Here is a 110,389-nt window from a genome sequence, read left to right on the forward strand (position 1 = left end):
CAGCCTTGGCCCGCACGATGGCGGCGGAGTCATTGGCGGTCACGGCGCGGGCTTCGATGGCAGCGGCGGCGCCGGCACCGTCGAGGCGGTCCATGTTGGCTTCGGTGGCGTGGCCGGCGTTGGCGCCTTTGGCGGCTACTTCGCCTTCTTCTTCTTTGTCGAATTCGTCCCAGCTCAGCATGACGTGTCGTCTCCTGCGTGAGGGCCAATGGTGCCCGTGTGAAACCGGATGGTTGGGTGTTCACACGGCCCAAGGGCCGCGGTGGATCTTTAAGGAATCGTTTGTTGCAACAGCTCGCGCAGGCATTAAACGGAATAGGGCTACGGGTACTCTGCATGAGGCCTGAGGGGCGGAGCGACGGTGTCGTACTCCTGCGGGGCCTCAGGTCTGGCTCGTTACCCCCGTGTAAAGGGATATTGCAGGCCCGATTTACCCGCGCATTATAGGGAAAAATTTGGCTTTGTGTTGCGGCGGATAGCCTCAGCCAAGGGCCAAAATGAGGGTATTTCCGGCCGGGGTGCGGGTTTACAAGGGTTTGCCGGGGTAGGATTTTTTTGACGGGCGGTGAGGTATTTTTGGAGCAGGGGGCAAGGCGAGGGTTTTGCGGGTGTTTCTTTGCCGCAAGGACAATTCCTTGCGGCGAACATTGCCAGGATAGGTTTCAACTAACTAATTAATTATCCGTTAGAGCAACCGTTACCCATGACTTTGTAATTAAGGATATGACGCTGGCCTTGGTGATCTTCATATTCCATACGCGCTGGAACAACTTCGCAGACATTCGGAATGGAACTCATGGATACCACCTTGGCAATATCCAGATCAGTGGAGTAGGTGTATTCCTCAACAACGGCGGTGCTCTGGCTGGCTACGTCAGTCGGGATCTCGTCGGCCAGGGCTGCGGTAGCGCACAGGCTGGCAAGGGCCATAACTAATAAAGCTTTCATTTCCAATTTACCTTTTTACAGTCGAAGGGGGTCACGGGGCCCTTGTGAGGCCACGTGTGTAACTTGAGTAGTGAGTTCGGATTAACGTGCCTTCGTGGGGGGCTGCAACTTGGTTAATCACGGTGCCTTGTTGGCGAGGCCGATTTTAGGCGCCTGGGTTGCATTCATATACCCGTGCTTTTGATAAACACTATTGGTGGTTTTCGTAACAATCCACGACAGAGGTTTTTTGCAGTGTTGCAAAATGCGCTACAGGCGCCGAGCCAGAGCGCTGCAAGGGGATATCAGGGTAATTTGTAGGGGCTTGTTACTACCATCGTCGAATGGTTCTATAGGCCTACCCCGGCTAAAACAGGGGCATACAACAACAACTATTGTCACCGAGGTAAGAAAGATGAGTGCGGCTTCCCTGTACCCCGTTCGCCCCGAAGTAGCAGCCAACACGCTGACCGACGAGGCGACCTACAAGGCCATGTACCAGCAGTCGGTGGTCAACCCCGACGGCTTCTGGCGCGAGCAAGCCAAGCGTCTTGACTGGATCAAGCCTTTCACCACGGTCAAGCAGACCTCGTTCGACGACCACCATGTGGATATCAAGTGGTTCGCTGACGGCACCCTCAACGTTTCCTACAACTGCCTGGACCGTCACCTCGCCGAGCGTGGCGACCAGGCAGCGATTATCTGGGAGGGCGACGACCCTTCCGAGAGCCGCACCATCACCTACCGCGAACTGCATGAACAAGTCTGCAAGTTCGCCAACGCCCTGCGTGGCCAGGATGTGCACCGCGGCGACGTGGTGACCATCTATATGCCGATGATCCCCGAAGCCGTGGTCGCCATGCTGGCCTGTACCCGCATCGGCGCGATCCACTCGGTGGTGTTTGGCGGCTTCTCCCCTGAAGCCCTGGCCGGTCGCATCATCGACTGCAAATCCAAAGTGGTGATTACTGCCGACGAAGGTATTCGTGCCGGCAAGAAGGTGCCGCTCAAGGCCAATGTCGACGATGCGCTGACCAACCCGGAAACCAGCAGCATCCAGAAAGTCATCGTGTGCAAGCGCACCAATGGCCAGATCAAGTGGAACCAGCATCGCGACATCTGGTACGAAGACCTGATGAAAGTGGCGGGCACCGTCTGCGCGCCAAAAGAGATGGGCGCCGAAGAAGCGCTGTTCATCCTTTATACCTCCGGTTCCACCGGCAAGCCCAAGGGCGTGCAGCACACCACCGGCGGCTACCTGTTGTATGCGGCCCTGACCCACGAGCGCGTGTTCGACTACCGTCCGGGCGAGGTCTACTGGTGCACCGCCGACGTCGGCTGGGTCACTGGCCACACCTACATTGTCTACGGCCCGCTGGCCAATGGCGCGACCACGCTGCTGTTTGAAGGCGTGCCGAACTACCCGGATATCACGCGGGTCGGGAAAATCGTCGACAAGCACAAGGTCAATATCCTCTACACCGCGCCGACCGCGATCCGCGCGATGATGGCCTCCGGCACCGCCGCCTGCGAAGGCACTGATGGCAGCAGCCTGCGCCTGTTGGGTTCGGTGGGTGAGCCGATCAACCCGGAAGCGTGGGACTGGTACTACAAGAACGTCGGCCAATCCCGTTGCCCGATTGTCGATACCTGGTGGCAGACCGAAACCGGCGCAACCCTGATGAGCCCATTGCCGGGCGCCCACGCGCTCAAGCCGGGTTCGGCGGCACGTCCGTTCTTTGGCGTGGTGCCAGCGTTGGTGGACAACCTGGGCAACATCATCGAGGGGGCTGCCGAAGGCAACCTGGTAATCCTCGATTCGTGGCCGGGCCAGGCGCGTACGCTGTATGGCGACCATGACCGTTTCGTCGACACTTACTTCAAGACCTTCCGTGGCATGTACTTCACCGGCGACGGTGCGCGTCGCGATGAAGATGGCTACTGGTGGATCACCGGCCGCGTGGATGACGTGCTCAACGTTTCCGGGCACCGCATGGGTACCGCCGAAATCGAAAGCGCCATGGTTGCCCACCCGAAAGTCACCGAGGCCGCCGTGGTCGGCGTACCGCACGACATCAAGGGCCAGGGCATCTATGTGTATGTCACCCTGAAAAACGGTGAGGAGCCGACCGAAGCGCTGCGCCTGGAGCTGAAGAACTGGGTGCGCAAGGAGATCGGCCCGATTGCATCGCCGGACGTGATCCAATGGGCACCTGGTTTGCCAAAGACCCGTTCGGGGAAAATCATGCGCCGTATCCTGCGCAAGATTGCCACGGCCGAGTATGACGGGTTGGGGGATATCTCCACCCTGGCCGATCCAAGCGTGGTGCAGCATTTGATTGATACCCACAAGACCATGAACGTCGCGTAAGCGGGTTTATGGGACCAAGCCCCATTCGGCGTAGGCCGGGTGGGGCTTTTTTGTGGGATCTCACTATGAAATACCCTCAATGTAGGAGCTGGCTTGCCTGTGATAGCGGTGGGTCAGTTTCAAATGGGGTGGGGGAGCTGACAGACCGCCCTCAGCACCAAGCCAATAAATATCGGTTTATCTAGTAGGACGTTTCTGAATGTTACCCCGCGGTGCAAATGTGTAACCTTGCGCCCAAACATGAGGCAAAGTGCTACATCCATGCCCCGAAAACGCCCGTTTTAGACGCCCGGTAAAATTAGATCAAACGCTACACTTGCCGGAATAGAAGGGTTTGCGAATAATAGGCCCGCAATTTGCAGCGTTAATAGGTTTAATATCTTTTGCCTCTGCATAAAAATCAGAGGCTGTCAATGTGTTGGGGTCGCTTTCTCGGTGCTTCTGTAAATTGTTGTCGCATTGAGGAAATATCGGCTTCCGGCCTGTCGTTAGAATGCCGATCACTCGCTCGTCGTCGCCATGTTCAACTGGTGTAGGACGCAGCACCGCTATTCGGTTTCACTCAGTCGCATCGTGGGCCATGGCTCATACTGCTGTTTTTGTCCTATACCGATGGAGTCCCAAGATGAAGAAACTCGTGCTGTTGGGCGCCCTGGCGCTGTCCGTGCTGTCCATGCAGGCCTTCGCTGAAGAGAAGCCGCTGAAAATTGGTATCGAAGCAGCCTACCCTCCGTTTGCCTCGAAGGCGCCGGATGGCAGCATCGTCGGTTTTGACTACGACATCGGCAACGCCCTGTGCGAAGAGATGAAGGTCAAGTGCACCTGGGTCGAGCAAGAATTCGACGGTCTGATCCCGGCCCTCAAAGTACGCAAGATCGACGCGATCCTGTCGTCCATGTCCATCACTGACGACCGCAAGAAGTCCGTGGACTTCACCAACCGCTACTACCTGACCCCAGCCCGCCTGGTGATGAAGGACAGCGTAACCGTCAGCGACAGCCTGGTTGAGCTCAAGGACAAGAAGATCGGCGTACAGCGCGGTTCGATCCACGACCGTTTCGCCAAGGAAGTCCTGGCGCCTAAAGGTGCGACCATCGTTCCTTACAGCACCCAGAACGAAATCTACCTGGACGTGGCTGCCGGTCGCCTTGATGGCACCGTGGCCGATGCGACCCTGCTCGAAGACGGTTTCCTGAAGACCGACTCTGGCAAAGGCTACGCGTTCGTAGGTCCTGCGTTCACCGACGCCAAATACTTCGGTGATGGCATCGGTATCGCAGTACGTAAAGGCGACAAGGCCAACCTGGACCGCATCAATGCTGCCATCGCCGCGATCCGCGCCAATGGCAAGTACAAAGAAATCGAGAAAAAGTATTTCAACTTCGATATTTACGGCGCCGACGCCAAGTAAACCTTCGCAGTTGTCTGTCCAGAATGGCGCAAGCACCAGGGTCTCTGAAGTTTGCGCCATTTTTTCATCCGCCTTTTCGAGGACCTGAATCATGTTGAAAGGCTACGGGGCCGTTATCCTCGATGGCGCATGGTTGACGCTTCAGCTCGCCTTGTCGTCCATGGCCTTGGCCATTGTTCTGGGTCTGATCGGGGTTGCATTGCGCCTGTCGCCGGTACGCTGGCTGGCTTGGCTGGGTGACCTGTACTCCACGGTGATCCGCGGGATCCCCGACCTGGTGCTGATCCTGCTGATTTTCTACGGCGGCCAGGACCTGCTCAACCGCGTCGCGCCGCTACTGGGCTACGACGACTATATTGACCTGAACCCCTTGGCCGCCGGCATCGGCACCCTGGGTTTCATCTTTGGCGCCTACCTGTCGGAAACGTTCCGCGGTGCGTTCATGGCCATCCCCAAGGGGCAGGCCGAAGCGGGCATGGCCTATGGCATGAGCCCGTTCCAGGTGTTTTTCCGGGTGATGGTGCCGCAGATGATCCGGCTGGCAATCCCCGGCTTTACCAACAACTGGCTGGTATTGACCAAGGCCACTGCGTTGATTTCGGTGGTGGGCCTGCAAGACATGATGTTCAAGGCCAAGCAGGCGGCAGATGCCACCCGCGAACCTTTTACCTTCTTCCTCGCAGTGGCGGCGATGTACCTGGTGATCACCAGCGTCTCGTTGCTGGCCCTGCGTTATCTCGAGAAGCGCTACTCGGTAGGCGTAAAGGCGGCTGATCTATGATCTTCGACTACAACGTCATCTGGGAGGCCATGCCGCTGTACCTTGGCGGCCTGCTGACCACCCTCAAGCTGCTGTTGATTTCGCTGTTCTTCGGCTTGCTCGCTGCCGTCCCCCTGGGGCTGATGCGGGTGTCCAAGCAGCCGCTGGTCAACGGCGCGGCCTGGCTCTACACCTACGTGATCCGCGGTACACCGATGCTGGTGCAACTGTTTTTGATCTACTACGGCCTGGCCCAGTTCGAAGCCGTGCGCGAGAGTTTCCTCTGGTCGTGGCTGTCCAGCGCAACGTTCTGTGCGTGCCTGGCCTTTGCCATCAACACCAGCGCCTACACCGCCGAAATCATTGCCGGCAGCCTCAAGGCTACGCCCCACGGCGAGATCGAAGCGGCCAAGGCCATGGGCATGTCGCGCTACAAGCTGTACCGCCGCATCCTGCTGCCTTCGGCCCTGCGCCGGGCGCTGCCGCAGTACAGCAACGAAGTGATCATGATGCTGCAGACCACCAGCCTGGCCTCCATCGTCACCCTGATCGATATCACCGGTGCCGCACGTACGGTCAACGCCCAGTACTATCTGCCGTTCGAAGCCTATATCACCGCTGGCCTGTTCTACCTGTGCCTGACGTTCATCCTGGTGCGCCTGTTCAAATTGGCCGAGCGTCGCTGGTTGAGCTACCTGGCTCCACGGAAGCACTGATATGGAACGCATCGATCACGTACTGCCCTGGGGCCACTTGGGCTGCGAGCGCCAACTGACGGTGTTCCGTTTCGGCCACGGCGAGCGCAAGGCGTATATCCAGGCCAGCCTGCACGCCGATGAATTGCCGGGGATGCGCGCGGCCTGGGAGCTGAAAAAGCGCCTGGTCGAACTGGAGCAGCAGGGCGCCCTCAACGGGGTGATCGAGTTGGTGCCGGTGGCCAACCCGATGGGCCTCGGCCAACTGCTGCAAGGCAGCCACCAGGGGCGTTTCGAGATTGGCAGCGGCAAGAACTTCAACCGTGATTTCGTGGAGTTGAGCGAGCCGGTTGCGGCCTTGCTGGAGGGCAAGCTGGGGGATGATCCCCACGCCAACGTGCGCATGATCCGCCAGGCGATGAGCGACACGCTCAACGCGCTGCCTGAGCCGAGCAGCCAGCTGCAAGGCATGCAACGGGTATTGCTGAGCCACGCCTGCACCGCCGATGTGGTCCTCGACCTGCACTGCGACGCCGAAGCCGCGCTGCACATGTACGCGCTGCCCCAGCACTGGCCGCAATGGCGTTCGTTGTCGGCGCACTTGAATGTAAAAGTCGGCCTGTTGGCGGAAGACTCCGGTGGCAGTTCGTTTGATGAAGCCTGCTCGCTGCCCTGGCTGCGTTTGTCGCGGGCGTTTCCCGAGGCGCAGATTCCCCTGGCGTGCCTGGCGACAACCCTGGAGCTGGGTGGCCAGGCCGATACCGGACGCGACGAGGCCATCTTCCATGCCGAAGGCATCCTCGCGTTCCTCGCCGAGCAGGGCCTGATCAACGGTGAATTTGCGGCGCCGCAATACGAACCGTGTGATGGGGTGCCCTTCGAGGGCACCGAATTGCTGTTTGCACCCCATGCCGGAGTGATCAGTTACCTGCGTAAGGCCGGTGACTGGGTGGAAACCGGCGAACCGATTTTTGAAGTGATTGACCCTGTGGCCGACCGCGTCAGCATTGTCTGTGCCGGCACCTCGGGGGTGTTGTTTGCCGTTGAACGGCTACGTTATGCCCAAGCGGGTTTCTGGCTGGCCAAGGTGGCGGGGCGCGAAGCGCTGCGTCACGGGCGCTTGCTCAACGACTGACCAACTGTTTTTGTGAGAACCGACCGCATGTACAAACTTGAAGTCCAAGACCTGCATAAACGCTATGGCAGTCATGAAGTGCTCAAAGGGGTGTCCCTGGCCGCCGCGGCCGGCGATGTGATCAGCATCATCGGTTCCAGCGGTTCTGGCAAAAGTACCTTTTTGCGCTGCATCAACCTGCTGGAGCAGCCTCACGCCGGCAAGATCCTGCTCAATAACGAAGAGCTGAAGCTGGTGGCCAACAAGGACGGCGCGATGAAAGCCGCCGACCCCAAGCAGTTGCAGCGCATGCGTTCGCGCCTGTCGATGGTGTTCCAGCATTTCAACCTGTGGTCGCACATGACCGCGCTGGAAAACGTCATGGAAGCACCGGTGCACGTATTGGGCATGTCGAAAAAAGACGCCCGTGAAAAGGCCGAGCACTACCTGGCCAAAGTGGGCGTGGCCCACCGCAAGGACGCTTTCCCCGGCCATATGTCCGGTGGTGAGCAGCAGCGCGTGGCGATTGCCCGGGCGCTGGCGATGGAGCCTGAGGTGATGCTGTTTGACGAGCCGACCTCGGCCCTCGACCCGGAGCTGGTCGGCGAAGTCTTGAAAGTCATGCAGGACCTGGCCCTGGAAGGCCGCACCATGGTGGTGGTGACCCACGAAATGGGCTTTGCCCGCGAGGTGTCGAACCAGTTGGTGTTCCTGCATAAAGGCATTGTCGAAGAGCGCGGCAACCCGCGTGAAGTGCTGGTCAACCCGCAGTCCGAGCGGTTGCAGCAGTTCCTGTCCGGTAGCTTGAAATAATCAAGGCCGTTGCTCCCCCTGTAGCAGCGAGCCTGCTCGCGAAGATCGTCAACGAAAACGCGGGAAGCCTGATACCCCGTGGTGTTCTCAGGTTTTTCGCGAGCAAGCTCGCTCCTACAGGAAAGCAGGTCTTTATCGTTTTTAAGCTTTGTGTTGGTTTACGGGCTAGCATTGGCCTTTGTCTTCATTACCGTTACTCGCTTCGGATAGCACTCCATGACCGCCCATAAAATTGGTTTCCTGATTTGGCCCAGCACAAAAGCACTCACGCTTGCGCTGGCTGAGGAGGCCTTGCGCGTTGCTCAGCGTGTGCATCCGGATGTGGTGTATGAACTGTCGTTCCTGCAGGCCGAGCCGCAAACCGAAGGCGCCTGGCAACTGCCGGGCGAGCCTTGGGCCGGCAAGCTCGAAGGCTTCCAGAAACTGTTCCTGCTGGCCGACGAACCGCCGACCGTGATCGCCTCGCAACTAAGCTCGGCGCTCAAGCAGCTCGTTCGTTCCGGTTGCGTGATCGGCGGCCTGTCGGCAGGCGTGTATCCGCTGGCGCAACTGGGGTTGCTCGACGGCTACCGCGCCGCCGTGCACTGGCGCTGGCAGGACGATTTCGCCGAGCGCTTTCCCAAGGTCATCGCCACCAGCCATTTGTTCGACTGGGACCGTGATCGCCTGACGGCCTGCGGTGGCATGTCGGTGCTCGACCTGCTGCTGGCGGTGCTGGCCCGTGACCACGGCGCCGAACTGGCTGGTGCGGTCTCCGAAGAACTGGTGGTGGAGCGCATCCGCGAAGGCGGCGAGCGCCAACGAATCCCCCTGCAAAACCGCCTGGGCTCCAGCCACCCGAAGCTGACCCAGGCCGTGTTGTTGATGGAAGCCAATATCGAAGAGCCGCTGACCACCGACGAAATTGCCCAGCACGTATGCGTGTCCCGACGACAACTGGAACGGATCTTCAAGCAGTACCTCAATCGCGTTCCCAGCCAGTACTACCTGGAGCTGCGCCTGAACAAGGCGCGGCAGATGTTGATGCAGACCAGCAAGTCGATCATCCAGATCGGCCTGTCTTGCGGCTTCTCCTCGGGGCCGCACTTCTCCAGCGCCTACCGCAACTTCTTTGGCGCCACCCCCCGTGAAGATCGCAACCAGCGCCGTAGCAGCAGCCCGTTCGAATTGTCGTCGGTACCCTCCGAGCGCGGCTGACAAGGCGCCGCTTGTTGTGGAGAGGGGACAAGCCCCCTTACCGCAGCAGGCTCACTCTTCCATAGGCTCTGGCGTGCTGGGCGGTGTCAGTGCGGCACGGTTTTCGTCGAACATCGCTTCTTCCACGCCCAACTCATAACCGGTCTGCCGATAGTAAGTGCGCAGTAGCGTCATGCTTGCGGCGGACAAGGGGTTGCCGCTCAGGTCTGAGTCGTCGTTGAGGGGCAAGGGCATTTCCAGCAGGTCTGTCGGCAGGTGCTGGATCAGGTTGTCGCTCAAATCCAGGGCCTGCAAGCGTGGCAGGCTGAACACTGCCAGCGGCAGCTCGCTCAACCCGCAATTGTGTAGGTAGACGATGACCAGGCGTGTGAGATTGCGCAGGTCCGGACTCAGCGTGAGCGGGTTGTCGCTCAAGTCCAAGTGGGTGAGGTTGGTCAGGCGCGACAGCTGCTCGATGCTGTCTGGTGTCAGGTGGATTGAGTTTTCGTTGAGTTTCAGGTGCTGCAGGTGATTGAGATCAAACACGCGCTCGGGAATGCGCTGCAGGGCATGGCGCTCCACCGTCAGGCTTGTCAGGTTGGGGAAAGCGCGCAGGAACTCGCCTACACGTTTATGGTTACCGTCGCCCATCAGTTCCAATAGCGTGACATGCTCCAGGCGCACATTCAGCGGCGGCAGATCGCCGAGCAGTGAGTTGTTGAAGATCAGCTTGTAGCTGCGCCGAGTCGGCCATTGAGTTTCGTCCGGTTCCGTCTCTCGACGCCAGCAGCCCAGGAGTAACTCCTTGAGCGCCAAGCGGCGAACCTGTTCCTCGGCACGCGCGTTTTCGTTCAGTAACGGGACTTGCAATTGATCCATGAGCGGCACGTTCAAGGCCCACTCCTGCAGCTGGGTGCCCAACTCTGCGTAGTCGGCGCTCAGGCGGTTGATATGGGTGTCGGCGTCCTCCAGTTCGCCCGGCAGTTCGAAGAAGATGCGCTTGCTGTCACGCTCCGAAAGCGTGGGGTAAAGGGTCTTGAGGCGCTGCAGATCGCTGGCGGGAATGTCAGCGTTCCAGTGTTCTCCCTTGGTTTGGCAATAGCCTTTCACACGTCGCAGGGTGGAGGGCGACAAGGGGTTGCTCGACAGGTCAAGCGCGGCGCTGACGGCGGGGGGCAAGAGGAAGGCCTGGTCTGGCAGCTCGCGCAGCAGGTTTTGGCTCAAGTCCACGCGAGCGCGCACCGTGGCGGGTTGAATCAGTGAGTCGGGCAGTTGCGTCAAGCTGGTGTTGCGCAGTGAGAGGCTGATCAGCTGTGGCATTCGGCTGAAGTCCGGCAGTGTCGTCAAAGGGTTGCTGTTCAGGTTCAGGTGCTTGAGTTCGACCATGCGCTGCAAGGCTTGCGCGCTGGTGGGCGATAAGCTCAGGGCGCAGCGTTCCAGCACCAGGTAGGAGAGTTGCGGCAAGTGGCTGATCTGCGGCAGTTCACCCAGTGCGTAGTCCTCGATATGCAGCCCGGTCAGCGCGGGAAAGCTCTGCAGGAACGCATCCAGATTCAAGGGTGTCCCGCGACCTTTGAGCGCGAGCATCGACACGTGATTGAAGGATGCACGCAGGGCGGGCAGTGTGCCGCTCACGGTGATGAATAGGCTGAATTCGTAGCTGGACGTGGGTTGCCCCTCGGGTGGCTCGCCCGACGTCACATCCCGGCGCCAGCCTGTCTCCAGGGCATCAATGAAGCTGTGGCGCAAGGCTTGTTCTGCCGCGTCGACGCGGCTGTCGTTGGCCCAGTCGAGGGTGTCCAGGCGGATGAGGGGAAACTCGCTTTCCAACCGGTTCATCTCGGTGCGGCCGGCAGCCAGGTCGCCCGGCAGGGCAAAAATGAAGCGGTTGATTTGATCGCCGTTGAATGAGGGGAACAACCGTTTGGCCTGCTCCACGTCGGGCTGGGGCGGGGTGGCTTCCAGATAGTGATGGGTACGCTGGAAGTAGATTTTGATGCGCTCCAGCGCCTCGTTTGAAAGCGGGTTGCCGGACAGGTCGAAGTGCCGCGTGATGTCGGTGGGCAGCTCGAACAACTGCGCAGGCAGGTCGCTGATCTGGTTGTTGGACAGCATCACGAATATCAGATGAGCGCGGCTCAACAGACCAGGAGGCAGCTGGCTGATGCCGGTGCTGGCCAAGTCCACGTATTGCAACTGCGGCATCTGTTCCAGGTTGGGCAGCAGGGTCAGGGGGTTGTTGTACAGGTCAAGGGTCAATAGGCGCGTCATGCTGTTGACGACAGCCAGGCTTTGCTCGGTCAGGCTGATGTTGCAACCGCTCAGGATCAGTTCGTTGAGCCCAGTGAACGAGGCCAGGCAAGTCGGCAGTTCGTTCAAGGCTACATTGCGGATGCTCAGGTAGCGCAGCCTTGGAAAAAGCTGCAGGAAACCGTCGACGTCGATGCGCTGGTGCGCACCTTGCAGTTCCAGGTGCGAGATATGGTCGAAGTTTGCAGTCAGTGCGGGCAGTTCGCCGAGCAGTGGGCCGGACAGTCGCAGCATGCGGCCGTTCGTCGCCGGTGCCTCGTAGAAATTGTCGATTGCGGTTTCCTGGCGCCACGCCCGGCGCAACTGGTGGGCGAACAGGCTGCGATCACGGCGCAGGTACTCCTTGTCAGTCGCACTGAGCGGCGCCCGAGTGAGAGGGTGCAGGTCGGGCGTTTGAGATTCCCAGACCGTCAGGGCGAGGTCCAGCCGGATGTATTCGTTTCTCAGGCGCGTCAGCACTGGCTGGGCACCGCCAAAGGTGTTTTGCAGGGTGGCGATCATTTCGCGGACTTTTGCCGGCGACAGTTGCGGGCGCAGCGTCTGCAGTTGTTGCTCCAGTGAAGGGCCGCGGCTTGGGCCTGGCTGTTCGGGAAGGGCCGGCGGGTAGCCGTCCATGCCGCCGCGCAGGCGCATGACAGTGGGATCGTAGGCGGGTTTGCGCGGCGGGTCGGTATCAAGCAGCGTACGCAGGCTCGGGCGGTCCAGTGGGTGTTCGCCGATTGCCTGCTTGAGGCGCGGGCCCTGGCCGATATGGATCTGCAGGGCATCCCGGGCACTGTCAGGCAGGGCTTGCAGGATGGCGGTGTAAAAATCCGTGCTGCCGAACAGCGCGCCTTGGCCGTTTTCCGGGATGTATTGGCCGTCGGGTGTCGCCACCAGGGTTCTTTTGGTCAACGCATAGGTGGGGCCGATTGCATCGAGCAGCGTACCTTCGGCGCGGTACTCCCTGAGTTCCAGGCGTATCCACGTCGGCCAGCCGCTGAGGTTTTCCAGGGAGTGCAGGGCCAACCGGCAAGTGTCCGGGTTCTCCACGGTGTCCAGGTACAGCCCTTCATAGGCGCGGGTGGTGCGCACTTCATGCAGCGACCACTCGGCCAGTTCCGCCAGGCGCGTGGGTACATTACCGGCGTCGATGGCCTTGAGCTCCTCGCCACTGGCGCTGGACAACAGTTCCTCGGCCACCGGCGCGGGCAGGCCGGGGCGCGAGGCACTGTCGATGATTTTCTGGACCCGGGCATTGGGCGCGCGGTCCAGGCCGCGGTAGCGTGACTCGAATAACGAGAAGCGCTTGTCCTGGGCGATCCGCGCCAATTGCTTGCGCAAGGCGGTGGCGCGGGTGCGGCTGGAAGAGGGCGGCAGGCCGAACTCTTCTTCCAGCAGGTGTTTGCGCTCCGGCTCACTCAAGCCCTCGATCAGGGTCGGCAATAGATCGCCGTTGTGCAGTTGTGCTTCCAGCACCTGTACGGTGCTGGCCCCCTCGTCACCGGGGAATTGCCAGAGGGTTCTGCCGCTGGCATCGAGTACCCGCAGGGTCTTGCTGGAGGGCCACAGTCCATAGCTGATGAGTAACTGCAACAGGGCCTGCGGATCGGCCTTGGCGTAGACCGCCGGATCGTCACTGTTCAGTTGCGCCAGGAAGTCCTGCAACTGCTGGTCGATGCCAAAGCGCTTGAGGCTGTCAGCCAGCAGTGGCGGGGGTGTCTGCTGGGTGGCATGCACTTTTCGCAGGGTGTTGTCGTGGGTGGCGCTGCAGTCGCGGATCTGGGCCAGTTGCTCATCGCTGAAGCTATCGGTCTGGTAACCGAGGCGGCGCATCAGGGTGGCGCGGTCCCAGCCCAACGGGTTCTCCAGCTCTGTGACCCAGGCGCCCTGGCCATTGGTCATGACCTGCGGGCGGTAGGCTCCAGGGCGCGTGGGGTGCTGGATGAAATAGCGCCCGGCGTCTTGTTCTACGTGGTAATGCTCGCCGTTGAGGGCAAGGATGGGTTTGCCGTTGTGCCGGTGCAGGCCTTGCGCGTCAGGGCGGGTATCGGCCGGCAGCGTCACCTCCTGGCGATAGGGGCTGAGGTCCGGTTGCCACAGGCGGTGTTGACCATCGGGGCGCTTGACGGGCAGCAGACTTTCGAAAAAATCCAGCATCTGTTGGGGTAAAGCCTTGCGCAGCAACTCGGTGGCGATGGGGATGCCGGTGGCAAACAGGCCCAGTTGCGCCAGTTGTTCCATCAAGCCCAAGGCATGGCCCAGGGCTTCGCGTTGCAGGCCTTGGGCCCAGTCGACAACCCCTTCGAAGGCTTCGTCGAGGACTTGATAAGCGGTGTAGGCGAGCATCAGCGCGCCCAGGGGCGGGATGAATGGCAGGGCCACAAAGGCGATAACTTGCAAAACACTTTCGGCGATCTTCTGAATGAACGCCCAGCGTCGCCAACGGGCGTTCTGGTCGACGCGCGCGGTGGCGACAGCGCGGCTCTGGCTGTCGGCTTGCAGCTTGCTCAGTTGCATCTGGAACAGATGAACGAACAGATCACCGCTGATTTTAAGCCCGCGAAACTGCAGGTTGGGGCGCTGTGTGGGGCTCTCGCGCCAACTGGGCAGCGGATCGCCTGCGGTGTGCGGGTGCCACGAGACCTGGCCGAGGCGTTGGTTGAGGTTGGCAAAAAATACCGCGGCGTCTTCGTGGCGTACAAAGCGGCTGAAAAACTGTTGATAGTCCGTGGCGCGCAGCCTGGCGACCAGGCTTTGCATGAACGCCGCGCTGCTGGGGTAGTGTTTGACCGGGGTTTGCGGGTCGTCGGGAATGTAGGCGATCAAGGGCACCACCTCGCGGCTGGCCTCCAGGTCCGGAGCAAACAGCACAATGCCAGTCAGGCGGCAGTCCATTATCAGCAGTTCATGGGCCACCAGCGGCGGGCAGCCGTTGTGTGCTGCATGGCCATTGTGGAGCAGGTTGAGGACGGCATCATGGCTGGCGGCCGGCAGGTCGCCCTTCAGCAAGGCCATGTACAACGCCAGCTGCAGCGCCCCCAGGTGGCTTTGTTTGAGCCAGTATTCCAGGCTGGTGCGGGCCACGGGATTGTCCAGGTCCAGGTATTCATCCAGATAGCGCCGATAGGCCGCGCCGATATCCAGGCGGCGGCACAGTTGGGTGAATTGGGCGATGCTGATCTTCGCGTCCAGGGCCGGCAGTTGGCTGAACTGGCCCGCTGGCGTTGGCTGGGTGCTGAATCCGGAGTGCTGCTCGTAGGGCTCGTCGGTCTCGAAGTTATGCAGGGCCGCGTCCAGCAACGAGACCGACCATGTGCGCGCCGCCCCCGGCTTGACGGTGAACCCGGCGAGGGTCAGTGGCACATACAGTTGCAGGTAGGTCGTGCGCACGTCGGCGTCGACGCCGAACTCATCCTTGAGCGCCGCTTGCAGGCGTGCGGCGCCAAAGGTCTCGGGGCTCTGCAGGGCGGCGAGGGCTTTGTCCACGCGGTTTTGTGCGGTCCAGGCGGCGGCATTCAGCTGCTTGAGATGCGCGTGCTGCTGCTCGGTGGCGCGCAGGTACCAGTCGGCAATGGCCGGCGTACCCTCGGCCAGCGCCGCACGCTTGGCGGCTGATGCAGTGCCCAGCCAGGAGGGGATGGCGTTGCTGGGGATGTCGAGGTGCGGGGATTGGGTTGCAAGCGGTTGCGCCATGGTGCCTGTCCTTGATGGCTCTTGAAGTTCCTTCAGCAAACCAGTGCGCAAGGCGCTCCAGGCGGTAGACAGTTAGTGCGAGCGTGTCTTGCGGATTTGCGAAGATCCCGTCATCCCCTGCCCACAAAGCCTGCGCACGGTTTAAACTGCGCCTTTGCGACGCTATTTGTCGCATTGGCGTAAACCCGCGCAAAACACGGGTTGGCGCTATAAGAAGTTGTCGCTTGGCGGCAAGGCCGCTCTGAAAACTGTCCTTACAATCCCTGCATCGCCCGCCAGTTCCAGGCAGGCGTTCCTCTTCAGGAGACTCCGATGTCCGTTGAGCAAGCCCCGGTGCAACGTGCCGATTTCGACCAGGTCATGGTGCCTAACTACGCACCTGCCGCTTTCATCCCTGTGCGTGGCGAAGGTTCGCGCGTGTGGGACCAGGCGGGTCGCGAGCTGATCGACTTTGCCGGCGGCATCGCAGTGAACGTGCTGGGCCACGCCCACCCGGCGCTGGTCGGTGCACTGACCGAACAGGCCAACAAACTGTGGCACGTCTCCAACGTCTTCACCAATGAGCCGGCCTTGCGCCTGGCCCACAAGCTGATCGATGCGACCTTTGCCGAGCGCGTGTTCTTCTGCAACTCCGGCGCCGAAGCCAACGAGGCCGCCTTCAAGCTGGCCCGTCGCGTGGCGTTCGACCGTTTCGGCAGCGAGAAATACGAGATCATCGCCGCCCTGAACAGCTTCCACGGCCGCACCCTGTTTACCGTCAACGTCGGTGGCCAGTCGAAATACTCCGACGGTTTCGGTCCTAAAATCACCGGTATCACCCACGTTCCGTTCAACGACCTGGAAGCGCTCAAAGCCGCCGTGTCGGACAAGACCTGCGCGGTGGTCCTGGAGCCGATCCAGGGCGAAGGCGGTGTATTGCCGGCCGAACTTGCTTACCTGCAAGGCGCCCGTGACCTGTGCGATGCCAACAATGCGCTGCTGGTGTTCGACGAAGTGCAGACCGGCATGGGCCGCAGCGGCCACCTGTTTGCCTACCAGCACTACGGCGTGGTGCCCGACATCCTGACCAGCGCCAAGAGCCTGGGCGGTGGTTTCCCGATTGCCGCGATGCTGACCCGTGAAGACCTGGCCAAGCACCTGGTGGTCGGTACCCACGGCACCACCTACGGCGGCAACCCGCTGGCGTGTGCGGTAGCCGAAGCGGTGATCGACGTGATCAACACTCCTGAAGTGCTGGCAGGCGTCAACGCCAAGCATGACCTGTTCAAGGCCCGCCTGGAGCAGATCGGCAAGCAGTACGGGATCTTCACCCAAGTCCGTGGCATGGGCCTGCTGCTCGGTTGCGTATTGAGCGACGCGTTCAAAGGCAAGGCCAAGGATGTGTTCAACGCTGCCGAGAAAGAAAACCTGATGATCCTGCAAGCCGGCCCGGACGTGGTGCGTTTTGCCCCGAGCCTGGTGGTGGAAGACGCGGATATCACCGAAGGCCTGGATCGTTTTGAACGTGCTGTAAAAACGCTGACGCAAGCCTGATAGAGACACATTTGTCTAACGAACCGGATCAAATGTGGGAGCGGGCTTGCCCGCGATAGCGATCTGTCAGTCGACGTTGTTGTGACTGGCCCACCGCAATCGCGGGCAAGCCCGCTCCCACATTGGGACCTGGGTGATTCCAGGTTCAGTGTCCGGCATTTTTTTATGAAGTTTTCGAGTTAAGGAGTGACACCATGCTGGTGATGCGCCCCGCGCAAATGGCTGATCTGGGCGAGGTACAGCGTCTGGCTGCGGACAGCCCGATTGGTGTCACTTCCCTGCCGGATGACGTTGAACGCCTGAGCGACAAGATCGCCGCCAGCGAAGCGTCCTTCGCCGCCGAAGTGAGTTTCAATGGTGAAGAAAGCTATTTCTTTGTCCTTGAAGACACCGTCGCCGGCAAGCTGGTGGGCTGTTCGGCCATCGTCGCTTCGGCCGGGTATTCCGAGCCGTTCTACAGCTTTCGCAACGAGACCTTCGTCCACGCGTCCCGCGAACTGAAGATCCACAACAAGATCCACGTCCTGTCCCAATGCCACGACCTGACCGGCAACAGCTTGCTGACCAGTTTCTACGTGGTGCCGGAACTGGTGGGGTCGGCCTGGTCGGAACTCAATTCCCGTGGCCGCCTGCTGTTTGTCGCCAGCCACCCCGAGCGCTTTGCGGACTCGGTGGTGACCGAGATTGTCGGCTATAGCGACGAGAACGGTGATTCGCCGTTCTGGGATGCCATCGGCCGCAACTTCTTCGACCTCAACTACGCCGCCGCCGAGCGCCTGTGTGGGTTGAAGAGCCGCACGTTCCTCGCCGAACTGATGCCCCATTACCCGATCTACGTGCCGCTGTTGCCCGACGAAGCCCAGGAAGCCATGGGCCAGGTGCACCCGCGTGCGCAGATCACCTTCGACATCCTGATGCGCGAGGGTTTTGAAACCGACCATTACATCGACATCTTCGACGGTGGCCCGACCCTGCATGCACGGGTTTCTGGCATCCGTTCGATTGCCCAGAGCCGCGTGGTGCCGGTGAAGGTCGGCGAAATGGTCAAGGGCGTCGGCCGCCAGTACCTGGTGAGCAACGCGCAGTTGCAGGATTACCGTGCGGTGATGCTGGAACTGGACTACGCGCCAGGCAAGCCAGTGACCCTGGACCTGGAAGCAGCCGAAGCCCTGGGCGTCGGTGAAGGCGCCAGTGTGCGTCTGGTAGCGGTTTAAAGCAGAGTTTAACGGGTGGCCTGTAACAGGCGGCCCGTCCGAGGAGATAGCATGATCGTTCGTCCCGTACGCAGCAGCGATTTACCGGCCCTGATTGATCTGGCGCGCAGCACCGGCACCGGCCTTACCACCTTGCCGGCCAACGAAGAGCGCCTGACCCACCGGGTTGGCTGGGCTGAAAAGACCTTTCGCGGCGAAGCCGGGCGTGGTGATGCCGACTACCTGTTTGTACTGGAAAACGACGAAGGCCGCGTGGTGGGGATTTCGGCGATCGCCGGTGCGGTCGGCCTGCGTGAGCCTTGGTACAACTTCCGGGTCGGCCTGACGGTCAGCGCCTCCCAGGAGCTGAATATCTACCGCGAGATCCCCACGCTGTTCCTGGCCAACGATCTGACGGGCAACTCCGAGCTGTGCTCGCTGTTCCTGCATGCCGATTACCGCAACGGCCTCAACGGCCGCATGCTGGCCAAGGCGCGGATGCTGTTCATTGCCGAGTTCCCGCAACTGTTCGGCAACAAGATCATTGCCGAGATGCGCGGTGTGTCCAACGAGGCCGGGCGTTCGCCGTTCTGGGAAAGCCTGGGCCGGCACTTCTTCAAGATGGAGTTCAGCCAGGCCGACTACCTCACCGGCGTGGGCAACAAGGCGTTTATCGCCGAACTGATGCCCAAGTTCCCGCTGTACACCTGCTTTTTGTCCGAGGACGCGCGCAACGTGATCGGCAAGGTCCATCCCGACACCGAGCCGGCCTTGAGCATGCTCAAGAGCGAAGGCTTCAGCTACCAGGGCTACGTCGATATTTTCGACGCAGGTCCTGCGGTGGAGTGTGAGACCGGCAAGATCCGTGCGGTGCGTGACAGCCAGGCGCTGGTGCTGGCCATCGGCACGCCGGGGGACGACGCCACGCCGTTCCTGATGCATAACCGTAAACGTGAAGATTGCCGCATCACCGCCGCACCGGCGCGCCTGGCGGCTGGCACCCTGGTGGTCGATCCGCTGACCGCCAAGCGCCTGCAACTGGTGGCCGGTGATCAAGTGCGTGCCGTATCGTTGTCTGCTGCCCGGGAGTCGAAATAATGAATTCGCTGTATATCGCAGGGAGCTGGCTGGCTGGCCAGGGTGAACGCTTTGAGTCGCTGAACCCGGTGACCCAGCAAGTGGTGTGGGCCGGCAATGGCGCCACCGTCGAGCAGGTTGAGTCCGCCGTGCAGGCCGCCCGCCAGGCCTTCCCGGCCTGGGCCATGCGCCCGCTGGAAGAGCGTATCGGCGTGCTGGAAACCTTCGCCGCGACCTTGAAAAGCCGCGCCGATGAAATCGCCCGTTGCATCGGCGAAGAAACCGGCAAGCCGCTGTGGGAGTCGGCTACCGAAGTCACCAGCATGGCTAACAAAATCGCGATCTCGGTGCAGAGCTACCGCGAACGTACCGGCGAGAAGAGCGGCCCCCTGGGCGACGCCACCGCCGTGTTGCGCCACAAGCCGCACGGCGTGGTCGCGGTGTTCGGCCCCTACAACTTCCCCGGCCACTTGCCCAACGGGCATATCGTGCCGGCCTTGCTTGCGGGCAACACCGTGTTGTTCAAGCCGAGCGAGCTGACCCCTAGAGTGGCCGAGCTGACCGTGCAGTGCTGGGTCGAAGCCGGCCTGCCGGCGGGCGTCTTGAACCTGCTGCAAGGCGCGCGGGAGACCGGGATTGCCCTGGCCGCCAACCCGGGGATCGACGGTTTGTTCTTCACCGGCTCCAGCCGCACCGGCAACCATCTGCACCAGCAATTCGCCGGGCGCCCGGACAAGATCCTGGCGCTGGAAATGGGCGGTAACAACCCGCTGGTGGTCGATCAGGTGGCCGATGTCGATGCGGCGGTCTACACCATCATCCAGTCCGCTTTCATTTCGGCCGGCCAGCGCTGCACCTGCGCCCGGCGCCTGCTGGTGCCGGAAGGCGCCTGGGGTGATGCACTGCTGGCGCGCCTGGTTGCCGTCAGCGCGACGATTGCCGTGGGCGCCTTCGACCAGCAACCGCCACCCTTCATGGGTTCGGTGATTTCCCTGGGCGCGGCCAAGGCCTTGATGGATGCCCAGGAGCTGATGCTGGCCAACGGCGCCGTGGCGCTGCTGGAAATGACCCAGCCCCAGGCGCAGGCAGCCTTGTTGACGCCTGGCATCATCGACGTGACTGCCGTGACCGAGCGTGAGGACGAAGAGCTGTTCGGCCCGTTGCTGCAAGTGATTCGCTACGCGGATTTCGAAGCGGCGATCCGTGAAGCCAACAACACTCAATACGGTTTGGCCGCAGGGTTGCTGTCGGACTCCGAGGCGCGCTACCAGCAGTTCTGGCTGCAGAGCCGTGCGGGTATCGTCAACTGGAACAAACAGCTGACCGGCGCGGCGAGCACCGCGCCATTTGGTGGGGTAGGGGCGTCGGGCAATCATCGCGCCAGTGCCTATTACGCGGCGGATTACTGCGCGTACCCGGTGGCGTCGTTGGAGACCCCGAGTTTGGTGCTGCCAGCAACCCTCACCCCTGGCATTACGCTGATCTAAAAATGTGGGAGCGGGCTTGCTCGCGAATGCGGTCTGTCAGTTGATAGATTAGGTAACTGGTCCGCCGCCTTCGCGAGCAAGCCCGCTCCCACATTCGATCTGTGGTGTGATGAAGATTGTTTATAAAAACAGATGTTCGTGGAGCCTCGCCGATGAAATCCTGTGAAGTCAATTTTGACGGTCTCGTGGGGCCGACCCATAACTACGGCGGTTTGTCCTACGGCAACGTCGCGTCCCAGAGCAACAGCCAGCAATCCTCCAACCCCAAGGAAGCGGCGCTGCAGGGCCTGGCGAAAATGAAAGCCCTGATGGACATGGGTTTTGTGCAAGGTGTACTGGCGCCCCAGGAACGTCCGGATGTGGCCGCGCTGCGCCGCCTTGGCTTTGCCGGCAGCGATGCCCAGGTGATCCAGCAGGCGGCCAAGCAAGCCATGCCGTTGCTGGTTGCCAGCTGTTCCGCATCGAGCATGTGGGTGGCCAACGCCGCCACTGTGAGCCCGAGCGCCGACACCGTTGACGGGCGTGTGCATTTCACTGCCGCGAACCTCAACTGCAAATACCACCGCAGCATCGAACACCCGACCACCAGCCGCGTGCTGGGGGCGATGTTTGCCGATCAGCAGCACTTCGCCCACCACGCCGCGTTGCCGGCGGTGGCGCAGTTCGGTGACGAAGGCGCGGCCAACCACACGCGTTTCTGCCGCGAATATGGCGAGGCGGGCGTGGAGTTTTTCGTGTTTGGCCGCAGTGCGTTCGACACCCGCTACCCGGCGCCGCAAAAGTACCCGGCGCGTCAGACCCTCGAAGCGTCCCAGGCAGTTGCGCGCCTGCACGGCCTGCAGGATGACGGGGTGGTCTACGGCCAGCAGAACCCGGCGGTGATTGATGCCGGGGTGTTCCACAACGACGTGATCGCTGTGGGCAACGGTGAAGTGCTGTTCTATCACGAGGATGCGTTCCTCAATACCGACCAGATGCTCGCTGAACTGCAGGCCAAGCTGGGCAAGGTCGGCGGCAACTTCCAGGCGATCTGCGTACCCCGCGCCCTGGTCAGTGTCGAAGACGCCGTGCGCTCCTACCTGTTCAACAGCCAGTTGTTGAGCCGCGCTGACGGGTCGATGCTGCTGATCGTGCCCGAAGAGTGCCGCAACAACGAACGCGTCTGGCACTACCTGCAAAGCCTGACCAGCTCCGGCGGGCCGATCGGCGAAGTCAAAGTCTTCGACCTCAAGCAAAGCATGCAGAACGGCGGTGGCCCGGCCTGCCTGCGTTTGCGCGTAGCGTTGAAGGAGAGTGAACTGGCGGCGGTCAATCCAGGGGTTATCATGACTGCACCGCTGTATGAAACGTTGACCCAATGGGTCGACAAACACTACCGCGACAGCCTGCGCGAAACCGACCTGGCTGACCCGCAGTTGCTGCTCGAATGTCGCACGGCATTGGATGAACTGACGCAAATCCTTAAACTGGGCGCGGTTTATCCTTTCCAGATCAATTAATACCCCACGGCTGAGACCTATTTATGACCACCGATACCCTGAAGCTGATCCTTGAAGACACCGACGGCACCCAGCTGGAAACCTCCTGCACTCGCCTGGCCGTGGTATGGCAGGGCAAGGAAATCTGGATCCAGCACGACGGCCGTGGCCAACTGCTGATCGGCGTGGATGTGGAGGAAGGTGATGCCGAATACGCCAACCTGCTGATGCGTCCCCTGGCCACCAACCTGATGAGCCTGCAGCTGGAAATGGAACCGGCCGATGTTGAAGGTGATGACGACGATCACGTCCACGGCCCAGGCTGCAACCACTAAGGAAGCTGCTCTATGCTCGCCCTCGGCAAACTGCTTGAACTGACCCTCGCCGGTCGTGAACCGGCGCAAAAAATTCAACTGACTGTCGACGGCGTGCAGATGCGCTGGCTCAGTGAGGGCGCACTCGAAGTGCGGCCTCCACAAGCCCGGGACAACGGCGCCGACGTGCTGCTGTCGTCCGGCATCCATGGCAACGAAACCGCGCCGATCGAATTGGCCGACCGCTTGCTGCATGGCATCGCCCGTGGGGAGATCAAGCCCCGCACCCGTATTCTGTTCCTGTTCGGTAACCCCGAGGCCATGCGTCGTGGCGAGCGTTACCTCGAACAGGACGTCAACCGGCTGTTCAATGGCCGTCACGAACAAAGCATCGGCCCGGAAGCGATGCGCGCGGCCGAGCTTGAACAGTTGGCCCGTACCTTCTTCAGCGTGCCTGACCGTAGTCGTTTGCACTACGACCTGCATACGGCGATTCGCGGTTCGAAGATCGAGCAGTTCGCGCTTTATCCGTTCAAAGAAGGGCGCCAGCACTCCCGCGCCGAACTGGCCCGCCTGCGGGCGGCGGGGATGGAAGCGGTGCTGTTGCAGAACAAGACCTCCATTACCTTCACCGCGTTTACCTACGAGCAACTGGGCGCTGAGTCGTTCACCCTGGAGTTGGGCAAGGCCCGGCCATTCGGGCAGAACCAGGGGGTGGATGTATCGCGCCTGGAAACCCGCCTCATACAGATCATCGAAGGCAACGAGCCGGCCACCGACGGCCTGGACGGCCTGAAGTTGTTCAGCGTGGCCCGGGAAGTGATCAAGCACAGCGACGCCTTCACCCTGCATTTGCCGGCGGACGTGGAGAATTTTTCGCCGCTGGAGAAGGGCTATCTGCTGGCCGAGGACATTGCCAAGACCCGCTGGGTGATCGAGGAGGAGGGCGCGCGCATCATCTTCCCCAACCCCAAGGTCAAGAATGGCTTGCGGGCAGGCATCCTGATTGTGCCGACCACGGACGCCGGCCTGGTCTAGATCCAAATGTGGGAGCGGGCAAGCCCGCTCCCACAATTGGTTTTGCGGTGCGGCTTAGACTGCTAAGGCGCGTGGCTCATTGCGGCGGATCGCACGGATCTTGTGCAGAGTATCGGCACAGGTCTGCGCGGCTTCCTTGCCCTTGTGCACAAAGTGCTCAAAGAAGAAGTTGTGATGCTCGCTGCCCGCGTGGAAATGATGCGGGGTGAGGGACACCGAGAACACTGGCACTTCAGTTTCCAACTGCACCTGCATCAGGCCGCTGACCACTGATTGCGCGACGAATTCATGGCGGTAGATCCCACCGTCCACCACCAGCGCGGCGGCGACGATGCCGGCGTAGCGGCCGGACTTGGCCAGCAGCTTGGCGTGCAGGGGCATTTCAAAGGCGCCGCCGACTTCAAAGAAATCGATATCCGATTCCTGGTAGCCCTGGGCGATCATTTCGGCGAGGAAGCCTTTACGGCTCTGATCAACAATATCTTTGTGCCAGCAAGCCTGGATAAACGCGACGCGCTCACCGTGATGGTTTTTGCTCTTGCTGTCGATTGCGGTGGGTTGCATGTTCTGACTCCTGTTTATGAAAAAAACAGGGCGTTATGAATCGAATGGGATTTAAGGGTACGGCCGAATCGATCATGCCAGGCATGATTTCTCGCACACGGCCCTTAGGCGCCAATCCCGTTCTCTCTTCATCCGGACTATGACCGTCGGCCCCGGGATCACACCGGGTCTGCTGACCTTGCCGCCGTCCTGCATAAGCAGTTCGAGGCGCCAAGCGCTCGCGGGCTATGCGTATTGCACGCAATTACCGCCGGTGGGGAATTACACCCCGCCCTGAGAACGTTGCCACCAGAACCCTGGCAGCGGAGAGTTTTTACCATACATTTCGAAAAACTGCATAGGGTGCTTGTTGATATCGACTATCGACAGGTTTGCGGGCAGCCCCTGTAGGAGCCGGCAAGCCGAATCCTACAAGGGCAGGGGTTGATATTTGCCCGTGATACCCGCAGTAATCGGTTACAACAGGGAACTCCCCACACGCAGAGGCCAGCTTGATGTCCGTGATTGATCTTCGTAGCGACACCGTGACCCAACCCACCCCAGGCATGCGCGATGCCATGGCCAGCGCGCCGAGCGGCGATGATGTCTACGGTGAAGACCCCAGCGTCAACCACCTTGAGGCCGAACTGGCCAAGCGCCTGGGCTTTGCCGCCGCGCTGTTCGTGCCTACCGGTACCATGAGCAACCTGCTGGCGCTGATGGCTCACTGCGAGCGGGGCGAGGAATACATCGTCGGCCAGCAAGCCCACACCTACAAATACGAGGGCGGCGGCGCGGCGGTGCTGGGCTCGATCCAGCCGCAGCCCCTGGAAGTCCAGGCCGACGGTTCGCTGGACCTGGCCCAGGTCGCAGAAGCGATCAAGCCGGATGACTTCCACTTCGCCCGCACCCGGCTGTTGGCCCTGGAAAACACCATGCAGGGCAAAGTGCTGCCCATCAGCTACCTGGCTGCCGCACGCGCGTTTACCCGTGAGCATGGCCTGGCCCTGCACCTGGACGGCGCGCGCCTGTACAACGCGGCGGTCAAGCTGGATGTGGATGCGCGGGAGATTACCCAGCATTTCGATTCGGTCTCGGTATGCCTGTCCAAGGGCCTTGGCGCGCCGGTGGGCTCGGTGCTGTGCGGCTCCAGTGCGTTGATCGCCAAGGCTCGCCGTTTGCGCAAGATGGTCGGCGGTGGCATGCGCCAGGCCGGTTCGCTGGCGGCGGCGGGGCTGTATGCCCTGGACCATCAGGTGGCACGCCTGGCCGAAGACCACGCCAATGCCTTGTGGTTGGGCGACGAGCTGCGCAAGGCCGGTTATAGCGTGGAGCCGGTACAGACCAACATGGTCTACGTGCAGATCGGCGAGCAGGCCCAGGCGCTGAAAGCCTTTGCCGAGGAGCGCGGGATCAAGTTGAGTGCGGCGCCGCGCCTGCGCATGGTCACGCACCTGGACGTCAGCCGGGCACAGATCGAACAAGTGTTGGCGACATTTGTCGAGTTTTCCCGGAAATGACAGTGCAGACCGTCTAATTGACTGTTTCTATCGTATAAACACGCTGTACCACGGGCAAAGGGCCGATATAATGCGGCCCTTTGCCGTCGCTCCGTCTGATGATGTTGCGCACTGGCCTTTGGCCGCAGCCTCCGTGGAAGAACCTAATGAAAAGCGCAGAAATCCGTGAAGCCTTCCTTCGCTTCTTCGAAGAGCAAGGTCACACCCGTGTCTCCTCCAGCTCTTTGATCCCAGGCAATGACCCAACCCTGCTGTTCACCAACGCGGGGATGAACCAGTTCAAGGACTGCTTCCTGGGCCAGGAAAAACGCGCCTACACCCGTGCTGTCAGCAGCCAGAAGTGCGTGCGCGCCGGTGGTAAACACAACGACCTGGAAAACGTCGGCTATACCGCCCGTCACCACACCTTTTTCGAAATGCTCGGCAACTTCAGCTTTGGCGACTATTTCAAGCAAGACGCGATCAACTTCGCCTGGACCTTCCTCACTGGCGTGCTGAAACTGCCGAAGGAAAAACTCTGGGTCACGGTCTACGCCAGCGATGACGAGGCCTACGACATCTGGACCAAGGAAGTCGGCGTGCCGGCCGAGCGCATGGTGCGTATCGGCGACAACAAAGGCGCCCCGTACGCCTCCGACAACTTCTGGACCATGGGCGATACCGGCCCGTGCGGCCCGTGCACCGAGATCTTCTACGATCACGGCGCCGACATCTGGGGCGGCCCACCGGGCTCGCCAGAGGAAGACGGCGACCGCTACATCGAGATCTGGAACAACGTGTTCATGCAGTTCAACCGCACCGCTGATGGCGTGTTGCATCCGTTGCCAGCGCCGTCGGTCGACACCGGCATGGGCCTTGAGCGGATCAGTGCGGTGATGCAGCACGTGCACTCCAACTACGAAATCGACCTGTTCCAAAGCCTGCTGGCGGCGGCGGCCAAGGCCATCGGCTGCGCCAACGACGACCAGGCATCGCTCAAAGTGGTGGCTGACCACATCCGTTCCTGCGGCTTCCTGATTGCCGATGGCGTGTTGCCATCCAACGAAGGCCGTGGCTACGTGCTGCGTCGCATCATTCGTCGCGCCTGCCGTCACGGCAACAAGCTGGGCGCCAGCGGCAGCTTCTTCTACCAGATCGTCGCGGCCCTGGTGGCCGAGATGGGCCAGGCGTTCCCCGAGCTCACCCAGAACCAGGCGCACATTGAGCGCGTGCTCAAGGCTGAAGAAGAGCAGTTCGCCAAGACCCTGGAGCAGGGCCTGAAAATCCTCGAGCAAGACCTCGCCGAGTTGAAAGGCGACGTGGTGCCGGGTGATGTGGTGTTCAAGCTCTACGACACCTACGGCTTCCCGATGGACCTGACCGGCGATATCGCCCGCGAGCGCAACCTGACCCTCGACGAGGCCGGTTTCGAGCGCGAGATGGAAGCCCAGCGCGTGCGCGCACGTTCGGCCAGCTCCTTTGGCATGGACTACAACAGCCTGGTGAAGGTTGACGTGGCCACCGAATTTACCGGTTACACCGCCACCAACGGTTCGGCCAAGGTGGTTGCCCTCTATAAAGAAGGCCAATCGGTTGATGTGTTGAATGAAGGCGATGAGGGCGTGGTGGTCCTTGATCAGACGCCGTTCTACGCCGAATCCGGTGGCCAGATTGGCGACTGTGGTGTGCTCAAGGCAGCCTCCGGTCGTTTTGATGTGCGTGACACCACCAAGACCGGCGGCGCGTTCCTGCACCACGGTGTGCTGGCGTCGGGCAGCCTGCTGGTGGGCGCGCCAGTGGAAACCCAGGTGGACGCCGACGTGCGCCACGCCACTGCGCTGAACCACTCGGCCACCCACTTGCTGCACGCCGCGCTGCGCCAGGTGCTGGGCGAGCACGTCCAGCAGAAGGGTTCGTTGGTCGACAGCCAGCGCCTGCGCTTCGACTTCAGCCACTTCGAAGCGATCAAGCCTGAGCAGATCAAGGCCCTGGAAGATATCGTCAACGCCGAGGTGCGCAAGAACACCCCGGTGCAAACCGAAGAAACCGACATCGAGACCGCCAAGGCCAAAGGCGCCATGGCGCTGTTCGGCGAGAAATACGGCGACAACGTGCGCGTACTGAGCATGGGCGGCAGCTTCTCCGTGGAGCTGTGCGGTGGTATCCATGCCAAGCGCACCGGCGACATCGGCCTGCTGAAAATCATCAGCGAAGGCGGTGTGGCTTCCGGTGTACGGCGTATCGAGGCAGTGACCGGTGCTGCGGCCCTGGCCTATCTCAATGCGGCCGAAGAACAACTCAAGGAAGCGGCGACCCTGGTCAAGGGCAGCCGTGACAATCTGATCGACAAGCTCTCTGCCGTACTGGAGCGCAACCGCCTGCTGGAAAAACAGCTGGAGCAGTTGCAAGCCAAGGCGGCCAGCGCAGCGGGCGACGACTTGTCGGCCTCGGCACTGGACATCAAGGGCGTGAAGGTTCTGGCCGCACGCCTGGACGGTCAGGACGGCAAGGCGTTGTTGGCCTTGGTTGATCAGTTGAAGAACAAGCTCGGTCGCGCAGTGATCCTGCTCGGCAGTGTCCATGAGGAAAAGGTCGTACTGGTTGCCGGTGTAACCAAGGACCTGACTGGCCAACTCAAGGCCGGTGATTTGATGAAGCAAGCTGCTGCGGCAGTGGGCGGCAAGGGCGGCGGTCGTCCGGACATGGCGCAAGGCGGTGGTGTAGACGCTGGAGCCCTGGACGCGGCGCTGGCCCTGACCGTGCCATTTGTCGAAGCCGGTATTTAAGGCGCTGTCGGCGGGCCCATGCTTAAGGCATGGGCTTGCCTAGGTACTGGAAGATTTGTTTATTGGGCGCCCCTTTACGGGCTGAGGCGGCTTAGAAATGGCTTTGATCGTACAGAAATTTGGAGGCACCTCGGTCGGCTCTGTCGAAAGAATCGAGCAGGTCGCCGACAAGGTTAAGAAATTCCGCGATGCGGGCGACGACCTGGTTGTGGTGCTGTCGGCCATGAGCGGCGAGACCAATCGCCTGATCGAGCTGGCCAAGCAAATCAGTGGTGATCAAGCTCCGCTGGCACGTGAGCTGGATGTGATCGTGTCCACGGGCGAGCAGGTGACCATTGCCCTGTTGGCCATGGCGCTGAACAAGCGTGGCGTTCCGGCGGTGTCCTACACTGGCACTCAGGTACGGATCCTGACAGACAGCGCGCATACCAAGGCGCGCATCCTGCAGATTGACGACCAGAAGATTCGTGGTGACCTGAAGGCCGGTCGCGTAGTGGTTGTCGCCGGTTTCCAGGGCGTTGACGAGCACGGCAATATCACGACCTTGGGCCGTGGTGGCTCCGACACCACTGGTGTGGCGCTGGCGGCGGCCTTGAAGGCTGACGAATGCCAGATCTACACGGATGTGGATGGCGTCTACACTACCGATCCGCGCGTGGTGTCCGTGGCCCAGCGCCTGGACAAGATCACCTTCGAAGAGATGCTGGAAATGGCCAGCCTCGGCTCCAAGGTGCTGCAGATCCGTGCGGTGGAGTTCGCCGGCAAGTACAACGTACCGCTGCGCGTATTGCACAGCTTTAAAGAGGGTCCGGGCACCCTCATTACTATTGATGAAGAGGAATCCATGGAACAGCCGATCATTTCCGGCATCGCCTTTAATCGCGATGAAGCCAAGCTGACCATCCGTGGCGTGCCAGACACCCCGGGCGTGGCATTCAAGATTCTTGGGCCGATCAGTGGCGCGAACATTGAAGTCGACATGATCGTGCAGAACGTTGCGCACGATAACACCACCGACTTCACCTTCACCGTGCACCGCAACGAGTACGACGCGGCCGAACGTATCCTGCAGAACACTGCCAAGGAGATCGGCGCCCGTGAGGTGGTGGGCGACACCAAGATCGCCAAGGTGTCGATCGTAGGTGTGGGCATGCGCTCCCATGCGGGTGTTGCCAGCCGCATGTTCGAGTCCCTGGCCAAGGAAACCATCAATATCCAGATGATCTCCACCTCGGAGATCAAGGTGTCGGTGGTGATCGAAGAGAAGTACCTGGAGCTGGCTGTGCGTGCACTGCATACCGCTTTCGAACTGGACGCGCCGGCTCGACAGGGCGAGTAACGCGTTGCCAGGAAGGCGCGGTTGATCCGCGCCTTTCTTTTTTGTCGGGTGAGGGTGCAGGCCTGTTCTTTTGTCCGCGCTCGACAATACTTAGGCATGTAGGGTCATGGCCGCTGGGTCATGGGGCCAAGGCCTTTTTTTGCAGACTGTTGTTCCCGAAATGAAATGCGTGAGGAGAAAGGTATGCTGATTCTGACTCGTCGATGCGCAGAAAGCCTGATTATTGGTGATGGCGAAATCACCGTGACCGTGCTTGGCGTCAAAGGCAATCAAGTGCGGATTGGGGTCAATGCCCCCAAAGAGGTGGCCGTCCACCGTGAGGAAATCTACCTGCGGATCAAGAAAGAGAAGGACGACGAACCAAGCCATTAATTTTTATCGTTTTTTATGTTTGCAAACGGGGATGAAGCTGGTTAATATACGCCCCGTGTTGCGGAGAGCTGGCCGAGTGGCCGAAGGCGCTCCCCTGCTAAGGGAGTACACCTCAAAAGGGTGTCGGGGGTTCGAATCCCCCGTTCTCCGCCATTATTTGCTTAGTACGTTGCAATCTGGTTTTTTCGCTAAGTTGTTGAAATTAAACGAAAAAATAGCTTTACATAGAGATTGAACGGCCTATAATGCGCGGCAACAAATGCACTCGTAGCTCAGCTGGATAGAGTACTCGGCTACGAACCGAGCGGTCACAGGTTCGAATCCTGTCGAGTGCACCATTTAAGAGTTAGTTGCAGCAATGCAGGTAACTTGGCTCCAACCAGTTGTGATCTGGTATAAAACCACAATCTGCACTCGTAGCTCAGCTGGATAGAGTACTCGGCTACGAACCGAGCGGTCACAGGTTCGAATCCTGTCGAGTGCACCATACAAACAAAAAGCCCGCCTAGTGCGGGCTTTTTGCCGTCTGGGGTTTTTATTTTCCTGTTGCGGGTCGAGTGTTTTTTGTTGGGCCTATCTCGGTCGCGCATGTTTTTCTCTCGCCTATGTGTTTTCTTTTCTGTCGGTGTCGTCGCAGTTTCATACGTGCGGCCAATACTCAGCTTTGCTGCGCAAGCGCTTGTTCTTTCCAGTTTTTTAACGTTTAAAGCGGGCGCAACGTGTATCATTGCGCCCGTCAGCCCCGCCGGGGCTTGTGGAATACCTCCATGGACTTACCCAGTAGTTACTCAGTACCCCGTTTTACCAATCATGAATTGACTGATTGATCCTTCCGGCGTGCCCCGCTGCTGGGAGTGGAGTTCGCCTATGACCGAAGTAGAAGTAAAGAAAACACAAGAAAGCCTGCAGGATCGCCTGGCGCAAGTCGTCGAGCTGCTGCATCGCCAGCGTGTGGTCGAAGATCTGACCCATCGCCAGGAAGGTCCTCATCATGACCGGGTCGAGAACCTGGTCCACCGGCAGAATCTCGTCGAATTGCAGCGCAAGCTCGATGACCTGCACTCTGCCGACGTTGCCTACATCCTTGAAGCCCTGCCGCTGGACGACCGTCTGACGCTTTGGCAGTTGGTCAAGGCTGATCGCGATGGCGACATCCTCCTTGAAGTATCCGACTCGGTGCGTGAGACCCTGATCGCCGACATGGACGATCACGAGCTCCTGGCTGCGGCCAAGGAGATGGACGCCGACGAGCTGGCCGACCTGGCCCCTGAACTGCCCCGTGATGTTGTCCATGAGCTGATGGAGACCCTCGACGGCCAGCAGCGTGAGCGAGTGCGCTCCGCGTTGTCCTATGACGAGGAGCAGGTCGGTGCGCTGATGGACTTCGAAATGGTGACCATCCGTGAGGATGTCAGCCTGGAAGTTGTCCTGCGTTACCTGCGGCGCCTCAAGGAACTGCCGGGGCACACAGACAAGCTGTTTGTGGTCGACTATGAAGGCATCCTCAAGGGCGTGCTGCCGATCAAGCGCTTGCTGGTCAATGATCCAGACAAGCAGGTGGCCGAGGTCATGGCCAGCGACCCGGTCAGTTTTCATCCTGATGAAGATGCCTATGATGCCGCCCAGGCATTTGAGCGTTATGACTTGATCTCGGCCCCGGTGGTCGACAAGAACGGCAAGCTTATCGGCCGTTTGACCATTGACGAGATGGTCGACCTGATCCGTGAAGAAAGCGAAAACGAAGTCCTCAACATGGCGGGTCTGCGTGAAGAGGAAGATATTTTTGCGTCAGTCTGGCGATCCCTGAGTAACCGTTGGGCGTGGCTGGCGGTCAACCTGGTCACTGCGTTCATTGCATCGCGGGTGATTGGCCTGTTTGAGGGCTCTATCGAGAAGCTGGTGGCGTTGGCAGCGCTGATGCCCATCGTGGCGGGTATTGGCGGCAACTCGGGTAACCAGACCATCACCATGATCGTACGGGCGATGGCCCTGGATCAGGTGAGTACGGGCAATACTTCGCGCTTGATGCGCAAGGAATTGGCGGTGGGTCTGATCAATGGCCTGGTGTGGGGTGGTGTCATTGGTGTGGTGGCCTATCTGCTGTATGGCAGTTGGTCCCTGGGGGTGGTCATGACAGCGGCCATGACGCTCAACCTGTTGCTGGCAGCGTTGATGGGGGTATTGATCCCCATGACCCTGGCACGCCTTGGGCGCGACCCTGCGATGGGCGCCAGTGTGATGATCACCGCCATGACCGACAGTGGTGGCTTCTTCATCTTCCTGGGCTTGGCGACGATCTTCCTGCTCTGACCCGCAGCTCGCTCCCACTTCTGTAGGAGCGAGCTTGCTCGCGAAAATCGTTAACGATAACGTCGGGCACCAATAGAAAATCGGTCCCCTTGGTTTTCGCGCGTCGTCCCTAAATTCCAGGCAAAAAAAAGCCAGCGCAAGGCTGGCTTCAGCTTTCAGTTGCCGATTATTCGGCTTCTGCGGCTGCCTCGACGTCATGGGCAATCAGCGACACAAGCGCATTTTGCTGACGGTGGGACAGTTGGCGAAACCGCTGCAGCAGCTCGCGTTCGTGCAGTGACAGCTCCGGGCTGTCCATGCGCATGCTCAGTTCGTCACCCAACGCGCCTTCCTGAATAAGGCTTTGCTCCATGCGCGCGATGATTTCAGAGTTCATGCTGCGGTGATGATTGCGAGCCACCTCGGCAATGCGTTCCCGCATTCCGTCTGGCAGACGTACGACGAACTTGTCAGCCGTACGGCTGGAATAAATTGCCTGTTTCAATGGGCGCATATATTTAACCGGTTAGTTCAGGGGAGCGGTTTTTGGAATTGGCCGCAAGATGTGTGTTAGGACAAGGCTTGCGAACAAATGTTCAACCTGAATTGCAAAGAGGCCGCATCATGCCTCAAATTTGCCGGTTCCTTGGCGTCAATTCTGTGACAAATATTGAACTTACTAAAGGCGTTATGCCAGTACTCATTTTCAAATTTGCGGACTGGTTGGAAAACTTTTCCACGCCGTAAACGCGGCGCGGGCTCTCGACGCGAGAGGGTTTTCGGGCGCACATCCTATAGCAATGTGGCCTTTTGCCCTTAATTTTAAGACTAGTGGCAAATGGCCGATTTGCGAGCCGAGGCGACATAAGGTCGGGCGATAGGCGGGGGCTGGAGCGAGGAGGGTGAATCGGCTATTCAGCGTAGGACCGGGTCGAATTTGAAGCGGCGCCCGACAATCGCGGCAATCACCCATGCGCTGGCGAAGACGGCGCAGGCGCCCAGAGAAAGGATCTGCCAATAATTCGACGTTGCGTTGAACCCCAGGATACCGGTGGCGATTGTCAGGGAAAGAAGCAACCAGGTGGTCTTGGTCATGATCGGCTCGCTTAGAAAATCCAGTGTTCAGAAGTGCTGGTGGCCTGCGCACCCTGTGCCAGTTGGACAGAGGGTTGGCCATTGGCTGTCATCACCGCCAATTGTGCTCGCTGCTGGGTCTGGTGGCTGCCTGTGTGGCTGAGCTGTGCCGCATCGCTGTCGCTACTGTTCTGGAACTGGAACATCACCAGGACGGCCAGGGCCAGTGCGTTCAGAAGCAGGAGGGTGCTGTTCATGGGTGTTTCCCCGTGTTCATGTGCAGGACAGATTGATAAGGTAAAGAGTGCAGTCATCGTGCCAGCTTCTAATTCGATAAAAATTCTTTAAAAACAATAGCTTATAAACGTTTCGCAAGTGCTGCTCGTTGCAAGATGCAATGATGGCCTTTTGTGTTAGTGCATTTTGCACGATGAGACTTGGCAGCCCTGTGGACCTGGGCCGGCCGTGGGTATGGAGTGGTGGAGTCTTACGCCTAAAAAGCTGACGGACGACATGACAAAACTCACCTTGGCCGTTAACATGCACGCCGTCTGTCGCAGTGCAATTTGGCTCTGCGCCTGTCATTAGTCCCAGTAGCTCAATTGGATAGAGCATCCCCCTCCTAAGGGGAAGGTTGGCCGTTCGAACCGGCCCTGGGACACCATCTGCAGTTGCGCCGCCTAACCGGCCGTGACGTGAAAGAACCCCGACCAGATCGCTCTGGCGGGGTTTTTTTGTGGGGGCCAGTTTTCTTAGCCGTCTGGCCAGTGCCTTCGGGCGGGTTGGCGAGATATATTGTCAAAACCTTGTACCTCGCCTCCTGTCTAGGTGCGTCTGACACGTATCTGAACAGCGAAGGAACTGTTGGGTCTCGAGTTCATCGAAGGCTGCATGCTTCGACGATCGCGAGGTTTGCCGGATCAAAATACCCCTGGGTGCCGATGTAGTTGGGTACCTGGGTTTAACGACGCTTCGCCCTCAGGCTAGTCTGAATAGCCTGACACCCACTGCAAGGAGCCGCTCGGACCGCCGATGCGCCAGATCTGGAAATCTTTTCGAGCCCTTTATTTCGCTTCCTTGATGATGCTGATCGGCTCCGGCCTGCTCAGTACTTACCTGGCCCTGCGCCTGGCGGCGGATAACGTCGACAGCCTGTGGGTCGGTGCGCTGATGGCCGCCAACTATTTTGGCCTGGTGCTGGGTGGCAAGATCGGGCATCGCCTGATCGCCCGGGTCGGGCATATCCGTGCCTATGCCACTTGCGCCGGGATCGTCGGCGCGGCGGTGCTGGGTCATGGCCTGGTGGATTGGCTGCCGGCCTGGATCGTCCTGCGGATCATTGTCGGCCTGGGCATGATGTGCCAGTACATGGTCATCGAGAGCTGGCTCAACGAACAGGCGGATGCCAAGCAGCGCGGCGTGGTGTTCAGCGGTTATATGATCGCGTCGTACCTGGGCCTGGTGCTGGGCCAGTTGATTCTGGTCATGCACCCTCAGTTGGGGCTTGAGCTGCTGATGCTGGTGGCATTGTGTTTTGCCTTGTGCCTGGTGCCGGTTGCCATGACCCGGCGTATTCACCCTGCGCCTTTGCATCCGGCGCCGATGGAGCCGCGCTTCTTTATCAAGCGCGTGCCGCAGTCCCTGAGTACGGTGTTGGGGGCAGGTCTGATCGTCGGTTCCTTCTACGGCCTGGCGCCACTGTATGCGGCTCAGCAGGGGCTGAGTACCGAGCAGGTCGGTCTGTTCATGGGTAGCTGCATTTTTGCCGGACTGTTGGTGCAATGGCCGTTGGGCTGGCTGTCGGATCGGTATGACCGTGCGTTGCTGATTCGCTGTTTCGCCCTGGCCCTGGCGGTGGCTGCGTTGCCGCTGGCGATCATGACCCAGGTGCCGCTGGAAGTACTGTTTATCGCCGGCTTCCTGTGTTCATTGGTGCAGTTCTGCCTCTATCCACTGGCCGTGGCGTTTTCCAACGACCATGTCGAAGGTGATCGCCGGGTGTCCCTCACGGCAATGTTGCTGGTGACCTACGGTGTGGGGGCGAGTATCGGGCCGTTGCTGGCGGGTGTGGTCATGAAGCTGTTTGGCAACCAGATGCTCTATGCGTTCTTCAGCTTGTGCGCATTGATCTTGGTCTGGCGCATTCGACCCAAGGCTGTGACCAACCTGCATCAGGTGGACGACGCGCCGCTGCATCACGTGGCGATGCCCGACAGCATGTCCAGCTCGCCATTGGTCGCCGCCCTCGACCCGCGTGTCGATGAACAGGTGGTCCAGGACCAGATGCAAACCGCCGTGCCTGAGCCCGAGGCCGAGCCTGAAGTTGCGCCGCAACCCGAGCCCGAGCCGCCGGAGCATCCCGACCCGGATGATCATCCGCATGACCTGAGCCGCGCCCGCCCTTGAAGCATAAAAAACGGGCAGTTCCCAAAGGAGCTGCCCGTTTTTTATGCCGATGGTTCGACGTTTACATGTCGTCGTCTTTATCGAACCGTCGCGCCTCGCGCTGCAGTTGGTAGACAAAACGCTCGACCTGGCGCTGCACCAGGCCGCTCATGTTGTGGAAGCGCACGCCGGCAAAGGTGGTGTTGATCCTTTCTTCAAAGTGCAGGTAACGCAACTCCACCGCGGTGGTCATGCTGCCAAAGGGCAGGGCGGCGATGAAACGGTCGTAGACCTGGCCCAGTTGCAGGCGCTCGGAGATGTCGCCTTCAAAGCGCAGTTTGCAGCCGGTGGCGGAGATATCCAGCAACTTGCCGCTGATGGGCGCCTTGAGTTTCTCGCCGCCCAATTCGATATTCACCAGTTGTGCCAGCTTCAATGCCGCACGAAAGGCATTGCGCCGCTGATGGTAGACCACTTCTTCCGGCAGGCTGCCCTTGTAGATGCGGTGGCCGTCCTTTGCGCCAATGGTCAGGGTGCCATTGCTGTCCCAGGCCACGCGTACACCTTCATGAAAGCCTTCGATACGAAACGCTTCGCCATTCTCCAGGTAGCGTTCACCTTCGGGCGGGATCATTTCGTCCAGGCTCAGGGTCTTGCTGTCCTTGTCGACATCCACCAGGTAGCTCTGGAAGCGCTGGTTGCGTTCGTGGAAGGTAATGATCAGCGGGTCGTGGCTCTCTTGCAGCAGCCGCAGGGTGCTGGCAATTTCCAGAGGGGTGGTGAGGACCTTGGGTGGCTGCGGAGCATCTTCCGCGCTAAGGGTGTTGAACACGGTTCTTCCATCTCCAGACAAAATACGACTACACGCAAGAACCGGCATTTTGCCAGCATGTGGCGTGCCTTGATAGGGCGCGCGATAAACCGGCGTCAGGCTTGGCTGAGGGTGCTGGGCTTGACCAGCCGTGAGGTGGAGCCTTGGGCGTTATACAGTGCTGGAGGTTCGCCACCATGCAGGATGCGCAACTGGTTGGCGGTGGTAGCTTGCTGCAGTTGGATCGACTGGCCATTGAGCACATTGGCCTCTTGGCAACTGATCAACAACTGATTGAGCGCTGCGCTCTGGGCCAGCAACTGGTCGCCGACCGACGAATGGCTGGCCAACTGTTCCAGGCCGCTGTGGTCAGCGGGCAGGCCCAGGCTGAGCAGGATCTGGCTGCGCTTCTGGCCGTGCTGTTCGAGCAGGATGATCAGCGATTGCTTGCGTGCCAGGATATCTTCCAGCAGGCGCATATCGCGGCCATAGAGGGCCACGAATTCTTCTTGAAGCAGCTCCAGCAGGTGTTGCGCCGGAGCCAGGTCTTCGTTGATCAGTTGCAGCAGATTTTCGTCGTGCATGGCTGGCCTTGGGGTTTAAGCGTCCAAAAGCCTGGCGCAGGCCTTGGCCTAGCGCTCGGCTTTGATGATTTTGCCGGCTAAACGGTCGTTGTCGATCTGATAGCTGCCATCGGCAATCGCCTGTTTCAATTCGGCCACGCGGGCTTTATTGACAACTGGCTGATCGCGCAGCGAGTCCGTGATCTTCTGCAACTGTTGAGCCTCGTTGCTCAAATGCACCGATTCGCCACTTTGGGTCGAAGCGGTTTGTTCTGCCTTGGCAGGCAGTGCCGGGGCCTTGGCTTCAACGCTGTCCTTGGCCGCGTTGGTACGCGTGCCGCCGGGCGTTGCCTGGGCGCCGTTCAATCGGCTGAAATCAATGACCATGTTAAAAAACCTCTGGGTATTTGGACGCTTGCCATGTTTTCGGCCATACCCGGACAAACTTTAGGCTCGATCGACAATAAACCTGTGCATAGCGAGATCATGCGCACAGTGTAGGAAAAGCCAGCGTCCCACGCCAGTGATCTATAAAGCCACCTCCACCTGGCCAGGGGCTGTCACCCGGGCCTTGATCACGCGCTTGGAGTTGAGGTTCTTCACGCGAATCTGTTCGCTCATCCCGCCGTTGGCCAGGGCTTCCCCCGGCATTTTCACGTTCAGGCCGCCGCTGCTGGCGGATATCACCACATGGTCACCCTTGCGCACCACTTCGGCCTGTTCCAGGTGAACCAGGGTAATGACCTGGTCGGTGACCATTGGTCGGGTCAGTCTCTGCCCAACGGCCTGATCGACGGAGGTGAGGTAACCCTGGCTGATCTGGCTGATATCCCGCTCACGCAGGGCTACGTCTTCAAAACCGATGATGCCGGTACGCTTGAGCGGGCGTGTGACGGTCACGACGTCGCGAAACAGGCGGACCTGGGCCGGCACAAACACCGTCCAGGGCGAGCTGCCGTCGCAGCGCACGCGCACGGTCACGCGGCCGATGGGCTGGGCGGGGCTTTCCAGGGAGCCTGTCAATTCCTTGTCGCACATGGGCATGCGCAAACGCGGGTCCAACTGGTTGACCTGGATTTCATAACGGCCCGGTGTCTGGGTGGTCGCCAGATAATCTTCTACAGTGAACTCAAGAAAGCCTTGAGTGACGCCGATAAGCAGATCAGGCAAGGTGACGTTGTCGGCACGGGCCTGATGGCCTGCGCCCAAGGCAAGCAACGCCATCCAGGCACAGAGCAATCTGCGGTACTGTGGCGAGCGAAGGCGTCGGGAAACTGTCGTTTTGATGTCCATGGCCAATAAAAAGCAAAGCGCGTGCCGTTTCGTGTTGGGTGCGCGTCGTACCCGTAAGTTTTGTAGCGTAGGAGTCTGGGCATGGCGGGTGTAATGGATTCAGTGAACCAGCGCACACAGCTGGTAGGGCAGAATCGCCTGGAGTTGTTGCTGTTTCGACTCGATGGCAAGCAGCTATATGGCATCAACGTCTTCAAGGTGCGGGAGGTGCTGCAATGCCCCAAACTCACCATAATGCCCAAGTCCAACCCGGTGGTGTGTGGCGTGGCCAACATCCGTGGCTCGACGATTCCGATTCTTGACCTGGCGATGGCCACCGGTTCTGCCGGTTTGCAAGACCGCGAGAGTCCGTTTGTGATCATCACCGAGTACAACACCAAGACCCAGGGTTTCCTGGTGCGCTCGGTGGAACGTATCGTCAACATGAACTGGGAAGAGATCCATCCACCACCCAAGGGCACCGGGCGTGATCACTACCTCACGGCAGTGACGCGGGTCGATAACCAGTTGGTGGAAATCATCGACGTGGAGAAGATCCTCGCAGAGGTGGCGCCCACTTCGGAGCATATTTCGGTGGGTGTGGTGGATGAGCAGACCCAGCAGAAGGCCGTGTCCCTGCGGGTGTTGACGGTGGATGACTCCTCTGTGGCACGCAAGCAGGTGTCCCGTTGCCTGCAGACCGTTGGTGTCGAAGTAGTGGCACTCAATGACGGCCGCCAGGCCCTGGACTATCTGCGCAAGCTGGTGGACGAAGGCAAGAAGCCGGAAGAAGAATTCCTGATGATGATTTCCGACATCGAGATGCCGGAAATGGACGGCTACACCCTCACGGCCGAGATACGTAACGACCCACGCATGCAAAAATTGCATATCATCCTGCATACTTCATTGTCCGGTGTATTCAACCAGGCAATGGTCAAGAAGGTCGGTGCCGATGACTTCCTGGCCAAATTCCGTCCAGATGACCTGGCTTCCCGGGTCGTCGAACGGATCAAATCTGCAGATCACGGCTAGGGGCTTTCTCCCTGGCGGTCACACGAGTTAAGAGGCGGTTTCATTGTCTACGGGTAATTTGGATTTCGAACAGTTCCGGGTATTCCTGGAAAAAGCCTGTGGCATATTGCTCGGTGAAAACAAGCAATACCTGGTATCAAGCCGTCTCAACAAATTGATGGAACAGCAGGGCATCAAGTCCCTGGGCGAGTTGGTGCAGCGCATCCAGGGTCAACCGCGCAGCGGGTTGAAGGAGATGGTGGTCGATGCCATGACCACCAACGAAACCCTGTGGTTTCGTGATACCTACCCCTTCGAGGTGCTCAAGAACAAGGTATTGCCCGAGGCCATCAAGGCCAGCCCCGGCCAGCGCTTGCGCATCTGGTCGGCGGCGTGTTCGTCGGGGCAGGAACCCTATTCGCTGTCGATGTCCATCGATGAGTTCGAGCGGACCAACATGGGCCAGTTGAAAGCGGGTGTGCAAATTGTTGCCACTGATTTGTCCGGCACCATGCTGACCAACTGCAAGACCGGCGAATACGACAGCCTCGCCCTGGGTCGCGGCCTGTCCCAGGAGCGCCTGCAGCGTTACTTCGACCCCAAGGGCGCCGGGCGCTGGGCGGTCAAGGCGCCGATCAAGAGCCGTGTGGAGTTCCGCTCGTTCAACCTGCTGGACAGCTACGCCAGCCTCGGCAAATTCGACATCGTGTTTTGCCGCAACGTATTGATCTACTTCTCGGCTGAAGTGAAGAAGGACATCCTGCTGCGCATCCACGGCACCCTCAAGCGCGGTGGCTATCTGTTCCTCGGCGCGTCCGAAGCGTTGAACGGCTTGCCGGATCACTACCAGATGGTGCAGTGCAGCCCCGGTATTATCTACCAGGCTAAATAACACCCCACCCAACATTTGGGGTGGGGCTTGTGTGGGAGCGGGCTTGCTCGCGAAGGCGGTAGTGAAGTTGGTTGATAGCTGACTGACACACTGAAGTGCGCCCTTCGCGAGCAAGTCGAACCGTCGCACCGCCGCTCCCACATTTTTTTGTGTCAGACCTTGGAAAGCGGCAACTCCCCATTGCCGCTTTCCTGACGTTTCGCGGAAAGCGCTTGCCGCTTTTCCGCCATTGCCGGCGGCAACCTCTACCTAACCCCTTGATTTATTGGGCTTGATAAACCTGGCATGGCGCTTGCTATATCCCTGTTACGAAAAGCAGGTCAGCCCCTAAAGGTTTCCGCCATGAGCATCAGCTTCGATAAAGCGCTCGGTATCCACGAACAGGCCCTGGGCTTCCGCGCCCAGCGTGCCGAAGTCCTGGCTAACAACATCGCCAACGCCGACACCCCGAACTACAAGGCTCGGGACCTGGACTTTGCCGCCGTGCTCGCCGCACAGAGCGACAAGACCAAGAACGGCTCCTTCGCCTTGAACATGACCAATAACCGTCATATCGAAGCGCAGGGCCTGAGCAGTGGCGATGAGTCGCTGATGTATCGCACGCCGATGCAGCCGTCGATCGACCAGAACACCGTCGATGCGCAGTTGGAGCAATCGAACTACGCCGAGAACTCGGTGAACTTCCAGGCCAGCTTCACCCTGCTCAACAGCAAATTCAAAGGGCTGATGTCAGCCCTGCGCGGAGAGTAAGCCATGTCTCTATCCAGTGTTTTCAATATTGCCGGTAGTGGCATGAGCGCCCAGACCACGCGTCTGAACACGGTCGCCAGTAACATTGCCAACGCCGAGACGGTCTCGTCGAGCATCGACCAGACCTACCGCGCCCGGCATCCGGTGTTCGCCACCATGTTCCAGGCCGGTCAGAACGGCGGCAGCGATTCTTTGTTCCAGAGCCAGGATGCTGCCGGCCAGGGCGTACAGGTGTTGGGTGTGGTCGAAGACCAGAGCAACCTCGATGCGCGCTACGAACCCAATCATCCTGCCGCGAACGAAAAGGGCTACGTGTACTACCCCAACGTCAACGTGGTCGAGGAAATGGCAGACATGATTTCCGCCAGTCGTTCGTTCCAGACCAACGCGGAAATGATGAACACCGCCAAAGCCATGATGCAGAAGGTCCTGACCCTCGGTCAGTGATAAGGGGCGCTAAAGAATGTCCGTCACTAACGATGTGTCGAGTCAATCGACGATCCAGAGTCTGTTCGACTCCAAGGTCAAGGATGCCAAGTCCAGCCAGGGCAACCTGGCCGATACCGCCAAGGCGGCCTCGGGCAACCAGTCCCTGGGCAAGGATGCATTCCTGCAACTGCTGGTCACCCAGCTGAAGAACCAGAACCCGCTGTCGCCCCAGGACAACGGCGCGTTCGTGGCGCAACTGGCGCAGTTCAGCAGCCTGGAAGGCATCAACACCTTGAACGATTCGGTGAACACCATCACCGGTAACTACAAGTCGTCGCAGGCGCTGCAAGCCTCGTCGCTGGTGGGGCGTTCGGTAATTATTGAAACCAACAAGGCCATGGTCGACACCAGCAAGAGCTTTACCGGCTCGGTTGCCGTGGGTGCGTCGGTGGGCAACGTCACCGTCAAGGTCACCGACAAGGACGGCAACCTGGTCAAGACCATCGATCTGGGCGCCCAGAGCGCCGGCAAGTCGGACTTTATCTGGGACGGCAAGAACGAAGCGGGCGAGCAGCTTGATTCTGGCACCTACACCTTCGCGGCCAGCACCAAGAATGACGCCGGTGATCCGGTGGCTTTGAAAACCTCGCTGCCGGCCACGGTCACCAGCGTGACCTTGAGCCAGACCGGCGGCGAAATGCTGCTCAATCTTTCTGGCGGCATGGGCAGCATCAAGCTGTCGCAAATTCAGACTATCGGTACATAGAGCCGGCTAAATACGGCAAGAGGAGAGAAACATGTCTTTTAATATCGGCCTTAGCGGCCTCTATGCGGCCAACAAACAACTGGACGTGACCGGCAACAACATCGCCAACGTCGCGACCACCGGCTTCAAGTCGTCCCGCGCAGAGTTCGGCGACATTTATGCCGCGTCCCGCCTGGGCACAGGCAATAAAACCATCGGTACCGGCGTGAACCTGGCGGCGGTTTCCCAGCAATTCACCCAGGGTGAAGTCAACGGCAGCGGTGGCGTGTTGGACATGGGCATCCAGGGCGGCGGCTTCTTCGTACAGAAGGGCAGCGACGGTTCGCTGGAGTACACCCGTAATGGCTCGTTCCAGGCCAACAAAGACGGTTACATCACCAACAACACCGGCACCTCGCGCTTGCAGGGTTATGCAGCCGATGAAGATGGCAAAATCTCCAAGAGCGGCCTGACCGACCTGCGGATCAACCTGTCCAACTTGCCGCCCAAAGCGTCGACCAAGGTTGACTCCAGCAGCAACCTGAACTCCTCCAAGCCGGTGATCGACCAGACGACCAGCCCGTTTGACCCGACGGTAGCGAGCTCGTTTACCGAGCAGTACGGCACCACGCTGTATGACACTCAAGGCAATGCCCATGAGATGGTGCAGTACATGGTGAAAACCGGCTCCAATACCTGGAAGTCCTACACCCTGATCGATGGGCGTAACCCTGACGGTACGCCGGTCAAGGGAACGGGCGCGGTTGCCCCGGTGGCCTCCACGGTGACATTCGATACATCAGGCACCCTGAAGGGGATCGTCACCCCGCCGAGCACTGTATCCAACACCACCCTGACCATCAGCAACTGGAAGCCGGGCGTCATGGACAACGGCGTGTGGAACCCTGACAACGGGGCGGCGGCCAACCCGGGCGGTATCGCGATCAACATGTCCGATATCACTCAGTACAACTCGGCCAGCTACCGCAACCCGCCGATCACAGATGGCTACGCCACCGGCGAAATCACCGGGCTGAAAATCGACGGCAGCGGTGTACTGTTCGCCACCTTCAGCAACCAGCAGAGCAAGGCCATTGGCCAGATCTCCCTGGCCAGCTTCAACAACGAGCAAGGCTTGCAGCCGGCAGGTGGCACCACCTGGAAAGAAACCTTCGCTTCGGGCCAGCCTGGCTACGATGCACCAGAAGCCGGGACCCTGGGTTCGATCGTGGCCAACTCCCTGGAGAACTCCAACGTCAACCTGACCAACGAGCTGGTGGACCTGATCAAGGCCCAGAGCAACTACCAGGCGAACGCCAAGACCATCTCCACCCAGAGCACCATCATGCAGACCATCATTCAGATGACCTGATGGGTTAGCGCTGCACAAGAAGCCCCTCGTGAGAGGGGCTTTTTTGTGGGCGTAGGAAAAGCACCGGTGCCGCATTGGGTTACGCACTGAAATGCTTGGGAAAGGAACGCTTCAATCGGCCCGCACCACTGATCGGGGCAAGAGCCCAGGGGGCTCATCGATCAATGGGGGCTGAAAATGTGGAACTCCGGGGTGTCCGCGCCAGGTAATGGGCGCATGGCTTTGGTGCCGACTGTTACGCGTCGGGAGCCTGCTCCCATCGAACCCGTCAGTGACGTGTCGGCGGTCAAGACGTTGTTCAACCAGTTGTTCGAGGCCGAGCAAACCTCCAAGACCCAGACGGCTCAGGACTTGCGCGACAAGTTGAATGAACTGCGCCAGAAGTTGGGTGATGAGAAATTCAAGGAAGCGCTTAACAAGCTGATCCAGGAAGCGGATGACAAGTTTCTACAGTTTCTCAAGCGGATGCTGGACGAGTGGTTTCCCAGCGACGATGTGGCCCCTCCGTCGCCCAAAGGTGGCGGTGGCGGTGGAGGTGGGGGTGGAGGTCGCGGCGGCAATGTGAATCCCGCTAATTTCGGCCCTACCGAGAGCATGAGCAACAAGCCGATCACCAACGGTGCGCAGCATTTCAACTACAAACCTGATAAGAGCAACCCCGGTAAGAAGCCGGACAATATCTGGAGTGGCTTCAGCCAGGGGCCCAGCAGCAATTGTGTAACGGTTTCTGCCATAAAGGCCGCAATGATGCATTTCGGCCAGAAACCCACGGACATTTTCAGGGATGTGAAGGAGACGAGTACGGGCTATGACGTGACCATGCGCGACGGCTTCAAGCTGTCCTTGTCCAGGGACGAGTTGCGTCAGGCGGCTACCCACGCGCGTTTCCAGGGGGATGACCCGGCGATGATGACCGATGCCAACTTCCTGTTTGCCGCCAGTGCCAAGCGTGCACAGATGGAAAACAATGATGGCGTTGCCGGACGCAGTTTCATGGCGGCGATGAACAGCCTCAACGATGGTGAGGCTGCGCGTGAAGGCCTGGACCGCCTGGGCCTGAAAGGGCATTACAGACCGGCCACGGACGCTGACTTGCGAAACAGCAAGGCGGGGACGGTGGAATACAAAGGTCATTCAATGGCGGTGATCAATGGCCGTATTGAGTTGTGGGGCGCGCGAGGCGGGCGGCCAGAGTCGGGTATCGCCACCGTATTGTTCTAGGTTGCGCTGCAGCTTTTGCCAGGCAAAAGAAAACCCCCGATACACCATAGGTCTATCGGGGGCTTTTCATCCTTGGGGGGTTAAACCCAAGGTGCTGTCAGCTTACTGGCAGGCTTCGCAATCCGGCTCGTCGATCGCGCAGGCTTTAGGCACTGGCGCTGGGCCGGCCGGCGCTGCGAGAACCGAATCATCACCGTGGTTACCGCTGGATACAGCGTTCAGCTTGCCGGTGTTGATGGTCGACTTCTCGGTGCTGGTCGCGGCCAGGGCACGGAGGTAGTAAGTGGTTTTCAGGCCACGGTACCAAGCCATGCGGTAGGTCACGTCAAGCTTCTTGCCCGATGCGCCGGCGATGTACAGGTTCAGGGACTGTGCCTGGTCGATCCACTTCTGACGACGGCTGGCGGCGTCAACGATCCACTTGGTGTCCACTTCGAAGGCGGTCGCGTAGAGCTCTTTGAGTTCTTGCGGGATGCGCTCGATCTGCTGTACCGAACCGTCGTAGTACTTAAGGTCGTTGATCATCACCGAGTCCCACAGGCCGCGGGCTTTCAGGTCGCGGACCAGGTACGGGTTGATCACGGTGAATTCGCCCGACAGGTTCGATTTCACATACAGGTTCTGGTAGGTCGGTTCGATCGACTGCGACACGCCAGTGATGTTGGCGATGGTCGCGGTCGGTGCGATGGCCATGATGTTGGAGTTACGAATGCCTTTCTGCACACGGGCACGTACCGGCGCCCAGTCCAGGGATTCGTTGAGGTCAACATCGATGTACTTCTGGCCACGGGCTTCGATCAGGATCTGTTGCGAGTCCAGCGGCAGGATGCCCTTGGACCACAGCGAACCCTGGAACGTCTCGTAGGCGCCGCGCTCGTCGGCCAGGTCGCAGGAAGCCTGGATCGCGTAGTAGCTGACCGCTTCCATGGACTTGTCGGCGAACTCGACCGCAGCATCCGAACCGTAGGGAATGTGCTGCAGGTACAAAGCGTCCTGGAAGCCCATGATACCCAGGCCGACCGGACGGTGCTTGAAGTTGGAGTTCTGCGCCTGTGGCACCGAGTAGTAGTTGATGTCGATAACGTTATCGAGCATGCGAACGGCGGTGTTGACGGTACGTTCCAGCTTGGCTGTGTCCAGCTTGCCGTTGACGATGTGGTTCGGCAGGTTGATCGAGCCCAGGTTGCAAACGGCGATCTCGTCCTTGTTGGTGTTCAAGGTGATCTCGGTGCACAGGTTCGAGCTGTGGACCACGCCCACGTGCTGCTGCGGGCTGCGCAGGTTGCACGGGTCCTTGAAGGTCAGCCATGGGTGGCCGGTTTCAAACAGCATGGACAGCATTTTGCGCCACAGGTCTTTGGCCTGGATGGTCTTGAACAGCTTGATCTTGCCTGGGTACTGGGACAGGGCTTCGTAGTACTCGTAGCGCTCTTCGAAGGCCTTGCCGGTCAGGTCGTGCAGGTCTGGCACTTCCGATGGCGAGAACAGGGTCCACGGGCCGTCATCGAAGACGCGCTTCATGAACAGGTCAGGGATCCAGTTGGCGGTGTTCATGTCGTGGGTACGACGACGGTCATCACCGGTGTTCTTGCGCAGCTCGATGAACTCTTCAATGTCCATGTGCCAGGTTTCCAGGTACGCACACACAGCGCCTTTGCGCTTGCCACCCTGGTTGACCGCGACAGCGGTGTCGTTCACCACCTTGAGGAACGGCACGACGCCCTGGGACTTGCCGTTGGTGCCCTTGATGTACGAACCCAGTGCACGGACCGGCGTCCAGTCGTTGCCCAGGCCGCCAGCGAATTTGGACAGCATGGCGTTGTCGTGGATCGCGTGGTAGATGCCCGACAGATCATCCGGCACGGTGGTCAGGTAGCAGCTCGACAGCTGTGGACGCAGGGTGCCGGCGTTGAACAGGGTCGGAGTCGACGACATGTAGTCGAAGGACGACAGCAGGTTGTAGAACTCGATGGCACGGTCTTCTTTGTGCTTCTCTTCGATCGCCAGGCCCATGGCCACACGCATGAAGAACACCTGCGGCAGTTCGAAACGGATCCCGTCCTTGTGGATGAAGTAACGGTCGTACAGGGTCTGCAGGCCCAGGTAAGTGAACTGCTGGTCACGCTCGTGGTTGATCGCCTTGCCGAGTTTTTCCAGGTCGAAGGTGGCCAGGATCGGGTTCAGCAATTCGAATTCGATACCCTTGGCGATGTAAGCAGGCAGGGCCTTGGCGTACAGGTCGGCCATTTCGTGGTGGGTGGCGCTATCGGCCACGCCCAGGAACCCCAGGCCTTCGGCACGCAGGGTGTCCATCAGCAGGCGCGCGGTCACGAACGAGTAGTTCGGCTCACGCTCAACCAGGGTACGGGCGGTCATCACCAGGGCGGTGTTGACGTCGGTCAGGGCCACGCCGTCGTACAGGTTCTTCAGGGTTTCACGCTGGATCAGGTCGCCGTCGACTTCTTCCAGGCCTTCGCAGGCTTCGGTGATGATGGTGTTCAGGCGGCCCAGGTCCAGCGGCGCGAACGAACCATCAGCCAAGGTGATGCGGATCGACGGGTGGGCTTGCACGGCTTCGGCGGACGGCGCGTGTACGGCACGTTCCTTGGCGCGCGAGTCGCGGTAGATCACGTAGTCCCGGGCCACTTTCTGCTCGCCGGCGCGCATCAGGGCCAGTTCGACCTGGTCCTGGATTTCTTCGATGTGGATGGTGCCGCCCGACGGCATGCGACGCTTGAAGGTCGCGGTGACTTGTTCGGTCAAGCGGGCAACGGTGTCGTGGATACGCGACGAAGCGGCAGCGGTGCCGCCTTCAACTGCAAGAAACGCTTTGGTGATGGCGACGGTGATTTTGTCATCGGTGTAAGGAACGACAGTGCCGTTACGCTTGATCACGCGCAATTGGCCGGGCGCGGTGGCGGACAGATCCATATTCGAATCAGCGCCCTGCGGCACGGAGCCTTGCGGGTTCTCGCGAGTTGTGTCGGTTTGCATGGGGGGTTGTCTCCACATTCTATATTTATTTGGGCACCATCACGGTGCCCACCGTTCCGTCCTGAAGCACTTACAACAGGCCTTGGCCTGGCATAACAACCTCGGGACAGGAGGAAGGGAGCTGTTCGCGCCGCTTCCATGCCGAAGTCTTCGGTTCCAAGCCCTGGGCTCTTTACCGTATTCCTGTGTGGGTGTCGTTTGTATTGCAACACCCGTACCGTTTTCTCCCGTTGGGGCTTGAAAACAGCAGCCATCCGCGTGCGCGGTTTGGGCTTTCGAAAAAGGTTTAAGTTCCACCAAACAGGAGCAAGAAAGCTCTTGAGTTTCTTGTCTGATTTGTGTTTGGTCTTGTCGCTTGAAACCCTACATGTAGGGTTTTTTTTGCGACGAGGTACAAGATAATGCGTTTTGGGGGGCTTAGCAACGCACTACCTGTGGATAACGCTGTGGGTAAAATGTGTATGAAAGGTGGAACCGCCGTGTAGGCCGCAGTACTGCTGCATCGCACCGTTTGTCACCGAATATTCCAAGCTGAAAACACCCGGTTGGATTTTTGCGGGCGCGAACCCTATCACAAAAAATCGCGATCACCGAATGCATTTCCTGGCTTGTGTTGCAGGGTCAGGCCATGGCTACAATCGGCCTTTATTCCTACACTGTTATGCCCTTTATGCATGACAAATTTGGTACGGCTGGCGAAGATCAAAATGTGGGAGCGGGCTTGCCCGCGATAACGGTGGATCAGCAGTAGGTATGTTGCCTGACACACTGCTATCGCGGGCAAGCCCGCTCCTACATTTGAACCTGCGCAGTCCTGACAAATCCCTTATAAAAACGAGGACCACCCGTGGAGCAAGAAGCCTGGCAGGTACTGATTGTCGAGGACGACCAGCGGCTGGCTGAGTTGACCCGTGACTACCTGGAAAGCAACGGCCTGCGGGTCTCCATCGAGGGCGACGGAGCCCTGGCGGTGGCGCGGATCATTGCCGAGCAGCCGGACCTGGTAATCCTCGACCTGATGCTGCCCGGCGAAGACGGCCTGAGCATTTGCCGCAAGGTGCGCGAGCGCTACGACGGGGTGATCCTGATGCTCACCGCGCGTACCGACGACATGGACCAGGTTCTGGGCCTGGACATGGGGGCCGATGACTATGTGTGCAAGCCGGTGCGCCCGCGCCTGCTGCTGGCGCGGATCCAGGCACTGTTGCGGCGCAGCGAAAGCGCCGAGCCTGCCGCCCCGGAAAAACAGCGGCGCCTGCAATTCGGCCCCCTGGTGGTCGACAACGCCTTGCGCGAAGCCTGGCTGCACGATGGCGGCATCGAACTGACCAGCGCCGAATTCGATCTGTTGTGGCTCTTGGTGGCCAATGCCGGGCGCATCCTGTCCCGGGAAGAGATCTTCACCGCCTTGCGCGGTATCGGCTACGACGGCCAGGACCGCTCCATTGACGTACGCATCTCGCGGATCCGCCCGAAAATCGGCGACGACCCCATCCACCCGCGCCTGATCAAGACCATTCGCAGCAAAGGTTACCTGTTCGTCCCCGAAGCCGCCGCCGATATGCTGTCGTGAACTCGATCTTCCTGCGTATCTATGGCGGCATGTGCGCGGCGCTGATCCTCGTGGCCCTGCTTGGCGTATTGGCGCTGCACCTGCTCAATGAGGTGCGCAGCGGCCAGTACCGCGAGCGGCTGGCCCACGGCACCTTTGCCCTGATGGGCGACAACCTGCAGCCGATGAGCAGCATCGAGCGCCAGCGCGCCCTGGCGGTGTGGGAGCGATTGCTGGGGATTCCCTTGCAATTGCAGACGGTGGCGGATGCCCGCCTGGACCTGAGCCAGCGCAATCGCCTGCAGCGCGGCCAGGTCCTGGTGGAGCAGACCGGGCCCCATGCGGCCCGGGTGTTGCGCCTGGTCAGTGAGAAGGAGCAACTGCTGCTCACCGGCGAAGTGCAGCAGATCAGCGAGCAGTTGGCCCGGGCCACTATTTATTTGCTGGCCGACGAACTGGTGCGTTTTCCAGTTGCCGAGCAGCCGCAACGGTTGGCCGACCTGAAAGACGCCAAGGGCTTCGGCTTTGAAATGCACCTGCTCAAGCTCGACGAAGCGGACATGGACGAGGACCAGCGGCGTCGCGTGGCCGAAGGCGACACGGTGATGGCCCTGGGCAAGGGCGGCGACTCGATCCGTGTGTTTGCCGGCATGGTCGGCACGCCGTGGGTCCTGGAAATCGGCCCGCTGTACCAGATGAATCCTTACCCGGCGCAATGGCTGGTGCTGATTGCATTGATTGGTCTGACCCTGATCGGCTTGATCGTGTATTTGCTGGTACGCCAACTGGAGCGCCGCCTACGCGGGCTCGAAGCGGCCGCCACGCGCATCGCCAAGGGCAACCTGGAAGCGCGGGTGCCGGCGCGCGGTGCCGACTCGGTAGGGCGCCTGGCGGCGGCCTTCAACGGCATGGCCGAGCACTTGCAGCGCCTGTTGGCGATTCAGCGTGAATTGGTGCGCGCGGTGTCCCATGAGTTACGCACCCCGGTGGCCCGCCTGCGTTTTGGCCTGGAGATGATCGGCGACGCCGCGACGCCCGAAGCCCGGCGCAAATACATGGAAGGCATGGACAGTGATATCCAGGACCTCGACGGCCTGGTGGATGAAATGCTCACCTATGCGCGCCTGGAGCAGGGTTCGCCGGCCCTGAGTTTCCAGCGGGTCGACCTCAGTGCCTTGCTCGACCAGGTGATCGGCGAGCTGGCACCCTTGCGGCCAGGGATCGAGGTGGCGCGGGGCGTGTGTCTGTCATCGGCGCACCTGGATGCGGCCTGGGTCGACGCCGAGCCGCGCTACCTGCACCGCGCCCTGCAAAACCTGGTGAGCAATGCCATGCGCCATGCGCAGTCGCGGGTGCTGATCAGTTACCAGGTGGGGCAGGTGCGTTGCCGTATCGACGTCGAAGACGATGGCCCAGGCGTGCCGGAAAGCGCCTGGGAGCGGATATTTACCCCATTCCTGCGACTGGACGACAGCCGTACACGCGCCTCGGGTGGGCATGGCCTGGGTTTGTCGATTGTGCGGCGGATTATCTACTGGCACGGCGGCCGGGCATTGATCAGCAAGAGCAACAACCTGGGCGGGGCGTGTTTCAGCCTGAGCTGGCCGCGGGATCAGGACAAGACTTGAGAGCGTCATCGCAAGCAAGCCAGCTTGCATTCCAAAGGATGTACTCGGTCAACTGTGGGAGCTGGCTTGCCTGCGATAGCGCTATATCAGGCACCGATGGCCACGAGGCTCAACAACTGCCCGTCATCCACCGCAAACTGCCCCTCCAGCTCCTTGCCATAACACCACTCACTGGACAAATCTGTCAGCAATCGCAAGCGCAAAAATCCTGAATCGGACCACTCCACCACCTCGGCATGCTCAAAGTAGAAACGCTTCTGCACAATCGGGTAGAGCGCCTTGAACAGGCTTTCCTTGGCCGAAAACGTCAGGGTCACCAGCTGCGCAACCTGCTCCCTTGGTCCTGTGGCCATGCGCTGCATTTCATCCGGGGTAAGGATTTCCCCGGCCAGGCGCTCGGCCCGCTCAAGGGGCAATAGGTTTTCCAGGTCCATGCCCAGCCCGCGCCACTGGGCCTTGTGGGCGACGATGGCGGCGGCATGCCCGGTGCTATGGGTGATCGAGCCGCTGATATGCGAGGGCCACACCGGGGCGCGGTCCTCACCGATGGCGGGGATAAAGTCCAGGCCTTCTAGCTGTTGCAAGGCGCTGCGGGCGCACAGCCGGCCCGCCAGAAACTCCGCCTGCCGCTTGGCCACCGAGCGTTGGATACTGGCCGGCGGCGGCACGGCGCAGCGCTGGAAGTCGCCGGGTTCGAGCAATTTGGGCTCGAAACGGGTGCTCAGGAACACCGTGCCGGGCAAGGTGGCGGGCAGCGGCCAATGGTCATCAAGTGGGGTGCAGCAGGCGGGTATCGGGTTCATGCCGGCTATTCTGCACGGGGCGGGACCTGCCTGGGTAGCCCGCCGGTTCAGACTGTGTTCAGTTCAACCGCCGTAAACTGCGCAAGCATACCTTCAGGGCCGCTATGATGGTTCCCTGCGGGACGGTGGATTGGCCTTGGAGAGTGTTATGAAATTGCTGGTTGTCGAAGATGAGGCGTTGTTGCGCCATCACCTGCTGACCCGTCTTGGCGACAGCGGCCACGTGGTCGAAGCCGTGGCTAACGCCGAAGAAGCGCTGTACCAGACCGGGCAATTCAATCATGACCTGGCGATCATCGACCTGGGCCTGCCGGGCATGGGCGGCCTGGACCTGATCCGCCAACTGCGGGCCCAGGCCAAGACCTTCCCGATCCTGATCCTCACCGCGCGCGGCAACTGGCAGGACAAGGTCGAAGGCCTGGCCGCCGGGGCCGATGACTATGTGGTCAAGCCGTTCCAGTTCGAAGAGCTGGAGGCGCGGATGAACGCCCTGTTGCGCCGCTCCAGCGGTTTTACCCAATCGACCATCGTCGCCGGCCCCTTGCTGCTGGACCTCAACCGCAAGCAGGCGTCCCTGGACGAGCAGCCCCTGGCGCTGACGGCCTATGAGTACCGGATCCTCGAATACCTGATGCGTCATCACCAGCAAGTGGTGGCCAAGGATCGGTTGATGGAACAACTCTATCCCGATGATGACGAGCGTGATCCGAACGTGATCGAAGTGCTGGTCGGCCGCCTGCGTCGCAAGCTCGAAGGCCCGGCCGGGTTCAAGCCCATCGACACCGTGCGTGGCCTGGGCTACATGTTTAACGAGCGCTGCCGTTGATTCGTTCGCTGCGTGTGCGCCTGATGCTGGCGGCCACCACCTTGGCCGTATTGTTCATGCTCGGGCTGTTACCGGCGATGCAGGGCGCGTTCAGCCTGGCGTTGCAGGATTCCATCGAGCAGCGCCTGGCGTCCGATGTGACCACCCTGATCTCTGCCGCGCGGGTCGATAACAACCGCTTGCTGATGCCGGCGCAGTTGCCGGACGAGCGCTTCAACCTGACCGATAGCCGCCTGCTGGGCTATATCTACGACCGTGAAGGCCATCTGGTCTGGCGTTCGCGGGCGACCAGGGAAGAAAACATCAACTACCGGCCGCGCTACGACGGGCGCGGCAACGAGTTTGCGAAGATCCGCGAAGCCAACGGCCAGGAATTCTTCGTCTATGACGTCGAGGTCAAGCTGCTGGGGGGCAAGAGCGCGGCGTTCAGTATTGTCGCCCTGCAACCGGTGCGCGAATACCAAGTGACCCTTGAAGGCCTGCGGGAGAACCTCTACCTGGGGTTTGGCGCCGCCTTGCTGGTGCTGCTGAGCCTGCTGTGGATCGGCCTGACCTGGGGCTTGCAGGCCTTGCGCCGGCTGAGCCAGGAGCTGGATGAAATCGAAGGCGGCACCCGGGAAAGTCTCAGCGAGCAACACCCGCGGGAGCTGCTGCGCCTGACCGGTTCCCTCAACCGCTTGCTCCATAGCGAGCGCGAGCAGCGCACCCGTTACCGCGACTCCCTGGACGACCTGGCCCACAGCCTGAAAACCCCGCTGGCGGTGTTGCAGGGGGTGAGTGAAGACATGGCCCAGCGCCCCCAGGACCTTGAACAGGCGCGGGTCCTGCAGTCGCAGATCGAACGCATGAGCCAGCAGATCAGCTATCAATTGCAGCGCGCCAGCCTGCGTAAAAGCGGCCTGGTGCGCCACCAGGTGCGCCTGCGCCCGGTGCTGCAAAGCCTGTGCGACACCCTCGACAAGGTCTACCGCGACAAGCGCGTGCGCGTGTCTTTCGCGCTACCAGAGCAGTGCGACGTGCCCATCGAGCAAGGCGCCTTGCTGGAGTTGCTCGGCAACCTGCTGGAAAACGCCTACCGCCTGTGCCTGAGTGAGGTGCGCGTGACCCTGGATGAAAGTGCCGATGGCGTGCGCTTGTGCATCGAAGACGACGGCCCCGGTGTGCCTCCCGACCAACGTGCGCGGATCCTGCAGCGCGGTGAGCGGTTGGACCGCCAGCATCCGGGGCAGGGGATCGGGTTGGCGGTGGTCAAGGACATTATTGAAAGCTACGGCGCACGGTTGACCCTGGGGGATTCGCCTCTAGGGGGCGCGGCGTTCAGGATTCATTTTCCGGCTGTTTGATCTTTATTGGATTGACCGGCCGCATCGCAGCATCGGTATCTACACAACTTTGCCGCAACGCCTAAATCCAGGCAGATAGCGCAGTTGTGGCGAGCGGGCTTGTCCCGCGCTGGGCTGCGAAGCAGCCCCAATAAGCCGAATGCGTTGTACCAGATACACCGCAGCGGCTGGTTTTGGGGCTGCTTCGCAGCCCAGCGCGGGGCAAGCCCGCTCGCCACGGGGGGCGTCAGTTTCTGAAAGTCGTGTAGATACCTATGCGCATCGCTGGCTTGCCTGCGATGGCGCCCGTCCAAACAATACATCCTCAACTTTCCTGCGCCCGATAAGCCCCCGGTGTCACCCCCGTCCACTTCTTGAACGCCCGGTGAAACGCCGACGGCTCGGAAAACCCCAACTGCTCGGCAATCTCCTGCAACGACAGATCCGCCCGCCCCAGATGAAAAATCGCAATATCCCGCCGCAGCTCATCCTTGAGTGCCTGGAAGCTGGTGCCTTCCTCACGCAAATGCCGGCGCAGGGTCTGTGGGCTGATGTGCAGGTGTTGCGCCACGGCTTCCAGGTCGGGCCAGGGTGTGCGGTCGCGGCTTAACAGACGCCGCAACTGGCTGCTCAGGCTGTCGCCTTCGTCCGGTCGCGACAGCAGGTCCGCGGGGGAGCGTTCGAGGAAATGCTTGAGGGTGCGCTCGTCCTGCAGCAGCGGCAGGCTCAGGTAGCGGCTATGGAACACCAGGCTGCTGCGGGCTGCGCTGAACACCAGGGGGCAAGGGAACAGCAGGTCGTACTCACTGGCATGGGCCGGCGCCGGGTAGCTGAACGTCGCTTGCTCCAGGCGGATACGCTGGCCAATCAACCAACTGCCGAGGCGATGCCAGATCACCAGCAGGGACTCGCTCAGGAAGTGATCCGGGTCCCACAGTTGCGAGTCATCCAGGCTCAGGCAGGCCATATCGCCTTCGCGGCTCAGGCGCCAGCGCGGCCCCTGGGGGAACAGGCTATAGAACAACAGGCCGCGCTCCAGCGCCTTCTCCAGGGTGCGGCAGTGAATCAGCGCGTGGCACATCATGGCGAAGGTCCCACGCTTGCTCGGCCCATCGGCGAAACCCAGGTACTCGTCATCCAGGGCCAGCCACAGCCTCTGCAACAGCTGCGTGAACTGCTCCGGCGCGATGCGTGCGCGGGGCTCTGCCAGCAATTGCGGGGTAATGCCCAGTTGCTGCAGCAGCGTCGAGCAGTCGTACCCGGCCCGGTGCGCACCGCCCAAGGCCGCGCGGGCGTAATGACTGGCGATGGTGCGTTCGCGCATGCAGGGGCCTCGTCCATTGAGTGGCCGATGGTAGCCATCATGTCTGGGCTGGACAAGGCGGATATCCGCCAAATTGTAGGACGAGATTAGGCGGGTGGGCGGATATCCGCCACCTGCGCGCCCCCCTGAAACAGCCATGAATTTCCGTCAGCCCCCATGAGCCAAGGGTTACAGGGTTTTTCAGGAAAGTGGCACGCAGTTTGCGATAAGGAGTACAGACCTGCCAGCCAGCAGATCGCCAAAACAAATCCCTCCAGTGCAGGAGGGTTCGCAATTCAAGTGTCGTGGGCAATGGCGGATATTTGCCCCACGGGACTCTTGAGGAAACTTTGCAATGACGACTCGTCAGCCGTTCTACAAAACCCTGTACTTCCAGGTAATCGTTGCCATCGTTATCGGTATCCTGCTCGGTCACTTCTACCCGCAGACCGGTGTGGCCCTCAAGCCACTGGGTGACGGCTTTATCAAGCTGATCAAAATGGTCATCGCCCCGATCATCTTCTGTACCGTTGTCAGCGGCATCGCCGGCATGCAGAGCATGAAGTCGGTGGGCAAGACCGGCGGCTACGCGCTGCTGTACTTCGAAATCGTCTCCACCATCGCCCTGTTGATCGGCCTGATCGTGGTCAACGTGGTACAGCCAGGTGCTGGCATGCACATCGACGTCGCTACCCTGGACGCTTCGAAAGTGGCTGCTTATGTCACCGCCGGTAAAGACCAGAGCATCGTCGGCTTTATCCTCAACGTGATCCCGAACACCATCGTCGGCGCCTTCGCCAACGGCGATATCCTGCAAGTGCTGATGTTCTCGGTGATCTTCGGTTTCGCCCTGCACCGCCTGGGTGCCTATGGCAAGCCGGTGCTGGACTTCATCGATCGCTTCGCCCACGTGATGTTCAACATCATCAACATGATCATGAAGCTCGCGCCAATCGGTGCCCTGGGCGCAATGGCGTTCACCATCGGTGCCTACGGTGTTGGCTCGCTGGTGCAACTGGGCCAGTTGATGATCTGCTTCTACATCACCTGCATCCTGTTCGTGCTGGTAGTACTGGGTGGCATCTGCCGCGCCCACGGCTTCAGCGTCCTGAAACTGGTGCGCTACATCCGTGAAGAACTGCTGATCGTACTGGGTACTTCCTCCTCTGAATCCGCACTGCCGCGCATGCTGATCAAGATGGAACGCCTGGGCGCGAAGAAGTCGGTGGTTGGTCTGGTTATCCCGACTGGCTACTCCTTCAACCTCGACGGTACTTCGATCTACCTGACCATGGCTGCCGTGTTCATCGCCCAGGCGACTGACACCCACATGGACATCACCCACCAGATCACCCTGTTGCTGGTGCTGTTGCTGTCCTCCAAAGGCGCTGCAGGCGTGACCGGCAGTGGTTTCATCGTACTGGCCGCAACCTTGTCGGCTGTTGGCCACCTGCCGGTTGCCGGCCTGGCGCTGATCCTCGGTATCGACCGCTTCATGTCCGAAGCCCGCGCTCTGACCAACCTGGTGGGTAACGCCGTAGCAACCATCGTCGTTGCCAAGTGGGTCAAGGAACTGGACACCGACAAGCTGCAAAGCGAGCTGGCTTCCGGCGGTACCGGTATCTCCGAAACCCGCGAACTGGATGACCTGGGCGTAGCCGAAGGCCCGGCGCCAGCGATCAAGTAAACGCTGACGCACACTAAAAAACCCATCTTCGGATGGGTTTTTTTATGGGCGCACGAGCACAACGGTCACTGTCGATGATGGTTACGGTAATTGCCGCTAGCGCCCAAGGCTGACTACTCTGTGCCCCATCGAACTGGAATCGGAGCTCCCATGTCAGGCCCCTTGGCGTCCCTCAAAGTGCTGGATTTCTCGACCTTGTTGCCGGGGCCTTTTGCCTCGTTGCTGTTGGCGGACATGGGCGCCGAGGTACTGCGCATCGAATCCCCGACGCGCATGGACCTGTTGCGCGTGTTGCCGCCCCACGACCGTGGCGTTTCGGCCAGCCATGCCTACCTCAACCGCAACAAGCGCAGCCTGGCCCTGGACCTCAAGCAGCCCGAGGCGCTGGAGATCGTGCGGCAACTGGTGGCCGACTACGACATCGTGCTGGAGCAGTTCCGCCCCGGGGTCATGGAGCGCCTGGGCTTGGGTTATGAAGCGCTGAAGGCGATCAACCCGAAGCTGATCTATGTGTCCATCACCGGCTACGGCCAGACGGGCCCCTACAAGGATCGCGCCGGGCATGACATCAATTACCTGGCACTGTCTGGCGTCGCCAGCTACACCGGGCGTGAGGACAGCGGCCCGCTGCCCCTCGGCGTGCAATTGGCCGATGTGGGCGGTGGCTCGTTGCACGCCGTGGTTGGCCTGCTCGCGGCGGTGATTGCCCGGCAGCACAGCGGGGTGGGCCAGTACCTGGATGTGAGCATGACCGACTGCGCCTTCAGCCTCAACGCCATGGCCGGCGCGGCCTACCTGGCCTGTGGCGTGGAGCCCGGGCGCGAAGACCAGGTGCTCAATGGCGGCAGCTTCTACGATTACTACCGCTCGCGGGACGGGCGCTGGCTGTCGGTGGGCAGCCTGGAACCAGGGTTTATGCAGCAACTGTGTGGCGCGCTGGGGCGCCCGGAACTGGCGGCCCTGGGGTTGTCGCCCAAGCCCGAGCAGCAGAAGGCACTCAAGCAGGCATTGCAGGTCGAGTTTGAGCGGCACAGTTTTGAGGAGCTGTGTGCGTTGTTCGCTGGGGTGGATGCCTGCGTGGAACCGGTCCTCAGTTTGGGCGAAGCCCTTGAACACCCGCAGTTACAGGCCCGGGAGCTGGTGAGCCAGGTGCCCCGCGGGGATGGTTCGTTCCAGGCGCAGATGGCGTGCCCGCTGAAGTTTTCCGAGGGGTTGCCGGCGCCGAGGCATATTGGGGGGGCGGTGGGGGCGCACAGTGATGAAGTGTTGGGGGAGTTGGGTTTCAGTCTTCAGCGGATTGCCGAACTGCGGGGGGCCAAGGTGGTGGGGTAGTGGCTGTTCTGGCCCCTTCGCGGGCAAGCCCGCTCCCACATTTTGATTTGTGAATACATTCAGAATGTGGGAGCGGGCTTGCCCGCGAAGGGGCCGGAACAGGCACCCCAAAACCTCACTCCACCCGCGTCTCCCCAGTAAACACCAACGTCTCCCGACAGCGCCGGCACAAATACCGCCGCCCCTGGTTCACCAACCCATGGCGCTGGGCCGAGAACGCAAAGTCACTGTCGGCACACGGGCACCGGTAGATATAACGGGTCACGCGCCGTCGCTGGATCTCATAGGTGTGGCACCGATCAGGCGGCAGTTCGTAGACCCCGCGCATGATCAGTTGCCATTCCTCGCCATGGGGCTGGATGCGCTCGCCGAACAATTGGTGGGCGATCAGGTGCGCCACTTCGTGGGCCACCGTCTGTTTGAGGAAGTGTTGGCTGTTTTCTCGATACAACTGGGGGTTGAAGCGCAGCAGGTTCTCGTGCAAATGCGCGACACCGGCTTTATGCCCACGCAGCTTGAGGCTGACCTGGGGGCGTTTGAAACTTCGTTTGAAAAAGGATTCGGCTTGCAGGAAACAATCTTCGACGCGGGTATTGAGTTGCTCGGGCATGCTGTACATATCTCCAGAGACGTCCAGTATGCCGCATCCAAGGGTATTTCCGAATCTGTCAGGCGCCGAATGGTCATGCATAACGCGCAAAGCCACCTTGCGGTGGCTTTTCCTGCGGTTGAAAGCGCGTCAGTTGGTGTAGATCGGCCCCACGCCCAGGCCCCAGACAATCACGGTAAAGGCCATGATCGCCACCAGTACCACCAGGCCTACCGCCAGCACCGAGCTGGAAAACAGGAAGCCTTCGTCCGGGTCGATGCTCATGAAGGTCGGCAACCCCACGTACAGCAGGTAGACGGTGTAGCAAATCGCCGCCGTGCCCACGACCATGCCCAGCCACATATGTGGATACAACGCCGCCAGCCCGCCGATAAATAGCGGCGTGGCGGTGTAGGTGGCGAACGCGACGCAGCGCGCCATGCTTGGATTGGCGTCATAGGTGCGCGCCATCCAGTGAATGAAGGCGCCCATCACCGCGACGCCGCCGAGCATCGCCAGGTACGACATAATGGTCATCCACAACGCACTGTCCTGGGTCAGCATGACCGGAGAGCGATTGCCGATGACCCAGCCAACCTGGGTGGTGCCGATAAAAGCCGATATGGCGGGGATCGCCGCGAGAATCAGCGTGTGAGTGAGGTACATGTGGCCGATGCTTTCTTCTTTATCGCCACGAATTTCCCGCCATTCCTGGTCGGGATGGGTGAAAAGCCCCACGACGTGATGGATCATGCCAGTCACTCCTGTCGTTATTACCATCGCCCCCCAAGCGGAGCGCCCGCCGGCCAAGTGGCCTGAAAGGTCTGGATATATGTGCGACCTCAAGTCGCAGTATAGGAAGTGATGACCGGAAAAAGTGTGTGGCTTTAGAGCAAATTGCACTGTAAACACTGGGCTTAATCGCGCCTGGGTCTGTGACGTGGAATGCAGTCCCCTGTGGGAGCGGGCTTGCCCGCGATAGCGGTAGGTCAGGCAGCGGATTTATTGATCGATCCACCGCCATCGGGAGCAAGCCCCCTCCCACATTGGAACTCGGTGCTCCATACCGCTAAAATACCCGGCTTTTCGTCACACACCTTTTCGCGGATCCAAGCGCCATGGGCACCCTTACCGTCAATCAGAACAAACTGCAAAAACGCCTGCGGCGCCTGGCCGGTGAGGCTGTCGCTGACTTCAACATGATCGAGGAGGGCGACAAGGTCATGGTCTGCCTGTCTGGCGGCAAAGACAGCTACACCATGCTGGACGTGCTGATGCACCTGCAGAAGGTCGCGCCGATCAAGTTCGACATCGTTGCCGTGAACATGGACCAGAAACAGCCCGGGTTCCCCGAGGATGTGCTGCCGGCCTACCTCAAGACTCTCGGCATCGAATACCACATCGTCGAGAAAGACACCTATTCGGTGGTCAAGGAACTGATCCCGGAAGGCAAGACCACCTGCTCGCTGTGCTCGCGCCTGCGTCGTGGCACCCTGTACACCTTTGCCGATGAAATCGGCGCGACCAAGATGGCCTTGGGTCATCATCGTGATGACATCGTCGAAACCTTCTTCCTCAATATGTTCTTCAACGGCTCCCTCAAGGCCATGCCGCCCAAGCTGCGCGCCGATGACGGGCGCAACGTGGTGATCCGCCCGCTGGCGTATTGCAACGAGAAGGACATCCAGGCCTACTCCGACTTCAAGCAATTCCCGATCATCCCCTGCAACCTCTGCGGCTCCCAGGAGAACCTGCAGCGCCAGGTGGTCAAGGACATGCTCCAGGAGTGGGAGCGCAAGACGCCGGGGCGCACCGAAAGCATCTTCCGCAGCCTGCAGAATGTGATTCCGTCGCAGTTGGCCGACCGCAACCTGTTCGACTTCACCAGCCTGCGCATCGATGAAACCGCCGCTTCGCGCTTCGTCAACATTGTGAACCTCTGAGCCTTTTCCAGGCTCTGACAGACGGCGCTCATGGGCGCCGTTTTCATTTCAACCCGTAGGAGAGGGCATGCGCGACTACAAATGGCTGCACGAATACTGTCTGAACCGCTTTGGTTCGGCGGCCGAGCTGGAAGCCCACCTGCCGGTGCCCAAGACGCCAGCGCAATTGCGCCAGATCAGCGATGACCGCTACCTGTCGACCCTGTCGCTGCGGGTATTCCGCGCCGGGCTCAAGCACAGTGTGGTAGACGCCAAGTGGCCGGCGTTCGAGCAGGTGTTCTTTGGTTTTGATCCAGAAAAAGTCGTGTTGATGGGCGCCGAGCACCTTGAGCGCCTGATGCAGGACACGCGGATCATCCGCCACCTGGGCAAACTCAAGAGCGTGCCGCGCAATGCGCAGATGATCCTCGACGTCGCACACGAAAAGGGCAGCTTCGGCGCGCTGATCGCCGATTGGCCAGTGACCGATATCGTTGGGCTGTGGAAATACCTGAGCAAACACGGCCACCAGTTGGGCGGGTTGTCCGCGCCGCGCTTCTTGCGCATGGTAGGCAAGGACACTTTTGTGCCGAGCTATGACGTGGTCGCGGCGCTCAATGCGCAGAAGATTGTCGACAAGGCCCCCACCAGCCTGCGGGACCTGGCGACGGTGCAGGCGGCGTTCAACCAGTGGCACGCCGAGAGCGGGCGGCCGATGTGCCAGTTGTCGATGATGCTGGCCTATACCGTCAACCATTGACCTGTAGGCTCGCGAAAAACCTGAGGGCGCCGCGTGCATTCTGAATGCCCGCGTCATCGTTAACGTTTTCCGCGAGCAAGCTCGCTCCTACATGGCCAACCGCCGATTGAGCTGGAACCGCCAACGCACATACAGCAGCGCCGTGCAGAACACTGCCACGCTCGCCAGCATCTCCAGCACGCCAAACCACTGGCGGTTGGGGTCATAGGCCGCCAGGGCGCCCTTGATGAAATACAGGTTCACCACAAAACACATCCACGAATGCCCGCGCGCACTGCCCATGAGCATGCCTGGCGCGAGGATCAGCAGCGGCACCAGTTCGATCAGCAGGATCACCCAGGGCCGGGCGCCATGCAGGTCGGCGACCAGCAGGTAGTAAACGCAGAGCAGGCCTACCAGGCCAAAAAACGCCAGCAGGCTCAAGGCCCGAGCCACCTTGACCCGGGGTTCGAGCCAGGCCTGGGGCGGCAGGACTTTAGGCTTCTTGGCCACGGCCACTCTCCAGTTTCGCTGCCGTCTTCGCCAGGCGCAGGCCGAGGGCGCGGCACAGGGCGATTTCATGGGGGTCCAGGGCACGCTTGCCGTCAGCGCCGGAATGGTGGCTGGCGCCGTAGGGCGTACCGCCGCCCTGGGTGTCGAGCAACGCCTGTTCGCTGTAGGGCAGGCCGGTGATCAGCATGCCGTGGTGCAGCAGTGGCAGCAGCATCGACATCAAGGTGGTTTCCTGGCCGCCGTGCAGACTGGCGGTCGAGGTGAAGACCCCGGCCGGCTTGCCGACCAGTGCGCCGGTCAGCCACAGGTTGCTGGTGCCGTCGAGAAAGTACTTCAACGGCGCGGCCATGTTGCCAAAGCGCGTCGGGCTGCCCAGGGCCAGGCCCGCGCAGTTCTTCAGGTCGTCGAGGCTGGCGTACAACGCACCTTCGGCCGGGATGCTCGGCGCTACGGCCTCACACTCGCTGGAGATTGCCGGCACCGTGCGCAGGCGCGCTTCCAGGCCGCCTTGCTCGATGCCTCGGGCAATCTGCCGGGCCATTTCGCTGACCGAGCCGTTGCGGCTGTAATACAACACCAGGACGTAGGGCGCGCTCACGGCAGGATCTCCAGGATATTTTCCGGCGGGCGGCCAATCACAGCCTTGTCGGCGGTGGCCAGGATCGGCCGTTCCATCAACTTGGGGTGGGCGGCGATGGCAGCAATCAATTGCGCCTCGCTGAGGCTGGCGTCGGCCAGGTTGAGGGTCTTGTATTCGTCTTCGCCGGTGCGCAGCAGTTGCCGGGCGCTGATCCCCAGTTTGCCGAGCAGGGCTTCAAGCTGCGCGGCGTCCAGCGGGGTTTCCAGGTAACGCACGACGGTGGGCGCCAGGCCACGGGCTTGCAGCAGTTCGAGCGCACCGCGGGATTTCGAGCAGCGCGGGTTGTGATAAAGCGTCAGATCGGTCATGTGCGGGTCGCATCTTGCGTAAGGTGGCGGGTATTCTACCTGCGCTGCGGCTTGTGCTTAAACCGTAAGAGGCGATCCGCCGCAGCCCACGTTCATTTTTGCTAAGGATTACCCCATGACACGGCGACTGATAGGCGCACTGGCAGTTATCACCACCCTCCTGCTCAGTGGCTGCGGCAATGATTATGGCGTCGACCAATACGGTCAGAAAGTCGCGTCCGAACGCGTCGACAAGCAATGGCTGGTGGTCAATTACTGGGCCGAGTGGTGTGGTCCGTGCCGCATCGAAATCCCTGAGCTCAACGCCCTGGCCGAGCAGCTCAAGGGCCAGCCGGTGAGTGTGTTCGGCGTCAACTTCGACAACGTGCAGGGTGAAGAACTCAAGAGCGCGAGCGAGAAGCTGGGCATCAAGTTCACCGTGTTGGCACAGAACCCCGAGGCGATTTTTGATATCCCGCGCAGCGAAGCGTTGCCGGTGACCTACATCATCGATGACAAGGGCAAGGTGCGGGCGCAGATGTTGGGTGAGCAGACGGCGGAAGGTGTACTGGCCAAGCTCAAAGAGTTGCGCGGCTGAAGCTTCGCGATCTCTGCAGGAGCGAGCTCGCTCGCGAAGCACTCACAGGCACCGCGTTCATCCGGGATGCACGGGTTTTTGTTGACGTTCTTCGCGAGCAAGCTCGCTCCTACAGGCGTTGGGTCAGCCTTCTTCCAGCCACAGGCGCAGAGGCTTGCCCTCGGCAGGCCAGAAACGGGTCTGCTCGATGGGCGAGATATCCCAGCGCTGCACGGTTTCCAGGGCCTTGAAGAAGCGCTGCTCTTGCTCCATCAGGGCTTCGGCACACAGCTTGCGGGTACTGCCGATCTTGCCGAAGCTGAGCTTGTCACCGTCCAGGCTGTAGGGCGCGAACCAGTGGTTGCAGCCGCCATTGCCATAGGCCCGGCCATCGGCGCCGAGGGTCACGGTCAGGTGGGCGTAATCCATCAGTGGCCGTTCGCCGATCCATTCGACGATGTAGCTGTGATCCTGCTTGAGCTTGACCTCATCGCTGGCGCAGCCGGCGAGGCCGACGCCCAGCGCGGCGAGCACCAGCAGGCGCTTCATTGCGCGGTCTTCTGGCATTTCGGGCAACGGTGTTTATCACCGACAGTGGCCCAGCCCAGCTCGGCAATGCGCGCGGTGGCCGCCGGTTGCAGTGGCTCCTTGGTCAGCTTGGTCTCCACCGAGAACTCAAACTCCAGCACCGCGTCGCAGCTGTCGCAGTTGACCTTCCAGGTGTGAATTTCCAGCTCGCCGAACTTCGGCCCTTGCGCCATGGCGACCCATTGCCCGGCCGGGCGGATGGAGTAGCGCGCATCGCCTTCGACGGTCAGGCGCATCGACAGGGTCTTGCTGCCGCGCAAGGTGACGATCAGCACGTCGCCATGCTTGATCGAGCCACCATTGCCGGTGACTTGGTAACGACCCGGCACCAGGGCGCGGCATTCGATCAGGGTGTGTTGTGGGCTCAGCAAACTGAAGCGGAAATCGTGTTCGGCCATGGATCCTCCAAATAGGCGCGGCATCCTATCACGCTCGCCTGTATACCATGCGCGCGGTATGTGACCGTTGATCATCCGTGCACCAGGTTTTGCGGTTGACCGCTGGCCCAGGCCTGGATATTGGCCAGGGTGGTCCCGGCAATCGCCGCCAGCGCTTCGCGTGTCAGGAATGCCTGGTGCGCGGTGATGATTACATTGGGGAAGGTCAGCAGGCGCGCCAGCACGTCGTCCTGCAACGGCAGGTCCGAGCGGTCCTCAAAAAACAGTTGGGCTTCTTCCTCGTACACATCCAGGCCCAGGTAGCCCAATTGCCCGTCCTTGAGCGCTTCGATCAGCGCCGGGGTATCCACCAGGCCGCCGCGGCCGGTATTGATCAGCATCGCCCCCGGCTGCATATGGGCCAGGGATTGGGCATTGATCAGGTGCTTGCTTTCGGCGGTCAGCGGGCAGTGCAGGCTGATGATCTGCGCCTGGGCCAATAACTGGGGCAGGTCGACATAGCGCGCGCCAAGGGCTTCGACCTGCGGGTTGGGATAGGGGTCGTAGGCCAGCAAGGTGCAGCCAAAACCGGCCATGATCTTGGCAAAGGTCGCGCCGATCTGCCCGGTGCCCACTACGCCAACGGTCTTGCCTACCAGGTCGAAGCCGGTCAGGCCGTGCAGGCTGAAGTCGCCGTCGCGGGTGCGGTTGTAGGCGCGGTGCAGGCGACGATTGAGGGCCAGCACCAGGGCCACGGCATGTTCGGCCACCGCGTGGGGCGAGTAGGCAGGCACCCGCACGATGGTCAGGCCCAGGCGTTTGGCGGCGGCCAGGTCCACATGGTTGTAGCCGGCCGAGCGCAGGGCGATCAGGCGCGTGCCACCGGCGGCGAGGTGTTCGAGCACCGCTGTGCTGAGGTCGTCGTTGATAAAGGCACAGACCACTTCGTGCTTGTCGGCCAGGGCCACGGTATCGAGGTTCAGGCGTGCCGGTTGGAATTGCAGCTCCATGCCTGCGGGCAGCGGTTCGGCGAGAAAGCTGTCGCGGTCATAAGTCTGGCTGCTGAATAGAATGATGCGCATCAAAGGGCTCCCTGCAAGATAGCGTGTGGTACCTGTAGGCGCCGGCAAGCCGGCTCCAACAAGTATGTTGCCCGTCATGGGGGTTTGGCGTGTTGTTCTGTGTCAGGCGTTGACCCGGGCTTCGCTGGCAAGGCGGGCAATCGCCATGTCCAACTCATCGAGGGCGGCGATGGCCTTGGCGTCATCTTGCTTGAGCAAGGTTTCGGCGCGCTGGCAGGCGGCGCGTAATTGCGGCACGCCGCAGTAGCGGGTGGCGCCATGCAGGCGGTGGACCCGTTCGATCAGCGCGTTATTGTCGTTGGCTTCGCGGGCGATGCACACCGCCTCGCGGTCGGCTTCCAGGGACGCCAGCAGCATGGCCAGCATGTCGGCGGCCAAGTCTGCCTTGCCGGCCGCCAGGCGCAGGCCTTCCTCATGGTCCAGCACTGGCAGTTGGGCGGCGGGGCCGTGGCCTTCGACGGCGCGCTCCGGTCCTTGATTGCGCAAGGCCAGGCCGGTCCATTTCAGCACCACTTGGGCCAGTTGCCGCTCGCTGATGGGTTTGGTCAGGTAGTCATCCATGCCGCTTTGCAGCAGGGCGCGTTTTTCATTGGCCATGGCATGGGCCGTCAGCGCGACGATAGGCAGCGGTGTGCCATGGCGCTCGCTTTCCCACTGGCGAATCGCCTCGGTGCTCTGGCGCCCGTCCATACCGGGCATCTGCACATCCATCAGCACCAGGTCGAAGGCTTCTTTTTTCACCGCTTCGATGGCGGTATAGCCGCTTTCCACGGCCTGGACCTTGGCGCCCATGTCTTCGAGCAGGGTCTGCACCAGCAGCAGGTTGGCCGGGTTGTCATCGACACACAGCACCCGTGGCGCGCGGCTGGACAACGGTTCGCCGGGCTCGTTGCGCAACGGCCGCGGGCTGATCAGGTCGGACAGTGCCCGGCGCAATTTGCGGGTGCAGGCCGGTTTGGCCTGCAGCTGGCTGTTGGGGTTGGGCACCGACAGGTTGAACAGCAATTGCTCGGTGGTCGGGCACAGCACCAGGACTTTGCAGCCCAGGTGTTCGAGGTCCCACAGGTGTTGGTTGAGGCGTTCCGGCGGAATGTCATTGGCGGTGATGCCCAACACCGCCAGGTCGATGGCATGTTCGGTCTGGTGCGCGCTGGTGATGCCGTTGGTGAGGTTCTCCAGGCTGTTGAACGGCGTGACCTCCAGGCCACAGTCTTCCAACTGGTGTTGCAGGGCCTGGCGCGCCAGTTCGTGATTCTCCAGCACCGCCACGCGCCGGCCCAGCAGCGGCGGGGAGGGCAGGTCTTCGATATCGTCGCGGGTCTTGGGCAGGTTGAGGCTGATCCAGAACTCCGAACCCTGGCCCGGCGTGCTGTCGACGCCGATTTCGCCGCCCATCTGCTCGATCAGGCGCTTGGAGATCACCAGGCCCAACCCCGTGCCGCCGGGCTGGCGGGACAGTGAGTTATCGGCCTGGCTGAAGGCCTGGAACAGGGCGCGTACATCCTGGTTGGACAAGCCGATGCCGGTGTCCTGCACGCTGATGCGCAGTTGTACGCTGTCTTCCTGCTCGTCTTCAAGCATGGCCCGGGCCACGATAGTGCCCTCGCGGGTGAACTTGATGGCATTGCTCACCAGGTTGGTGAGGATCTGCTTGAGACGCAACGGGTCGCCCACCAGGGACAGGGGCGTATCGCGGTAGACCAGGCTCACCAGCTCCAGCTGTTTGGCGTGGGCGGCCGGGGCGAGAATGGTCAGGGTGTCTTGCAGCAGGTCGCGCAGGTTGAACGGAATATTGTCGAGTACCAGCTTGCCGGCTTCGATTTTCGAGAAGTCGAGAATTTCGTTGATGATACCCAGCAGGTTGTCGGCGGATTTTTCGATGGTGCCCAGGTAATCCAACTGACGGGGCGACAGCTCGCTTTTCTGCAGCAGGTGGGTAAAACCGAGGATGCCGTTGAGCGGCGTGCGGATTTCATGGCTCATATTGGCCAGGAACTCCGACTTGATGCGGCTGGCCTCGAGGGCCTCCTTGCGGGCCAGGTCCAGCTCGATGTTCTGGATCTCGATGGTTTCCAGGTTCTGGCGCACATCTTCGGTGGCCTGGTCGATACTGTGTTGCAGTTCTTCCTGGGCGTTTTGCAGGGTTTCGGCCATGCGGTTGATACCGGACGCCAGTTGATCCAGCTCCTGGCTGCCCAAGGGCGGCAAACGGGTTTCCAGGTTGCCATCCTTGAGCTGCGCCACCGCTTGCTTGATCTGCCCGATGGGTGAGTTGATCGTGCGGCTGATGCGCAATGCCAGGGCTGCGGTGCAAATCAGGCCGACGGCGATCAACAGGAGGCTGGCGAACAGGCTGCGATAGCCGCGTAGCAACATGCCGTTGTGGGACAGTTCCAGCTCGACCCAGCCCAGCAGGCGGTCGGCTTCGTCGGGAATCAGCTCGCCGGCGAGGTTACGATGGCGGCCGAACACGGGCAGCAGGTAGCGGGTGGCGTCATTGTCGGTGCGTTGCAACAGGTGTGAGCTGTTGCCGATGGGCGGAGGGTTGAGCATGGTCGGGCCGGCATGGGCCAGGGACGAGCGGTCGGGCGCCAGGAAGGACACGGCCCGCACATCGACTTGTTCCAGGGACTGGGTAGCGATGCGCTCCAGCAGATCGATGTTCTTGCTGCCCAGTGCCGGCGCCACCAGCGGCGCCAACTGTTCGGCGATCATCTCGCCGCGATTGAGCAGTTGGGTTTGCAGATCCGAAAGCTGCATCCAGGTGAAATAACCGCCCAGCAGCAATGCCATCAGGCTGGTAGGCAATAAGGTCAGCAACAGTACGCGGCCTTTTATCCCCATTCTTCTTAGCACGCCACTCTCCCGCTACCACACTGATGTCGACATTCTACGCAGGCATCCGGCCCGCGCTACCTGCGCAGTGTAGCCATATGAGGGGCTTGGAATCTTGCAAAAAATGCTTGAGAGGGCGATGGCGGGATTATTGAGCGGCAGTAACGGCGGGTATCGCTGCCTTCCTGATCGTCAAAGCGTGCGCGTACTTCGGTAGGCGCTGGCTTGCCCGCGATGGCCATAGGTATCTATACAACTTTGCCGCAACGCCTAAACCCAGGCAGATAGCGCCGTTGTGGCGAGCGGGCTTGTCGGAACGCCGCATCGCCCGCTCGCCACGGGGGAGTTCGTCAGTTTCTGAAAGTTGTGTAGATACCTATGACGCGATGGCGCCAGCCGGGACCCCTCTGCTCCTGAACTGAGGGGCCGCCTTCTATCGATTACGCTGCTGGCGCTTTTTCCATTGATGACCCACCCACCACCGCCAATACACCATCGTCAGGCAGTACGCCAACGCGCCCAAGACCAGCCCCATCACCACCGAGCCAAGCAGGAACGGCTGCCACATGGTCGACAGTTGCCCACTGATCCATTCCCAGGTCAGTTCGTCGGGCAGGGTGCGCGGAGGGATGTTCATCAGCCAGGTGCCGGTCATGTAGGTGCAGAAGAACACCACCGGCATGGTGATTGGGTTGGTCAGCCATACCAGGCTCACGGCGATGGGCATATTGCCGCGCACGCAGATGGCGAGGACGGCCGCCAGCAGCATCTGCAAGGGGATGGGAATGAAGGCGGCAAACAGGCCGACAGCCATGGCCCGGGCAACCGAGTGCCGGTTGAGGTGCCAAAGGTTGGGGTCATGGAGCAGCGTCCCGAGAAAGCGTAAGGACTTGTGTTCCCGAATGCTGGTCGGATCGGGCATGTACCGTTTGAATAAGCGCCGTGGCATAGGGGGTCCAGGTCAGTTCGAGGGGCAAGTATGCCCGTATTCTACGAACGGGAAATTCAGACTTTGTGACAAAAAATCATAGTCCTCCCGGAACCACTCGGCTAACACTCAATGGGTCACTTTCAAGGAATGATCCATGCGTACAGGGATGTTTGCGCTGGCGTTGGGGCTGCTGGCGTTGCGCCTGCTGCCTGCCTTGCCGCCGGTCGGTTGGTTGCTGGTGTTGCCGGTGGTGGCGTTGATGCTGCTGCCGTTTCGAACTTATCCGCTGGCATTTTTCCTGTTGGGCCTGGGGTGGGCCTGTTTCAGCGCGCAACGGGCCCTCGACGATCGGCTCAGCCCCGCGCTGGACGGCCAGACTCGCTGGCTGGAAGGGCGCGTCAGCGGGCTGCCGCAGCAGGCCAATGGGGTGGTGCGCTTCGAGTTGAGCGACAGCCGGTCACGTCAGGACCGGCTGCCCCAGCGTATCCGCGTGAGCTGGCAGGGCGGCCCCGCAGTGCGCAGCGGTGAGCGCTGGCGTTTGGCGGTGACCCTCAAGCGTCCCGCCGGCCTACTGAATTTCCATGGCTTCGACCAGGAGGCCTGGCTGTTGGCCCAGCGTGTGGGGGCGATCGGGTCGGTCAAGGATGGCCAGCGCCTGGCGCCGGCCCGGCATGCCTGGCGCGATGGGATCCGCCAGCAGTTGTTGGCAGTCGATGCCCAGGGCCGCGAAGCCGGGCTGGCTGCACTGGTGCTGGGCGACGGCTCCGGTCTGGCCGCCGAGGACTGGCGCATTTTGCAGGCCACCGGCACCGTGCATCTATTGGTCATCTCCGGCCAACATATCGGCCTGTTATCGGGCTTGATCTACGCCCTGGTGGCCGGGCTGGCCCGCTACGGCGGCTGGCCCAGGCGCTTGCCCTGGCTGCCTTGGGCCTGCGGCCTGGCATTTGCCGGCGCGCTGGCCTATGGCGTGCTGGCCGGTTTTGAAGTGCCGGTGCAGCGGGCCTGTGTAATGGTGGGGCTGGTGCTGCTGTGGCGCTTGCGGTTTCGCCATCTGGGGGTCTGGTGGCCACTACTGCTGGCCCTGAATGCGGTGTTGATCATCGAACCGCTGGCCAGCCTACAACCGGGGTTTTGGCTGTCGTTTGCCGCCGTGGCCGTGTTGGTGCTGGCCTTCGGCGGCCGCCTGGGGCCATGGCGCGCCTGGCTTGCCTGGACCCGTGCCCAATGGCTGATCGCTATTGGTCTGTTCCCGCTGCTGCTGATCCTCGGCTTGCCCATCAGCTTGAGTGCGCCGCTGGCCAATCTGTTTGCCGTGCCGTGGATCAGCCTGCTGGTGCTGCCGTTGGCGCTGGCGGGCACGCTGTTGCTGGCGCTGCCGTGGCTGGGCGGCGGCCTGCTGTGGCTGGCGGGTGGCGCACTGGATTGGCTGTTCATGGCCCTGGCCATGCTGGCCGAACGCGTACCGGCCTGGATGCCTGCCGAGGTGCCCGTTGGCTACTGGTTGCTGAGCCTGCTGGGGGCACTGCTGTTATTGATGCCCAAGGGCATTCCCTTTCGCCTGCTGGGTTGGCCCCTGTTGCTGCTGGCGGTGTTCCCGCCCCGCGAATCGATCCCGTTGGGGCAGGTAGCGGTGGAGCAACTGGATGTCGGCCAGGGCCTGTCGATAGTGCTGCGCACCCGCAACCATGTGCTGTTGTATGACGCCGGTCCGCGGCTTGGGGAGTTCGACCTCGGTGAGCGCGTGGTACTGCCGGCGCTGCGCAAGCTGGGGGTTGGCCAAGTGGACTTGATGCTGCTCAGTCACGCCGACGCCGACCATGCCGGGGGCGCTGCGGCGGTTGCGCGGGGGTTGCCGGTCAAGCGGGTGGTGGGCGGGGAAACCCAGGGCCTGCCAGCGTTCCTCCAGACCCAGGCCTGTGTCAGCGGTGAGCAATGGGAATGGGACGGTGTGGCGTTCCAACTGTGGCAATGGGCGGATGCCAGCAACGGCAATGCGAAGTCCTGCGTGCTGCAAGTCCAGGCCAATGGTGAGCGCCTGCTGCTGACCGGCGATATAGACCGCGAGGCCGAGCGGGCCTTGCTCGCCACGCCCCTGGCGGTCGCCACCGATTGGCTGCAAGCGCCCCATCATGGCAGTCGCAGTTCCTCGTCATGGCCGTTCGTCCAGCGAGTCGCCCCCAAGGCCGTGTTGATCTCCCGCGGGCGTGGTAACTCCTTTGGCCATCCGCACCCGCAAGTACTGGCGCGTTACCGGTATTTGCGCAGCGCCATTTATGACAGCGCCGAGCAGGGCGCCATCCGCCTGCGCCTGGGGGCTTTCCAGGCGCCGGTCATGGCACGCAGCCAGCGTCGTTTCTGGCGCGCGCCTGTCATTGACAGTTACCAAAGGCCGGTGCCTGCGACATGATGGCTGTCGGCGGGCAGGCCCTTCCTCGCCAGCCTATATGCTAAAGTGGCGCACTTTTTCGAGGGGACATTCACTGTGTGGGAATTGGTCAAATCCGGCGGCTGGATGATGTTGCCGATCATTCTGAGTTCCATCGCCGCACTCGGCATCGTTGCCGAACGCCTGTGGACCCTGCGCGCCAGCCGCGTGACCCCTGATCATCTGCTGGGGCAGGTCTGGCGCTGGATCAAGGACAAGCAACTGGACAAGGAAAAACTCAAGGAATTGCGGGCCAATTCCCCCCTGGGCGAGATCCTCGCCGCCGGCCTTGCCAACTCCAAGCACGGTCGCGAGATCATGAAGGAATGCATTGAAGAAGCCGCCGCCCGGGTCATCCACGAGCTGGAGCGCTATATCAATGCCCTGGGCACCATCGCCGCGATGGCACCGTTGCTCGGCTTGCTTGGCACGGTGCTGGGCATGATCGATATCTTCAGCGCCTTTACCGGCTCGGGCATGACCACCAACGCCTCGGTATTGGCCGGGGGGATTTCCAAGGCCTTGATCACCACGGCTGCGGGCTTGATGGTGGGTATCCCGGCGGTATTCTTCCACCGCTTCCTGCAGCGCCGCATCGATGAACTGGTGGTGGGTATGGAGCAGGAGGCGATCAAGCTGGTGGAAGTGGTCCAGGGCGACCGTGACGTCGACCTGGTCGAGGGCAAAGCGTGAAATTTCGCCGCAAGCCTCGGGAAACCGTCGATATCAACCTGGCGTCGTTGATCGATGTGGTGTTTATCCTGTTGTTGTTTTTTGTCGTCACCACCACCTTTACCCGGGAAACCCAACTGCGGGTCGAACTGCCGGAAGCCGTCAGCGGCTCGCCGGCCGAAGATCAGCAGCTCAAGCAGTTGGAGATCACCATCAGCGCCGAAGGGGTGTTTTCGGTGAACAACCAGTTGCTTGAGAAGAACGACGTGGCCAGCGTAATGGACGCGCTGCAGAAGGAGTCCGGCGGTGATACGCAAATGCCGCTGTCCATCAGCGCCGATGGCAAGACCCCGCACCAGGCCGTGATCACCGCAATGGATGCTGCCGGCAAGCTCGGTTTCAGCCATTTGCGCATGACCACCGTCGAGGCGGCGGGGCAGCCTTGATGGCCTTGTCCGATCGTTTGCTCAAGGCCTGGTACGAGGGCCATCCGGCGCTCAAGCTTCTGCAACCGTTGGAGGCGCTCTATCGCCGGGTGGTCAAGCGCAAGCGCGACCGGTTCCTGGCGGGCGAGGGGACGATCTACCAATCACCGGTGCCCATCGTTGTGGTCGGCAATATCACCGTGGGCGGCACGGGCAAGACGCCGTTGATCCTGTGGTTGATCGACCATTGCCAGCGCAGTGGCCTGCGGGTTGGCGTGGTCAGCCGTGGCTATGGGGCCAAGCCGCCGCAGTTGCCCTGGCGGGTGCAAGCCAGCGATAGCGCGCAAGTGGCCGGTGACGAGCCCTTGCTGATCGTGCAGCGCAGTGGCGTCCCCCTGGTGATCGACCCTGATCGCAGCCGTGCGGTGCAGGCCCTGCTCGCCAGCGATACCCTGGACCTGATCCTGTCCGACGATGGCCTGCAGCATTACCGCCTGGCCCGTGACCTTGAACTGGTGCTGATCGACAACGCCCGCGGCCTGGGCAATCGCCGCTGCCTGCCTGCCGGGCCACTGCGCGAACCGGTCGAGCGTCTGCGCAGCGTCGATGCGCTGCTCTACAACGGCGCCGGGGCTGATCGCGAGGATGGCTTTGCCTTCCGCCTGCTACCCACCACCCTGGTCAACCTGCTGACCGGCGAGCGCCAGCCACTGGACCATTTTCCGCTGGGCCAGCGGGTGCATGCGGTCGCCGGTATCGGCAACCCGCAACGTTTCTTCAATACCCTTGAAACGCTACACTGGCTGCCGATACCCCATGCGTTTGCCGACCATGCGCCCTATAGCGCCGAGGTCCTGAATTTTTCGCCATTACTGCCGCTGGTCATGACCGAAAAGGACGCGGTGAAGTGCCGCGCCTTTGCCCAGGCACACTGGTGGTACCTTGCAGTCGATGCGGCACCGTCACCGGCGTTTATCGCCTGGTTCGACACGCAACTGATGCGCCTGCTGCCGGCTCGACTTTTGCCTTAAAACGCTTTTATCCAGGAAACCCCCATGGACACCAAACTGCTCGATATCCTCGCTTGCCCGATATGCAAAGGCCCGCTCAAGCTCAGCGCCGACAAGACCGAGCTGATCAGCAAAGGCGCAGGCCTTGCGTACCCGATCCGCGACGGCATCCCGGTGATGCTGGAAAGCGAAGCCCGTACCCTGACGACCGACGAGCGCCTGGATAAATGACCACTGCCTTCACTGTTGTCATCCCGTCGCGCTATGCCTCCACCCGCCTGCCCGGCAAACCTTTGCAGATGATCGGCGGCAAGCCGATGATCCAACTGGTCTGGGAACAGGCCTGCAAAAGCAGCGCCCAGCGCGTTGTGGTGGCCACTGATGACCTGCGGATCATCGAGGCCTGCAAGGGTTTTGGCGCCGAAGCGGTGCTGACCCGTGAAGACCACAACTCCGGCACCGACCGCCTGGCGGAAGTCGCCACGCACCTGGGCCTGGCGCCGGACGCCATCGTGGTCAACGTGCAAGGCGACGAGCCGCTGATCCCGCCGTGTGTCATCGACCAGGTCGCCGCCAACCTGGCCGCCCATGCCGAAGCGCGCATGGCAACCCTGGCCGAACCGATCGAAGACATTGAGACCTTGTTCAACCCCAATGTGGTCAAGGTCGTCAGTGACATCAATGGCCTGGCCTTGACCTTCAGCCGTTCGACCCTGCCCTGGGCGCGCGATGAATTCGCCAGGCAACGTGACGTCTTGCCAGCCGGCGTGCCGTATCGCCGCCATATCGGCATCTACGCCTACCGCGCCGGTTTCCTGCATGACTTCGTCAGCTGGGGCCCATGCTGGCTGGAAAACACCGAGGCCCTGGAGCAACTGCGGGCCCTGTGGCACGGCGTGCGCATTCATGTCGACGATGCCATGGAAGCCCCGCCGGCCGGCGTCGATACGCCGGAAGACCTTGAGCGCGTGCGTCGGTTGCTGGGGGCTTGATGGAAGTCCTGTTTGTTTGCCTGGGCAATATCTGCCGCTCGCCCACCGCCGAAGGCGTCCTGCGCCATAAATTGCGGGCTGCCGGGCTGGCCGACCAGGTCGAGGTGGCCTCCGCCGGCACCGGCGAATGGCATATCGGCAAGGCGCCGGACAAGCGCAGCCAGCAAGCGGCGCTGCGCCGTGGCTACGACTTGTCGGCCCAGCGTGCCCAGCAGGTGTCGCGCGCCGACTTTGCGCGTTATGACCTGATCCTGGCCATGGACCAGAGCAACCTGCGTAACCTCAAGGCCATGCAACCGGCCCAGGGCAAGGCAGAGTTGGACCTGTTCCTGCGCCGCTACGACTCGGCGGTGGATGAAGTGCCGGATCCGTATTACGACGGCGAGCAAGGTTTTGAGCAGGTCCTGGACCTGATCGAGGCCGCCTGTGATTTGCTGGTGATCGAATTGAAGGGGCGTTTATGAGCCTGGATGTACAGCCCCAGGTTTCCCTGAAGGCCTTCAACAGTTTTGGCATTGACGTGCGTGCGCAGTTGTTCGCCGAAGCCCATAACGATGCCGATGTGCGCGAGGCCCTGGCCTATGCGGCGGCGCAACAACTGCCGTTGCTGGTGATCGGGGGCGGCAGCAACCTGCTGCTGACCCAGGACATCCCGGCGTTGGTATTGCGCATGGCAACCCAGGGTATCCGGGTGCTGCACGACGACGGCCAGCAGGTTGTGGTGGAAGCCGAGGCGGGGGAGGCCTGGCATCCCTTTGTGCTGTGGACCCTTGCACAAGGGTTCTCTGGCCTGGAAAACCTCAGCCTGATTCCCGGTACGGTCGGTGCGGCACCGATGCAGAACATTGGCGCCTACGGGGTCGAGATCAAGGATGTGTTTGCCGGCCTGACCGCCCTCGACCGCCAGACCGGCGAGTTGCGGGATTTCAGCCTGGCAGAATGCAACTTCGCCTACCGCGACAGCCTGTTCAAGCACGAGGTGGGGCGCTGGCTGATCCTGCGCGTGCGCTTTACCTTGAGCCGCGTGGCGCACTTGCAACTCGGCTATGGCCCGGTGCAACAACGCCTGGCTGAGCAGGGCATTACCCAGGCGACACCGAGCGATGTCAGCCGGGCCATTTGCAGCATTCGCAGTGAGAAACTGCCCGACCCTGCGGTCTTGGGCAACGCCGGCAGTTTCTTCAAGAACCCGCTGGTGTCCCAGGTGCTGGCGGCGCAATTGAAGCTGCAGTATCCCGATCTGGTGGCTTACCCCCAGGCCGATGGCCAAGTGAAACTGGCGGCCGGCTGGTTGATTGAAAAGGCCGGCTGGAAAGGCTTTCGCGACGGAGATGCTGGTGTGCATCGCTTGCAGGCGCTGGTGCTGGTCAACTACGGCGCGGCCACGGGCCTGGAGATTTCCAGCCTGGCCCAACGCATCCAGCGCGATATCGCCGAGCGCTTCAAGGTCGATCTGGAAATGGAGCCCAATCGTTATTGAGCTACGCTTCTAGCGTGTTGAACAAAGCCCTGCATTGCAGGGCTTTTTTGTTAATGCTGGGTTAACTTAGCAGGCTAACGATGCCTGTTTATCGTTCTATAGATACTGTTTATCAAAGGCCCGGTGAAAGATCGGTGTTGTTTGTGCAGGGAATGGTAGGAGCGAGCTTGCTCGCGAAGATCGTCAACGATGACGTGGGCGCTCTGAATCAACGTGGTGTCCTGGCGTTTTTCGCGAGCAGGCTCGCTCCTGCAGTGATGCACATTCCCTGACGCAACACCTGTCTCACAAGAGAGCCCGATTAGCCTGAGCCATCTGCGTGAACCAACTCCGCTCCCCTGAAAGCGGCAGATAGCTCGACCCCATAATCCAATCACTATGCGGGCGTGCCCATGATTACTCTCAAACTCAACGGTCAAGATCATCCGCTGGATGTCACCGAGGACATGCCCCTCTTGTGGGCGATCCGCGATGTGGCGGGTTACAACGGCACCAAGTTCGGTTGCGGCATGGGCCTGTGCGGCGCCTGCACTATCCATATCGATGGCTCGCCGGCCCGCAGTTGCATCACGCCTATTGGCTCGGTCAAAGGGCAGAACGTCAGCACCATCGATAACCTGCACAATGACCCGGTTGGCCAGGTTGTGCAGCAAGCGTGGCTGGACACGGCAGTGGCCCAGTGTGGTTACTGCCAGGGTGGGCAGATCATGTCGGCTACGGCACTGCTGAAAACCAACCCCAATCCCAGCGATGCGCAGATTGAAGAGGCCATGGTCGGCAACATCTGCCGCTGCGGCACGTACAACCGTATCAAGACAGCGATCCGCCAGGCCGCGACGCATCTGCAGGGGGACAAGGCATGAACCAGTTGCCAAGCAATTTCGCCCTGAACAACCTGAGCCGCCGTGGTTTCCTCAAGGGCGTCGGTGCGACCGGTGCGCTGGTGGTGGCCGCCAGTTGGGGCCTGCCCCAGGCCTTTGCCGAGGAGGTGAAGCAATACGGCGGGGCAGCCATGCCCAACGGCGTGATTGATGACCCCAAGGTGTATGTCAGCATCGCCACCGATGGCACTGTCACCGTGATCTGCAACCGCTCCGAAATGGGCCAAGGCGTGCGCACCAGCCTGACCATGGTGGTGGCCGACGAGCTGGAGGCCGATTGGGCGTTGGTGAAGGTTGCGCAGGCCCCGGGCGATGAAGTGCGTTTTGGCAATCAGGATACCGACGGTTCGCGCAGCATGCGCCACTGGTATGAACCGATGCGCCGTTGCGGCGCAGCCGTGCGCAGCATGTTGGAACAGGCTGCCGCCGAGCAGTGGAAAGTGCCGCTGGGCGAGTGCCGTGCGCAGTTGCATAAAGTGATTCACCAGCCCAGCGGCCGTGAGCTGGGCTATGGCGCCTTGGCTGCAGCCGCCGGTGCGCTGGCGGTGCCGGCGCGGGACAGCCTACGGCTCAAGCAGCCATCGGAGTTTCGCTATATCGGCAAGGAGGCCACCAAGGCCATCGACGGTGCCGATATCGTCAACGGCCGGGCAGTGTACGGCGCCGATGTGCATTTTGACGGCATGTTGTTTGCGACCATTGCGCGGCCCAAGGTGTATGGCGGCAAGGTCAAGTCGTTCGATGCCAGCGCGGCGTTGAAAGTCCCCGGGGTGATCAAGGTCCTGCAAATCGAAAGTCGGCCCGTGCCCTCGGAATTCCAGCCCTTGGGCGGTGTAGCGGTGGTTGCCAGCAATACCTGGGCGGCGATCAAGGGGCGTGAAGCGCTGCAGATTGTCTGGGAGGACGGCGTCAATGCCGGCTACAACTCCATCGACTACCGCAAGACCCTGGAAGCCGCGGCCCTTGAGCCCGGCAAAGTGGTGCGCAATACCGGCAGCATCGACCAGGCCCTGAGCGATGCCGACAGCACCCTGGAAGCCGCGTATTACTTGCCACACTTAGCGCAGTCGCCCATGGAGCCGATGGTTGCCGTGGCCCGTTATCAAGACGGGCAATGCGAGGCCTGGGCGCCGAGTCAGGCGCCGCAGGTCACACGGGAGCGGGTCGCCGAGCGCCTTGGTTTGCCATTCGATAACGTCACGATCCACGTCACCCTGTTGGGCGGCGGCTTTGGGCGCAAGTCCAAGCCGGACTTCATCATTGAAGCTGCGGTGCTGGCCAAGGAGTTTCCCGGCAAGGCCGTGCGCGTGCAGTGGACCCGTGAAGACGATATCCATAACTCCTACTTTCACACCGTGTCTGCCGAGTACCTCAAGGCCGGCCTGAACAACGACGGCATGCCCTCCGCCTGGCTGCACCGCACCGTGGCGCCGAGCATCACTGCGCTGTTTGCGCCGGGCATGAACCATGAGGCCGCGTTTGAATTGGGCATGGGCTTTACCAACATGGCCTACGCCATTCCCAATGTGCGCCTGGAAAACCCCGAGGCCGCCGCCCACACCCGTGTGGGTTGGTACCGTTCGGTGTCGAACATCCCCCATGGTTTTGCCATCCAGAGCTTTGTCGATGAGCTGGCGCACAAGGCTGGCCAGGATCCGCTGAAATATCAGCTCAAGCTGCTGGGCCCGGATCGTCAGATCGATCCACGCACCTTGAGTGAAGAGTGGAACTACGGCGAGTCACCCGAGCGTTACCCAATTGATACGGCGCGCATGCGTGGCGTGCTCGAGACCGCGGCCAAGGCTGCCGGCTGGGGCCGCACGCTGCCCAAGGGGCGCGGCCTGGGGCTGGCGGTGCACTACAGCTTTGTGACGTATGTGGCGGCGGTGATCGAGGTGGAGGTCAAGGGTGATGGCACGCTGATCGTGCACAAGGCGGATATCGCCGTGGATTGCGGCCCGCAAATCAACCCGGAACGCATCCGCTCGCAGTTCGAGGGCGCTTGCGTCATGGGCTTGGGGAATGCGGTCCTGGGAGAAATCAGCTTCAAGGATGGCAAGGTCCAGCAGGACAACTTCCATATGTACGAAGTGGCGCGCATGTCCCTGGCTCCCCGGGAAATTGCCATACATTTGGTCACACCGGCAGGCGAGGTCCCCCTCGGCGGTGTGGGTGAGCCGGGCGTGCCGCCGATTGCGCCGGCGCTGTGCAATGCGATATTTGCCGCCACCGGCAAGCGCATCCGTAACCTGCCGGTGCGTTATCAGTTGCAGGGTTGGCAGCAGGAGGCGCAGGCCTGATGGACAGCGTGGATCTGAATGTCCTGCGCAGCGTGCTGGAGTGGCGCCGCGCAGGGCAACGGGTGGTGCTGTACAGCGTGGTCCAGACCTGGGGCAGCGCACCACGGCCGCCGGGGGCGATGCTGGCCCTGCGTGGCGACGGGGTGGTGATCGGTTCGGTGTCCGGTGGCTGCATCGAAGATGATCTGATCGCCCGTCTGCACGATGGCCGCCTGCCAGACAATGGGCCGCCGGTGCAGTTGGTGACCTATGGCGTTACCCGCGACGAAGCGGCGCGTTTTGGTCTGCCATGCGGCGGTACCTTGCGCCTGACGGAGGAGCGGGTGGAGGAATATGCCTGGGTGGCGGAGTTGCTGGCGCGTTGTGAGGCCCATGAAATTGTGGCGCGGGAACTGGACTTGGCGACGGGCAGTGTGCGCTTGAGCGTGGCGAGCAAGTCCGACATTGTCAGTTTTGACGGTGAGCGTTTGCGGGCCATCTACGGTCCGCGCTGGCGCCTGCTGCTGATCGGTGCGGGCCAGTTGTCGCGTTATGTGGCAGAAATAGCGCGCCTGTTGGATTTTGAAGTACTGATCTGCGATCCCCGTGCGGAGTTTGTGCATGGCTGGGAAGAACAGCACGGGCGCTTTGTGCCGGGAATGCCCGATGAGGCGGTGCTCAATATCCAGACGGACGAGCGCACGGCTATTGTTGCCCTGACCCACGATCCGCGCCTGGACGATATGGCGCTACTGACCGCGTTGAACTCCCGGGCGTTCTACATCGGTGCCCTGGGTTCACTGCTCAATAGCCGCAAGCGTCGGGAAAACCTCGCGTTACTGGGCCTGGGGGCCGAGGCAATTGCGCGGCTGCACGGCCCGATCGGTCTTCATATTGGCAGCCATACGCCGGCAGAGATCGCCTTGTCGCTGATGGCGCACATTGTCGCGATCAAGAACGGTGTGGAAGTGTTGCAAGCCAAACCCGTACGGGAGGCGGTTAGTTGACGAGTGCGATCACCGCAATCGTCCTGGCGGCGGGGCAGGGCAGCCGGTTCCGTGCGCAAAGCGGGCAGGACAAACTGCTGGCTCATTGTGTGGGGCGTGATGGAGTGACACGGCCGGTCTTCGAGCATGTGCTGCTCAATCTGCCGGCCAGCATCACTCGGCGGTGGGTCGTTACATCGCCTGCGTGCAGCGAGGTCATCCGTCTGGCCACGGATCATGGCTGTGAAGTGTTGCTGCTGGAGTCGGCAGGCATGGGGGACAGCCTCGCGGCAGGGGTGGCGGCCAGTGGTCCGGCAGCGGGTTGGCTGGTGGTGTTGGGGGATATGCCGTTTATTCAGGCGTCGAGCATTGAGCGGGTGATAGAGCGGGTGGATGGGATCAGTGTGCCGGTGCACGCCGGCCGGCAGGGCCATCCCGTTGCATTTGGCCAGGCATTGGGGCTCGCCTTGATGGAACTGACGGGGGATCGTGGTGCCAAGGCCCTGTTTGCCCAGGCTGATGTTCGGCAGGTGCCGGTGGATGATCCCGGGGTGTTATGGGATGTGGATGTGCCGCAAGCACTGGAATTCAGGTAGGGGTTGGCTTGGCGGCGATGGCGGCCTCAAGCTCACCGCGCCTTCTCTCTACCGCCATCGCGGCATAGGTATCTACACAACTTTCAGAAACTGACCAACTCCCCCGTGGCGAGCGGGCTTGTCGGAACGCCGCATCGCCCGCGCTGGGCTGTCGCCTGGTCTAACGGACAAGCCCGCTCGCCACAACTGCGCTATCTGCCTGGATTTAGGTGTTGCGGCAAAGTTGTGTAGATACCGATGGCCATCGCGGGCAAGCCCGCACACATGATCTCTGTCGTTGAATGGAGCGCGTAAAAAAGCCCCGCCTGATTGCTCAGGCGGGGCTTTTTAGTTGCCGTTGGAATCAGGCGAGGGGTTTAGGCTCGTGCTCTTCTTCCAGGGCTTTGGGGTTGTGCTCTACCACTTCTTCAACGGAACGCAGGTTCTCGTCGATGACCGGGGCAGTGTGCTCAACTTCAGCTTCGATGGCCGGTGCTTGCACAACGGCCTCGACTACGGCCGGGGCCGGGGCCGCTGCCGCTGCTTCTTCGGCTTCTTTCTGCAGGCGCTCGGCTTCACGCTTGCGACGACGCACTTCACGCGGGTCGTTAGGCGCACGGCCGTTTTCGGTGAGGGCGCTGGCAGGGGCTTCGACCACTGGGGCGGCCACTTCGGCTACCACTGGGGTTTCCACCACCACCGGAGCCGGCTCGGCAACCACGACTGGTTCTGCAACCACCGCAGGTTCGGCGACAGGTGCTGGAGCTTCCTCTACCGGAGCCGGAGCCGGGGCTGGTGCTTCGGCGACGACGGCTGGCTCGGCAGTCCACTGGAAGGCGGTCTGTTCTTCGCGAACTTCACGCACTTCTGGGGTTGGCTCGGCAGCTGGCGCTTCGACAACCGCTTCAACCGCAGGCTGTGGCTCAACCACGACCGCAGGTGCGGCCACGACTTCGGCTTCAGCTTCAGGCTGGGCTTCGTGAACCGGTGCAACTTCCACTTCTGGAGCAGCAGGTGCTTCGACCACGGTGGTGGCTTCGACAACCGGTGCTTCGACGACGGCAGTTTCCTGCACGGCAGCGGTGGCACGTTCGGCCTGCTGGTTGGCTTCGGCTTCGGCAGGGGCGCTGATGACCGAGCTGGCAACCGCTGCGGTAACGGCCAGGCCGGCAGCCAGTTCGGTGCTGGTCGGCTCGTTGTTGGCTGCTTCTTCAGTGGCTTCGCCGGTCTCTTCCGAGCCTTCGATCACGTTGCCGTTGGCATCACGTTGACGCTCACGACGGTTGCTGCGACGACGCTGGCCACGGGAGCGGCGGCGTGGACGATCGCCTTCGGCGTTGTCCTGACCATCTTCCTGTGGCTGCTCGTCGTTGGTCAGCAGTTCTTCTTCACTGGCGGCGGCAGCTTGCTCGGCACGTGGTTGACGCTCTTCACGCGGTGGGCGTGGGGCGCGTTCTTCACGGGGCTGGCGGGCCGGGCGTTCTTCGGTCGCGGTATCCACTGCAACAGCGCCAGCGGCGGCCACGGCTGGAGCGGCGTCCAGTGGCTCGCGCAGTTCACGTACACGTTCTTCACGCTCGCCACGCGGCTTGCGATCTTCACGTGGGGCGCGAGGTGCGCGCGGTGCGCGTTCTTCACGTGGCGCACGCTCTTCACGCGGAGCACGTTCTTCACGGGCTACGGCCGGAGTTTCTTCACGGGCTTCGCGCGGTTGACGCTCTTCACGTGGTGCGCGTTCTTCACGCGGTGCACGCTCTTCGCGAGGCTTGCGTTCTTCGTCACGGCGACCGTTGCGGTTACGGCTCTGCTGGCGACCGTTGCGACGCTCTTCGTTGCGTGCAGGCCGTTCAGCAGCAGGCTTCTCGACCACGGCTGGAGCAGCAGGCTCTTCCTTGGTGGCGAACAGGCTGACCAGCGACTTCACCAGGCCCTTGAACAGGCTTGGTTCCGGCAGGGAAGCAGGCGCGGCAACCGGGGCAGCGGCTTCAGCCGGCACGGGTGCATTGGCACGGGCCGGCGCGGTCTTGACGGCAGCTTCCTGGCGAACCAGGGTGCGGGTCGCGGCGGCTGGCTGGACTTCTTCGACTTCGGCAGCAGCCGCGGCGATTTCGTAGCTGGACTGGCCGCTGTGGGCTTCCGGGCTGTCGTCACGCAGGCGCTGGACTTCGAAGTGCGGCGTCTCGAGGTGATCGTTCGGCAGGATCACGATGCGGGCACGGGTGCGCAGTTCGATCTTGGTGATCGAGTTGCGTTTTTCGTTGAGCAGGAACGCGGCGACCGGGATCGGCACTTGCGCGCGGACTTCGGCGGTGCGGTCTTTCAGGGCTTCTTCTTCGATCAGGCGCAGGATCGCCAGGGACAGCGATTCAACGTCACGGATGATGCCGGTGCCGTTGCAACGCGGGCAGACGATGCCGCTGCTCTCGCCCAGGGATGGACGCAGGCGCTGACGGGACATTTCCAGCAGGCCGAAGCGTGAGATGCGGCCAACTTGCACGCGGGCACGGTCGGCTTCCAGGCATTCGCGGACTTTTTCTTCCACGGCGCGCTGGTTCTTGGCTGGGGTCATGTCGATGAAGTCGATCACGATCAGGCCGCCGATATCACGCAGGCGCAGTTGGCGAGCGATCTCTTCGGCTGCTTCCAGGTTGGTCTGCAGGGCGGTTTCTTCGATGTCGCTGCCTTTGGTGGCGCGCGCCGAGTTGATGTCGATGGACACCAGGGCTTCGGTCGGATCGATGACGATGGAGCCACCGGAAGGCAGTTCGACTACGCGCTGGAAGGCGGTTTCGATCTGGCTTTCGATCTGGAAACGGTTGAACAGCGGTACGCTGTCTTCGTACAGCTTGATCTTGCTGGCGTACTGCGGCATCACCTGGCGGATGAAGGTCAGGGCTTCGTCCTGGGCTTCAACGCTGTCAATCAGCACTTCGCCGATGTCCTGGCGCAGGTAGTCGCGGATGGCGCGGATGATCACGTTGCTTTCCTGATAGATCAGGAATGGCGCGGAGCGGTCCAGGGACGCTTCTTTAATAGCAGTCCACAGTTGCAGCAGGTAATCGAGGTCCCACTGCATTTCTTCGCTGCTGCGGCCAAGGCCGGCAGTGCGCACGATCAGGCCCATGTCGGCCGGGGCGATCAGGCCGTTCAGCGCTTCACGCAGTTCGTTGCGCTCTTCGCCTTCGATGCGACGGGAGATGCCGCCGGCACGCGGGTTGTTCGGCATCAGGACCAGGTAACGGCCAGCCAGGCTGATGAAAGTGGTCAGGGCTGCGCCCTTGTTGCCACGTTCTTCTTTTTCGACCTGGACGATGACTTCCTGGCCTTCGCTCAGGACGTCCTTGATGTTCACGCGGCCTTCAGGGGCTTTCTTGAAGTATTCGCGGGAGATTTCCTTGAGGGGCAGGAAACCATGGCGCTCAGAGCCAAAATCGACAAAGGCAGCCTCAAGGCTTGGCTCGATGCGAGTAATCCGGCCTTTATAGATGTTGGCCTTCTTCTGCTCGCGTGCACCGGACTCGATGTCCAGGTCGTAGAGGCGTTGGCCATCTACCAGTGCAACACGCAACTCTTCGGGTTGAGTTGCGTTAATCAGCATTCTTTTCATGTTGTACCGTCGGTTTCCGGGCTGCCGGAAACGGCGTTCGGCACACACGACTTCTCACGGTCGGTGTCAGGTGCGTCAAGAGTGGTTGGCCACTCCAGTGTCCAGCAATACCGGCCAATTGGGCTGGTATCGCGACTTACGCGTCCTGCTTGCTGTGGTGACTTAATAAGCACTCAGTCAGGAGGAGGAATCAACCGGCGACTGTGGACGAGATGAAGCGTCTAAATATAAGCCTAGTGCTACACAGTCCGACGGTTGTGCATCTCCACCCTACACGTATCCCTGATAATTCGGGTGCTGCCGCGCGCAGAATCCGCAGCGGGTTGGCATTTACCGTGTTCTCCAATGGGGAGTTCACGCTCATGGCTAATAACAGGCGTTGTTTCCGAAGCATTCGCCGTGGTCTGGTACAAGACTGACTGCACTTTGTGAACTGGCCGTAAATATCGGCGCAATAGGCGAGTAATCACTCTGCTTATCGCACTCGCTTCAGGCCTCATGTCACCTGCGCTTGTTACAATCTTGAGCCTTCCAGTGTGGCAAGAGCCCCGTAGGACGGCCTCGCGTCCTGATGAATTGCGATGGTCAGGGGCGGCAGTTTGCCGCGAGTCCTCTGTCCAGGCCGCTTTTGGCGGCGTTCGCGACTATAGCAGCAATGATTAAGTGCTTCAATTCCATAAAAAATTGTTATCATTCCCGCCATGACGACTACCACCCCCCCGACCCCCAGCGTCCAGCTGCTTGAGGTCTCGCCGGAATATGCCGGCCAACGCATCGACAATTTTCTTCTGGCCAGGCTCAAAGGCGTGCCCAAGACCTTGATTTATCGCATTTTGCGTAAAGGCGAAGTGCGGGTGAACAAGGGGCGGATCAAGCCTGAGTACAAGCTGCAGGCGGGCGATATCGTCCGCGTGCCGCCTGTGCGGGTGCCTGAGCGCGACGAGCCCGTGCCGCTGGCCCAGGGCCTGTTGCAACGCCTCGAAGCCTCGATTGTCTTCGAAGACAACAAGCTGATCGTGATCAACAAGCCGTGTGGCATTGCGGTTCATGGCGGCAGCGGCCTGAATTTCGGGGTGATCGAAGCCTTTCGTCAGTTGCGTCCGGATGCCAAGGAGTTGGAGTTGGTCCATCGCCTGGATCGCGATACCTCCGGCCTGCTGATGATCGCCAAGAAGCGCAGCATGTTGCGCCACCTGCATACCGCCTTGCGCGGCGATGGCGTGGACAAGCGGTATATGGCCCTGGTGCGTGGCAATTGGGCATCGTCGATCAAGAGCGTGCGTGCGCCGTTGCAGAAGAGCAACCTGCGCTCCGGCGAGCGTATGGTCGAAGTGGACGAGGAGGGCAAGGAGGCGCTGACCCTGTTCAAGGTGCTACGGCGTTTCGGCGACTTTGCGACCATGGTCGAGGCCAAACCGGTGACCGGGCGTACCCACCAGATTCGCGTACATACCTTGCACGCCGGTCACTGTATTGCTGGCGATACCAAGTATGGCGACGAGGGGTTCTCCAAGGAAATCCGTGATCTGGGCGGCAAGCGCCTGTTCCTGCACGCCTACATGCTGACGGTGCCGTTGCCAGATGGTGGTGAATTGAAGTTACAGGCGCCCGTCGATGAGATGTGGGCCAAGACCGTGGAGCGCCTGAGTGTCGCGCCCTGACTATAAACTGCTGATTTTTGACTGGGATGGCACCCTGTGCGATTCCATTGGCCGGATTGTCGAGTCCATGCATATGGCCTCGACCCGCTCCGGCTTTGAGTTGTGCAGTGACCTGGCGGTCAAGGGCATCATTGGCCTGGGTTTGCCCGAAGCCATTCGTACCTTGTACCCGCAGATATCCGACAGTGAACTGGTAGCGTTCCGCGAGCACTACGCCGATCACTACATTGCCCTTGAGTCCGAACCTTCGCCTTTGTTCGATGGGGTGGTGCAGTCCCTGGCGGCATTGCGTGAGCAGGGCTATCACCTGGCAGTGGCCACCGGCAAGGCCCGGCGCGGGCTGGATCGGGTGCTCAAGGCCAATGGCTGGGAAGATTACTTCGACGTCACACGGGCCGCCGATGAAACCGCGAGCAAGCCTCATCCGTTGATGCTGGAGCAGATCATGGCCCATTGCGGCGTTTCTGCCCGTGAGTCGTTGATGGTCGGCGATGCCTCGTTTGACCTGCTGATGGCGCGCAATGCCGGCATGGACAGTGTTGCCGTCAGTTATGGCGCCCAGTCCCCGGAAGCGCTGCAGGCTTACGAGCCGCGCCTGACGATCGACAGGTTTTCGCAATTGCACGCCTGGCTCAACCAGGCCCGTTAAGTTTTTGCTGGGGTAGATGGCATGACCGATGAGTGGAAGGCGCCGACCAAGGCCGCTGCCGACAATGGCGATGATAAAAGCTGGAAACTGCTGGAAAAAACCCTGCTGGCGGGTGTCCAGGAGCAGCGTCGGGCGCGGCGCTGGGGGATCTTCTTCAAGCTCCTGACCTTTACCTACCTGATCGGCATGTTGGTGCTGTTCAGTCCCTTGGTGGATATGGAAAAAAGCGCCGCCCGCAGCGGCAGCTACACCGCGCTGATCGAAGTGCGCGGGGTGATTGCCGACAAGGAGTCTGCCAGCGCCGACAATATCGTCAGCAGCCTGCGCACCGCCTTCGAGGATCCCAAGGTCAAGGGTGTGGTGCTGCGCATCAATAGCCCGGGTGGCAGTCCGGTGCAGTCGGGCTATGTCTATGACGAAATCCGCCGCCTGCGCGCGTTGCATCCTGAGATCAAGCTGTACGCGGTGATCTCTGATCTGGGGGCTTCGGGCGCCTATTACATTGCCAGTGCTGCCGACCAGATTTACGCCGACAAGGCCAGCCTGGTGGGTTCCATTGGCGTGACGGCGGCCGGCTACGGGTTTGTCGGGGCCATGGAGAAGCTGGGGGTTGAGCGGCGTACCTACACCTCGGGCGAGCATAAGTCGTTTCTCGACCCGTTCCAGCCACAAAAGGCTGACGAAACCCAGTTCTGGCAGAGCGTGCTCGACACCACCCATCGCCAGTTCATTGCGAGCGTCAAGCAGGGGCGCGGTGAGCGGCTCAAGGATAAAGAACATCCGGAGTTGTTCTCCGGGCTGATCTGGTCTGGCGAACAGGCCTTGCCGTTGGGCTTGATCGATGGCCTGGGCAGTGCCAGTTCGGTGGCGCGGGATGTGATTGGCGAGAAGGAGTTGGTGGACTTCACCGTCCAGGAATCGCCGTTCGATCGCTTCTCCAAGCGTCTGGGTGCCAGTGTGGCGGAGAAGCTGGCGCTGTATATGGGCTTCCAGGGCCCGACCCTGCGCTGATCTCAGGTTGGCATAGCTCAAAATGTGGTGCGGGCTTGCTCGCGAATGCGCAGTGTCAGTCACTGGCTGTGTATCTGACACGCCGCATTCGCGAGCAAGCCCTCTCCCGCATGGGGTTTGTGGTGGTCTACGGTACTTGCACGCCTTCGGCCAGCAGCATATCTACCAGGCGAATCAGCGGTAGGCCGATGAGGCTGGTGGCGTCCGGGCCTTCGGTGCTTTGAAATAGGCTCACCCCCAGCCCTTCAGCCTTGAAGCTGCCAGCGCAATCGTAGGGCTGTTCAGTCCGCAGGTAGCGCTCGATCTGCGCCGGCTCCAGTTGGCGCATTGTGACGGTGAAGGGGACGCAGTCCACCTGGCAGTGCCCGGTCTCGCTATTGAGCAGTGCCAGGCCGGTGAGGAAGCTGACCTGTCGGCCGCTGGCCGCCAGCAATTGTTCACGGGCCTTTTCAAAGGTGTGGGGCTTGCCGATGATCTGGCCATCCAGCGCCGCGACCTGGTCCGAGCCGATGATCAGGTGCCCTGGGTGGCTGTTGGCGAGGGCGCGGGCTTTCTCTTCGGCCAGGCGCTTGACCAGGTCGACCGCGGACTCATTTGCACGATGGTTTTCGTCGATATCCGGAGAGCTGCAGATGAACGGCAGCTGCAGGCGATTCAACAGTTCCCGGCGATAAACCGAGCTGGAAGCGAGTAATAAAGGCAACATGTGGCTCTCCTCAAGGCAGTCGCGGATTCTAGCGAGTGGGCAGTCTGGCGCACAGGGCTGAATTTCCTTTGACATGGGCGGGTGCATCCCTATAATGCTGCGCCTATGTTGAATGACCCGATTCCACCTCACGTTGACCCGCGCAAATTGGCTGATCGTGGCACCACCCTTCAAGGTGAAGTGTTGCTGGCCGATTTGGAGAGACTCTGCGACCCGCTTTCCGACAATGTCGGTACGGTGCAGGCTAAATTCGTTTTTGAACGAGATGAACGTAAATCTGTGGTAATTCACAGCTTTATCGACACCGAGGTCAAAATGGTTTGCCAGCGTTGTCTTGAGCTGGTCACCCTGCCGATCCACAGCGAATGCAGTTATGCTGTGGTGAAAGAGGGTGCGAATACCCAGTCGTTGCCGAAAGGTTATGACGTGCTGGAACTGGGCGAAGATCCTTTGGATCTGCATGCACTGATCGAGGAGGAGCTTCTGCTCGCCTTGCCCATTGTGCCTGCTCATCATCCGGAAGAATGCCAGCAGCCGGCGGGGCTCGATGACGAGTCCGAACCGAGCGAGGACGAGGTAACGCGGTCCAACCCGTTCAGTGTATTGGCGCAGTTAAAGCGTGACCCAAACGTTTAGGAGTTAATCAATTATGGCTGTTCAGCAGAACAAAAAATCCCGCTCTGCCCGTGACATGCGTCGTTCCCACGATGCCCTGACGGCAAGCACTCTGTCTGTAGAAAAAACCACCGGTGAAATTCACCTGCGTCACCACGTATCGCCAGAAGGCGTATACCGTGGCCGTAAAGTGATCGACAAGGGCGCTGACGAGTAATCACTTGTCTGCTCAAGTCATCGCGATTGACGCAATGGGCGGGGACTTCGGTCCCCGCAGCATTGTTCAGGCGTGCATTGCCAGCCTGTCCGCTACGCCCTCGCTGCACCTGACCCTTGTCGGTCAACCTTCCCTACTTGAAGAACTGATTGCCAGCCATCCGGCTGTGGATCGCGCGCGCCTGACGATAACGCCAGCCAGCGAAACCATCGGCATGGATGAAAAGCCAGCCCAGGCCCTGCGTGGCAAGCCCGATTCCTCCATGCGCGTAGCCCTTGAGTTGCTGCGTGATGGCAAGGTCCAGGCCTGTGTCAGTGGCGGCAACACCGGGGCCTTGATGGCCTTGTCCCGTCATGTGCTGAAAACCCTGCCGGGCATTGATCGGCCGGCGATGGTCGCGGCGATCCCGACGCAGCGTGGCTACTGTCAGTTGCTGGACCTGGGAGCGAATGTCGATTGCAGCGCCGAGCACCTGTTGCACTTTGCCCTGATGGGGTCGGTTGCGGCCGAAGCGCTGGGTGTGGTGCGTCCGCGCGTGGCGTTGCTGAACATCGGTACCGAGGACATCAAGGGCAACCAGCAGGTCAAGTTGGCCGCCAGCCTGTTGCAACAGGCGCGGGGCTTGAACTACATCGGGTTTGTCGAGGGCGATGGGTTGTATCGTGGCGAGGCCGATGTGGTGGTTTGTGACGGTTTTGTCGGAAATATTCTGCTCAAGTCCAGCGAAGGCCTGGCAACGATGATTGCCGCGCGGATCGAGGCGTTGTTCAAGCGCAACCTGGTTTCCCGGCTGGTGGGTGCCCTGGCGCTACCCTTGATGCGGCGCCTGCAGGCGGACCTGGCCCCGGCGCGGCATAATGGCGCAAGCTTCCTCGGGTTGCAGGGCATTGTGGTAAAAAGCCACGGTTCGGCAGGGGTCCAGGGCTTTCAGAGCGCCATTGCGCGCGCGCTGATCGAGATCCAGGAGAACCTGCCGCAGCGCTTGCATGGCCGTCTTGAGGATCTGTTGCCTTAGGCGAATCGGGCCGGGAATGCTTAAATGTGACCGGCCAGTTCAATTGACCATCCAATCTGTCAGTTTCTTGCGCTCCCAGCTGTGGGGCGTCAATTCACCGACGACCAGATCATTAGGGGCTTGTTACATGTCTACATCCCTCGCATTCGTCTTTCCAGGGCAGGGTTCGCAGTCCCTCGGCATGTTGGCCGAGCTGGGCGCGCAATACCCGCTGGTCCTGGAAACATTCAAGGAAGCTTCCGCTGCCTTGGGCTACGACCTTTGGGCATTGACCCAGGACGGGCCGGAAGAACTGCTCAACCAAACCGATAAAACCCAGCCGGCGATCCTGACGGCTTCCGTCGCGCTGTGGCGCGTCTGGCTGGCTGAAGGCGGCGCACGCCCGGCTTTTGTCGCCGGCCACAGCCTGGGCGAGTACAGCGCCTTGGTCGCCGCAGGCAGCCTGACCCTCGCTGAGGCGGTCAAGCTGGTAGAGCGCCGTGGTCAACTGATGCAAGAGGCTGTTCCGGCCGGGCAGGGCGGCATGGCCGCTATTTTGGGCCTGGACGACACCGTGGTGGCCGAAGCCTGTGCCGAAGCGGCCCAGGGCGACGTGGTCAGCGCGGTGAACTTCAACTCCCCTGGTCAGGTGGTGATCGCCGGTGTCAAGGCTGCGGTCGAGCGTGCCATCGAAGGTTGCAAGGCCCGCGGTGCCAAGCGTGCATTGCCACTGCCGGTCAGCGTGCCATCCCATTGCGAGTTGATGCGCCCGGCGGCCGAGCGTTTCGCCGAGTCCATCGCAGCCATCAACTGGCAGGCGCCGCAGATCCCGTTGGTACAAAACGTCAGCGCCGACGTGGCACCCGACCTCGAAACCCTCAAGCGCGACCTGCTGGAGCAACTGTACAAGCCGGTGCGCTGGGTTGAGTCGGTCCAGACCCTGGCTGCCAAGGGCGCTACTCAACTGGTTGAGTGTGGTCCGGGCAAAGTCCTGGCCGGTCTCAACAAGCGCTGCGCCGAAGGCGTGTCGACTTCCAATCTCAATACCCCGGATGGCTTCGCAGCCGCCCGCGCCGCACTGGCCTGAACTAAGGAGAAGCCTGCATGAGTCTGCAAGGTAAAGTTGCACTGGTTACCGGCGCAAGCCGTGGCATTGGCCAGGCGATTGCCCTGGAACTGGGCCGTCAGGGCGCGGTAGTGATCGGTACTGCGACCTCCGCCTCCGGCGCCGAGCGTATCGCGGCAACCCTCAAGGAAAACGGCGTGCAGGGCACTGGCCTGGAACTCAACGTGACTAGCGATGAGTCCGTGGCTGCCGTGCTGGCGCAGATCACTGCACAGTTCGGGACGCCGGCCATTCTGGTGAACAACGCCGGTATTACCCGCGACAACCTGATGATGCGCATGAAAGACGACGAGTGGTACGACGTGGTCGATACCAACTTGAACAGTCTGTTTCGCCTGTCCAAGGGTGTTTTGCGCGGCATGACCAAGGCGCGTTGGGGTCGAATTATCAATATTGGCTCCGTAGTGGGTGCCATGGGCAACGCAGGCCAAGTAAACTACGCCTCTGCCAAGGCCGGCCTGGAAGGTTTCAGCCGTGCCCTGGCGCGTGAAGTCGGCTCGCGGTCGATTACGGTCAACTCGGTGGCTCCAGGGTTTATCGATACCGATATGACCCGCGAATTGCCTGAAGCGCAGCGTGAAGCGTTGCTGACGCAAATTCCGCTGGGCCGTCTGGGCCAGGCCCAAGAGATCGCCAATGTGGTCTCTTTCCTGGCGTCTGACGGTGCGGCATACGTGACTGGGGCTACAATCCCGGTGAACGGCGGGATGTACATGAGTTAAATTGTGACGGATCGCTTCAAAAAAATGTCATACGAGCTGTCTAAAATCCGTTATAAAGCTGCAATCTATTTATAGACAGGTGGTCGGTAGGGTACGAGGGTGAAGCTTTCAGTTGAAAAGCTGAAAAGCCTTTCTATACACTTACCCACTGGCCAGCTGCCTGAATTTGTCCATTAGGAGTTAAACAAGGTATGAGCACCATCGAAGAGCGCGTCAAGAAAATCGTCGCCGAGCAACTGGGCGTTAAAGAAGAAGAAGTGACCAACACTGCTTCCTTCGTAGAAGACCTGGGTGCCGATTCCCTTGACACCGTTGAGCTGGTGATGGCTCTGGAAGAGGAATTCGAGACCGAAATCCCGGACGAAGAAGCTGAAAAAATCACTACTGTTCAAGCTGCTATCGACTACGTTACTAGCCACCAGGCGTAATAGTTTGTAATCGTCGCTTGCTGTTATGGAAAAACCGCACTGCTATAACGGCGTGCGGTTTTTTCATTAGCTCTGATGAAAAGTCAGCTCAAGTGTCGTCATCAAGAAAAAGGAGAGTGCTGTGTCGCGTAGACGCGTCGTAGTCACCGGTATGGGTATGTTGTCGCCACTGGGTACGGATGTGCCGAGCAGTTGGCAGGGCATTCTGGCTGGCCACAGTGGTATTGGTCTGATTGAACATACGGACCTTTCTGCCTATTCCACCCGTTTTGGCGGCTCGGTAAAGGGCTTCAATGTCGAGGAATATCTCTCGATCAAAGAATCCCGCAAACTCGACCTGTTCATTCAATACGGCCTGGCAGCCGGTTTTCAGGCGGTGCGTAACGCCGGCCTGGAAGTGACCGATGCCAACCGTGAGCGCATTGGCGTGGCCATGGGCTCGGGTATTGGCGGTTTGACCAATATCGAAGAAACCAGCCGTACCTTGCACGAATCCGGCCCTCGTCGAATTTCACCGTTCTTCGTCCCAGGCTCGATCATCAATATGATTTCCGGCTTCCTGTCCATCCATCTGGGTGCCCAGGGGCCTAACTACGCCATTTCCACGGCGTGCACCACGGGCACTCACTGCATCGGCATGGCGGCGCGCAATATCGCCTATGACGAGGCTGACGTGATGATCGCCGGTGGCGCCGAAATGGCTGCCTGCGGCCTGGGCATGGGTGGCTTCGGCGCGTCCCGTGCGCTGTCGACCCGCAATGACGAGCCGACCCGCGCCAGTCGTCCGTGGGACAAGGGCCGTGATGGCTTTGTACTGTCCGACGGTGCCGGTGCCCTGGTCCTCGAAGAGCTGGAGCACGCCAAGGCCCGTGGCGCGACGATCTATGCCGAACTGATCGGTTTTGGCATGAGTGGCGATGCGTACCACATGACCTCGCCCCCTGCCGACGGTGCGGGCGCCGCGCGTTGCATCAGCAATGCCCTGCGCGACGCGAAGATCAACGTCGATCAAGTGCAGTACATCAACGCCCACGGCACCTCGACGCCGACGGGCGACCTGGCGGAAGCCCAGGCCATCAAGTCGGTATTCGGCGAGCACGCCTACAAGCTGGCGGTCAGCTCCACCAAGTCCATGACCGGTCACCTGTTGGGTGCGGCAGGTGCGGTCGAAGCGATTTTCAGCGTGCTGGCAATCAAGGATCAGGTCGCGCCGCCGACCATCAACCTTGATGAACCAGATGAGGGCTGCGACCTGAACTTCGTGCCTCACGAGCCGCAGAAAATGCCGATCGACGTGGTGTTGTCCAACTCGTTCGGCTTTGGCGGTACCAACGGTTCCCTGGTGTTCCGCCGGTTCGCCGAGTGATGCACAGTTGGGTCGACGGTCAGCCAGCGGACGCCGTGCCGCTGAAAGATCGCGGCCTGGCCTACGGCGATGGTCTGTTTGAAACCATCGCAGTCAAGGCCGGGCAGCCCGTGCTGCTTGATCGCCACCTGCAACGCCTCGACGAGGGTTGCAGGCGCCTGGCGCTTGCCGCAGACCAGGAACTGGTCCGCAGCGAAGTGCTGGCCTTTGCCGCAGCCCTGGGCGATGGCGTACTCAAGTTGATCCTCACCCGTGGCGATAGCCAGCGGGGTTATGGCATCAACGCTGGCGCCTCGGTGCGCCGTATTCTGCAAGGCAGCCCGCCTGCCACCTATCCTCAGACTCATGGTTCTTCAGGCGTTCGCCTGTTCCCATGCGCTACCCGTTTGTCCGAGCAACCTTTGCTCGCAGGTCTCAAGCACCTAAACCGCCTCGAACAGGTCATGGCCCGCGCCGAGTGGCAAGATGCCGATCACGTGGAAGGATTGATGCTGGATATGTCCGGGCGCGTCATCGAAGGCGTGTTCAGCAACCTGTTCCTGGTGCATGACGGCCAGTTGCTGACGGCCGACCTGAGCCGCTGCGGCGTGGCCGGCGTCATGCGGGCCGAGCTGTTGGCCAGGGCCGAGGCGTTGGGCATTGTCACCACCGTTGCCGATATCAGCCTTGCGCAGTTGCAACAGGCTGATGAAGTGTTCGTCTGCAACAGCGTATATGGCATTTGGCCGGTGCTTGGATGTGGGCCAATGAGCTGGTCGGCTGGGCCGCTCACCCGTAAACTGCAGGGCATTGTTCGCGCGCTATTGGGTGTTTGATTTGAGACGTAAAATTGTATTGCTGCTGGAGATCGGTCTGGTCCTGGCGGGTTTGCTGCTGGGCTTTTCGGCCTGGAAGCTGGACTCGGCCTTGAAGCAGCCGCTGAATCTGTCCCAGGAGCAATTGCTGGATGTAGCGGCTGGTGCGACCCCTACCGGTACTTTCAATCGTCTGGAAAACGACGGTGTACTTGAGGATGCCTTCTGGCTGCGCCTTTACTGGCGCTTCAATCTTGAGGGTCAGCCACTGCACAGTGGCGAGTACCGCATGACGCCAGGCCTGACGGCCCAGGGCCTGATCGGCCTGTGGCAACGCGGTGAAGTGGTGCAGTACAGCCTGACGCTGGTGGAGGGCTGGAACTTCCGCCAGGTGCGCAGTGCGCTGGCCAAGCACGAAAAGATCGAGCAGACCCTGACGGGCTTGAGTGACCGCGAGGTGATGGCAAAAATCGGCCATCCCGACGTCTTCCCGGAAGGGCGGTTCTTCCCTGATACCTACCGTTTCGTGCGCGGCATGACCGATGTCGAGTTCCTGAAGAAAGCCTACAACCGCCTGGACGATGTACTTGAGCAGGAATGGAGCCGACGTGCCCCGGATGCGCCCTATACCGACCCCTACCAGGCGCTGATCATGGCATCGCTGGTCGAGAAGGAAACCGGCGTGCCTGAAGAGCGTGGGCAGATTGCCGGGGTGTTTGTGCGGCGCCTGAAGATCGGCATGCTGCTGCAGACCGACCCCACCGTGATCTACGGTATGGGCGAGCGCTACAACGGCAAGTTGACGCGCGCGCACCTGAAAGAAGCCACGCCCTATAACACCTACATGATCAGCGGCTTGCCACCGACGCCGATTGCCATGGTCGGCCGCGAAGCGATCCATGCCGCGTTGAATCCGGTACCGGGCAGCAGCCTGTATTTCGTGGCACGGGGCGATGGCAGCCATATTTTCTCCGATAGCCTGGATGCCCATAATGCGGCGGTGCGCGAGTACCAACTCAAGCGTCGCGCCGATTATCGCTCCAGCCCTGCGCCGGCCACACCTGCGGCCGTTGAGCCTGTCGCGCCTGAAGCTGCGCCCGCGCAAAGCCCGCAATGACTCTGATTAAGGACTGCCTGTGACTGGCTTGTTTATTACCCTGGAAGGCCCGGAAGGCGCCGGCAAGAGTACCAACCGTGAATACCTGGCCGAGCGCTTGCGGGCCGCAGGGATCGAGGTGCTGCTGACCCGCGAGCCCGGCGGCACGCCCCTGGCGGAGAAGATCCGCGAGGTGTTGCTGGCGACTGGCGACGAGGTCATGAACCCGGACACCGAGTTGTTGCTGGTGTTTGCCGCGCGTGCCCAGCACCTGGGCGAAGTGATCCGGCCGGCGCTGGCCCGTGGTGCGGTGGTGATCTGCGACCGCTTTACCGATTCCACCTACGCCTACCAAGGCGCCGGCCGTGGCTTGTCCCTGGAGCGCATCGCGACCCTGGAGACCTTTGTCCAGGGCGATCTGCGCCCGCACCTGACCCTGGTCTTCGACCTGCCGGTGGACGTCGGCCTGGCGCGGGCCAGCGCCCGTGGTCGCCTGGACCGCTTCGAACTGGAAGGCCGGGCATTTTTTGAAGCGGTGCGCGCGGCGTACCTCCAGCGTGCCGAAGCTGCACCGTCGCGCTATTGCTTGCTGGATGCCGCGCAACCGCTGGAGCAAGTGCAACAGGCCATCGATGCGCTGCTCCCGAAACTGTTGGAGCTTTACCGTGGCTGAAGCCTATCCGTGGCAGGACAGCCTATGGCAGCAATTGGCCGGACGTGCCCAGCATGCCCATGCCTATCTGCTCCATGGGCCGGCAGGCATCGGCAAGCGCGCCTTGGCCGAGCGCTTGATGGCTCGCCTGCTGTGTCAGCAGCCAGCAGGGCTTGAGGCGTGCGGGCAATGCAAATCGTGCCTGCTGCTCAAGGCCGGCAGCCATCCGGACAACTACGTGCTGGAGCCTGAAGAGGCCGACAAGGCGATCAAGGTCGACCAGGTACGTGACCTGGTGAGCTTCGTGGTGCAGACCGCGCAGATGGGCGGGCGCAAGGTGGTGCTGATCGAGCCGGTGGAGTCGATGAACATCAACGCCGCCAACGCCTTGCTCAAGAGCCTTGAGGAGCCCTCGGGCGACACCGTGCTGCTGCTGGTCAGTCATCAGTCCAGCCGTTTGCTGCCGACGATTCGCAGTCGTTGCGTGCAACAGGCCTGCCCGCTGCCGAGCGAGGCCATGAGTTTGCAATGGCTGGGCCAGGCCTTGCCGCAGTGCAGTGAGCAGGAGCGGGTTGAATTGCTGACCCTGGCGGCCGGCTCACCCCTGGCGGCGGTCAGCCTGCAGGCCCAGGGCGTACGCGAGCAGCGTGCGCAGGTGGTCGACGGGGTGAAGAAGCTGCTCAAGCAAGAGCAGTCTGCCACGCAACTGGCCGAGGGCTGGAAAGACGTGCCGCTGTTGCTGCTGTTTGACTGGTTCTGTGATTGGTCCAGCTTGATCTTGCGCTATCAACTGACCCAAGACGAGAGCGGCCTGGGCTTGATGGACATGCGCAAGGTCGTGCAGTACCTGGCTCAGAAGAGCGCCCAGGACAAGGTTTTGAACATTCAGGACTGGATCCTCGCCCAGCGCCAGAAGGTCCTGGGCAAGGCCAACCTGAACCGGGTGCTGTTGCTTGAGGCACTGTTGGTGCAGTGGGTCGGGTTACTCGGCCGACGTTGATATTCTCGGGGCCGACGGATGTCTCGTTGGCCAGACACTTCCTGTGACGCAAGTTGTAACTTCTTATGCTCGTAGATTCCCATTGCCACCTTGATCGCCTCGACCTCGCCGCCCACGGCGGCTCCCTGGATGCCGCCCTCGACGCCGCACGCCAGCGTGGCGTCGGGCATTTCCTGTGCATCGGCGTCAGCGCCGAGAACGCCGCCGACGTCAAGGCCCTGGCTGAGCGCTATGCCGACGTGGATTGCTCGGTAGGCATCCATCCCCTGGACCTCAAGCCTGGCGAAGCCCCGGCCCTTGACTGGCTGCTGGGCGAACTCAATCACCCGCGAGTGGTGGCCATTGGCGAGACCGGCCTGGATTACCACTACGAGCCGCAAGCCGCCGCTTTGCAGCAGGCCTCGTTCCGCCTGCACCTGCAAGCGGCGCAGCAGACCGGTAAACCAGTGATCGTCCATACCCGTGGCGCCCGTGCCGACACCCTGGCCTTGCTGCGCGAGGCGGCGCTGCCCCAGGCGGGCGTGTTGCATTGTTTTACCGAAGACTGGGAGATGGCCAAGGCGGCGCTCGACCTGGGGTTCTATATTTCCCTGTCGGGGATTGTCACCTTCCGCAATGCTGATGCCCTGCGGGATGTGGCGCGCCAGGTGCCGGCGGATCGTTTGCTGGTGGAAACCGACTCACCTTACCTCGCGCCAATCCCCCATCGCGGTAAACCGAACCTCCCGGAATATGTGCGGGATGTGGCGGATTACCTGGCGATGTTGCGCGGCGAGTCTGTCGAGCGTTTTGCCGAGCAGACCACCGAGAACTTCAAGCGCCTGTTCCCGTTGGCGCACGTTCGCTGAATCCAAGGCAAAAAAAACCCGGGTTCTGGGGGGTGAATCCGGGTTAAGACCATTAGGAGTAAATAAAGGTACGCGGTCCATTGGTACCCCTATCGGTGTTTCACTTGGGGGAGATGTCACACCGACAGATGAAGTATTGATCAGTATCCCGTGCAGTCCAGCCGCATCTGATCGTTTTTTAAACAGATTTGGAATACGTGCGCTTCGCTTGAGTTCTCATTGAGCGGCAATACATTGCGCGAACCTGTGTTTTATTTCTGACCCATATCGCTTGATTCGTTGGCGGGCTGTAAGTTTAGTGTATGGGTTGTTCATATAGACGTTGCCCAACGACCGCCCAGTCGGGATAATCCCTCGCACCGGGTAAAACGTTCCGTCATCGGGGCATTCAACCCTCCCAATACTGACCTCTGCAGACCTCTTTCTATGCACAAAGAACCCCGTAAGGTCCGTGAGTTTCGCCGCCGTGAGCAGGAAATTCTCGACACCGCGCTCAAATTGTTCCTCGAACAGGGTGAAGACAGCGTCACCGTCGAGATGATTGCGGATGCCGTGGGTATCGGCAAAGGCACGATCTACAAGCACTTCAAGTCCAAGGCCGAGATCTACTTGCGCCTGATGCTCGATTACGAGCGCGATTTGAACGAGCTGCTGCACTCGGCCGATGTCGACAAAGACAAGGAAGCGCTGTCCCGGGCTTACTTTGAGTTCCGCATGCGTGACCCGCAGCGCTACCGCCTGTTCGACCGCCTCGAAGAAAAGGTGGTCAAGGGCCACCAAGTGCCGGAAATGGTCGAGGAGTTGCACAAGATCCGTGCTTCGAACTTCGAGCGCCTGACCCTGCTGATCAAGGGTCGGATCAGTGAAGGCAAGCTGGAAGATGTGCCGCCTTACTTCCACTACTGCGCCGCCTGGGCGTTGGTGCATGGTGCCGTGGCGCTGTACCACTCGCCATTCTGGAGCAACGTGCTGGAAGATCAGGAAGGCTTCTTCCAGTTCCTGATGGACATCGGCGTACGCATGGGCAACAAGCGCAAGCACAGCACCGACCTGCCGAACCCCGAGACGCCTGCCACATAAGGCATTCATCCGGACAATGGCCGGTTGATTTACTGCCGTATGTAGTAACCCAGGAATATACTCAGGCAAGGACCTTGCTAAAATCTGATTTATGAGTCAGGTTTTAGCGCGCCCGAATTATCCGCTGCCGGAGTGATCCATGATCGTTGATCGTCAAGGCAGGCGTTTTCGCAATTTGCGGATCAGCCTGACCTCAGCCTGCAATTACGCCTGTACCTACTGCGTGCCCAACGGCAAGCGGTTGGTGGCTGCGCAGGACGAGCTCTCGGCCGAGGCCATGGCCCGTGGGGTGGCCTACCTGATCGAGGCTGCGGGCATCGATCGTCTGCGCATCACCGGCGGCGAGCCGCTGGTCAGCCCCAAGCTCGAAACCTTTATGCAGGCCGTCGGGCAGATGGGCTTGAGCGATATCAGCTTGACCACCAATGGCCAGTTACTAGCGCGCAAGTTGCCATTACTGGTCGATGCCGGTATTCGCCGTATCAATGTTTCCCTCGACACCCTCGATGCCGCTGCCTTTCGCGGGATCGCAAGGGGGGGCGACCTGGCCACGGTCCTCGATGGCATGGACCAGGCGCGTGCGGCGGGAATCAAGATCAAGGTCAATATGGTGCCGTTGCGCGGGCAGAACCTCGACCAGGTCATGCCCCTGCTGGAGTATTGCCTGGAGCGCGGCTATGAACTGCGTTTCATCGAGTTGATGCGCATGGGCCACCTTGCCAGTGACTCCAACGCGTTCCTGCAACAGTTCGTCAGCCTGCAGCAACTGTTGAGCCTGATTGGCGAACATCACGAATACCTGCAGGCTGACGCCCCGGTAGATGCCACGGCCGTGCGCTATGAAATTCCCGGTCAGGGCTTCTTCGGCGTGATCGCCAATGAAAGCGTGCCGTTTTGCCGTACCTGTTCGCGCCTGCGCCTCTCCTCGACCGGCTGGTTGCACGGCTGCCTGTCGTCGAGCAACCGCCACTATGTCGGCGACCTGTTGGACAAGCCGCGCCACCAGGCCCTGCCGGCGTTACAGCGCCTGCTGGTCAAGGCCTTGGGCGACAAGCAGGAAGTGGCGTTTTCCGGCGGGGCGACCGTGATGAAGATCATTGGCGGGTAGCCAGGCAAGCTGGCGCAAAATCTGCATCTGGTGCCCATTCGCCGGTTTTCCGTCACCGGCTCCTGGAGGATAGGATGCGTAGTCTGGTTTTGTTGCTGGCGTCGTTCGCGCTGGGTGGCTGCATGACAGTCAGCGATATGGCCGAAGGCACTCGCTATCAGATGAGCGATGCCGGTTTGCTGGATCACAGCGACACCCGTCGTTCCAACTCGGTTCGCATACAGCCCGATTCGTTTGTATTTATCGCCCAAGGCGCGTTCACGCCGCCGGGCAGCGCCTATCCGCGTCCCAATGTGGTGGCCGAGGAAGCGTTCAATGGCTTTATCGAATACTTTCCCATGGTCCGCCGCGCCCGCGCCCCGCAAGGGCTGGAGCAGGCCATGGCCGAAGCCCGTGAGGCAGGCGCCCATTACCTGTTGTATACGCGGTTCGCCAAGGCCGATGATCGCATCGGCAATGCAGATGAGTGGGCCGATCAGGAAGCCCTGGACCGACTGGGCGTCGACAGCGGGGTCATCCAGATCATGTTGATCGAGACCAGCACCCAATATTTGATCGATACTGCACGGATTCGCAGTCGTGGCGGTTTACTGACGTTCCATGACAACAAACCCGAAGATCTGCTTGGCCCACCGCTGCGCCAGTACGCCCGCAGCCTGTTGGGCATGAGCGACCAGTAATTCAGAGGAGAACAGCATGACGGATTCGGCCAAGGCCAATGATTTGTTGGCGCAGTTGCCCAAGGGCAAGGGACCGGCTCCGGTTCATCTGTGGAACCCGAATTTCTGTGGCGATATCGACATGCGCATCGCCCGTGATGGCACCTGGTATTACCTGGGCACGCCTATCGGGCGCAAACCGATGGTCAAGCTGTTCTCCAACATCATCCGTCGCGATGGCGATGATTACTTCTTGATCACGCCGGTGGAAAAGGTCGGGATCAAGGTGGATGACGCGCCCTTTGTGGCTGTGTCGCTGGAGGTCGAGGGCGATGGCGAGAACCAGCTCCTGCGGTTTACCTCCAATGTCGAAGACCTGATCGAAGCCGGCCCGGCGCATCCGCTGCGGGTGGTGATTGATCCACACACCCAGGAGCCTTCGCCCTATGTGCTGGTGCGCAACAACCTTGAGGCGCTGGTCCACCGCAACGTGTTCTACCAGTTGGTGGAACTGGCAGTAACACGCCGGATCGACGGCGAGAGTTGGCTGGGCGTCTGGAGTGGGGGGGTGTTCTTCCCGATAGGCCTGGAGCCCAGGGACTGATACCGGCAAGCCGGCTCCTGCATAGGTTTGGAATGTTTGTAGGAACTGGCTTGCCAGCGATGACGGCCTGCCTAGCGCTCTATCATCACCAGGCACACCGCTATCGCCGGCAAGCCGTCTATTACGCGTCTTCGAGCTTGCGCGCCGCGTCCACGCCGGATGCTGTCAGTTTGATCGGCAGGTGCAATGCGTGTTCGCCGGCCTCGTTACAGGTCACATGGCCTTCCTTGATCAGCCCGCGGTCCTGAAGGATCGCCAGGGTACTGGCCACAACTTTTTCGCCCCGGTAGTTATCCAGCACCTCCTTGCCCAAGCCATTCGGGTGCGCGTGCAGCAAGCGGGTGAGGACTTCTTTCTCAAGGTTTTTATCGACGTTCATGCATACCTCTTCAGGGTCAGTGGTGGGGTAGTGTTCGTCTGTCGGCCAGTGGCTCAAGGCTGTTTTGGCGCGCCGGGCAGGTTGTCATCGTTGCCGCTTGGGGTGGCATTCTTGCCGGGGCCGATCTTGCCGTTCTCGACATCGGTGCCCAGGCCCTGGCGGTTGCCGTCATTGCCTCGGGTGCGTGGGTCGGCGCCGTCCTGGATGATGGCTCCGCCATTGGTATCGAGCCCGGTGCCCATGGAGTTCTCGGTTTCTTGGGTGGCGGGGTTGGGCGGGCTACCAATAGGGTCGGTCTTGCCGGTGGAAGGGTCGGTTGCCGCAACACTGGCCAGGGACACCGCAGACAGCAAGCCAGCGAAGGCGAGGGCAGTCACTTTGGAAGTATTCATGGTGGAGCCTCCATAGGAATAAAGTCCTTACCTTAGGTTGGTCAGCCCACTCTTATTGTTGGTGCCTGGATCACGACGAACGGTGCTAGGTCACCTGTAAGATTTTGTGTTTCGACACCCGGCGCCAAATCAGGCGCAGCACCGTGATCAGCCAGTTGAGCAAGGCGATGCCCAATACACTGGCGAGCAGGGTTGGCACGCCATGCTCGACAATCAGCTTGCCCGCCAGCAGCGGAAACCCGAACACCCCGATAAAGTACGACAGGCTGAACAGCAGCAAGGCTTGGGGCGTGCTGGCAGTTGGCGCTTCGTTGGCGGCCAGGCCGTTGATCACTGAATAGGTCAGGCCGTAACCCACTCCCAAGGTGATAGCCGCCAGCAAGTAGCTGAAGCTGTCATGCACGCCGAAGCTGAACATCAGGATCGACACCAGCATCAATCCGGATAACACACAGGCCGACCAGTACGCATCCCGCTTGACCACCACGCTGGCAATCAACAATCGACTGGTGATCGCCGCGCCCATGAAGCCCAGGAAAAACAGCGAGTAATCTAGCCCCTGACTTGCCGCGTAGCTGGTCTGGAAACTCGACAGCCCGCCAAACACACAGCCGCCCAGGCCAACCATGATGATCGCGAATGCCGCCTTCGACCCCAGTACGCGCCGGGTGCTGACCCAGGAAATTTTCGACACGGTGCCAGTCCCCAGCAAGTTGGGTTGCTGCTTGAGATAGCTGCCCAGGCGCCAGAACATCAGCACGCCCACCAGGCTGGCGAGAGCTGCAATATAAAATGCGCTTTCCAGAGGCAGGCCCATGGCGCTGGCCGCCCGCCCCAACAGGGGGCCCGAACCGATGCCGGTCATCATGCTTCCCGACAGCCAGGCGAAATACTTGGCCCTGTGGCTGGGCGCCACCAGCATCGCCACGATGATCGGGCCCAGGGTGTAGAACACGCCCCAGCCCAGCCCGAGGGTCAGGCCAAACAACATCAGGCCCAGGCCAAAACCCGGCGTCAGGGCAAAGCCCAGGCAGGCCACCACCAGCAGGATCCCCAGGCAGGCAATTGAGCGCGCGGCACCCAGGGCATCGGCCAGGTGCCCGGATGCAATCACCGCGATAAACGTACTGAGCATCGCCATGGAAATCACGCTGCCGGCGTCGTGTTCATTGCCGCCTCTGGAATCGATCAGCAGCGACAACAAAAACGTCGAGCCATACGACAGTGACAGCAGGTAGCTGGCAAGGCAGAACAGGGCGAAGAGCGTTCCGCCAACTGGAGCAGAGGGGCGCATGGGCAAGCCTTGGGGTTTGTTGGATTTATGGCGGACTTTTTACCACGGGCCACCCCGTGCTTTGTTCTGTGGTTACTGGCGTCAGCATTGCTGCGCAGCGGAGTAATCGCGTGCATAAATCCCTGCAAGCGGTCATCAAAGCGCCTTAGTATGTGTCCTTTCTTTTTTAGCCGCAGGCCTGTTCATGACCATCGAGATCCGTCCCGCCGTACCCAGCGATGCTGCGCAGATCCTGACCTTTATTACTGAACTGGCCGAGTACGAAAAAGCCCGCCACGAAGTGATCGCCAGCGTGGTGGATATCGAGCGCAGCCTGTTCAGCGAAGGTGCCACCGCCCATGGCCTGATCTGCCTGCGCGATGGCTTGCCGATTGGTTTTGCGGTGTTCTTCTTCAGCTACTCCACTTGGCTTGGCAGCAACTGCCTGTATCTGGAAGACCTGTACATCAACCCGGAGCAGCGCGGTGGTGGGGCGGGCAAGAAGTTGCTGCGCCACTTGGCGAAGATCGCCTACGACAATGGCTGTGGGCGCTTTGAGTGGAGCGTGCTGGACTGGAACGAACCGGCCATTGCGTTCTACAAATCCATCGGCGCCCAACCCCAGGAAGAGTGGGTGCGCTACCGCATGGAAGGCGATGCGTTGCGTGAGTTTGCCCAAGGCTGAGATCGGCCCTGTTATGAGGCCCGGCATTTGCCATAATGGCCGCCGCTTTCGCATTTCCAGATAGGCTCCGACATGCAGGAAAACCCACCGACGCCCGCCAAAGACTCCGCGCCCACGGGCACCCAGACCCTGTTGCGCGGCCTGGGCGTGGTGCAGGCGGTGGCATCCGGGGCGCGGGATCTCAAGGAGATTGCCCGGCGCATCGGCACCACTCGCAGCACCACGCATCGCCTGGCCAGTTGCCTGGTGGACGAACGCTACCTGCGGGTAGTGCCGCAAGTCGGCTACCTGCTGGGCCCCAAGCTGATCGAGTTGGGCTTCCAGGCCCGGGAAGAACTGCCGCTGGTGACGCTGGCGATGCCTTATCTGGATGAGCTGTCGGCGCTGACCGGCGACACCATCCACCTGGCGATCCGTGAATACGACGATGTGCTGTACCTGCACAAGAATCCTGGGCGCAACGGCCCGGAAATGCGCTCGCGGGTCGGCCACCGCATGCCCCTGGCACGTACCGGGATCGGCAAGGCCTTGTTGCTCGATGATTCGCAAGAGGAATGGCAGCGCCTGTATCAGGCCAGCTTGCCGGTAGGCGGGAAAAACCTGCACTGGCCGCAGCACCCGGAACAATCCTGGGAGCAATTCGAGCAACGCATGCGCGAATATGTCGCGGGCGGCTATGCGTTCGACCTGGAAGACAACGAGCCGTCGATCCGCTGTGTGGCCGCGCCCGTGCGCGATGCCAGCCGGCGGATTGTCGCCGGCATCAGCATCGCCAGTACGGTGCCCTACATGCCGCTGGAAAAAATGGCCGAGCTGATTCCTGTGGTCAAACAGGTTGCAGCACGGCTGTCAGCGGAGTTGGGGGCGAAGGCCTGATCAAGCCTTCAGGGTGGTCATGTCGATCACGAAGCGGTACTTCACGTCGCCAGCAATCATGCGTGTATAGGCTTCGTTGATCTGGCGGATATCGAGCATTTCGATGTCGCAGGTAATGCCATGCTCGGCGCAGAAATCCAGGACTTCCTGGGTTTCGGCAATACCGCCGATTAGTGAGCCGGCCAGCACTTTACGGCCCAGCACCAGCTTGGCGGCGTTGACCGGAGGGTCTACCGGCTCGATCAAACCCACCAGGATATGCACGCCGTCAAAGCGCAGGGTATCGAGGTAGGGGTTGAGGTCGTGCTGCACCGGAATGGTGTCCAGCAGGAAATCGAAATGCCCGGCGGCGGCTTTCATCTGCTCGGCATCGGTGGACACGATCACGTGATCGGCGCCCTGGCGCCGGCCTTCTTCTGCCTTGCTCGCGGAGCGGGTGAACAGCGTCACTTCAGCGCCCATGGCCTTGGCGAACTTGATGCCCATATGGCCCAGGCCGCCCATGCCCAGAATCCCGACCTTGTCGCCGGCCTTGACGCCATAGTGCTTGAGCGGCGAGTAGGTAGTGATGCCTGCGCAGAGGATCGGCGCAGCGCTGGCCAGGTCGAGCTTGGCCGGAATCTTCACCACGAAGTGCTCGCTGACCACGATGCTATCGGAGTAGCCGCCCATGGTGTTGCTGCCGTCCACGCGATCCGGGGTGGCATAGGTCATGGTCGGGCCTTCGAGGCAGTATTGCTCCAGGTCCGATTTGCAGGCTTCGCAGTGGCGGCACGAGTCCACCATGCAGCCCACGCCGACCAGGTCGCCGACTTTATGCGCGCTGACGCTGGCGCCGACGGCCGTGACCTTGCCGACAATCTCATGGCCCGGCATCAGCGGGTAGACGGCGATGCCCCATTCGTTGCGAGCCTGGTGGATGTCGGAGTGGCAGACGCCGCAGTACAGAATCTCGATTGCCACGTCATCGGCCCGCGGGCTGCGGCGCTCGAAAGACATGGGGGCGAGGGGAGTGGTGGCCGACTGGGCGGCGTAACCGATGGCGGTGTACATGGTGAAAACCTCGCAAAAGCTTGGACGGGAAAGGTGGCGAATTCTGCGCGTGGACCCGGTGGGCGAACATGGCAAATGCTCCGAGTCTCATGCCTATTCGTCCGGGAGTGCCCCTGGATTGGATTTATTGGCCGCCAGACCTGCGATGATGTTCTCATCCCTTTTTCGCGAAGTTTTTGCCATGTTGTTGACTCGCCATCTTGATGCCAACGCCACGCTGGTTTCCTTGATTGAGGGGCTGACGCCCCGCGATGGTTTTTCCCCGACTCACCTGGCGGGTGTGAAGGTGTTGCGCGCCAGTTGCGACGTAGCACGCGGCCCGCAGATCTACGAACCGAGCCTGATGTTCGTGGCTCAGGGCAGCAAGGTCGCCTACCTGGGCCCCAGGACGCTGGAGTACGGCGCCGGGCACTACCTGATCCAGGCAATGCCGGTGCCGTTCGAGTGCGAGACGTTTGCCATGGCCGCCGATGCCCCGCTGTACGGGGTGACTGTGGGTATTGATCGGGTGGTGTTGGGCGAGTTGGTGATGGCTATGGGCATGCAGGCTGGCCCACCGCCGACGGCCCAGACCTTGGAGTCGATGAGCTCGGTGGTACTGGATGACGCGATGCGCGGTTGCGTCGAGCGCCTGTTGCAGTGCCTGCACGATCCATTGGAGGCCCGGATCATGGGGCCGGCGCGGGTGCGGGAATTATTGTTCACCGCACTGCGTGGGCCCCAGGCCGATGTGCTGCGCGCCCTGGTGGAGCAGCAGGGGCAGTTCTCGCGGATTGCCACGTCCTTGAACCATCTGCATGCCCATTACGCCGAACCCCTGAACATCGAGACCCTGGCCGGTTATGCGCATATGAGTGCGTCGACGTTCCATGAGCACTTCAAGCGTTGCACCTTGTTGTCGCCGGTGCAGTACCTCAAGCGTCTGCGTCTGCTCAAGGCCCAACAGCTGTTGCTGGTGGAAGGCATGGGCGTGGCGCAGGCGGCGCATAACGTGGGGTATCAGAGTACGTCGCAGTTCAGTCGGGAATATAAACGCTATTTCGAGCGTAACCCGGGTGAAGAGCGCGCCGCATAAATCCTGGAGATACCTCTATCTAAATGTGCGGGCTTGCTCGCGAAGGCGGTGTGTCAGGTTAATAATTCTTAACTGACACACCGCCTTCGCGAGCAAGCCCGCTCACACATTAGATTTGTGTCGGCCATAAAAAAGGCTCTCCAGTGGAGAGCCTCATGTTCAAGCAGATGGCTTACATATTCGGGTAAGTCGGCCCGCCCGCGCCTTCCGGTGTCACCCAGGTGATGTTCTGCGAAGGGTCCTTGATATCACAAGTCTTGCAGTGCACGCAGTTCTGGGCGTTGATCTGGAAGCGCTTCTCACCGTCTTCCTTGGTGATGACTTCGTACACGCCGGCCGGGCAGTAACGCTGCGCCGGTTCATCGTAAAGCGGCAGGTTGGTGCCGATCGGGATGCTCGGGTCCTTGAGTTTCAAGTGGCACGGCTGTTCTTCTTCATGGTTGGTGCTGGAGAGGAACACCGAGCTCAGCTTGTCGAAGCTCAACTTGCCGTCGGGTTTTGGGTAGTCGATCTTTTGGCTGTCCTTGGCCAGCTTGAGGCAGGCGTAGTCCGGCTTGGTGTCATGCAGGGTGAACGGCATTTTGCCGCCGAGGATGTTCTGGTCGAACCAGTTGAAGCCAGCACCGATGATCGGGCCGAACTTGTGCATCGCCGGGCCGAAGTTGCGGGTGGCGAACAGTTCTTCGTAAAGCCAGCTGGCTTTGAAGCTGTCGACGTAGGCGGTCAGTTCATCGCCGCCTTCAGACTCGGCGAACAGGCGATCAGCCACGGCGTCGGCGGCGAGCATGCCGGACTTCATTGCGGTATGGCTGCCCTTGATCTTGGCCACGTTCATGGTGCCCAGGTCACAACCGATCAAGGCGCCGCCTTTGAATATCATCTTCGGCAGCGAGTTGATGCCGCCCTTGGCCAGGGCGCGCGCGCCGTAGCTGATGCGCTTGCCGCCTTCCAGGTACTGGGCCAGCACCGGGTGATGCTTGAGGCGCTGGAACTCATCGAACGGCGACAGGAAGGTGTTGCTGTAGGACAGGTCGACGATCAGGCCTACGACCACCTGGTTGTTTTCCAGGTGATAGAGGAAAGAGCCACCGGTGTTCTCGTTGCTCATGATGTCCAGCGGCCAGCCGGCGGTGTGGACCACCAGGCCTGGCTGATGCTTGGCCGGGTCGATTTCCCAGATTTCCTTGAGGCCGATGCCGTAGTGCTGCACGTCGGCGTCGCTGTCCAGGTTGAAGCGCTGGATCAGTTGCTTGCCCAGGTGCCCACGGCAGCCTTCGGCGAACAGCGTGTACTTGCCGCGCAGTTCCATGCCGGGGGTGTACAGGCCGTCTTTTGGCTGGCCTTCACGGTCCACGCCAAGGTCGCCGGTGATGATCCCGCGCACTACGCCGTTTTCGTCGAACAACACTTCCTGGGCGGCGAAGCCTGGGTAGATTTCCACGCCCAGGTTCTCGGCCTGCTGGGCCAGCCAGCGGCACAGGTTGCCCAGGGAGATGATGTAGTTGCCTTCGTTGTGCATGGTCTTGGGCACAAAGAAATCTGGAACCTTGGTGGAGCTGTCGCTGCTGCGCAGTACATAGATGTCGTCGCGCACGACTGGGGTATTGAGCGGGGCGCCCAGCTCTTTCCAGTCTGGGAACAATTCATTCAGGGCGCGTGGCTCAAACACGGCACCGGACAGGATGTGTGCGCCGACTTCGGAGCCTTTTTCGACCACGCAGACGCTGATTTCCTTACCGGCTTCGGCGGCCTTCTGCTTCAGTCGGCAGGCGGCAGACAGGCCCGACGGCCCTGCGCCGACGATGACCACGTCGAATTCCATGTATTCGCGTTCCACAGGCTATCTCCTACTCAAGGCTCAACAGTTTTTTTTCTAATGGGTGGAGGTTCGGTGTTTTATCTGTCGTCTTCTGCGCCAATTTCTTACAACAGGGCAGGGGACGACCCACCTTTCTCTCTAGGTGGCGCATTATATCTACACCACTCTCAGCGTCCAATACAAACGTTTGTTTGAATTGCCCGCGAGCTAGGTAAATCAAAGCAACGCGGCTTATATCTGACCATTTTGCTGTATTGACCGGAAAAGGTGTTCCGGTCAATATACGGTCGGTTTTGCGCTTCTCGTAGGCGGACTGCCGGTTTCAAGGCCACGTCCAAAGACAAGGCACTGCTTTGGCAGGTTGACGCGCACGTAATGCTGGCGCGCAGTTTACACGTTGCGACGATGAATGACTTGTCAGTCACCCCTGACGAACGGTCTTTATTATTGAGTACGTGCAACGTTACCTGTCATGACGGCCTGCGTTTTTAGAGGTGCCCTTGTGCGCCGTTGAGCATCTACCGCCAGGTTTATCCGGGCGGCTTCCTTTTCACCGGAGAGTAACGAGGAATCCATGAAGGTTCTTGTAGCTGTCAAACGCGTTGTCGATTACAACGTGAAAGTTCGCGTCAAGGCGGACAATTCCGGCGTCGATCTGGCTAACGTCAAAATGTCGATGAACCCTTTCTGCGAAATCGCCGTGGAAGAAGCCGTACGCCTGAAAGAAAAAGGCGTTGTGACTGAAATCGTCGTCGTTTCCGTAGGGCCATCCACTGCTCAAGAGCAGTTGCGTACTGCTCTGGCGCTGGGTGCTGATCGCGCCGTACTCGTCGAATCCGCTGAAGAACTGACCTCGCTGGCCGTTGCCAAGCTGCTCAAGGCCGTTGTCGACAAGGAACAGCCGCAACTGG

General features: G+C 60.9%; 101 protein-coding genes, 4 tRNA genes, 1 pseudogene and 1 riboswitch. Of the genes and pseudogenes, 75 read left to right on the plus strand and 31 right to left on the minus strand.

What is annotated here, in order from left to right; all coding sequences use genetic code 11:
* Together FIV38_RS17250 and FIV38_RS17255 are read right to left on the minus strand one after the other, a co-directional pair.
* Positions 1 to 181: pseudogene (locus FIV38_RS17250) on the minus strand (ribonucleotide-diphosphate reductase subunit beta); the annotation flags it as partial.
* Positions 182 to 678: 497 nt separating this feature from the next.
* Entirely contained in the window at positions 679 to 948 is a 270-nt protein-coding gene (locus FIV38_RS17255; protein ID WP_092237663.1) for a DUF2790 domain-containing protein, read from the minus strand.
* A 394-nt stretch (positions 949 to 1,342) separates the two neighbouring features.
* Here FIV38_RS17255 and acs point away from each other — a divergent pair, with 394 nt between their 5' ends.
* The 7 genes from acs (at position 1,343) to FIV38_RS17295 (ending at position 9,288) form a co-directional block, all read left to right on the plus strand.
* Positions 1,343 to 3,298: an acetate--CoA ligase gene (gene acs / locus FIV38_RS17260; RefSeq protein ID WP_029294430.1), complete on the plus strand. Its 1,956-nt coding sequence runs from the start codon at positions 1,343 to 1,345 to the stop codon at positions 3,296 to 3,298.
* 625 nt (positions 3,299 to 3,923) lie between these two features.
* Positions 3,924 to 4,709 carry an ABC transporter substrate-binding protein gene (locus tag FIV38_RS17265; RefSeq protein ID WP_070994684.1) on the plus strand — a complete coding sequence of 262 codons (786 nt, stop codon included), beginning with the start codon at positions 3,924 to 3,926 and terminating at the stop codon, positions 4,707 to 4,709.
* A 91-nt stretch (positions 4,710 to 4,800) separates the two neighbouring features.
* A complete protein-coding gene (locus FIV38_RS17270) occupies positions 4,801 to 5,490 on the plus strand; it encodes an ABC transporter permease (RefSeq protein ID WP_029294434.1) in 690 nt (229 codons plus the stop codon).
* Positions 5,487 to 6,185, plus strand: coding sequence for an ABC transporter permease (locus FIV38_RS17275; RefSeq protein ID WP_092237660.1), 699 nt, complete (start codon positions 5,487 to 5,489; stop codon positions 6,183 to 6,185). The genes FIV38_RS17270 and FIV38_RS17275 overlap by 4 nt, the downstream gene beginning before the upstream one ends.
* Position 6,186: 1 nt before the next feature.
* A complete protein-coding gene (locus tag FIV38_RS17280) occupies positions 6,187 to 7,299 on the plus strand; it encodes a succinylglutamate desuccinylase/aspartoacylase family protein (RefSeq protein WP_092237657.1) in 1,113 nt (370 codons plus the stop codon).
* A gap of 27 nt (positions 7,300 to 7,326) precedes the next feature.
* Positions 7,327 to 8,091 carry an ABC transporter ATP-binding protein gene (locus FIV38_RS17285; protein WP_029294441.1) on the plus strand — a complete coding sequence of 255 codons (765 nt, stop codon included), beginning with the start codon at positions 7,327 to 7,329 and terminating at the stop codon, positions 8,089 to 8,091.
* A gap of 216 nt (positions 8,092 to 8,307) precedes the next feature.
* Positions 8,308 to 9,288: a GlxA family transcriptional regulator gene (locus tag FIV38_RS17295; RefSeq protein WP_070994681.1), complete on the plus strand. Its 981-nt coding sequence runs from the start codon at positions 8,308 to 8,310 to the stop codon at positions 9,286 to 9,288.
* Positions 9,289 to 9,339: 51 nt separating this feature from the next.
* Here the strand turns inward: FIV38_RS17295 and FIV38_RS17300 are convergent, their stop codons facing one another.
* On the minus strand, positions 9,340 to 15,252 hold the full coding sequence (locus tag FIV38_RS17300; RefSeq protein ID WP_092237654.1) for a dermonecrotic toxin domain-containing protein: 5,913 nt from the start codon (positions 15,250 to 15,252) through the stop codon (positions 9,340 to 9,342).
* Between the two features lie 312 nt (positions 15,253 to 15,564).
* Here FIV38_RS17300 and FIV38_RS17305 point away from each other — a divergent pair, with 312 nt between their 5' ends.
* The 7 genes from FIV38_RS17305 to astE all read left to right on the plus strand — a co-directional run bounded on the left by FIV38_RS17305 (position 15,565) and on the right by astE (position 23,372).
* The gene (locus tag FIV38_RS17305) at positions 15,565 to 16,785 is read left to right on the plus strand and encodes an aspartate aminotransferase family protein (RefSeq protein ID WP_029294446.1); all 1,221 of its coding nucleotides are present in this window, start codon (positions 15,565 to 15,567) and stop codon (positions 16,783 to 16,785) included.
* Between the two features lie 194 nt (positions 16,786 to 16,979).
* Positions 16,980 to 17,999: an arginine/ornithine succinyltransferase subunit alpha gene (aruF, locus tag FIV38_RS17310; protein WP_029294448.1), complete on the plus strand. Its 1,020-nt coding sequence runs from the start codon at positions 16,980 to 16,982 to the stop codon at positions 17,997 to 17,999.
* A 51-nt stretch (positions 18,000 to 18,050) separates the two neighbouring features.
* Positions 18,051 to 19,076: an arginine N-succinyltransferase gene (astA, locus tag FIV38_RS17315; protein ID WP_070994679.1), complete on the plus strand. Its 1,026-nt coding sequence runs from the start codon at positions 18,051 to 18,053 to the stop codon at positions 19,074 to 19,076.
* Positions 19,073 to 20,542 carry a succinylglutamate-semialdehyde dehydrogenase gene (gene astD, locus FIV38_RS17320; protein ID WP_167362653.1) on the plus strand — a complete coding sequence of 490 codons (1,470 nt, stop codon included), beginning with the start codon at positions 19,073 to 19,075 and terminating at the stop codon, positions 20,540 to 20,542. Before astA ends, astD begins: the two co-directional genes overlap by 4 nt.
* Before the next feature lie 152 nt (positions 20,543 to 20,694).
* Positions 20,695 to 22,041, plus strand: coding sequence for an N-succinylarginine dihydrolase (astB, locus tag FIV38_RS17330; protein ID WP_029294455.1), 1,347 nt, complete (start codon positions 20,695 to 20,697; stop codon positions 22,039 to 22,041).
* Positions 22,042 to 22,064: 23 nt separating this feature from the next.
* Complete coding sequence (locus FIV38_RS17335) at positions 22,065 to 22,355, plus strand: hypothetical protein (RefSeq protein WP_029294458.1); 291 nt, start codon at positions 22,065 to 22,067, stop codon at positions 22,353 to 22,355.
* A 12-nt stretch (positions 22,356 to 22,367) separates the two neighbouring features.
* On the plus strand, positions 22,368 to 23,372 hold the full coding sequence (astE, locus tag FIV38_RS17340; protein ID WP_092237648.1) for a succinylglutamate desuccinylase: 1,005 nt from the start codon (positions 22,368 to 22,370) through the stop codon (positions 23,370 to 23,372).
* A gap of 54 nt (positions 23,373 to 23,426) precedes the next feature.
* On the opposite strand, the gene FIV38_RS17345 is transcribed toward astE, so the two are convergent.
* Complete coding sequence (locus FIV38_RS17345; protein ID WP_029294462.1) at positions 23,427 to 23,936, minus strand: 6,7-dimethyl-8-ribityllumazine synthase; 510 nt, start codon at positions 23,934 to 23,936, stop codon at positions 23,427 to 23,429.
* A gap of 115 nt (positions 23,937 to 24,051) precedes the next feature.
* A riboswitch (FMN riboswitch) is annotated at positions 24,052 to 24,221 on the minus strand.
* A gap of 209 nt (positions 24,222 to 24,430) precedes the next feature.
* Here FIV38_RS17345 and ltaE point away from each other — a divergent pair.
* The 8 genes from ltaE (at position 24,431) to mgtE (ending at position 32,221) form a co-directional block, all read left to right on the plus strand.
* The gene (gene ltaE / locus FIV38_RS17350; protein ID WP_092237645.1) at positions 24,431 to 25,435 is read left to right on the plus strand and encodes a low-specificity L-threonine aldolase; all 1,005 of its coding nucleotides are present in this window, start codon (positions 24,431 to 24,433) and stop codon (positions 25,433 to 25,435) included.
* A 146-nt stretch (positions 25,436 to 25,581) separates the two neighbouring features.
* Positions 25,582 to 28,200: an alanine--tRNA ligase gene (gene alaS, locus FIV38_RS17355; protein WP_092237642.1), complete on the plus strand. Its 2,619-nt coding sequence runs from the start codon at positions 25,582 to 25,584 to the stop codon at positions 28,198 to 28,200.
* Positions 28,201 to 28,297: 97 nt separating this feature from the next.
* Positions 28,298 to 29,539 carry an aspartate kinase gene (locus tag FIV38_RS17360; RefSeq protein WP_029294469.1) on the plus strand — a complete coding sequence of 414 codons (1,242 nt, stop codon included), beginning with the start codon at positions 28,298 to 28,300 and terminating at the stop codon, positions 29,537 to 29,539.
* Between the two features lie 183 nt (positions 29,540 to 29,722).
* Complete coding sequence (gene csrA / locus FIV38_RS17365) at positions 29,723 to 29,911, plus strand: carbon storage regulator CsrA (RefSeq protein ID WP_003178872.1); 189 nt, start codon at positions 29,723 to 29,725, stop codon at positions 29,909 to 29,911.
* Positions 29,912 to 29,973: 62 nt separating this feature from the next.
* Positions 29,974 to 30,064: transfer RNA gene (locus tag FIV38_RS17370), tRNA-Ser, on the plus strand.
* 108 nt (positions 30,065 to 30,172) lie between these two features.
* Positions 30,173 to 30,249, plus strand: a tRNA-Arg gene (locus FIV38_RS17375).
* Between the two features lie 72 nt (positions 30,250 to 30,321).
* A tRNA-Arg gene (locus tag FIV38_RS17380) sits at positions 30,322 to 30,398 on the plus strand.
* Between the two features lie 380 nt (positions 30,399 to 30,778).
* Positions 30,779 to 32,221, plus strand: coding sequence for a magnesium transporter (gene mgtE / locus FIV38_RS17385; RefSeq protein ID WP_029294474.1), 1,443 nt, complete (start codon positions 30,779 to 30,781; stop codon positions 32,219 to 32,221).
* 166 nt (positions 32,222 to 32,387) lie between these two features.
* Here mgtE and FIV38_RS17390 read toward each other — a convergent pair whose 3' ends face one another.
* From FIV38_RS17390 to FIV38_RS17405, 3 genes are all read right to left on the minus strand, one after another.
* On the minus strand, positions 32,388 to 32,714 hold the full coding sequence (locus FIV38_RS17390; protein ID WP_029294475.1) for an Arc family DNA-binding protein: 327 nt from the start codon (positions 32,712 to 32,714) through the stop codon (positions 32,388 to 32,390).
* 401 nt (positions 32,715 to 33,115) lie between these two features.
* On the minus strand, positions 33,116 to 33,295 hold the full coding sequence (locus FIV38_RS17400; protein WP_092237639.1) for a PA3371 family protein: 180 nt from the start codon (positions 33,293 to 33,295) through the stop codon (positions 33,116 to 33,118).
* Between the two features lie 11 nt (positions 33,296 to 33,306).
* Positions 33,307 to 33,531: a hypothetical protein gene (locus FIV38_RS17405; protein WP_092237636.1), complete on the minus strand. Its 225-nt coding sequence runs from the start codon at positions 33,529 to 33,531 to the stop codon at positions 33,307 to 33,309.
* 330 nt (positions 33,532 to 33,861) lie between these two features.
* Here FIV38_RS17405 and FIV38_RS17415 point away from each other — a divergent pair.
* Together FIV38_RS17415 and FIV38_RS17420 are read left to right on the plus strand one after the other, a co-directional pair.
* A tRNA-Arg gene (locus FIV38_RS17415) sits at positions 33,862 to 33,938 on the plus strand.
* 368 nt (positions 33,939 to 34,306) lie between these two features.
* Entirely contained in the window at positions 34,307 to 35,680 is a 1,374-nt protein-coding gene (locus FIV38_RS17420) for an MFS transporter (RefSeq protein WP_092237633.1), read from the plus strand.
* Positions 35,681 to 35,741: 61 nt separating this feature from the next.
* Here FIV38_RS17420 and FIV38_RS17425 read toward each other — a convergent pair whose 3' ends face one another.
* The 4 genes from FIV38_RS17425 to flgA all read right to left on the minus strand — a co-directional run bounded on the left by FIV38_RS17425 (position 35,742) and on the right by flgA (position 38,326).
* Complete coding sequence (locus tag FIV38_RS17425) at positions 35,742 to 36,491, minus strand: flagellar brake protein (RefSeq protein WP_029294479.1); 750 nt, start codon at positions 36,489 to 36,491, stop codon at positions 35,742 to 35,744.
* Positions 36,492 to 36,586: 95 nt separating this feature from the next.
* Entirely contained in the window at positions 36,587 to 37,054 is a 468-nt protein-coding gene (locus FIV38_RS17430) for a flagella synthesis protein FlgN (RefSeq protein WP_029294480.1), read from the minus strand.
* Positions 37,055 to 37,102: 48 nt separating this feature from the next.
* The gene (gene flgM / locus FIV38_RS17435) at positions 37,103 to 37,420 is read right to left on the minus strand and encodes a flagellar biosynthesis anti-sigma factor FlgM (RefSeq protein ID WP_029294481.1); all 318 of its coding nucleotides are present in this window, start codon (positions 37,418 to 37,420) and stop codon (positions 37,103 to 37,105) included.
* A gap of 141 nt (positions 37,421 to 37,561) precedes the next feature.
* Positions 37,562 to 38,326, minus strand: coding sequence for a flagellar basal body P-ring formation chaperone FlgA (flgA, locus tag FIV38_RS17440; protein ID WP_029294482.1), 765 nt, complete (start codon positions 38,324 to 38,326; stop codon positions 37,562 to 37,564).
* Positions 38,327 to 38,407: 81 nt separating this feature from the next.
* Between flgA and FIV38_RS17445 the strand changes: the two genes are divergently transcribed.
* The 7 genes from FIV38_RS17445 to FIV38_RS17475 all read left to right on the plus strand — a co-directional run bounded on the left by FIV38_RS17445 (position 38,408) and on the right by FIV38_RS17475 (position 44,728).
* The gene (locus tag FIV38_RS17445; RefSeq protein ID WP_029294483.1) at positions 38,408 to 39,340 is read left to right on the plus strand and encodes a chemotaxis protein CheV; all 933 of its coding nucleotides are present in this window, start codon (positions 38,408 to 38,410) and stop codon (positions 39,338 to 39,340) included.
* 43 nt (positions 39,341 to 39,383) lie between these two features.
* Positions 39,384 to 40,211 (plus strand): protein-glutamate O-methyltransferase CheR, encoded by an 828-nt coding sequence (cheR, locus tag FIV38_RS17450; protein ID WP_029294484.1) that lies wholly within the window; start codon positions 39,384 to 39,386, stop codon positions 40,209 to 40,211.
* Between the two features lie 342 nt (positions 40,212 to 40,553).
* A complete protein-coding gene (flgB, locus tag FIV38_RS17455; protein ID WP_057439685.1) occupies positions 40,554 to 40,961 on the plus strand; it encodes a flagellar basal body rod protein FlgB in 408 nt (135 codons plus the stop codon).
* A gap of 3 nt (positions 40,962 to 40,964) precedes the next feature.
* Complete coding sequence (gene flgC / locus FIV38_RS17460) at positions 40,965 to 41,408, plus strand: flagellar basal body rod protein FlgC (protein ID WP_029294486.1); 444 nt, start codon at positions 40,965 to 40,967, stop codon at positions 41,406 to 41,408.
* A gap of 16 nt (positions 41,409 to 41,424) precedes the next feature.
* Positions 41,425 to 42,156, plus strand: coding sequence for a flagellar hook assembly protein FlgD (gene flgD, locus FIV38_RS17465; protein ID WP_029294490.1), 732 nt, complete (start codon positions 41,425 to 41,427; stop codon positions 42,154 to 42,156).
* Positions 42,157 to 42,187: 31 nt separating this feature from the next.
* A complete protein-coding gene (gene flgE / locus FIV38_RS17470) occupies positions 42,188 to 43,507 on the plus strand; it encodes a flagellar hook protein FlgE (RefSeq protein ID WP_092237630.1) in 1,320 nt (439 codons plus the stop codon).
* A 216-nt stretch (positions 43,508 to 43,723) separates the two neighbouring features.
* On the plus strand, positions 43,724 to 44,728 hold the full coding sequence (locus FIV38_RS17475) for a hypothetical protein (protein ID WP_235861096.1): 1,005 nt from the start codon (positions 43,724 to 43,726) through the stop codon (positions 44,726 to 44,728).
* 102 nt (positions 44,729 to 44,830) lie between these two features.
* Here the strand turns inward: FIV38_RS17475 and FIV38_RS17480 are convergent, their stop codons facing one another.
* Complete coding sequence (locus FIV38_RS17480) at positions 44,831 to 47,722, minus strand: ribonucleoside-diphosphate reductase subunit alpha (RefSeq protein ID WP_029300728.1); 2,892 nt, start codon at positions 47,720 to 47,722, stop codon at positions 44,831 to 44,833.
* Between the two features lie 847 nt (positions 47,723 to 48,569).
* On the opposite strand from FIV38_RS17480, the gene FIV38_RS17485 reads away from it, so the two are divergent.
* Both FIV38_RS17485 and FIV38_RS17490 read left to right on the plus strand, forming a co-directional pair.
* Positions 48,570 to 49,295, plus strand: a complete 726-nt coding sequence (locus FIV38_RS17485) for a response regulator (RefSeq protein ID WP_029300726.1) — start codon at positions 48,570 to 48,572, stop codon at positions 49,293 to 49,295.
* Positions 49,292 to 50,902, plus strand: a complete 1,611-nt coding sequence (locus FIV38_RS17490) for an ATP-binding protein (protein ID WP_029300724.1) — start codon at positions 49,292 to 49,294, stop codon at positions 50,900 to 50,902. The genes FIV38_RS17485 and FIV38_RS17490 overlap by 4 nt, the downstream gene beginning before the upstream one ends.
* Before the next feature lie 86 nt (positions 50,903 to 50,988).
* On the opposite strand, the gene FIV38_RS17495 is transcribed toward FIV38_RS17490, so the two are convergent.
* Positions 50,989 to 51,705, minus strand: a complete 717-nt coding sequence (locus FIV38_RS17495) for a 4'-phosphopantetheinyl transferase family protein (RefSeq protein ID WP_092237625.1) — start codon at positions 51,703 to 51,705, stop codon at positions 50,989 to 50,991.
* A gap of 148 nt (positions 51,706 to 51,853) precedes the next feature.
* On the opposite strand from FIV38_RS17495, the gene FIV38_RS17500 reads away from it, so the two are divergent.
* Positions 51,854 to 52,531 carry a response regulator transcription factor gene (locus FIV38_RS17500; protein ID WP_029300720.1) on the plus strand — a complete coding sequence of 226 codons (678 nt, stop codon included), beginning with the start codon at positions 51,854 to 51,856 and terminating at the stop codon, positions 52,529 to 52,531.
* Positions 52,528 to 53,874, plus strand: a complete 1,347-nt coding sequence (locus FIV38_RS17505; protein WP_070994657.1) for an ATP-binding protein — start codon at positions 52,528 to 52,530, stop codon at positions 53,872 to 53,874. Before FIV38_RS17500 ends, FIV38_RS17505 begins: the two co-directional genes overlap by 4 nt.
* A gap of 304 nt (positions 53,875 to 54,178) precedes the next feature.
* On the opposite strand, the gene FIV38_RS17510 is transcribed toward FIV38_RS17505, so the two are convergent.
* On the minus strand, positions 54,179 to 55,177 hold the full coding sequence (locus FIV38_RS17510) for an AraC family transcriptional regulator (RefSeq protein ID WP_029300716.1): 999 nt from the start codon (positions 55,175 to 55,177) through the stop codon (positions 54,179 to 54,181).
* Between the two features lie 334 nt (positions 55,178 to 55,511).
* Between FIV38_RS17510 and FIV38_RS17515 the strand changes: the two genes are divergently transcribed.
* Together FIV38_RS17515 and FIV38_RS17520 are read left to right on the plus strand one after the other, a co-directional pair.
* Positions 55,512 to 56,843, plus strand: a complete 1,332-nt coding sequence (locus tag FIV38_RS17515) for a dicarboxylate/amino acid:cation symporter (RefSeq protein ID WP_092237622.1) — start codon at positions 55,512 to 55,514, stop codon at positions 56,841 to 56,843.
* Positions 56,844 to 56,993: 150 nt separating this feature from the next.
* Positions 56,994 to 58,175: a CaiB/BaiF CoA transferase family protein gene (locus tag FIV38_RS17520; protein WP_092237619.1), complete on the plus strand. Its 1,182-nt coding sequence runs from the start codon at positions 56,994 to 56,996 to the stop codon at positions 58,173 to 58,175.
* A gap of 115 nt (positions 58,176 to 58,290) precedes the next feature.
* Here FIV38_RS17520 and FIV38_RS17525 read toward each other — a convergent pair whose 3' ends face one another.
* Positions 58,291 to 58,785, minus strand: coding sequence for a SprT family zinc-dependent metalloprotease (locus FIV38_RS17525; RefSeq protein WP_092238427.1), 495 nt, complete (start codon positions 58,783 to 58,785; stop codon positions 58,291 to 58,293).
* A 129-nt stretch (positions 58,786 to 58,914) separates the two neighbouring features.
* A complete protein-coding gene (locus FIV38_RS17530) occupies positions 58,915 to 59,517 on the minus strand; it encodes a Yip1 family protein (protein ID WP_029299750.1) in 603 nt (200 codons plus the stop codon).
* A 365-nt stretch (positions 59,518 to 59,882) separates the two neighbouring features.
* Here FIV38_RS17530 and ttcA point away from each other — a divergent pair, with 365 nt between their 5' ends.
* Positions 59,883 to 60,707, plus strand: a complete 825-nt coding sequence (ttcA, locus tag FIV38_RS17535; RefSeq protein ID WP_029299748.1) for a tRNA 2-thiocytidine(32) synthetase TtcA — start codon at positions 59,883 to 59,885, stop codon at positions 60,705 to 60,707.
* Positions 60,708 to 60,774: 67 nt separating this feature from the next.
* Complete coding sequence (locus FIV38_RS17540; RefSeq protein ID WP_092237616.1) at positions 60,775 to 61,446, plus strand: DNA-3-methyladenine glycosylase I; 672 nt, start codon at positions 60,775 to 60,777, stop codon at positions 61,444 to 61,446.
* 87 nt (positions 61,447 to 61,533) lie between these two features.
* Here FIV38_RS17540 and FIV38_RS17545 read toward each other — a convergent pair whose 3' ends face one another.
* The 3 genes from FIV38_RS17545 to arsC are packed head-to-tail and all read right to left on the minus strand — an operon-like array spanning position 61,534 to position 62,886.
* Positions 61,534 to 61,938: a DUF2069 domain-containing protein gene (locus FIV38_RS17545; RefSeq protein ID WP_029299744.1), complete on the minus strand. Its 405-nt coding sequence runs from the start codon at positions 61,936 to 61,938 to the stop codon at positions 61,534 to 61,536.
* Complete coding sequence (wrbA, locus tag FIV38_RS17550) at positions 61,922 to 62,536, minus strand: NAD(P)H:quinone oxidoreductase (protein ID WP_029299742.1); 615 nt, start codon at positions 62,534 to 62,536, stop codon at positions 61,922 to 61,924. The genes FIV38_RS17545 and wrbA overlap by 17 nt, the downstream gene beginning before the upstream one ends.
* Positions 62,533 to 62,886, minus strand: a complete 354-nt coding sequence (gene arsC / locus FIV38_RS17555; RefSeq protein ID WP_092237613.1) for an arsenate reductase (glutaredoxin) — start codon at positions 62,884 to 62,886, stop codon at positions 62,533 to 62,535. The genes wrbA and arsC overlap by 4 nt, the downstream gene beginning before the upstream one ends.
* 115 nt (positions 62,887 to 63,001) lie before the next feature.
* Between arsC and FIV38_RS17560 the strand changes: the two genes are divergently transcribed.
* Positions 63,002 to 63,463 carry a TlpA disulfide reductase family protein gene (locus tag FIV38_RS17560; RefSeq protein ID WP_029299738.1) on the plus strand — a complete coding sequence of 154 codons (462 nt, stop codon included), beginning with the start codon at positions 63,002 to 63,004 and terminating at the stop codon, positions 63,461 to 63,463.
* 123 nt (positions 63,464 to 63,586) lie between these two features.
* Here the strand turns inward: FIV38_RS17560 and FIV38_RS17570 are convergent, their stop codons facing one another.
* The 5 genes from FIV38_RS17570 to FIV38_RS17590 form a co-directional block, all read right to left on the minus strand.
* Positions 63,587 to 63,991: an META domain-containing protein gene (locus FIV38_RS17570; protein ID WP_029299736.1), complete on the minus strand. Its 405-nt coding sequence runs from the start codon at positions 63,989 to 63,991 to the stop codon at positions 63,587 to 63,589.
* Positions 63,988 to 64,428: a hypothetical protein gene (locus FIV38_RS17575; protein WP_092237610.1), complete on the minus strand. Its 441-nt coding sequence runs from the start codon at positions 64,426 to 64,428 to the stop codon at positions 63,988 to 63,990. Before FIV38_RS17575 ends, FIV38_RS17570 begins: the two co-directional genes overlap by 4 nt.
* A gap of 71 nt (positions 64,429 to 64,499) precedes the next feature.
* Positions 64,500 to 65,489 carry a 2-hydroxyacid dehydrogenase gene (locus FIV38_RS17580; protein WP_092237607.1) on the minus strand — a complete coding sequence of 330 codons (990 nt, stop codon included), beginning with the start codon at positions 65,487 to 65,489 and terminating at the stop codon, positions 64,500 to 64,502.
* Positions 65,490 to 65,591: 102 nt separating this feature from the next.
* Positions 65,592 to 68,345: a response regulator gene (locus FIV38_RS17585; protein WP_092237604.1), complete on the minus strand. Its 2,754-nt coding sequence runs from the start codon at positions 68,343 to 68,345 to the stop codon at positions 65,592 to 65,594.
* Positions 68,346 to 68,757: 412 nt separating this feature from the next.
* On the minus strand, positions 68,758 to 69,273 hold the full coding sequence (locus tag FIV38_RS17590) for a DUF2062 domain-containing protein (protein ID WP_029299728.1): 516 nt from the start codon (positions 69,271 to 69,273) through the stop codon (positions 68,758 to 68,760).
* A 136-nt stretch (positions 69,274 to 69,409) separates the two neighbouring features.
* Between FIV38_RS17590 and FIV38_RS17595 the strand changes: the two genes are divergently transcribed.
* The 12 genes from FIV38_RS17595 to FIV38_RS17650 all read left to right on the plus strand — a co-directional run bounded on the left by FIV38_RS17595 (position 69,410) and on the right by FIV38_RS17650 (position 81,004).
* Positions 69,410 to 71,665 carry a DNA internalization-related competence protein ComEC/Rec2 gene (locus FIV38_RS17595; protein ID WP_235861095.1) on the plus strand — a complete coding sequence of 752 codons (2,256 nt, stop codon included), beginning with the start codon at positions 69,410 to 69,412 and terminating at the stop codon, positions 71,663 to 71,665.
* Between the two features lie 75 nt (positions 71,666 to 71,740).
* Positions 71,741 to 72,376, plus strand: a complete 636-nt coding sequence (locus FIV38_RS17600; RefSeq protein ID WP_029299724.1) for a MotA/TolQ/ExbB proton channel family protein — start codon at positions 71,741 to 71,743, stop codon at positions 72,374 to 72,376.
* Positions 72,373 to 72,801, plus strand: a complete 429-nt coding sequence (locus tag FIV38_RS17605; protein ID WP_029299722.1) for an ExbD/TolR family protein — start codon at positions 72,373 to 72,375, stop codon at positions 72,799 to 72,801. The genes FIV38_RS17600 and FIV38_RS17605 overlap by 4 nt, the downstream gene beginning before the upstream one ends.
* Positions 72,801 to 73,811, plus strand: a complete 1,011-nt coding sequence (gene lpxK, locus FIV38_RS17610; RefSeq protein ID WP_092237602.1) for a tetraacyldisaccharide 4'-kinase — start codon at positions 72,801 to 72,803, stop codon at positions 73,809 to 73,811. The genes FIV38_RS17605 and lpxK overlap by 1 nt, the downstream gene beginning before the upstream one ends.
* Before the next feature lie 24 nt (positions 73,812 to 73,835).
* Positions 73,836 to 74,021, plus strand: coding sequence for a Trm112 family protein (locus FIV38_RS17615; protein ID WP_003174668.1), 186 nt, complete (start codon positions 73,836 to 73,838; stop codon positions 74,019 to 74,021).
* Entirely contained in the window at positions 74,018 to 74,782 is a 765-nt protein-coding gene (gene kdsB, locus FIV38_RS17620) for a 3-deoxy-manno-octulosonate cytidylyltransferase (RefSeq protein WP_070994651.1), read from the plus strand. Before FIV38_RS17615 ends, kdsB begins: the two co-directional genes overlap by 4 nt.
* Positions 74,782 to 75,246 carry a low molecular weight protein-tyrosine-phosphatase gene (locus FIV38_RS17625; protein ID WP_029299713.1) on the plus strand — a complete coding sequence of 155 codons (465 nt, stop codon included), beginning with the start codon at positions 74,782 to 74,784 and terminating at the stop codon, positions 75,244 to 75,246. The genes kdsB and FIV38_RS17625 overlap by 1 nt, the downstream gene beginning before the upstream one ends.
* Positions 75,243 to 76,262 carry a UDP-N-acetylmuramate dehydrogenase gene (murB, locus tag FIV38_RS17630; RefSeq protein ID WP_029299712.1) on the plus strand — a complete coding sequence of 340 codons (1,020 nt, stop codon included), beginning with the start codon at positions 75,243 to 75,245 and terminating at the stop codon, positions 76,260 to 76,262. The genes FIV38_RS17625 and murB overlap by 4 nt, the downstream gene beginning before the upstream one ends.
* A gap of 392 nt (positions 76,263 to 76,654) precedes the next feature.
* Positions 76,655 to 77,125, plus strand: a complete 471-nt coding sequence (locus FIV38_RS17635) for a (2Fe-2S)-binding protein (protein ID WP_029299710.1) — start codon at positions 76,655 to 76,657, stop codon at positions 77,123 to 77,125.
* On the plus strand, positions 77,122 to 79,443 hold the full coding sequence (locus FIV38_RS17640) for a xanthine dehydrogenase family protein molybdopterin-binding subunit (RefSeq protein WP_092237599.1): 2,322 nt from the start codon (positions 77,122 to 77,124) through the stop codon (positions 79,441 to 79,443). The genes FIV38_RS17635 and FIV38_RS17640 overlap by 4 nt, the downstream gene beginning before the upstream one ends.
* Positions 79,443 to 80,429: an XdhC family protein gene (locus tag FIV38_RS17645; protein ID WP_092237597.1), complete on the plus strand. Its 987-nt coding sequence runs from the start codon at positions 79,443 to 79,445 to the stop codon at positions 80,427 to 80,429. The genes FIV38_RS17640 and FIV38_RS17645 overlap by 1 nt, the downstream gene beginning before the upstream one ends.
* Positions 80,426 to 81,004: a nucleotidyltransferase family protein gene (locus FIV38_RS17650; protein WP_178121321.1), complete on the plus strand. Its 579-nt coding sequence runs from the start codon at positions 80,426 to 80,428 to the stop codon at positions 81,002 to 81,004. Before FIV38_RS17645 ends, FIV38_RS17650 begins: the two co-directional genes overlap by 4 nt.
* 343 nt (positions 81,005 to 81,347) lie before the next feature.
* Here FIV38_RS17650 and rne read toward each other — a convergent pair whose 3' ends face one another.
* Positions 81,348 to 84,590 (minus strand): ribonuclease E, encoded by a 3,243-nt coding sequence (gene rne / locus FIV38_RS17655; RefSeq protein ID WP_208602592.1) that lies wholly within the window; start codon positions 84,588 to 84,590, stop codon positions 81,348 to 81,350.
* A gap of 701 nt (positions 84,591 to 85,291) precedes the next feature.
* Between rne and rluC the strand changes: the two genes are divergently transcribed.
* Genes rluC through FIV38_RS17675 form a run of 3 tightly spaced genes read left to right on the plus strand, consistent with a single transcriptional unit; the run spans position 85,292 to position 87,911 of the window.
* Entirely contained in the window at positions 85,292 to 86,251 is a 960-nt protein-coding gene (gene rluC, locus FIV38_RS17665) for a 23S rRNA pseudouridine(955/2504/2580) synthase RluC (RefSeq protein WP_005790558.1), read from the plus strand.
* Entirely contained in the window at positions 86,238 to 86,900 is a 663-nt protein-coding gene (locus tag FIV38_RS17670; RefSeq protein ID WP_092237592.1) for an HAD-IIIA family hydrolase, read from the plus strand. The genes rluC and FIV38_RS17670 overlap by 14 nt, the downstream gene beginning before the upstream one ends.
* Positions 86,901 to 86,921: 21 nt before the next feature.
* Positions 86,922 to 87,911 carry a S49 family peptidase gene (locus FIV38_RS17675; RefSeq protein WP_092237589.1) on the plus strand — a complete coding sequence of 330 codons (990 nt, stop codon included), beginning with the start codon at positions 86,922 to 86,924 and terminating at the stop codon, positions 87,909 to 87,911.
* A gap of 127 nt (positions 87,912 to 88,038) precedes the next feature.
* Here the strand turns inward: FIV38_RS17675 and FIV38_RS17680 are convergent, their stop codons facing one another.
* The gene (locus FIV38_RS17680) at positions 88,039 to 88,617 is read right to left on the minus strand and encodes a Maf family protein (protein WP_092237586.1); all 579 of its coding nucleotides are present in this window, start codon (positions 88,615 to 88,617) and stop codon (positions 88,039 to 88,041) included.
* Between the two features lie 105 nt (positions 88,618 to 88,722).
* Here FIV38_RS17680 and FIV38_RS17685 point away from each other — a divergent pair, with 105 nt between their 5' ends.
* The 16 genes from FIV38_RS17685 to FIV38_RS17760 all read left to right on the plus strand — a co-directional run bounded on the left by FIV38_RS17685 (position 88,723) and on the right by FIV38_RS17760 (position 101,926).
* Positions 88,723 to 89,253, plus strand: coding sequence for a YceD family protein (locus FIV38_RS17685; RefSeq protein WP_029299696.1), 531 nt, complete (start codon positions 88,723 to 88,725; stop codon positions 89,251 to 89,253).
* 13 nt (positions 89,254 to 89,266) lie between these two features.
* Positions 89,267 to 89,449, plus strand: a complete 183-nt coding sequence (gene rpmF, locus FIV38_RS17690; RefSeq protein ID WP_008152339.1) for a 50S ribosomal protein L32 — start codon at positions 89,267 to 89,269, stop codon at positions 89,447 to 89,449.
* A gap of 4 nt (positions 89,450 to 89,453) precedes the next feature.
* Positions 89,454 to 90,464 carry a phosphate acyltransferase PlsX gene (gene plsX, locus FIV38_RS17695; RefSeq protein WP_092237583.1) on the plus strand — a complete coding sequence of 337 codons (1,011 nt, stop codon included), beginning with the start codon at positions 89,454 to 89,456 and terminating at the stop codon, positions 90,462 to 90,464.
* A gap of 127 nt (positions 90,465 to 90,591) precedes the next feature.
* The gene (fabD, locus tag FIV38_RS17700) at positions 90,592 to 91,530 is read left to right on the plus strand and encodes an ACP S-malonyltransferase (RefSeq protein ID WP_092237581.1); all 939 of its coding nucleotides are present in this window, start codon (positions 90,592 to 90,594) and stop codon (positions 91,528 to 91,530) included.
* Positions 91,531 to 91,547: 17 nt separating this feature from the next.
* On the plus strand, positions 91,548 to 92,291 hold the full coding sequence (fabG, locus tag FIV38_RS17705) for a 3-oxoacyl-ACP reductase FabG (RefSeq protein WP_029299688.1): 744 nt from the start codon (positions 91,548 to 91,550) through the stop codon (positions 92,289 to 92,291).
* Between the two features lie 191 nt (positions 92,292 to 92,482).
* The gene (acpP, locus tag FIV38_RS17710) at positions 92,483 to 92,719 is read left to right on the plus strand and encodes an acyl carrier protein (protein WP_010165887.1); all 237 of its coding nucleotides are present in this window, start codon (positions 92,483 to 92,485) and stop codon (positions 92,717 to 92,719) included.
* Positions 92,720 to 92,840: 121 nt separating this feature from the next.
* Complete coding sequence (gene fabF / locus FIV38_RS17715; RefSeq protein ID WP_029299686.1) at positions 92,841 to 94,085, plus strand: beta-ketoacyl-ACP synthase II; 1,245 nt, start codon at positions 92,841 to 92,843, stop codon at positions 94,083 to 94,085.
* Positions 94,085 to 94,900 carry an aminodeoxychorismate lyase gene (gene pabC, locus FIV38_RS17720; protein ID WP_092237578.1) on the plus strand — a complete coding sequence of 272 codons (816 nt, stop codon included), beginning with the start codon at positions 94,085 to 94,087 and terminating at the stop codon, positions 94,898 to 94,900. Before fabF ends, pabC begins: the two co-directional genes overlap by 1 nt.
* Position 94,901: 1 nt before the next feature.
* On the plus strand, positions 94,902 to 95,996 hold the full coding sequence (mltG, locus tag FIV38_RS17725) for an endolytic transglycosylase MltG (protein ID WP_092238418.1): 1,095 nt from the start codon (positions 94,902 to 94,904) through the stop codon (positions 95,994 to 95,996).
* A gap of 19 nt (positions 95,997 to 96,015) precedes the next feature.
* Positions 96,016 to 96,648, plus strand: a complete 633-nt coding sequence (gene tmk, locus FIV38_RS17730; protein ID WP_092237575.1) for a dTMP kinase — start codon at positions 96,016 to 96,018, stop codon at positions 96,646 to 96,648.
* Positions 96,641 to 97,627, plus strand: a complete 987-nt coding sequence (locus tag FIV38_RS17735) for a DNA polymerase III subunit delta' (RefSeq protein WP_092237572.1) — start codon at positions 96,641 to 96,643, stop codon at positions 97,625 to 97,627. The genes tmk and FIV38_RS17735 overlap by 8 nt, the downstream gene beginning before the upstream one ends.
* Positions 97,628 to 97,692: 65 nt before the next feature.
* Positions 97,693 to 98,475 carry a TatD family hydrolase gene (locus FIV38_RS17740; RefSeq protein ID WP_092237570.1) on the plus strand — a complete coding sequence of 261 codons (783 nt, stop codon included), beginning with the start codon at positions 97,693 to 97,695 and terminating at the stop codon, positions 98,473 to 98,475.
* A gap of 426 nt (positions 98,476 to 98,901) precedes the next feature.
* Positions 98,902 to 99,555 (plus strand): TetR/AcrR family transcriptional regulator, encoded by a 654-nt coding sequence (locus FIV38_RS17745; protein ID WP_029299679.1) that lies wholly within the window; start codon positions 98,902 to 98,904, stop codon positions 99,553 to 99,555.
* Between the two features lie 139 nt (positions 99,556 to 99,694).
* Positions 99,695 to 100,663 (plus strand): GTP 3',8-cyclase MoaA, encoded by a 969-nt coding sequence (locus FIV38_RS17750; RefSeq protein WP_029299677.1) that lies wholly within the window; start codon positions 99,695 to 99,697, stop codon positions 100,661 to 100,663.
* Between the two features lie 74 nt (positions 100,664 to 100,737).
* On the plus strand, positions 100,738 to 101,343 hold the full coding sequence (locus FIV38_RS17755; RefSeq protein ID WP_092237567.1) for a DUF4823 domain-containing protein: 606 nt from the start codon (positions 100,738 to 100,740) through the stop codon (positions 101,341 to 101,343).
* A gap of 16 nt (positions 101,344 to 101,359) precedes the next feature.
* On the plus strand, positions 101,360 to 101,926 hold the full coding sequence (locus FIV38_RS17760; protein ID WP_092237564.1) for a DUF1285 domain-containing protein: 567 nt from the start codon (positions 101,360 to 101,362) through the stop codon (positions 101,924 to 101,926).
* Between the two features lie 121 nt (positions 101,927 to 102,047).
* Here FIV38_RS17760 and FIV38_RS17765 read toward each other — a convergent pair whose 3' ends face one another.
* The 3 genes from FIV38_RS17765 to FIV38_RS17775 all read right to left on the minus strand — a co-directional run bounded on the left by FIV38_RS17765 (position 102,048) and on the right by FIV38_RS17775 (position 103,991).
* Positions 102,048 to 102,305 (minus strand): hypothetical protein, encoded by a 258-nt coding sequence (locus tag FIV38_RS17765; protein WP_029299672.1) that lies wholly within the window; start codon positions 102,303 to 102,305, stop codon positions 102,048 to 102,050.
* Between the two features lie 53 nt (positions 102,306 to 102,358).
* On the minus strand, positions 102,359 to 102,697 hold the full coding sequence (locus FIV38_RS17770; protein ID WP_070994635.1) for a hypothetical protein: 339 nt from the start codon (positions 102,695 to 102,697) through the stop codon (positions 102,359 to 102,361).
* Positions 102,698 to 102,782: 85 nt separating this feature from the next.
* Positions 102,783 to 103,991: an MFS transporter gene (locus FIV38_RS17775; RefSeq protein WP_092237561.1), complete on the minus strand. Its 1,209-nt coding sequence runs from the start codon at positions 103,989 to 103,991 to the stop codon at positions 102,783 to 102,785.
* Between the two features lie 184 nt (positions 103,992 to 104,175).
* On the opposite strand from FIV38_RS17775, the gene FIV38_RS17780 reads away from it, so the two are divergent.
* Both FIV38_RS17780 and FIV38_RS17785 read left to right on the plus strand, forming a co-directional pair.
* Positions 104,176 to 104,655: a GNAT family N-acetyltransferase gene (locus tag FIV38_RS17780; protein ID WP_029299666.1), complete on the plus strand. Its 480-nt coding sequence runs from the start codon at positions 104,176 to 104,178 to the stop codon at positions 104,653 to 104,655.
* A 72-nt stretch (positions 104,656 to 104,727) separates the two neighbouring features.
* A complete protein-coding gene (locus FIV38_RS17785) occupies positions 104,728 to 105,531 on the plus strand; it encodes an IclR family transcriptional regulator (protein WP_029299664.1) in 804 nt (267 codons plus the stop codon).
* Here FIV38_RS17785 and FIV38_RS17790 read toward each other — a convergent pair whose 3' ends face one another.
* Positions 105,532 to 106,584 carry an NAD(P)-dependent alcohol dehydrogenase gene (locus tag FIV38_RS17790; protein ID WP_029299662.1) on the minus strand — a complete coding sequence of 351 codons (1,053 nt, stop codon included), beginning with the start codon at positions 106,582 to 106,584 and terminating at the stop codon, positions 105,532 to 105,534.
* 181 nt (positions 106,585 to 106,765) lie between these two features.
* Here FIV38_RS17790 and FIV38_RS17795 point away from each other — a divergent pair, with 181 nt between their 5' ends.
* Complete coding sequence (locus FIV38_RS17795; RefSeq protein WP_029299660.1) at positions 106,766 to 107,659, plus strand: AraC family transcriptional regulator; 894 nt, start codon at positions 106,766 to 106,768, stop codon at positions 107,657 to 107,659.
* A gap of 172 nt (positions 107,660 to 107,831) precedes the next feature.
* On the opposite strand, the gene FIV38_RS17800 is transcribed toward FIV38_RS17795, so the two are convergent.
* Positions 107,832 to 109,496: an electron transfer flavoprotein-ubiquinone oxidoreductase gene (locus tag FIV38_RS17800; RefSeq protein ID WP_070994632.1), complete on the minus strand. Its 1,665-nt coding sequence runs from the start codon at positions 109,494 to 109,496 to the stop codon at positions 107,832 to 107,834.
* A 556-nt stretch (positions 109,497 to 110,052) separates the two neighbouring features.
* Here FIV38_RS17800 and FIV38_RS17805 point away from each other — a divergent pair.
* A partial coding sequence (locus FIV38_RS17805) for an adenine nucleotide alpha hydrolase family protein (RefSeq protein WP_478212876.1) occupies positions 110,053 to 110,389 on the plus strand: 337 nt, incomplete at its 3' end.

This window comes from Pseudomonas proteolytica (assembly GCF_007858275.1).
Lineage (GTDB): Bacteria > Pseudomonadota > Gammaproteobacteria > Pseudomonadales > Pseudomonadaceae > Aquipseudomonas > Aquipseudomonas proteolytica.

What these genes read in the sequence shown, in the direction of transcription:
- FIV38_RS17770 (WP_070994635.1), bottom strand. Translation starts at nt 102,697, where the DNA reads ATGAATACTTCCAAAGTGACTGCCCTCGCCTTCGCTGGCTTGCTGTCT.
- acpP (WP_010165887.1), top strand. Translation starts at nt 92,483, where the DNA reads ATGAGCACCATCGAAGAGCGCGTCAAGAAAATCGTCGCCGAGCAACTG.
- FIV38_RS17475 (WP_235861096.1), top strand. Translation starts at nt 43,724, where the DNA reads ATGGCTTTGGTGCCGACTGTTACGCGTCGGGAGCCTGCTCCCATCGAA.
- alaS (WP_092237642.1), top strand. Translation starts at nt 25,582, where the DNA reads ATGAAAAGCGCAGAAATCCGTGAAGCCTTCCTTCGCTTCTTCGAAGAG.
- acs (WP_029294430.1), top strand. Translation starts at nt 1,343, where the DNA reads ATGAGTGCGGCTTCCCTGTACCCCGTTCGCCCCGAAGTAGCAGCCAAC.
- FIV38_RS17740 (WP_092237570.1), top strand. Translation starts at nt 97,693, where the DNA reads ATGCTCGTAGATTCCCATTGCCACCTTGATCGCCTCGACCTCGCCGCC.
- FIV38_RS17645 (WP_092237597.1), top strand. Translation starts at nt 79,443, where the DNA reads ATGGACAGCGTGGATCTGAATGTCCTGCGCAGCGTGCTGGAGTGGCGC.
- FIV38_RS17775 (WP_092237561.1), bottom strand. Translation starts at nt 103,991, where the DNA reads ATGCGCCCCTCTGCTCCAGTTGGCGGAACGCTCTTCGCCCTGTTCTGC.
- astA (WP_070994679.1), top strand. Translation starts at nt 18,051, where the DNA reads ATGATCGTTCGTCCCGTACGCAGCAGCGATTTACCGGCCCTGATTGAT.
- FIV38_RS17635 (WP_029299710.1), top strand. Translation starts at nt 76,655, where the DNA reads ATGATTACTCTCAAACTCAACGGTCAAGATCATCCGCTGGATGTCACC.
- FIV38_RS17270 (WP_029294434.1), top strand. Translation starts at nt 4,801, where the DNA reads ATGTTGAAAGGCTACGGGGCCGTTATCCTCGATGGCGCATGGTTGACG.
- FIV38_RS17685 (WP_029299696.1), top strand. Translation starts at nt 88,723, where the DNA reads ATGTTGAATGACCCGATTCCACCTCACGTTGACCCGCGCAAATTGGCT.
- FIV38_RS17750 (WP_029299677.1), top strand. Translation starts at nt 99,695, where the DNA reads ATGATCGTTGATCGTCAAGGCAGGCGTTTTCGCAATTTGCGGATCAGC.
- FIV38_RS17480 (WP_029300728.1), bottom strand. Translation starts at nt 47,722, where the DNA reads ATGCAAACCGACACAACTCGCGAGAACCCGCAAGGCTCCGTGCCGCAG.
- murB (WP_029299712.1), top strand. Translation starts at nt 75,243, where the DNA reads ATGAGCCTGGATGTACAGCCCCAGGTTTCCCTGAAGGCCTTCAACAGT.
- mgtE (WP_029294474.1), top strand. Translation starts at nt 30,779, where the DNA reads ATGACCGAAGTAGAAGTAAAGAAAACACAAGAAAGCCTGCAGGATCGC.
- aruF (WP_029294448.1), top strand. Translation starts at nt 16,980, where the DNA reads ATGCTGGTGATGCGCCCCGCGCAAATGGCTGATCTGGGCGAGGTACAG.
- FIV38_RS17765 (WP_029299672.1), bottom strand. Translation starts at nt 102,305, where the DNA reads ATGAACGTCGATAAAAACCTTGAGAAAGAAGTCCTCACCCGCTTGCTG.
- rluC (WP_005790558.1), top strand. Translation starts at nt 85,292, where the DNA reads ATGACGACTACCACCCCCCCGACCCCCAGCGTCCAGCTGCTTGAGGTC.
- FIV38_RS17275 (WP_092237660.1), top strand. Translation starts at nt 5,487, where the DNA reads ATGATCTTCGACTACAACGTCATCTGGGAGGCCATGCCGCTGTACCTT.
- FIV38_RS17675 (WP_092237589.1), top strand. Translation starts at nt 86,922, where the DNA reads ATGACCGATGAGTGGAAGGCGCCGACCAAGGCCGCTGCCGACAATGGC.
- ltaE (WP_092237645.1), top strand. Translation starts at nt 24,431, where the DNA reads ATGTCCGTGATTGATCTTCGTAGCGACACCGTGACCCAACCCACCCCA.
- FIV38_RS17360 (WP_029294469.1), top strand. Translation starts at nt 28,298, where the DNA reads ATGGCTTTGATCGTACAGAAATTTGGAGGCACCTCGGTCGGCTCTGTC.
- FIV38_RS17680 (WP_092237586.1), bottom strand. Translation starts at nt 88,617, where the DNA reads ATGTTGCCTTTATTACTCGCTTCCAGCTCGGTTTATCGCCGGGAACTG.
- FIV38_RS17420 (WP_092237633.1), top strand. Translation starts at nt 34,307, where the DNA reads ATGCGCCAGATCTGGAAATCTTTTCGAGCCCTTTATTTCGCTTCCTTG.
- FIV38_RS17575 (WP_092237610.1), bottom strand. Translation starts at nt 64,428, where the DNA reads ATGGCCGAACACGATTTCCGCTTCAGTTTGCTGAGCCCACAACACACC.
- FIV38_RS17405 (WP_092237636.1), bottom strand. Translation starts at nt 33,531, where the DNA reads ATGAACAGCACCCTCCTGCTTCTGAACGCACTGGCCCTGGCCGTCCTG.
- FIV38_RS17335 (WP_029294458.1), top strand. Translation starts at nt 22,065, where the DNA reads ATGACCACCGATACCCTGAAGCTGATCCTTGAAGACACCGACGGCACC.
- FIV38_RS17625 (WP_029299713.1), top strand. Translation starts at nt 74,782, where the DNA reads ATGGAAGTCCTGTTTGTTTGCCTGGGCAATATCTGCCGCTCGCCCACC.
- pabC (WP_092237578.1), top strand. Translation starts at nt 94,085, where the DNA reads ATGCACAGTTGGGTCGACGGTCAGCCAGCGGACGCCGTGCCGCTGAAA.
- FIV38_RS17525 (WP_092238427.1), bottom strand. Translation starts at nt 58,785, where the DNA reads ATGCCCGAGCAACTCAATACCCGCGTCGAAGATTGTTTCCTGCAAGCC.
- FIV38_RS17285 (WP_029294441.1), top strand. Translation starts at nt 7,327, where the DNA reads ATGTACAAACTTGAAGTCCAAGACCTGCATAAACGCTATGGCAGTCAT.
- FIV38_RS17515 (WP_092237622.1), top strand. Translation starts at nt 55,512, where the DNA reads ATGACGACTCGTCAGCCGTTCTACAAAACCCTGTACTTCCAGGTAATC.
- FIV38_RS17560 (WP_029299738.1), top strand. Translation starts at nt 63,002, where the DNA reads ATGACACGGCGACTGATAGGCGCACTGGCAGTTATCACCACCCTCCTG.
- FIV38_RS17510 (WP_029300716.1), bottom strand. Translation starts at nt 55,177, where the DNA reads ATGCGCGAACGCACCATCGCCAGTCATTACGCCCGCGCGGCCTTGGGC.
- FIV38_RS17430 (WP_029294480.1), bottom strand. Translation starts at nt 37,054, where the DNA reads ATGCACGACGAAAATCTGCTGCAACTGATCAACGAAGACCTGGCTCCG.
- FIV38_RS17570 (WP_029299736.1), bottom strand. Translation starts at nt 63,991, where the DNA reads ATGAAGCGCCTGCTGGTGCTCGCCGCGCTGGGCGTCGGCCTCGCCGGC.
- FIV38_RS17790 (WP_029299662.1), bottom strand. Translation starts at nt 106,584, where the DNA reads ATGTACACCGCCATCGGTTACGCCGCCCAGTCGGCCACCACTCCCCTC.
- FIV38_RS17305 (WP_029294446.1), top strand. Translation starts at nt 15,565, where the DNA reads ATGTCCGTTGAGCAAGCCCCGGTGCAACGTGCCGATTTCGACCAGGTC.
- FIV38_RS17400 (WP_092237639.1), bottom strand. Translation starts at nt 33,295, where the DNA reads ATGACCAAGACCACCTGGTTGCTTCTTTCCCTGACAATCGCCACCGGT.
- flgA (WP_029294482.1), bottom strand. Translation starts at nt 38,326, where the DNA reads ATGGACATCAAAACGACAGTTTCCCGACGCCTTCGCTCGCCACAGTAC.
- FIV38_RS17280 (WP_092237657.1), top strand. Translation starts at nt 6,187, where the DNA reads ATGGAACGCATCGATCACGTACTGCCCTGGGGCCACTTGGGCTGCGAG.
- FIV38_RS17580 (WP_092237607.1), bottom strand. Translation starts at nt 65,489, where the DNA reads ATGCGCATCATTCTATTCAGCAGCCAGACTTATGACCGCGACAGCTTT.
- FIV38_RS17785 (WP_029299664.1), top strand. Translation starts at nt 104,728, where the DNA reads ATGCAGGAAAACCCACCGACGCCCGCCAAAGACTCCGCGCCCACGGGC.
- arsC (WP_092237613.1), bottom strand. Translation starts at nt 62,886, where the DNA reads ATGACCGATCTGACGCTTTATCACAACCCGCGCTGCTCGAAATCCCGC.
- FIV38_RS17500 (WP_029300720.1), top strand. Translation starts at nt 51,854, where the DNA reads ATGAAATTGCTGGTTGTCGAAGATGAGGCGTTGTTGCGCCATCACCTG.
- rne (WP_208602592.1), bottom strand. Translation starts at nt 84,590, where the DNA reads ATGAAAAGAATGCTGATTAACGCAACTCAACCCGAAGAGTTGCGTGTT.
- FIV38_RS17345 (WP_029294462.1), bottom strand. Translation starts at nt 23,936, where the DNA reads ATGCAACCCACCGCAATCGACAGCAAGAGCAAAAACCATCACGGTGAG.
- FIV38_RS17265 (WP_070994684.1), top strand. Translation starts at nt 3,924, where the DNA reads ATGAAGAAACTCGTGCTGTTGGGCGCCCTGGCGCTGTCCGTGCTGTCC.
- FIV38_RS17595 (WP_235861095.1), top strand. Translation starts at nt 69,410, where the DNA reads ATGCGTACAGGGATGTTTGCGCTGGCGTTGGGGCTGCTGGCGTTGCGC.
- flgE (WP_092237630.1), top strand. Translation starts at nt 42,188, where the DNA reads ATGTCTTTTAATATCGGCCTTAGCGGCCTCTATGCGGCCAACAAACAA.
- FIV38_RS17795 (WP_029299660.1), top strand. Translation starts at nt 106,766, where the DNA reads ATGTTGTTGACTCGCCATCTTGATGCCAACGCCACGCTGGTTTCCTTG.
- flgB (WP_057439685.1), top strand. Translation starts at nt 40,554, where the DNA reads ATGAGCATCAGCTTCGATAAAGCGCTCGGTATCCACGAACAGGCCCTG.
- FIV38_RS17495 (WP_092237625.1), bottom strand. Translation starts at nt 51,705, where the DNA reads ATGAACCCGATACCCGCCTGCTGCACCCCACTTGATGACCATTGGCCG.
- FIV38_RS17390 (WP_029294475.1), bottom strand. Translation starts at nt 32,714, where the DNA reads ATGCGCCCATTGAAACAGGCAATTTATTCCAGCCGTACGGCTGACAAG.
- FIV38_RS17530 (WP_029299750.1), bottom strand. Translation starts at nt 59,517, where the DNA reads ATGATCCATCACGTCGTGGGGCTTTTCACCCATCCCGACCAGGAATGG.
- FIV38_RS17755 (WP_092237567.1), top strand. Translation starts at nt 100,738, where the DNA reads ATGCGTAGTCTGGTTTTGTTGCTGGCGTCGTTCGCGCTGGGTGGCTGC.
- FIV38_RS17640 (WP_092237599.1), top strand. Translation starts at nt 77,122, where the DNA reads ATGAACCAGTTGCCAAGCAATTTCGCCCTGAACAACCTGAGCCGCCGT.
- flgD (WP_029294490.1), top strand. Translation starts at nt 41,425, where the DNA reads ATGTCCGTCACTAACGATGTGTCGAGTCAATCGACGATCCAGAGTCTG.
- FIV38_RS17295 (WP_070994681.1), top strand. Translation starts at nt 8,308, where the DNA reads ATGACCGCCCATAAAATTGGTTTCCTGATTTGGCCCAGCACAAAAGCA.
- FIV38_RS17590 (WP_029299728.1), bottom strand. Translation starts at nt 69,273, where the DNA reads ATGCCACGGCGCTTATTCAAACGGTACATGCCCGATCCGACCAGCATT.
- csrA (WP_003178872.1), top strand. Translation starts at nt 29,723, where the DNA reads ATGCTGATTCTGACTCGTCGATGCGCAGAAAGCCTGATTATTGGTGAT.
- rpmF (WP_008152339.1), top strand. Translation starts at nt 89,267, where the DNA reads ATGGCTGTTCAGCAGAACAAAAAATCCCGCTCTGCCCGTGACATGCGT.
- FIV38_RS17615 (WP_003174668.1), top strand. Translation starts at nt 73,836, where the DNA reads ATGGACACCAAACTGCTCGATATCCTCGCTTGCCCGATATGCAAAGGC.
- flgM (WP_029294481.1), bottom strand. Translation starts at nt 37,420, where the DNA reads ATGGTCATTGATTTCAGCCGATTGAACGGCGCCCAGGCAACGCCCGGC.
- fabD (WP_092237581.1), top strand. Translation starts at nt 90,592, where the DNA reads ATGTCTACATCCCTCGCATTCGTCTTTCCAGGGCAGGGTTCGCAGTCC.
- lpxK (WP_092237602.1), top strand. Translation starts at nt 72,801, where the DNA reads ATGGCCTTGTCCGATCGTTTGCTCAAGGCCTGGTACGAGGGCCATCCG.
- FIV38_RS17255 (WP_092237663.1), bottom strand. Translation starts at nt 948, where the DNA reads ATGAAAGCTTTATTAGTTATGGCCCTTGCCAGCCTGTGCGCTACCGCA.
- FIV38_RS17760 (WP_092237564.1), top strand. Translation starts at nt 101,360, where the DNA reads ATGACGGATTCGGCCAAGGCCAATGATTTGTTGGCGCAGTTGCCCAAG.
- FIV38_RS17520 (WP_092237619.1), top strand. Translation starts at nt 56,994, where the DNA reads ATGTCAGGCCCCTTGGCGTCCCTCAAAGTGCTGGATTTCTCGACCTTG.
- fabG (WP_029299688.1), top strand. Translation starts at nt 91,548, where the DNA reads ATGAGTCTGCAAGGTAAAGTTGCACTGGTTACCGGCGCAAGCCGTGGC.
- FIV38_RS17540 (WP_092237616.1), top strand. Translation starts at nt 60,775, where the DNA reads ATGCGCGACTACAAATGGCTGCACGAATACTGTCTGAACCGCTTTGGT.
- FIV38_RS17745 (WP_029299679.1), top strand. Translation starts at nt 98,902, where the DNA reads ATGCACAAAGAACCCCGTAAGGTCCGTGAGTTTCGCCGCCGTGAGCAG.
- flgC (WP_029294486.1), top strand. Translation starts at nt 40,965, where the DNA reads ATGTCTCTATCCAGTGTTTTCAATATTGCCGGTAGTGGCATGAGCGCC.
- astB (WP_029294455.1), top strand. Translation starts at nt 20,695, where the DNA reads ATGAAATCCTGTGAAGTCAATTTTGACGGTCTCGTGGGGCCGACCCAT.
- kdsB (WP_070994651.1), top strand. Translation starts at nt 74,018, where the DNA reads ATGACCACTGCCTTCACTGTTGTCATCCCGTCGCGCTATGCCTCCACC.
- astE (WP_092237648.1), top strand. Translation starts at nt 22,368, where the DNA reads ATGCTCGCCCTCGGCAAACTGCTTGAACTGACCCTCGCCGGTCGTGAA.
- FIV38_RS17445 (WP_029294483.1), top strand. Translation starts at nt 38,408, where the DNA reads ATGGCGGGTGTAATGGATTCAGTGAACCAGCGCACACAGCTGGTAGGG.
- ttcA (WP_029299748.1), top strand. Translation starts at nt 59,883, where the DNA reads ATGGGCACCCTTACCGTCAATCAGAACAAACTGCAAAAACGCCTGCGG.
- FIV38_RS17780 (WP_029299666.1), top strand. Translation starts at nt 104,176, where the DNA reads ATGACCATCGAGATCCGTCCCGCCGTACCCAGCGATGCTGCGCAGATC.
- FIV38_RS17300 (WP_092237654.1), bottom strand. Translation starts at nt 15,252, where the DNA reads ATGGCGCAACCGCTTGCAACCCAATCCCCGCACCTCGACATCCCCAGC.